The sequence below is a fragment of the Bifidobacterium subtile genome, assembly GCF_000741775.1.
In the GTDB taxonomy this organism is placed as follows: Bacteria; Actinomycetota; Actinomycetes; order Actinomycetales; family Bifidobacteriaceae; genus Bifidobacterium; species Bifidobacterium subtile.
On record NZ_JGZR01000016.1, the window covers coordinates 1 to 115,343 of the forward strand.

The 115,343-nt window shown below is 60.5% G+C and carries 97 protein-coding genes and 2 tRNA genes (1 of these 99 running past the window's edge); 35 read left to right on the plus strand and 64 right to left on the minus strand.

The genetic code is table 11. From position 1 onward, the window contains the following. The 11 genes from mobF to BISU_RS09835 form a co-directional block, all read right to left on the minus strand. Positions 1-4,280: MobF family relaxase (gene mobF, locus BISU_RS09790; RefSeq protein ID WP_034533089.1), on the minus strand; the 4,280-nt coding region annotated here is incomplete at its 3' end. After that, positions 4,277-4,765 carry a hypothetical protein gene (locus BISU_RS09795; protein WP_024463938.1) on the minus strand — a complete coding sequence of 163 codons (489 nt, stop codon included), beginning with the start codon at positions 4,763-4,765 and terminating at the stop codon, positions 4,277-4,279. The genes BISU_RS09795 and mobF, both read right to left, overlap by 4 nt. A 24-nt stretch (positions 4,766-4,789) precedes the next feature. Continuing rightward, complete coding sequence (locus BISU_RS09800) at positions 4,790-5,503, minus strand: eL24 family ribosomal protein (RefSeq protein WP_024463937.1); 714 nt, start codon at positions 5,501-5,503, stop codon at positions 4,790-4,792. Between the two features lie 171 nt (positions 5,504-5,674). Then, complete coding sequence (locus BISU_RS12640; protein ID WP_152580520.1) at positions 5,675-5,932, minus strand: hypothetical protein; 258 nt, start codon at positions 5,930-5,932, stop codon at positions 5,675-5,677. Between the two features lie 93 nt (positions 5,933-6,025). Further along, positions 6,026-6,295, minus strand: a complete 270-nt coding sequence (locus BISU_RS09805) for a hypothetical protein (RefSeq protein WP_024463936.1) — start codon at positions 6,293-6,295, stop codon at positions 6,026-6,028. Beyond that, positions 6,292-7,170: a hypothetical protein gene (locus BISU_RS09810; RefSeq protein WP_024463935.1), complete on the minus strand. Its 879-nt coding sequence runs from the start codon at positions 7,168-7,170 to the stop codon at positions 6,292-6,294. Before BISU_RS09810 ends, BISU_RS09805 begins: the two co-directional genes overlap by 4 nt. A 403-nt stretch (positions 7,171-7,573) precedes the next feature. Next, a complete protein-coding gene (locus BISU_RS09815) occupies positions 7,574-8,185 on the minus strand; it encodes a hypothetical protein (RefSeq protein ID WP_024463934.1) in 612 nt (203 codons plus the stop codon). 30 nt (positions 8,186-8,215) lie between these two features. Next, complete coding sequence (locus BISU_RS09820; protein WP_024463933.1) at positions 8,216-8,524, minus strand: hypothetical protein; 309 nt, start codon at positions 8,522-8,524, stop codon at positions 8,216-8,218. A 404-nt stretch (positions 8,525-8,928) separates the two neighbouring features. Continuing rightward, positions 8,929-10,488: a ParB/RepB/Spo0J family partition protein gene (locus BISU_RS09825; RefSeq protein WP_024463932.1), complete on the minus strand. Its 1,560-nt coding sequence runs from the start codon at positions 10,486-10,488 to the stop codon at positions 8,929-8,931. Between the two features lie 20 nt (positions 10,489-10,508). Continuing rightward, positions 10,509-11,126 (minus strand): hypothetical protein, encoded by a 618-nt coding sequence (locus BISU_RS12825; protein WP_161787762.1) that lies wholly within the window; start codon positions 11,124-11,126, stop codon positions 10,509-10,511. Positions 11,127-11,614: 488 nt separating this feature from the next. After that, entirely contained in the window at positions 11,615-11,833 is a 219-nt protein-coding gene (locus BISU_RS09835; RefSeq protein ID WP_033503544.1) for a glutaredoxin domain-containing protein, read from the minus strand. 446 nt (positions 11,834-12,279) lie between these two features. Here BISU_RS09835 and BISU_RS09840 point away from each other — a divergent pair, with 446 nt between their 5' ends. Both BISU_RS09840 and BISU_RS09845 read left to right on the plus strand, forming a co-directional pair. Continuing rightward, entirely contained in the window at positions 12,280-12,459 is a 180-nt protein-coding gene (locus tag BISU_RS09840) for a hypothetical protein (RefSeq protein WP_024463930.1), read from the plus strand. A 123-nt stretch (positions 12,460-12,582) separates the two neighbouring features. Continuing rightward, a complete protein-coding gene (locus BISU_RS09845) occupies positions 12,583-13,119 on the plus strand; it encodes a hypothetical protein (protein ID WP_024463929.1) in 537 nt (178 codons plus the stop codon). A 153-nt stretch (positions 13,120-13,272) separates the two neighbouring features. On the opposite strand, the gene BISU_RS12645 is transcribed toward BISU_RS09845, so the two are convergent. Together BISU_RS12645 and BISU_RS09850 are read right to left on the minus strand one after the other, a co-directional pair. Further along, positions 13,273-13,446 carry a hypothetical protein gene (locus BISU_RS12645; protein ID WP_154677507.1) on the minus strand — a complete coding sequence of 58 codons (174 nt, stop codon included), beginning with the start codon at positions 13,444-13,446 and terminating at the stop codon, positions 13,273-13,275. A gap of 41 nt (positions 13,447-13,487) precedes the next feature. After that, a complete protein-coding gene (locus BISU_RS09850) occupies positions 13,488-13,754 on the minus strand; it encodes a hypothetical protein (RefSeq protein WP_024463928.1) in 267 nt (88 codons plus the stop codon). 423 nt (positions 13,755-14,177) lie between these two features. Here BISU_RS09850 and BISU_RS09855 point away from each other — a divergent pair, with 423 nt between their 5' ends. Together BISU_RS09855 and BISU_RS09860 are read left to right on the plus strand one after the other, a co-directional pair. After that, a complete protein-coding gene (locus BISU_RS09855) occupies positions 14,178-14,480 on the plus strand; it encodes a hypothetical protein (RefSeq protein ID WP_024463927.1) in 303 nt (100 codons plus the stop codon). Further along, a complete protein-coding gene (locus tag BISU_RS09860; RefSeq protein WP_226839122.1) occupies positions 14,477-14,848 on the plus strand; it encodes a toxin-antitoxin system protein in 372 nt (123 codons plus the stop codon). Before BISU_RS09855 ends, BISU_RS09860 begins: the two co-directional genes overlap by 4 nt. Before the next feature lie 36 nt (positions 14,849-14,884). Here the strand turns inward: BISU_RS09860 and BISU_RS09865 are convergent, their stop codons facing one another. The 7 genes from BISU_RS09865 to BISU_RS09895 form a co-directional block, all read right to left on the minus strand. Next, entirely contained in the window at positions 14,885-15,073 is a 189-nt protein-coding gene (locus BISU_RS09865; RefSeq protein ID WP_024463925.1) for a hypothetical protein, read from the minus strand. Between the two features lie 13 nt (positions 15,074-15,086). Continuing rightward, complete coding sequence (locus tag BISU_RS09870; RefSeq protein WP_024463924.1) at positions 15,087-15,314, minus strand: hypothetical protein; 228 nt, start codon at positions 15,312-15,314, stop codon at positions 15,087-15,089. 100 nt (positions 15,315-15,414) lie between these two features. Beyond that, on the minus strand, positions 15,415-16,401 hold the full coding sequence (locus BISU_RS09875; RefSeq protein ID WP_024463923.1) for a zeta toxin family protein: 987 nt from the start codon (positions 16,399-16,401) through the stop codon (positions 15,415-15,417). A gap of 2 nt (positions 16,402-16,403) precedes the next feature. Then, entirely contained in the window at positions 16,404-16,685 is a 282-nt protein-coding gene (locus BISU_RS09880; protein WP_024463922.1) for a hypothetical protein, read from the minus strand. Between the two features lie 64 nt (positions 16,686-16,749). Beyond that, positions 16,750-17,142 (minus strand): hypothetical protein, encoded by a 393-nt coding sequence (locus BISU_RS09885; protein ID WP_152580517.1) that lies wholly within the window; start codon positions 17,140-17,142, stop codon positions 16,750-16,752. A gap of 170 nt (positions 17,143-17,312) precedes the next feature. Then, entirely contained in the window at positions 17,313-17,549 is a 237-nt protein-coding gene (locus tag BISU_RS09890; RefSeq protein ID WP_024463920.1) for a hypothetical protein, read from the minus strand. Beyond that, positions 17,546-18,142 (minus strand): ParA family protein, encoded by a 597-nt coding sequence (locus tag BISU_RS09895; RefSeq protein ID WP_024463919.1) that lies wholly within the window; start codon positions 18,140-18,142, stop codon positions 17,546-17,548. The genes BISU_RS09890 and BISU_RS09895 overlap by 4 nt, the downstream gene beginning before the upstream one ends. A gap of 298 nt (positions 18,143-18,440) precedes the next feature. On the opposite strand from BISU_RS09895, the gene BISU_RS09900 reads away from it, so the two are divergent. Together BISU_RS09900 and BISU_RS12650 are read left to right on the plus strand one after the other, a co-directional pair. Next, complete coding sequence (locus tag BISU_RS09900) at positions 18,441-19,361, plus strand: hypothetical protein (protein ID WP_024463918.1); 921 nt, start codon at positions 18,441-18,443, stop codon at positions 19,359-19,361. Positions 19,362-19,678: 317 nt separating this feature from the next. Beyond that, positions 19,679-19,837 carry a hypothetical protein gene (locus BISU_RS12650; protein WP_154677506.1) on the plus strand — a complete coding sequence of 53 codons (159 nt, stop codon included), beginning with the start codon at positions 19,679-19,681 and terminating at the stop codon, positions 19,835-19,837. A gap of 65 nt (positions 19,838-19,902) precedes the next feature. On the opposite strand, the gene BISU_RS09905 is transcribed toward BISU_RS12650, so the two are convergent. After that, positions 19,903-20,766, minus strand: coding sequence for a tyrosine-type recombinase/integrase (locus BISU_RS09905; protein WP_024463917.1), 864 nt, complete (start codon positions 20,764-20,766; stop codon positions 19,903-19,905). A gap of 104 nt (positions 20,767-20,870) precedes the next feature. Next, complete coding sequence (locus BISU_RS12655; protein WP_156100206.1) at positions 20,871-21,041, minus strand: hypothetical protein; 171 nt, start codon at positions 21,039-21,041, stop codon at positions 20,871-20,873. A 139-nt stretch (positions 21,042-21,180) separates the two neighbouring features. On the opposite strand from BISU_RS12655, the gene BISU_RS09910 reads away from it, so the two are divergent. The 3 genes from BISU_RS09910 (at position 21,181) to BISU_RS09920 (ending at position 24,357) form a co-directional block, all read left to right on the plus strand. Then, positions 21,181-21,408, plus strand: coding sequence for a FeoA family protein (locus tag BISU_RS09910; protein ID WP_081672748.1), 228 nt, complete (start codon positions 21,181-21,183; stop codon positions 21,406-21,408). Positions 21,409-21,793: 385 nt separating this feature from the next. Then, positions 21,794-23,935 (plus strand): ferrous iron transport protein B, encoded by a 2,142-nt coding sequence (gene feoB, locus BISU_RS09915; protein WP_033503174.1) that lies wholly within the window; start codon positions 21,794-21,796, stop codon positions 23,933-23,935. After that, positions 23,932-24,357, plus strand: coding sequence for a hypothetical protein (locus BISU_RS09920; RefSeq protein ID WP_051246169.1), 426 nt, complete (start codon positions 23,932-23,934; stop codon positions 24,355-24,357). The genes feoB and BISU_RS09920 overlap by 4 nt, the downstream gene beginning before the upstream one ends. Positions 24,358-24,980: 623 nt before the next feature. On the opposite strand, the gene BISU_RS09925 is transcribed toward BISU_RS09920, so the two are convergent. The 7 genes from BISU_RS09925 to BISU_RS09955 all read right to left on the minus strand — a co-directional run bounded on the left by BISU_RS09925 (position 24,981) and on the right by BISU_RS09955 (position 33,529). Continuing rightward, positions 24,981-26,462: a chlorohydrolase family protein gene (locus BISU_RS09925; protein ID WP_024463912.1), complete on the minus strand. Its 1,482-nt coding sequence runs from the start codon at positions 26,460-26,462 to the stop codon at positions 24,981-24,983. A gap of 169 nt (positions 26,463-26,631) precedes the next feature. After that, the gene (locus tag BISU_RS09930) at positions 26,632-28,251 is read right to left on the minus strand and encodes an ABC transporter substrate-binding protein (RefSeq protein WP_024463911.1); all 1,620 of its coding nucleotides are present in this window, start codon (positions 28,249-28,251) and stop codon (positions 26,632-26,634) included. 56 nt (positions 28,252-28,307) lie between these two features. Continuing rightward, positions 28,308-29,240, minus strand: a complete 933-nt coding sequence (locus tag BISU_RS09935) for an ABC transporter permease (protein ID WP_024463910.1) — start codon at positions 29,238-29,240, stop codon at positions 28,308-28,310. Between the two features lies 1 nt (position 29,241). Then, positions 29,242-30,174, minus strand: a complete 933-nt coding sequence (nikB, locus tag BISU_RS09940; protein ID WP_024463909.1) for a nickel ABC transporter permease — start codon at positions 30,172-30,174, stop codon at positions 29,242-29,244. Beyond that, positions 30,168-31,241: an ABC transporter ATP-binding protein gene (locus tag BISU_RS09945; protein ID WP_024463908.1), complete on the minus strand. Its 1,074-nt coding sequence runs from the start codon at positions 31,239-31,241 to the stop codon at positions 30,168-30,170. The genes nikB and BISU_RS09945 overlap by 7 nt, the downstream gene beginning before the upstream one ends. Next, complete coding sequence (locus BISU_RS09950) at positions 31,238-32,251, minus strand: ABC transporter ATP-binding protein (RefSeq protein ID WP_034533106.1); 1,014 nt, start codon at positions 32,249-32,251, stop codon at positions 31,238-31,240. Before BISU_RS09950 ends, BISU_RS09945 begins: the two co-directional genes overlap by 4 nt. A 63-nt stretch (positions 32,252-32,314) precedes the next feature. Beyond that, positions 32,315-33,529, minus strand: a complete 1,215-nt coding sequence (locus BISU_RS09955) for an amidohydrolase family protein (RefSeq protein ID WP_051246165.1) — start codon at positions 33,527-33,529, stop codon at positions 32,315-32,317. Between the two features lie 251 nt (positions 33,530-33,780). On the opposite strand from BISU_RS09955, the gene BISU_RS09960 reads away from it, so the two are divergent. Further along, positions 33,781-34,824 carry an ornithine cyclodeaminase family protein gene (locus tag BISU_RS09960; RefSeq protein ID WP_162142800.1) on the plus strand — a complete coding sequence of 348 codons (1,044 nt, stop codon included), beginning with the start codon at positions 33,781-33,783 and terminating at the stop codon, positions 34,822-34,824. 428 nt (positions 34,825-35,252) lie between these two features. Here the strand turns inward: BISU_RS09960 and BISU_RS09965 are convergent, their stop codons facing one another. The 6 genes from BISU_RS09965 to BISU_RS09990 all read right to left on the minus strand — a co-directional run bounded on the left by BISU_RS09965 (position 35,253) and on the right by BISU_RS09990 (position 45,778). After that, positions 35,253-36,761, minus strand: coding sequence for an ATP-binding protein (locus BISU_RS09965; protein WP_024463905.1), 1,509 nt, complete (start codon positions 36,759-36,761; stop codon positions 35,253-35,255). Between the two features lie 273 nt (positions 36,762-37,034). Continuing rightward, positions 37,035-38,510 (minus strand): lytic transglycosylase domain-containing protein, encoded by a 1,476-nt coding sequence (locus tag BISU_RS13375; RefSeq protein WP_024463904.1) that lies wholly within the window; start codon positions 38,508-38,510, stop codon positions 37,035-37,037. Then, a complete protein-coding gene (locus BISU_RS12235; RefSeq protein ID WP_024463903.1) occupies positions 38,507-40,159 on the minus strand; it encodes an anchored repeat-type ABC transporter permease subunit in 1,653 nt (550 codons plus the stop codon). Before BISU_RS12235 ends, BISU_RS13375 begins: the two co-directional genes overlap by 4 nt. After that, positions 40,156-41,757: an anchored repeat ABC transporter, substrate-binding protein gene (locus BISU_RS09980; RefSeq protein ID WP_024463902.1), complete on the minus strand. Its 1,602-nt coding sequence runs from the start codon at positions 41,755-41,757 to the stop codon at positions 40,156-40,158. The genes BISU_RS12235 and BISU_RS09980 overlap by 4 nt, the downstream gene beginning before the upstream one ends. Beyond that, complete coding sequence (locus tag BISU_RS09985) at positions 41,757-44,486, minus strand: choice-of-anchor M domain-containing protein (RefSeq protein WP_024463901.1); 2,730 nt, start codon at positions 44,484-44,486, stop codon at positions 41,757-41,759. The genes BISU_RS09980 and BISU_RS09985 overlap by 1 nt, the downstream gene beginning before the upstream one ends. A gap of 221 nt (positions 44,487-44,707) precedes the next feature. After that, positions 44,708-45,778: a TIGR03773 family transporter-associated surface protein gene (locus tag BISU_RS09990; RefSeq protein ID WP_024463900.1), complete on the minus strand. Its 1,071-nt coding sequence runs from the start codon at positions 45,776-45,778 to the stop codon at positions 44,708-44,710. A gap of 809 nt (positions 45,779-46,587) precedes the next feature. On the opposite strand from BISU_RS09990, the gene BISU_RS09995 reads away from it, so the two are divergent. Then, positions 46,588-46,672 (plus strand) — tRNA-Ser (locus BISU_RS09995). 506 nt (positions 46,673-47,178) lie between these two features. Here the strand turns inward: BISU_RS09995 and BISU_RS10000 are convergent. Beyond that, complete coding sequence (locus tag BISU_RS10000) at positions 47,179-48,153, minus strand: ArgP/LysG family DNA-binding transcriptional regulator (protein WP_051246163.1); 975 nt, start codon at positions 48,151-48,153, stop codon at positions 47,179-47,181. A 317-nt stretch (positions 48,154-48,470) separates the two neighbouring features. On the opposite strand from BISU_RS10000, the gene BISU_RS11750 reads away from it, so the two are divergent. Then, positions 48,471-49,397, plus strand: coding sequence for a LysE/ArgO family amino acid transporter (locus tag BISU_RS11750; RefSeq protein WP_051246161.1), 927 nt, complete (start codon positions 48,471-48,473; stop codon positions 49,395-49,397). Between the two features lie 266 nt (positions 49,398-49,663). Here BISU_RS11750 and BISU_RS10015 read toward each other — a convergent pair whose 3' ends face one another. Then, the gene (locus BISU_RS10015) at positions 49,664-51,103 is read right to left on the minus strand and encodes an ATP-binding protein (protein ID WP_024463898.1); all 1,440 of its coding nucleotides are present in this window, start codon (positions 51,101-51,103) and stop codon (positions 49,664-49,666) included. A gap of 138 nt (positions 51,104-51,241) precedes the next feature. On the opposite strand from BISU_RS10015, the gene BISU_RS10020 reads away from it, so the two are divergent. Both BISU_RS10020 and BISU_RS10025 read left to right on the plus strand, forming a co-directional pair. Then, positions 51,242-52,690, plus strand: coding sequence for an AlbA family DNA-binding domain-containing protein (locus BISU_RS10020; RefSeq protein ID WP_024463897.1), 1,449 nt, complete (start codon positions 51,242-51,244; stop codon positions 52,688-52,690). A 951-nt stretch (positions 52,691-53,641) separates the two neighbouring features. Continuing rightward, entirely contained in the window at positions 53,642-54,571 is a 930-nt protein-coding gene (locus BISU_RS10025) for a DUF1684 domain-containing protein (RefSeq protein WP_024463896.1), read from the plus strand. 185 nt (positions 54,572-54,756) lie between these two features. On the opposite strand, the gene BISU_RS10030 is transcribed toward BISU_RS10025, so the two are convergent. The 6 genes from BISU_RS10030 to BISU_RS10055 all read right to left on the minus strand — a co-directional run bounded on the left by BISU_RS10030 (position 54,757) and on the right by BISU_RS10055 (position 61,021). Next, the gene (locus BISU_RS10030) at positions 54,757-55,809 is read right to left on the minus strand and encodes an aminotransferase class I/II-fold pyridoxal phosphate-dependent enzyme (protein ID WP_024463895.1); all 1,053 of its coding nucleotides are present in this window, start codon (positions 55,807-55,809) and stop codon (positions 54,757-54,759) included. A 2-nt stretch (positions 55,810-55,811) separates the two neighbouring features. After that, entirely contained in the window at positions 55,812-57,233 is a 1,422-nt protein-coding gene (locus BISU_RS10035; RefSeq protein ID WP_024463894.1) for an FAD-binding oxidoreductase, read from the minus strand. A gap of 85 nt (positions 57,234-57,318) precedes the next feature. Next, entirely contained in the window at positions 57,319-58,260 is a 942-nt protein-coding gene (locus BISU_RS10040) for a MetQ/NlpA family ABC transporter substrate-binding protein (RefSeq protein WP_081672743.1), read from the minus strand. Between the two features lie 31 nt (positions 58,261-58,291). Further along, positions 58,292-58,978 (minus strand): methionine ABC transporter permease, encoded by a 687-nt coding sequence (locus BISU_RS10045; RefSeq protein ID WP_024463892.1) that lies wholly within the window; start codon positions 58,976-58,978, stop codon positions 58,292-58,294. After that, a complete protein-coding gene (locus BISU_RS10050; RefSeq protein WP_033503106.1) occupies positions 58,975-60,036 on the minus strand; it encodes a methionine ABC transporter ATP-binding protein in 1,062 nt (353 codons plus the stop codon). The genes BISU_RS10045 and BISU_RS10050 overlap by 4 nt, the downstream gene beginning before the upstream one ends. Positions 60,037-60,067: 31 nt before the next feature. Then, positions 60,068-61,021, minus strand: a complete 954-nt coding sequence (locus BISU_RS10055) for a DUF1684 domain-containing protein (RefSeq protein ID WP_024463890.1) — start codon at positions 61,019-61,021, stop codon at positions 60,068-60,070. Between the two features lie 406 nt (positions 61,022-61,427). Between BISU_RS10055 and BISU_RS10060 the strand changes: the two genes are divergently transcribed. The 5 genes from BISU_RS10060 (at position 61,428) to BISU_RS10080 (ending at position 66,191) form a co-directional block, all read left to right on the plus strand. Next, the gene (locus BISU_RS10060) at positions 61,428-62,345 is read left to right on the plus strand and encodes a transporter substrate-binding domain-containing protein (RefSeq protein ID WP_024463889.1); all 918 of its coding nucleotides are present in this window, start codon (positions 61,428-61,430) and stop codon (positions 62,343-62,345) included. 113 nt (positions 62,346-62,458) lie between these two features. Further along, positions 62,459-63,439 carry an amino acid ABC transporter permease gene (locus BISU_RS10065; RefSeq protein ID WP_024463888.1) on the plus strand — a complete coding sequence of 327 codons (981 nt, stop codon included), beginning with the start codon at positions 62,459-62,461 and terminating at the stop codon, positions 63,437-63,439. Between the two features lie 102 nt (positions 63,440-63,541). Continuing rightward, a complete protein-coding gene (locus BISU_RS10070) occupies positions 63,542-64,291 on the plus strand; it encodes an amino acid ABC transporter ATP-binding protein (RefSeq protein ID WP_024463887.1) in 750 nt (249 codons plus the stop codon). Between the two features lie 3 nt (positions 64,292-64,294). Continuing rightward, positions 64,295-65,164, plus strand: a complete 870-nt coding sequence (locus BISU_RS10075) for a GNAT family N-acetyltransferase (protein ID WP_024463886.1) — start codon at positions 64,295-64,297, stop codon at positions 65,162-65,164. A gap of 100 nt (positions 65,165-65,264) precedes the next feature. Further along, the gene (locus BISU_RS10080; protein ID WP_024463885.1) at positions 65,265-66,191 is read left to right on the plus strand and encodes a DUF1684 domain-containing protein; all 927 of its coding nucleotides are present in this window, start codon (positions 65,265-65,267) and stop codon (positions 66,189-66,191) included. 109 nt (positions 66,192-66,300) lie between these two features. On the opposite strand, the gene BISU_RS13380 is transcribed toward BISU_RS10080, so the two are convergent. Continuing rightward, positions 66,301-66,423 (minus strand): hypothetical protein, encoded by a 123-nt coding sequence (locus BISU_RS13380; protein WP_264298192.1) that lies wholly within the window; start codon positions 66,421-66,423, stop codon positions 66,301-66,303. Between the two features lie 16 nt (positions 66,424-66,439). Beyond that, on the minus strand, positions 66,440-66,838 hold the full coding sequence (locus BISU_RS10085; RefSeq protein WP_024463884.1) for a helix-turn-helix domain-containing protein: 399 nt from the start codon (positions 66,836-66,838) through the stop codon (positions 66,440-66,442). Between the two features lie 305 nt (positions 66,839-67,143). On the opposite strand from BISU_RS10085, the gene BISU_RS10090 reads away from it, so the two are divergent. The 4 genes from BISU_RS10090 (at position 67,144) to BISU_RS10105 (ending at position 71,840) form a co-directional block, all read left to right on the plus strand. Continuing rightward, on the plus strand, positions 67,144-68,676 hold the full coding sequence (locus BISU_RS10090) for an ATP-binding protein (protein WP_024463883.1): 1,533 nt from the start codon (positions 67,144-67,146) through the stop codon (positions 68,674-68,676). A 739-nt stretch (positions 68,677-69,415) separates the two neighbouring features. Then, the gene (locus tag BISU_RS10095) at positions 69,416-69,973 is read left to right on the plus strand and encodes a DUF1697 domain-containing protein (RefSeq protein ID WP_211222956.1); all 558 of its coding nucleotides are present in this window, start codon (positions 69,416-69,418) and stop codon (positions 69,971-69,973) included. A gap of 267 nt (positions 69,974-70,240) precedes the next feature. Then, positions 70,241-71,104 carry a MerR family transcriptional regulator gene (locus BISU_RS10100; protein WP_081672741.1) on the plus strand — a complete coding sequence of 288 codons (864 nt, stop codon included), beginning with the start codon at positions 70,241-70,243 and terminating at the stop codon, positions 71,102-71,104. A 103-nt stretch (positions 71,105-71,207) separates the two neighbouring features. Next, positions 71,208-71,840: a DJ-1/PfpI family protein gene (locus BISU_RS10105; protein ID WP_051246157.1), complete on the plus strand. Its 633-nt coding sequence runs from the start codon at positions 71,208-71,210 to the stop codon at positions 71,838-71,840. A gap of 12 nt (positions 71,841-71,852) precedes the next feature. Here the strand turns inward: BISU_RS10105 and BISU_RS10110 are convergent, their stop codons facing one another. Together BISU_RS10110 and BISU_RS10115 are read right to left on the minus strand one after the other, a co-directional pair. Beyond that, entirely contained in the window at positions 71,853-72,302 is a 450-nt protein-coding gene (locus BISU_RS10110) for a helix-turn-helix domain-containing protein (RefSeq protein WP_024463879.1), read from the minus strand. A gap of 124 nt (positions 72,303-72,426) precedes the next feature. Continuing rightward, positions 72,427-73,833 (minus strand): Nramp family divalent metal transporter, encoded by a 1,407-nt coding sequence (locus tag BISU_RS10115; RefSeq protein ID WP_226839113.1) that lies wholly within the window; start codon positions 73,831-73,833, stop codon positions 72,427-72,429. Between the two features lie 378 nt (positions 73,834-74,211). On the opposite strand from BISU_RS10115, the gene BISU_RS10120 reads away from it, so the two are divergent. Together BISU_RS10120 and BISU_RS10125 are read left to right on the plus strand one after the other, a co-directional pair. Further along, positions 74,212-75,549, plus strand: a complete 1,338-nt coding sequence (locus BISU_RS10120) for an FtsX-like permease family protein (RefSeq protein ID WP_024463877.1) — start codon at positions 74,212-74,214, stop codon at positions 75,547-75,549. Continuing rightward, positions 75,546-77,156, plus strand: a complete 1,611-nt coding sequence (locus tag BISU_RS10125; RefSeq protein WP_024463876.1) for an ATP-binding cassette domain-containing protein — start codon at positions 75,546-75,548, stop codon at positions 77,154-77,156. The genes BISU_RS10120 and BISU_RS10125 overlap by 4 nt, the downstream gene beginning before the upstream one ends. A gap of 179 nt (positions 77,157-77,335) precedes the next feature. Here the strand turns inward: BISU_RS10125 and BISU_RS10130 are convergent, their stop codons facing one another. The 6 genes from BISU_RS10130 to metG all read right to left on the minus strand — a co-directional run bounded on the left by BISU_RS10130 (position 77,336) and on the right by metG (position 89,825). Continuing rightward, complete coding sequence (locus BISU_RS10130) at positions 77,336-78,262, minus strand: HD domain-containing protein (protein ID WP_024463875.1); 927 nt, start codon at positions 78,260-78,262, stop codon at positions 77,336-77,338. A gap of 362 nt (positions 78,263-78,624) precedes the next feature. After that, positions 78,625-79,494, minus strand: coding sequence for a class II glutamine amidotransferase (locus BISU_RS10135; protein ID WP_024463874.1), 870 nt, complete (start codon positions 79,492-79,494; stop codon positions 78,625-78,627). 71 nt (positions 79,495-79,565) lie between these two features. Next, entirely contained in the window at positions 79,566-82,244 is a 2,679-nt protein-coding gene (locus BISU_RS10140) for a KUP/HAK/KT family potassium transporter (protein ID WP_081672739.1), read from the minus strand. 458 nt (positions 82,245-82,702) lie between these two features. Further along, positions 82,703-83,659: a TatD family hydrolase gene (locus BISU_RS10145; protein ID WP_024463872.1), complete on the minus strand. Its 957-nt coding sequence runs from the start codon at positions 83,657-83,659 to the stop codon at positions 82,703-82,705. A 252-nt stretch (positions 83,660-83,911) separates the two neighbouring features. Beyond that, complete coding sequence (locus BISU_RS10150; RefSeq protein WP_226839112.1) at positions 83,912-86,803, minus strand: cation-translocating P-type ATPase; 2,892 nt, start codon at positions 86,801-86,803, stop codon at positions 83,912-83,914. Between the two features lie 1,093 nt (positions 86,804-87,896). Continuing rightward, complete coding sequence (gene metG / locus BISU_RS10155) at positions 87,897-89,825, minus strand: methionine--tRNA ligase (protein WP_024463870.1); 1,929 nt, start codon at positions 89,823-89,825, stop codon at positions 87,897-87,899. Between the two features lie 170 nt (positions 89,826-89,995). On the opposite strand from metG, the gene BISU_RS10160 reads away from it, so the two are divergent. From BISU_RS10160 to BISU_RS10165, 3 genes are all read left to right on the plus strand, one after another. After that, complete coding sequence (locus BISU_RS10160; RefSeq protein ID WP_024463869.1) at positions 89,996-90,673, plus strand: hypothetical protein; 678 nt, start codon at positions 89,996-89,998, stop codon at positions 90,671-90,673. Between the two features lie 404 nt (positions 90,674-91,077). After that, positions 91,078-91,326: a variant leucine-rich repeat-containing protein gene (locus tag BISU_RS13265; protein ID WP_226839111.1), complete on the plus strand. Its 249-nt coding sequence runs from the start codon at positions 91,078-91,080 to the stop codon at positions 91,324-91,326. Positions 91,327-91,766: 440 nt separating this feature from the next. Further along, on the plus strand, positions 91,767-93,539 hold the full coding sequence (locus tag BISU_RS10165; protein WP_202805590.1) for an MFS transporter: 1,773 nt from the start codon (positions 91,767-91,769) through the stop codon (positions 93,537-93,539). Positions 93,540-93,698: 159 nt separating this feature from the next. Here the strand turns inward: BISU_RS10165 and rsmI are convergent, their stop codons facing one another. After that, positions 93,699-94,763, minus strand: a complete 1,065-nt coding sequence (rsmI, locus tag BISU_RS10170; protein ID WP_024463867.1) for a 16S rRNA (cytidine(1402)-2'-O)-methyltransferase — start codon at positions 94,761-94,763, stop codon at positions 93,699-93,701. Between the two features lie 333 nt (positions 94,764-95,096). Here rsmI and BISU_RS10175 point away from each other — a divergent pair, with 333 nt between their 5' ends. Next, entirely contained in the window at positions 95,097-96,854 is a 1,758-nt protein-coding gene (locus tag BISU_RS10175) for a dolichyl-phosphate-mannose--protein mannosyltransferase (protein WP_024463866.1), read from the plus strand. 479 nt (positions 96,855-97,333) lie between these two features. Continuing rightward, positions 97,334-98,020, plus strand: coding sequence for a DedA family protein (locus BISU_RS10180; protein ID WP_024463865.1), 687 nt, complete (start codon positions 97,334-97,336; stop codon positions 98,018-98,020). Between the two features lie 468 nt (positions 98,021-98,488). Here BISU_RS10180 and BISU_RS10185 read toward each other — a convergent pair whose 3' ends face one another. After that, positions 98,489-99,385 (minus strand): type IV toxin-antitoxin system AbiEi family antitoxin domain-containing protein, encoded by an 897-nt coding sequence (locus BISU_RS10185; RefSeq protein ID WP_152599221.1) that lies wholly within the window; start codon positions 99,383-99,385, stop codon positions 98,489-98,491. Positions 99,386-99,986: 601 nt separating this feature from the next. On the opposite strand from BISU_RS10185, the gene BISU_RS10190 reads away from it, so the two are divergent. Continuing rightward, positions 99,987-100,062, plus strand: a tRNA-Ala gene (locus BISU_RS10190). Between the two features lie 76 nt (positions 100,063-100,138). Here BISU_RS10190 and BISU_RS10195 read toward each other — a convergent pair. Both BISU_RS10195 and BISU_RS12665 read right to left on the minus strand, forming a co-directional pair. Beyond that, complete coding sequence (locus BISU_RS10195) at positions 100,139-101,320, minus strand: IS1249 family transposase (protein ID WP_152599219.1); 1,182 nt, start codon at positions 101,318-101,320, stop codon at positions 100,139-100,141. 181 nt (positions 101,321-101,501) lie between these two features. After that, positions 101,502-101,696: a hypothetical protein gene (locus tag BISU_RS12665; protein WP_152599217.1), complete on the minus strand. Its 195-nt coding sequence runs from the start codon at positions 101,694-101,696 to the stop codon at positions 101,502-101,504. A 191-nt stretch (positions 101,697-101,887) separates the two neighbouring features. On the opposite strand from BISU_RS12665, the gene BISU_RS11755 reads away from it, so the two are divergent. From BISU_RS11755 to BISU_RS12670, 4 genes are all read left to right on the plus strand, one after another. Continuing rightward, positions 101,888-102,133 (plus strand): hypothetical protein, encoded by a 246-nt coding sequence (locus BISU_RS11755; RefSeq protein WP_024463862.1) that lies wholly within the window; start codon positions 101,888-101,890, stop codon positions 102,131-102,133. Positions 102,134-102,316: 183 nt separating this feature from the next. Next, a complete protein-coding gene (locus tag BISU_RS10205; protein ID WP_024463861.1) occupies positions 102,317-102,928 on the plus strand; it encodes a hypothetical protein in 612 nt (203 codons plus the stop codon). Positions 102,929-102,930: 2 nt separating this feature from the next. Next, a complete protein-coding gene (locus BISU_RS11760; RefSeq protein ID WP_051246148.1) occupies positions 102,931-106,548 on the plus strand; it encodes a carboxypeptidase regulatory-like domain-containing protein in 3,618 nt (1,205 codons plus the stop codon). Positions 106,549-107,467: 919 nt separating this feature from the next. Beyond that, on the plus strand, positions 107,468-107,818 hold the full coding sequence (locus tag BISU_RS12670) for a hypothetical protein (protein WP_152599215.1): 351 nt from the start codon (positions 107,468-107,470) through the stop codon (positions 107,816-107,818). Positions 107,819-107,913: 95 nt separating this feature from the next. Here BISU_RS12670 and BISU_RS10220 read toward each other — a convergent pair whose 3' ends face one another. The 7 genes from BISU_RS10220 to BISU_RS10250 all read right to left on the minus strand — a co-directional run. Further along, a complete protein-coding gene (locus BISU_RS10220; protein ID WP_033503100.1) occupies positions 107,914-108,219 on the minus strand; it encodes a hypothetical protein in 306 nt (101 codons plus the stop codon). A gap of 309 nt (positions 108,220-108,528) precedes the next feature. Next, the gene (locus BISU_RS10225) at positions 108,529-110,064 is read right to left on the minus strand and encodes a bifunctional phosphopantothenoylcysteine decarboxylase/phosphopantothenate synthase (RefSeq protein ID WP_024463857.1); all 1,536 of its coding nucleotides are present in this window, start codon (positions 110,062-110,064) and stop codon (positions 108,529-108,531) included. A gap of 375 nt (positions 110,065-110,439) precedes the next feature. Continuing rightward, the gene (locus BISU_RS10230) at positions 110,440-111,654 is read right to left on the minus strand and encodes a MalY/PatB family protein (protein WP_024463856.1); all 1,215 of its coding nucleotides are present in this window, start codon (positions 111,652-111,654) and stop codon (positions 110,440-110,442) included. Positions 111,655-112,080: 426 nt separating this feature from the next. Continuing rightward, on the minus strand, positions 112,081-112,422 hold the full coding sequence (locus BISU_RS12250) for an ABC transporter permease (protein WP_226839198.1): 342 nt from the start codon (positions 112,420-112,422) through the stop codon (positions 112,081-112,083). Next, positions 112,394-113,488, minus strand: a complete 1,095-nt coding sequence (locus tag BISU_RS10240; RefSeq protein ID WP_024463854.1) for an alpha/beta fold hydrolase — start codon at positions 113,486-113,488, stop codon at positions 112,394-112,396. Before BISU_RS10240 ends, BISU_RS12250 begins: the two co-directional genes overlap by 29 nt. Positions 113,489-113,607: 119 nt before the next feature. After that, a complete protein-coding gene (locus BISU_RS10245) occupies positions 113,608-114,666 on the minus strand; it encodes a siderophore-interacting protein (protein WP_081672737.1) in 1,059 nt (352 codons plus the stop codon). Beyond that, positions 114,663-115,343 carry the 3' portion of an ABC transporter ATP-binding protein gene (locus BISU_RS10250; protein WP_024463852.1) on the minus strand. Its footprint extends 327 nt past the window's final position, so only the last 681 of its 1,008 coding nucleotides appear in the window; its start codon lies beyond the right edge, outside the window; the stop codon is at positions 114,663-114,665. Before BISU_RS10250 ends, BISU_RS10245 begins: the two co-directional genes overlap by 4 nt.

The following is a 115,343-nucleotide window of genomic DNA, read 5'->3' on the forward strand; positions in this document are numbered from 1 at the left end:
TAATCAGGCCGCGTTGAGCGCAAAGCGCAAGCAGTCGCCGCAACGAGGGAAATAGCCATACAACGGGCCGGAGGCAGGTCCGGCGTCCGGCCGGGATGCGGCGGCGGATCGCGACCCGTCTCGGGGGCCATGTAGCCGCCATCAGCTCCGGGGCCCGCCGCCGCAGCGCGCGCTCCGCGCTCCTGGCGTGCSGCCGCGTCCATCGCCCCGAGCGTCCGCTCGGCGCCGACCCGCCGCGCCACCGACTCGTACAGGGGACGGGGCCCGCCGGGAGCGTCCACGCGCACGGCCGCGTACCGCTGCGAGCGGCTGAGCGCGTCCCACGCGCGCAGCAACGCGTGCTCGTCCGCCCCGTCGGCGCGTATGGCGATCCTCTCCACGGCGGCGGGGCTGATGGCGCGGGCGCGTTCGATCGCTCCGGCCGGGTTCGCGCTGCGCACCGTCGCGTACTCCCTGTCCCGCCCGATCTGGTCATGGGGCTGGCCTGCGGTCATGTCGATGAGCAGGGGCCGGCCGGACAGGAGCCTTCTGACGGTGCCGCCGTCGAAGCCGCGCGCGTCCTGGGCGGCGAGCCCGGGCAGCGCATCCGGGTCGGGCGGCGTCGCCCGGTAGACTTCTATTCTTTGCTCCAGGCGTTCGCGCCACGCGTGGTCTCGCCATGCGTCCTGCGCTCCGGCTCCGGGCTTTCCCAATGGGTGCTCGAGGTCGTCGACGTCATTCTCGGCGCGGTACGCCTCGATCTGTTCGATGAGCCGCTCCCACTGCCGCCGGCCCGAGCCTCCGGACTCGGGGGCGGGTCCGATGGCCTTGGTCCATGCGGGCGCGAGCCCCTTCTCGCCGTCGCGCGCCGTGCGTTCGGCCAGGCCGGGGGCGAGCATCGCCAGGCTCTGGTTGGCCATGCTGGCCGCGTCTTTGACCCTCTGGCTCTCGTCCGGTCCGGCCTGAGCGTGCGCGTAGCGGCCCGCGACCCATGTGTTGCGCCCCGCGTCCCGGTCGTTGATCTGCTCGTTCAATGCGCGGCGCACGCTGTTCGCCCCGCCCTGGATGCTGGTCCTGACGATGCGGTCGGCCTGCCGGCGGTCGATGAGCGAGGCCTCACTGTAAGCGGCGACCATGCCTGTGAGGGACTGCGGGTCGCCGGCGAGCTGGCGCATGCGCTCGGGTCCGATGACCTGCTCTTCGAGCCGGCGTTCGGCCAGGAGCCTCGTGTAGTAGTCCCATTCGACGGCCAGCCGTTTGGGCTGGCGCATCGACTTCTCGTAGCGCTGCCGCCATGAGGTGGCGAGCTCGGAGCCGCCGCCCACGTCCATGACCTGGCCCAGTCGCAGCCTGGCCTGCTCGATGTCCTCGGGCAGCAGGTCGCCGGCCGTGTACCAGCGCTCCTTGTCGGGGGCGGGGCCCTGGCCCTTCCATTCCCTGCGCCCGTCCTGTTCGAGTCCGGGGCGCTTGCGCTGCTGCCAGAACGCTATCTCGTAGGAGTCCATGCCCTCGGTCCTCATGTCTTCGGGGTCTTTGACCGCGACGTAGCATTCGTTGCTCTGGCGTCCTCTGGTCATGCCCACGTAGAGCATGGAGCGGCTGAACGAGTCGGCCTCCGCGCTCAGGTACGTGTATGAGCGCTCCACGGTCCTGCCCTGTGAGCGCTGCGCGGTCATCGCGTACCCGCCCTCCGTGCTGGACTGCACGTAGGCTGCCGGCAGCGTCAGCGTGGCGGAGCGGTCGCCTCGCCGGTGCACGTCCAGGGAGCCGTCGTCGTTGACTCGTTCGACGGTCCAGATGTCGCTGTTGCGCACGATGGTCCCGTCCGGCGTGCGCAGGCCGCGGTTGTTGGTTCGCGTGCACACCGCGTCGCCGCGCCCGGCGCTGCTCTTGTCGGACAGCGTGACGCGACGCTTCGAATCGACCAGCCCGAGATCCTGCAGCCTGCCGCTGATCGCGTCGTTGAGGTCTGCCATGTCCTGGTTGGTGGCGGTGACGAGGATCGAGTCGACGCCGCGGCTCAGGTCCGCGACCATGCGCTCCACGACGGCGCGCTCGGCGTCGGCCTCGCGCACGGCGTGGATGGCTCCGGCCTGCTCGTACTCGTCCAGGGCGGTGTACGTCTCCTTCTTCTTGTCCTTGATTCCTCGGCGCAGGTGCTCGGCGCGCACGGCCTCCCCGGGGTCGCGGAAGCGGAACACGGTGGTGAGCTCCTGGGCTCTGCCGTGGTCGACGAGCCAGCTGAACGCGCCGCTGCCCTCGCCGGGCGAGGACAATTGCATGCTGTCGCCCACCATGATGATCTTCGCGCCGTTCTCGGCGCACAGGCGGGACAGGAGCTCGACGCTCATGGTGTCGGCCATGCCGGCCTCGTCCACGATCACGATCCCGTTCCGGGGTATGCGCAGCGCGGCCGACTGGGCGCTGAGAGCGGCGACCTGCTCGCGGGCGGCGCGCCGGGCGGCGGGGGTCCGCGCTGCGCCCAGCCGCTCGTTCGCCCGGGCCAGGCGCGTCTGCAGGCTGCCGGTGCGCGCCTCGTAGAGGATCTTGGCGACGGTCTCGGTCTGGATGCCCAGGCTCTTCTTCAGTTCGCCCGCGCCGGCGGCGGTGGGGGCCAGGCCGAGCACGAGGCCTTCGCCCTGCAGCCGGCCGGCGCTGCGCACGACGGCGCGCAGGGTGGTGGTTTTGCCGGTTCCCGCCGCCCCGTTGAGCGCCACGATCATGCGCCCGTCGAGCAGCAGCCTCGTCGCGGCGGCGCTCTGGTCCTTGGCCAGCGGGTGCGCGGCTGCTGCCGATGCGGCCTCGACCGCGTCGGCGACCGCCTGCCGGTCGAGCTGGCGGGCGGGCTCGTACGTGGCGTCGGCGCGCTGGATGAACGCCTGCTCGGCGTCCAGCAGCTCGCGCGTGGCGAACACGAATCCCTCCTGGTCGTCGGTGACCGCGCGCCCGTTCCATCCGGTGATCCGCTCGTCCGCCTTCATGGATTCGCTGATCTCGTAGCGCTGCGCGGTCAGGGGCACCAGGCGCGCGGTCTCGACGCTGCACAGCGCGTCGATGAGCTCGTCCGCCTGCCCGTCGATGACGCGCACGCCGCGCACGAGGCGGGCCGCTTCGGCGCGCACGTTGTCCAGGGTGATGCGCGTGCGGTTCGCCTTCACGTTCTCGTGCAGCGCGCCGGTCACGCTCCTCTGGAGCTGTCCGCCCTGCTCTCGAATGCTCTGGTCCAGGAGCGCGGAGAGCTGGCGCATCGCGTCCCTGTCGCGCAGCGCGGCGCGCACGTCGATCGCGCTGAAGCTCGCGCCGACGCATGAGCCGGCGAGCTGCGCGGGGTCGATGCCGTGCTCGCGCATGGCGCTCTGCCAGGAGTCCATGAGCTGGCTCAGGCTCAGCGGCTGCTTCGGCTTGGCCTTCCTCGTCTCGCGCCATGCCTGCCGGTCGAGCGCTTCGAGCCGCGCCTTCTCCACGGTGTCGCCCTTGCTCCTCGCGAGCTCGATGAGCTGCTTCTTCTTGTCGGCGATGCCGTTGTGCCGGCTGGAGAACGCCTCGATGAGCTCGTCGCTGACACCGTCGATCTCGTACACGCTGGCCTTGCTGTCGAGGCTTTCGCGCCGGTGCCATTGCACGCCCAGGCTCTGGGTGAGCTTGTCCATGAGCAGGTTCGTGTGCCGTTCGCTGATCGCGACGGCGGCGCGGAACGCGCTGCCGCCGTCCAGGGCGCCGGCCTTGCCGTCGGCGCGCTCCACGAGGTTGGAGATGAGGACGTGGTCGTGCAGGTGGGGGTCGTGGTCGCGCGAGTCCCAGTGCGTGTAGGCGACGGCCACGACGCCCTTGGCGCGCTGCCGGACGACGCTCCCTCTGCCGGAGCGGGAGCTGGCGACGTGGGTCTCGAACCATGCGACGGATTCGCCCATGGCCTCCTTGTGGGCCTTCGTGATGGCGGCGCGCACGTCCTTGTCGCCGCTGGCCCACAGGATGTTGACGCTTTTGGGCATGTGGAAGGTCAGGTCGTAGCCGCCCACGACCTTGCCCGCCTTGATGCTCTCGTCGTTCATGCGCACGAGCTTCTTGCCGGTGTTGGGCTGGCGCAGCCCGTCGTAGAGGCGGTGCACCTGCTTGTTCGACGCCTGCGTTCCGGCCTTGAGGCCGTAGCGTCTCAGCCCGCTGCCGAGCCACACGCCGGGCGGGGTTCCCGGCGCGTTGTAGTAGTTGGCCATGCCGCCGCCGTGGTCCGAGAGCACGCTGTCGACCGTGTTCTCGTAGTACTTGGAGGCGGTGCCGGCCATCAGCTTGGTGATGCTCATTGCCACGAGGGCGCGTCCTCCCGTGGTCCGTCGCTGGTATCGGCGGGCTGCGCCTGAACTGCGTCGAGCGCAGCGTGATCCTGCTGGCTGATGCCGTTCCCGTCGCCGCCTTCCTGCGCCGGCGCGCCCTGCTCCTCGGCGTTCGGGACGCTTCCGGATTCGCCCGGCGCTGGCTCGCCCGGCGCTGAGTCCTCCTTCTTCCCGCTCTTGGCAGCTGGCCCCATCACCTCATCTCTGGCGCTGGCGATGGCCTGCGCGGTGGTGGCCAGGCCGTTGTCGCGGGCGTGCGAATCCGTCCACGAAAGCTCGTCGATGCCTGCGCGCCGCACGTCGTCATAGGCCTTGATGGCTCTGGCGATGCCCGCCCGCCTGTGCTCCAATGTGCTGGCGAGCGTCCTGGCTATGCGTTGCATCCTCTTCGCCTCGGCGAGCTTGTTTTGGAGCTTTTCGATCTCGGCTTCCATGGATTCGTTGTTCTGTTTCATTGTGGTTCCTTTCTATTGAAACGCTTATTGGAAGGCCGGCCGGCCGTCTCTGAGGATGTCGAGATAGGGTCTGATCATGGGGTCGTCGTCGCCCAGCTCGACGCCGTACTGCTCCCGCTCGTACAGCTGCGCGTCCTCGAGGCCCCGCCATGCCTTCCAGTGCCGGCAGCGTTTGAGCATTGTGCTGCGCTCCTTGAGCTGCCGGTGTCTCATGGCTGTCTGCTCGTCGTGAGCGATGCCCCGCAGCTGCGCCTGGCGCCATTCGCGGCGCTGCTTCTGGTCCTGTTCGTCCAGGGCCTTCTCCTCTGCGATGACCTGCGCGGGCCGGTGGTCCTCGTACTCGTCGATGAGCTTGAGGAAGCCGCTGTGCCCGGCGAGCATCGGGTAGTTCGGGCTTCTGGTGTTCACGCCGAGCACGCCCCGGTCGAACATGAGGCGCATGTCCTCGCACGCTTTGGCGACGTCGAGCTGGAGGATGCGCAGCTGCCGGTACTGCTCGTCGTACTGCTCGCGCCATGACCCGTTCGCCGCCTCGCTGGCTTCGAGCCGGCGCTCCATCTCCTCGATCCGCGCCCGCGCCTCCTTCATCTCCTGTCGCGCGGCGCTGCCCTCGTGCTCGTAGTAGTACTTCTTCTGGCACGCCTCGGAGTCGAAGCGTTTGAGCTCCCCGTTCCGGTTGAACTCGACGGGGAACTCCTTCCCGCACACGGGGCATACGCTCATTGCCTGCCCGCCCATGTTCACACTTCCTTCACATTCGTTTTCCTCTTTCGAGGCTGTTCCCATTCAACCTAAATCGCCTTCCGCGGATCCGCGGAGCGCATGCGTCACTGTTTCCCGACTGCGACGGCTGGAGCCTTCCGCCGTTTCGCACTGCGTCGTTTTCGGCCTTAAGCCGTTTAAGATGGCTTATTTCGGCTTTATTCCGCCGTTTCCGGCCGTTTTTGCTCCTTGGGAGCAAGAAGTGCATTGATCGATTTTCATGGTTTTCGATGAAAGCTCTGCTAGATCATCTGAAAAATCTGATTTCGTTTCTGCTTGCTTCTCGTATAATTCTGCTCTGACTGTGCTCATGATTGTGTTCTCGTTCTCACTTGATTCCTGTGGTGATGGTTCGTCTGCTGCTGTGATTGTTTGCTTGTGGCGTTGTGCTGTGGTGACCGTCATGCTCGTGCTGCAAGAGCGGTGGCGCGGAAAAAAATTCGGGCCGTCTGCGTGTGCAAACGGCCCGTGTCGGGGTGGCGTTGGTTTTTCTATATGCTACTGGCTGTCTTGCTGGTCGAGGTGGTCGCACAGCGCGTCCAGATCCTCGAACCCGTATTTGCGCGCGATGGCATCGGCCTCGCGGCGCAGCCGGTCGGCTTCGCTGTGGAAGCCGCCGTCTCCGAGGTCGGCGTCCTCGGCGGCTTCCGCCGCATAGTTGTCGGCCCAGTCCGCCCGGCTGATCAGTTCTTCGACGCGTGCGCTGTCCTCCTTCGTGATGGTGGCCGGCCGCCCGACGCTCCCGCTGCTTGCCTGTCCTTCGTTCATGATTGCTCCTTCGGTGTCTCTGGCTGGTTTTGGTTTGTCGTCTGCTGGCATTGGGCGAGGATGGCGCGGATGGCGCAGGCGCTGCCGCCAGTCGTCTTGCGCTGCCAGCGGGTCAGTCGGGGCGAGTAGTGGAAGCCGTGGCGCTTCAGCGTGCCGCGCGTTGCTTCGCCGGGCTTGGCGTCGAACTGGAAGTACGTGTATCCTTCCTCGCCGTCCTGCACGAGCGTGAAGGGTTCGCCCGCCGGCATGGTGCCGGCCTGCTCCTCGCGTCCGGCGGCCTTGTGGCGTCGGATACTTTCGATGCGCTGGCGTATGCGGCGCATGTTCGCGTTGTTGTTGCTCAGCGTGAAGGACTCGTAGGGCGCTGGCTCGTTGCTGGCGCGGGCTTTCTTGTTGGCCTGCTTCATTTCCGTCTGCCTGGCCTCGAGCCGGGCGAGCTTTTCTGCGAGCAGCTGCTCGGCGTTGTCCTGCGTGCTGCTGATGCTGCTGCCGCACGCGAGGATCGCGGCGCGCGTCCTCTCGAGCTGTTCGTCCTGCTGCGCATAGCGGCGCATCATGCTGTCGGTTCGCCTGGCCATTTTCTCGGCCGGGTAGTTCGCGGATCCGGTGAGCATCACGCTGGGGATTCGCGCGCTGCGCTCGTTAAACTCGTTGGTCTGCGTGGCGAGGATCGCGGCGTACCGGTCGGCCAGCCGGTCGATTCGCTCGTGGTAGCTCTCGTCCACTTCCTGCTTGCGCTGCTCGGCGAGCTGGCGTATCTCCTGCACGGCCTGCTCGTGTTCGCTGGTGGCGCTGCCTTCCCGGTAGCCTGCGAGGCTGCGTGCCTGCTTCGCCTGTCGGGCCGCGCTCTCGCTGATTGCCTGTGCTGTGTTCATGTCGTGTGCTCCTTGTGCTCCCTGTTTTTTCTTTTTGGCCGGTTGGTCAAGCGAAGCGTTATCGAACAAAGCGGGTTCCGTCAAGCAACGCTCGCGGTGTTGTTCCGGCGCGTGTTGCTTGACGGGTTCCGCGACTTCGATATGATCCAAGGCGAAGCCGACCGGCCAAAAAGAAAATCCGGGACGGCGGGCGAAGCCCGCTCCTCTCGACGGCGGCCGCGGCCGCTGTCGGCTCCGGCCCTATTCGGCCGGGGCGCGCGCCAGGATGGCGCTCCGCCTTCGCCTGCCGTCCGGCGAAGTGCCGGCTTCGAGTCCCGCCCGTTTCCCGGGCGGGCGAGAAACGGCATCGGCGCGGCCGGGCGGAGTCCGGCTGGCGGGGCCGGATGCCGCTGGCGGGGGCTGGCTAGTCGAGGGCTCTTTCGAGGCTCGCGCATATGATGCCGTCGCGCGTGCTGTAGTCGCGTGCGGGCGCGAGTTCGTAGGCTATGTACTGCTCGCCCACCTGCTTGCACAGTTCGAGCGCTCGGCGTGCGGCCGGGGCCAGCACGAGCATGTCCATGTCGTCGTCGTCGAGCTCGTCGAACCCCTTGGCGTCCAGCTTGCTCTGCGCGGCGTCGAGGTCGGCTTGAAGCTGCTGGTCGCTGGCTTGGCCGCCGTGGCGCGCGCAGAGCTTGGAGAACACGCGGGCGGCTTCGCGTTCGGCCGGGGTGGTGGCGATGTGCGTGAGCTGGCCGAGGCTCGGCACGGCGTACAGCCTGGACGTGGGTATGGCGATGGTGATGTCGGCGCTCCACGCGCTGCCGCCGGTTCCGTAGTCGCGGGTGCGGCAGCTGATGGCGTAGTCCTTGGGGATGCTCCCGTTTCTTTGCAGCGTCTTGATGTCCTTGCGCATGGCGGCGACACGCTGCTTGGCCGTCTTGCTCGGGTCGTACTTGCCGCCGGTGTATCGTATGCCGTCCTTGTGGCTGTTGGTTACGGTCGGCTGCGCGATGTCAGGCGAGGTGGGTGCGTTCATGTCGTGTGCTCCTTCGGTTTGCGAGTGGGGTTACTTGCTGTGCTTGCTGGTCGCGATGCTGAGCAGCGCTGCGGCGACGGCGGATGCCGTGGCGATGCCGGCGATGAGCGTGGGCCAGCCGCCGAGCGCGGCGTTTGCCTTCGCGATGAAGAGGTGCAGCGTCAGATAGCGCATACGCAGTTCATGCCAGCGCCGGCAGCGTGCATAATGACGCGACTTCTTCGCCCAGTAGCGCTCTTGTTGCTCCAGTTGGCTGTCCGTCAGCTTGGGCGGCACGGCCGGCCAAAGGTATGCGTTGTTTGCGGTTCCCATGCAATTTGGCGAGGTGGCTGCGTTCATGATGTGCGCTCCTTGTGCTCCCTGTTTTTTCTTTTTGGCCGGTTGGTCAAGCGAAGCGTTACCGGCCAAAGCGGGTTCCGTCATAAGAACACGCGCGGCGTTGTTCCGGCGCGTGGGCGTTGACGGGTTCCGCGACGCCGGTATGATCCAAGGCGAAGCCGACCGGCCAAAAAGAAAATCCGGGACGGCGGGCGAAGCCCGCTCCTCTCGACGGCGGCCGCGGCCGCCGTCGGCACCGGCCCTATTCGGCCGGGGCGCGCGCCGCAAGGCGCTCCGCCTTCGCCCGTCGTCCGGCGAAGTGCCGGCGCGGAGATCCGTCCCCTCGCGGGATGGTCGACGGGTCGGCCTGGGCGCGAGGGCAGGCCGGGGGTCCCGCTGCGGACTCCCGGCCCTTGGACTTGCTCTTATTGCTCGCTGGCCTCGCTCTCCTCCGGCTCCTTCCCGGTCTCCGTCTCGTCTTCCTCGTTCTCCTCTTGCGTTGCCGTCTCTGTCTCTTCTTCGTCCGGCTGTTCTTCCTCGTCCTCTTCGTCGGGTTCGGGTGTGGGGAGGTATGCGCCGTCGAGTCCGTCTTGCTCGGGCTGGCTGATCTGGTAGCCGAGTGTTTCGAGCGCGGCGTACAGGGGCGTGATGGATTGTGTGAGGCCGTCGTCTTGCAGCCAGTCGAGCCAGCTGATGCTGGTCTCGATGCTGGCGTAGGCGAGGGCCAGCGTTTGGCGTTGCGGGTCGAGGCGGGCTATGGTGCGGGCGATGATTGCGCCGGTGCCCTCGTACTCCTCCTCGTCTGTGTTGTTTTCGTCGTCGTTGCGCGGGTCTTGGAGTCCGATGTCTTCGAGGGTCTGGAGGATTTCGCCCGAGTCGCGGCCCCACGCGTCGATGCGGCCGGTGATGAGTCCTTGGATGGCCGTGGCTGCGAGCAGGGCGATTCCTTTGCTCGTGTTGCGCGGCAGGTTTTTGAGTTCGAGCAGGTGCGCGATGTGTGCGCGGCGCAGGGCGAGGCTGGTGACGGCGTGCGCTTTGGCTGGGGCCTGCTCGGCCTCGGCCTGTTCGCGCTGGCGCTGCCGTGCGGCTTCGCGCTCGGCCCGCTCCTGCTTGACTTGCGTGATGTCGTATTGCGCGTACAGGGCGATGCCTTCGCTCCATGTGGGGCGCTTGCCGTCCCACGCGCGCATCCCGATTCGCGTGACGGGCGGCGCGTCCTCGTCTCTCGTTTCGAGCCATTCGGCCTCCTGCTGCTCGAAGGGCTTGCCGGGGGCGAGCAGCGCGAGCTGCGTGCAGCCTTCGGGCGTCTGGTAGTAGCCGCCGCTTGGCTCTTCGAACGTGTATTCGCGCGACTGCTGGTCGAGCAGCGTCTTGGCTGCCGCGTACCAGCGGCGGCGGGCCGCGTGCTCCGTGGCGGTGCTCAGCGTGTAGTCCCAGTCCCGGGTTCCGGCTGTCGCTGCCAATGCCTCCTGCAGGTCGCTCTGGTCGGCGAGTTCCGCGATGGCCTGCCATTGCTCGATGGTGGGCTGGGCCGTGGTCTTGTCTCGCGTGGCTTGGGGTATGGCCGCGATGCTCAGGCGGCGGCGCACGGTCTTCTCGCTGCGCCCGGTGCGCTGGGCGGCCTGCTCGACGCTCACGCCGAGGTCGAGCAGTCCTTGGTACCCGTCGCCTTCCTCAAGAAGGGTCAGGTCGCTTCGCTGGGTGTTCTCCACGAGCATGATTTCGCGCTGCGTGGTCTCGTCCCATTCGCGTATCGCGCAGGGCACGCTGGCTAGTCCGGCTTGTCTGGCGGCGGCGAGCCGCCGGTGGCCGATGACCACGGTGTAGCGGCCGTCGCCGCCCGGCACGACGACGAGGTTCTGCTGGACTCCCTGCTCGGCTATGCTGGCGGCGAGTTCGCTCACGTCGCCTATGTCCTGCCTCGGGTTGGCGGGGTTCGGGTCGATGCTCTCGATATCGATGTCCTGTAGCGTCTGGGTGTTCATGATGATTCCTTTCCTGTGGTTTATTGGTTGTTGCGGTTGGCGAGGTAGGCGGGTTTGATGTCGTGGCTGAGCGCGGTGAGCACGATGGCGGCCAGCGTGGTGTCCGGCTGGACGGCGAGGGCGCGCATCGCCTTCTCCAAGGCGCCGGGCTTCTCGGTCCACCACCGTAGATAGGCGCTCACGGCCAAGGGCTGCGCGGCGTACTCGTTCTCCTCGCTGGCGAGGTCGCGGCGCATGGCGTCGAGGATGTCCAGCGCGGTGTCCACGCGCCGTTGGTCGGGCGCCCACAGGGGGTCGTCGAACGCGGTGCGCAGCGTGCGGTACATGCGTCGCGCCGTGCTGGGCGCGTGCCCGTCGGCGGCTGATGCGAGCATCGCGCCGAAGTGGCATCCGGCGTCCACGGTGCTGAGGATGAGCGCGTCGCGGATGGCAAGGCTTATGCTCATGCCCGCGGTGAGCCGCTGCCGGGTTTCAAGGCTGGTCTGGTCGCGTCCCTCGTTCAGGCTGTCGAGCCATTGGGCGCATGGGGTCGCGCAGTAGGCGCGGTCGGCCTTCTTGACTCCCTGTTCGCGGCGCATGCTGGTGAGCTGGCGTGCGGCTGCTTGGATGGTGGTGGTTGCGGTTGTTGGCTGTGTCATGATGGGGCCTTCCTGCTCGTCTGTGTTGCTGACGGCTCGCATGGCGGCACGGCCGGAAAGCGGAGCGTCAAGTCGAGTGCGGGCGCGCGACACGGGGAGCGAAGGCGCGGGGATTATGCTTTTTTGCAATCCCCGGGCCGGGAGCGAGGCGTGGCGCGCGAACGCTCCGACTTGACGCGCAGCGGGCCGTGCCAGAATGGGAGACGGCAGCAACACCCCACTGGCAGACTCCCGATCCGGCGGCTTTGCCGGCGGGCGGCCTGAGGCCGGCCCGCTGCGACGAAGGAGCGGCGGCCCATATCCCCGCAGACCGGGAGACGAACGAGGCCAGCCTCATCGCCTGCCTGGCTCGTTCTTTTCGCTGGGTCGAACCGTGCCGGTTCGGGCGCGCCGATCCCGCCGGCATCGCCGGGGGGCGCGAGGCGCGCCACTGCGCCACCGCAAGGGAAATGGGGAGGGGCCGCCTGTCGGGGGCGGCCCCGGGCCGGTCATATCCGGTCGATGAGGGTAGGACGGTATCCCGCCCACGCGCCATGAGGCGTGTCGACCACCGGCGCCGACTGGTATCCCAGCTGCCTGACCTGGATCCTGGCCCACGGATCAGTGTCCAGGTCGATCTCCTGGTAGGCGATGCCCCGCCTGTCCAGCCGCCTCTTGGTGGCCTTGCACTGCTGGCATCCGTTCTTGGTGTAGATGGTGACGTCCATGGCTCTTCCTTCCGTTTTGCTTTTTTGAACAAGCGCAACGCATCGAAGCGGAGCGTCCGGTCCAGACCGCGCGCGGCGGAGCGCAGTTTCTCCGACGAGCGGGCCTGGACCGGACGCGGAACGGAGATATAGTGCAGCGGCTCAAAAAAAAACAAAACGGAAGGAAAAGCCACGTGCCCACTCGACCCGCAGACAGCATCCCGGCACGGCCCACGCCAGGACGAGAGCCGCCGGACTTCAAGCCGCCGCGCGGATAGGGAACCCCACGAGAGGCGAACGCCCGACGCTCCTGGAATCTGTGAGAGCGCACAGGAACGGCTGCTACGCTTGCCATAGCATCGAAAGCCGGCCAACTAGAGATCGGCCGTGGCACGACTGGCGGGGGCTGATGGCGAGGATGCTGCGGCATGGCGGCCCGCGCGCCGACGGGGACAAGGGGGAAATGATTGGACGAATCCATCGGGCAGGCGCGCGAATCGGCGCGCGGCTACCGGTTCGTGGCGTCCCTGAACGGCGCCGCGGCCCTGGCCGGCCGCTGCCTGCGCCACGCCAGAAACATCGCGATAGTCACGCGGCTCGATGGGGGCGTGTGGCCGTTTGACTTTAAAATGGAATTGTCCGCATAAGCAGCGGATGGCTAGGGAACCAACTCAATACTCAATTGAAGATCTCTCTCAGAGCTGTGGATTTCTTCGATTCCAATTACTAAGACATTACGTATACAGTACTTAACATAAGGAACCATAGTTATGCGTAAAAACAGGATTCTAGGCGTTTTCGCCTTAATGGCGGCAGCACTGCTCATTATGCTGGGGGTGGCATCGCCGGCGTCGGCGCTGCCTGTCAATTCATCGTACAAATATATCGGAACGGCCAAAGTCCAGAGTCAGCTTGGTATCAACAATCAGAGGGATTTGGATAATTTCCTTTTGTCCGACACTCCAAAGGAAATTCTCATCGACACTGATACCGGCAACGTCTTGTCCGTAGAGAAGACAGCGCCCGACGTCCAATCTTTTGCTCTGACTCAGAATAACTTCTGCAATGCTCTCATGGTCCGCCTCATCGGATCGAATAAAGTGGAAACCGGATTCTCTGGGAACGGAGTCAAAATAGGCCAGTGGCACAATCAAATCAGATTTGAGACATATGCGATCGATAAGGCCTATGCAGGGTGGACCACTGGTGATGGAGTGATGCGTACGACCCCTACGCTAGGTCCTTGGTCCGTTGCCGTTTTCAACAAGCCTGCGCTGGTGTATACCGTGTCTGCGCAAAGGTACTGATATGATTCTGCCCGACAATGGCGGTGGTTTCACGTGCTCTCCTCTTATGATCTTCTCAATGGACGCTAAACATTAAATACAATATGTCTTGCAATACTACTGAGGGGGTTTCCTGCCCATGTGGGCAGGAAACCCCCTCAGTTTTTGTAAGGTCTAATCGTCTCCGTGCATCAATACCTGCAGCCGTGCAAGCTGCTCGTCGTCTAGTGCGCCCCGCATCCACAGATCGAGAGCGAACCGCTCCAGCCCCCAATTCGAGTCCGATCTGCCGCCTGTAGCGTCGAAGGCGTCGCGCAGCAGCTTGTGGATATCGTCATCGCCAGGCATGAGTCGATCATAGCAATGTGCGCGCAAGCCCTTTAGCCGTCTTACTGCCATTTGCTGTCGAGCTCGCGCAGGCGCTCATCGCGCCACTGGTAGCGGATCGAATCGATGTCGGCCTTGACCTCCCGATAGCGGCGCTCCGCCATCCGGCGCTCATGCGGGCTCAGGGCCGGGTCATCCTTCGCGTCCAAGGCCGCGTCCTTGACCTTCTCGAGCTTGACGCGCACACGGGTCACCAGCTCGTCAGCGTCGTACTTCTCGGTCTGCATGCTGAGCCTGAGCCGGACGTCATCGGGATCGAAACCATACATGCCTCCAGAATAGGCGCAGCCTCTTCGTTGTCCCGCTTCCTGAGCTATGGGCATCAGGCTTGCACCGTTGCATTCGAGGCAAGCGCATCGAGGCGCTGTCCCTCGATGCGCGCGGCAGCGCCGGAGGCATATGGTCGAGCTGATCCAGCTCGGCGGGGCGTGGGGCGGCAGCCCCGCATAGAGCTGATGATTTAAAGAAAAGTCCCGTATAAAACTATTTCAGAGAAGGCAGGGGCTGCCGGCGCGTCTCCGTGCCGGCAGCCCCTGGGAATCAGCATTTTATTCGTTGTGAGATTACGGGAGCTGCAAATCCTGCTGTCCTAGGAATCTGAAACCGCCTTATACATGGCGTGTCAATAGCATGTGAAACACGTAAGGAAATTGGGATTTGACCGTATGACATTAGTGGTTTACAATAATGGTATGAGCATTCGATTCGAGGATTCGTCCAGACGGCACTTCGCGGAGGACCGTCTGGACGAAGCCATGGTGCGGGCCGCGATGGCCAGGCCGGTGTGGGCTGCGCTTCTGGACACGTCCGATCCGGGCACTCCTGAGGTGCGCCGTCGGCCGCCAGTCGTGCTGCTAGTGTGCCGACGGCATTCCGGGGCGCTGGATGATGATCTCATCGAGGTGCTGGTGCACAAGGTCGGACCCGACATGGTCGTGTTCCACGTGATGCATTTGAGCGATTTGTGGCGGGGCTACTGGATGGCCCGCCGTTGACCGGAACTATGGGAAAGGACGATGAAATGGGCGACATTGATTACGAGGAACTAATGGCGCGGGCGGAGCGCGGCGCGGCCAGACCGCCGCTGGCCTCTTTCTCGGGCGACGACGCGGCGCGCGTGGTCGAGCTCATGGACGGCGACGCGGACACCTTCTACCGGACGGTGCTCGGCCGCCCCACGCTGGGCGAACAGCGCAGAGGGCGGGAGAGGAGCGTGCAGCGTGCGCTGCGCATGCCCGAATCCCTGGACGACTATGCCTCCAAGGCAGCCAAGCGCGATGGGCTGGACAACTTCAGCGAGTACGTCCGACGCTTGATCGAGCGCGACGCCGTGGCGCACCGCCACGACCTCGCGGCCGCATAAGCAGCGGCCGCCAGACAGCGGACTCCATGGTGCCGCTCACCTCTGGGATTCCTCGCGCTGCTCCGTCATGCCCGGGCGGCCCAGCAGCATGGCGGCCGCCTCCTCGGGGCTGGCGGCGCCGGTCCACGCCATCAGATTCCTGTCGGCGTGCTCCTGCGCGTCCGCTCCCGTGTACTCCACCGCCTGGGAGTCGTCCCAGCGCCACACCTCGTCGTTGCCTGCCATCGTTCCGCTCCTTTCAGCCCTTGTCCCAGAAGTTGCTCTGCTCCGCGTTGACGTGGAACGCGGTCACGAACCCGCCCGGCGCGCTTCCTCCGCGCTTTCCGTTATCGCTCCCGTAGCAGTCCGATCGGCCTTGAGGCAAGCGTATCGAGGCGCTGTCCCTCGATGCGCGCGGCAGCGCCGGAGGCATATGGTCGAGCTGATTCAGCTCGGCGGGGCGTGGGGCGGCAGCCCCGCGTTCCACAGCGAGACAGATAGGGGCTAGTGCCTTGTCCCGGCTTGTTTTCTTTACTTGCCGCGTTCGCGCAAGACCCTCGCTCAGGCCGTCTGCAGGGCTCCGCGCTTCAGCGTCCGCCGAAGTCGATGTCGTGCTCCGGCGGGTGGCTGGGGCGCTCGTCACGCCGGACTCGTCTCTGGGCGTTGTATTCGCGGATGTCTTCGAGCATGGGCGGCTGCAGTCCGCCGCGCGGCTCCTGGGGTCTTCCCGGGTCGCGGGCCTGGGCCGATGCGGTGATGCGGGCGGCGAGCCGAGCGACCTGCGCGTCCTCCGGGTGCGCGCCGACGAATGCTCTGACGTGCCTGACGTCATGATCCCATTGGGCGCGCTGGCTGGGCGGGATCCTATCGAAGCGCTGCCCCTCCCGGATCGCGCTCAGAACGCCGGCGCTGGCATTTCCGCGGTTTTCCAGGGTTACGTCAGCGGCGTAGAGGATATCCCCTGCGTGGTTCGTGATGGTCACATGGTCGATGCCGCCCTTGGCGATCTGCTCCGTGAGGGTCTTCGGCATCTGGCGCACGGCCTCGTCGTGCACGCTGGAGTCGACCCAGCGGCCCCGGCCGTTTCGTTCGGTCTGTTCGATGTAGCGGATCATGGTGCCCATGAGGCTCTGCTCCGGCGGCGTGGCCACGATGACCGCTTCGGCGCGGTAGCCTGCCGTTTTGAATCTGGCGAGGGTGCGCTGCACGGCGTCGGGGTGGCGCATCGTGGTCTCGAGAACGAGGCTATTGCGCCGTTCCTGCAGGGAGTCCATGCCCATCTCGACCCAGCGGCTTGAGGCCTGGGCCGTCACTGCCGGCATGCGCAGCGGGTCTGCGCGCATGACCTGCTTGTAGGCGGGATGGAAGTGTCTGAACTCGTCGCCCTGCAAGGCGTATGCGCCTGCGTGCGCGTCGCTCGCGTCGCTGACCGCGCGCGTCTTCCCTGCGCCTGGCTGCGCGGCCACCAGGACGATGCAGGGTTCCCGTTCCGGTTCATGCAGGGGCATGACCTGGCTTATCTGGCTGTCGTATATCCTCCTGAGCGTCGCGTCGTCGAGGTCGAACGGGCCCATGCTCAGGCCGCCTTCCGCTCGTCCTGCTTCTCGGCGTCCTCGATCATCCTGAGGCGTTCGCCGAACTCGTCGGTCATGGCCTTCACGGCCTCGACGTCGTGCGCGTCGACCTGGCGGGCCTCGTTCATCAGCCCGCGGTCGGCGACGATGAACGCCTCGCGCTCCGCCTCGGTGCCAGCGTGGTTAGCGAGGTCGATGAACTCGCCCCCCAGCCTGGTCGCGCTTTCGCGCATGACGTCGTAGATCATCGGATCGTAGTCGAATCTTCTATCGTTCTGGGCCATGGGTCCTTCCTTCCTGTTGCCACTCATCCTATCCGCAGCCCTCCGTGTCCGGCGTCCGGCTGCGTCACTGCTTGAGGTAGTCCCAGTCGAGCACGTCGTAGTCGAGGCTGGTCCGGTCGGCGAGGACGGAGACGCGCAGCTTGCGCCTGCCGTTCTTCGTCTTCCCGGGGGTGCCGCCGGCCATGACGAAGCTGCCCTTGGCCAGCGGCCTGGAGTCGGAGCGGGCCATGTTCTTGACGTATTCCTTGGTCTTGCCGCGCGCCTCGAGCTCGACGTACTCGGTCGTCCCGTCGCCGTGGTTGACCGCCAGTGTCATCCACACCACCTCGCTGTAGGTGCCGTCCCCGGCTGGGAACCTGCCCAGGCGGGGCGCCGCCGCAAGGTTGCCGGCCACGTATTCGAAGTCTCCGGATTTGAATGCCATGCCCCGCCCCATTCCGATTGGAAAATCAATCAACTGCGTTCTTGCTTACATACTTTATTATATACGCATTTTATTGTTTTCTCAACTTCTTGTGTAATTGTTTTCTTGTTTTCTGGCTCGAATTTATGTCACATCCTCGTCTCCGGAAGCCGGCCGGGCGGGAGTTCTATTGACGCCGCCCTTCCCGTCCGTCGCCGCCGCTGCTACTGGTGGTTCTCCATGTATTCAAGGAGCGCATCCTCGGCGATGTCCTTCATCTTCGTGTCGTGGTCGAGGGCGTACTGCTTGAGCTTCTTCCTGGTGCTCAGCGTGACGCCGAAGCCGACGGTAACGCGCTTCTCCTCTTCCTTTTTCTCCTTGCTGTCGTCTCGGAATATTTCGTTGACGCTGGATGGCTTGCGGCTGGGGGGCTGCATCATGCTGCTCGTCTTTCCTTTCATCGGGCGGTCTCCTTCCGCAGCTCAGCATATGCCTCGGCGTACTCGTAGAGCTTCCTGGGGTTGTGGCCGTTGGTCTTGACGATGTCGGCGCGCTTGCGGATCACGGTCTCGAAGCGGCGGGCCTGCTGCGAGTCGAGGGCGTCGAGCGTGTCCCGGTGCATGGTGGTGTTGGTCTCGGCCCGGGTGACGAGCACGGCGGCGGGCTTCTGGTCGCTGGCCGCGTAGTAGGTCTGCCAGGTCTGGCGCATGTCGAGCGGGGATTCGCTGGTGGGGATGATGACGTAGCCGGCGGCCTCGATGGCCTTGTCGAGCATGATCCCGTTGGGCGGGCAGTCGATGAACCGCCACGTGTCCGGGTCCTCGCGGTCCTGCTTCACGGCCTTGGCGAGGGTGGACAGCTTCGCGGCCACGACCTCGAAGGGCAGCGGGTCGCCCTCCTCCTCGGCCGAGTCGGCCCACACGCTGGCGCTGTCCTGCACATCGGCGTCGAGCACCAGCGCCCGGTCGCCCCGCGTGACCGCGGCCTTGGCGAGATAGATGGCGGTGGTCGTCTTCGTGACCCCGCCCTTCGAGTTGGCTATCGCTACGAGCATCGTCGCCTTCCTTTCGATTGTCTTTGCGATTTCATGTTTAATTATATAGTTAGGAAATTATTTTCACAAGTACTTGCGTAGGTAATTAATCATTTTCTTGTCTGCCTGTGCAAGGGCGGCATGCCCTTCGTCTGCTCCGCCGCGGCCGATCGTTCCTCCCGCTTCAACACGGAAGCCCCGGACAGAGGTAAGATAGCCCCGCAAGGAGACTCTGTACCCCGTTTTTGAACTTGGACGGATGCGAGGGGAGCCAGATGCCTGTGAGGGCTTCCGGCACTATGCGACTAGGAGGTAAGAGATGACCAGCATGGCAGTAAAGATCCGGCGCCGGGAGCATCGCCGTCAGAAGCGGGTCGAGCGCGTGCAGGCCAAGCGATACCGCGAGGAAAGGGAGCGAAGGGAAAGGGCCCAGCTTGAGAGGGCCAACAGACACATAAGCCTTCTGTCGCCCAAAGTTGTCGGATGCCCGGTGATGCGCAGGGTCAAAAGCATCAAGCAGCCATACGGCGGGTATATCCCTTCTCGCACACTCGCTGCGACCGTGCTGGGCGACGGGGATGAAACGCTGAGCCCCGATGGGGACGTATCGGCGATCTTGATTGGCATCGCCGTGGACTACCTGACACGGCTCCTCTCCGGTTCCAGCGCCGAGGAGTCCTTCGACATATCTCTGCGTGGCGCATGGATAGTAGGCGAAGCAGGCTATGCGTCTTCGCTTCTGTCCGAAGTGAGGGGCCTTGATGACGTCTCGGTGAGGAACGCAATCAGGCTGGCAGGCTATGACGTGTGCTTCAGGGCAGGCCCCAGAGGCTATAAGCCTGTCGAGGATATCTGGCCGGATGACGCGACAATCGGCAATGTCCGGACGATGGTGGGCCGCGCTCTCGCCTTCCTGGAGCAGTACGGCCCGAAGACAGTGGACGGATTCACCTTCGAAGGCGGCTACACGGATGTGATAGTGGCTGGCGACGGTGATTTTCTCACCGAGGACACGCTTTGGGATTTCAAGGTGTCGAAGCGCAGGCCGACGAGCCAGCATACGCTGCAATTGCTGGTGTATTGGCGAATGGGCTTGCATTCCGTGCATCCTGAGTTTCAGCCGATCAAGTATCTTGGCATTTTTAACCCGAGGCTGAATACGGCGTATCGGATTCCCGTGGCTGATATTCCGCAGGCTGTGATCGATGAGGTTGAGCAGCAGGTTATCGGATACTGGTAGGCCTTGCGCCCCTCTCATTGCCGAGACCTACAACTCGGACATGGGAAGACCTCCGAACCGTTGGGCTCGGAGGTCTCGCGCACTTCAATGGGGATGGAGTTGGAGCCACCCCGCCGGAATCAGGCCCGATCCCAAAAGTCTTAGCTCGCCGCCTCGATACGGGGTCGGTCGCGGTGCCTTTCATCCAGCGACTTCCACTATAGCCGCTAGTGTGGCACATGTCGAGAACTCCTTTCGCGAGGAGCGATCGGCCGTCCGGCATCAGCCGGGCGACGCGGCCGCGCTTCGCGGCGCGGCCTTCAGGGAAAGGCGCAGTCATGCGCAAGTTGGATGAGGGGCCGCGCAGCGGCCCGACGCTATGGATACTGGCGGCGCTTGCCGTCGTCGTCGCGGCCAAGGCTGACACAGTCACGGCCAACGCCGTCACGCTGGCGATAGCCGGCTGGGCGATGACCTATATCGGAGGCCGCAGCTAGCGGCGCTCTCAGCCGCCCCGGCCGCAAGGCCGGGGCGGTCACCCCCCATTTATGATGCCTCTGCCTCAGACGGGCCGCCTGTCCTTGACCTTGAGCGCTATCGTCCCGAGGCTGGACTGCGGGACGAAGATGTAGCTCTGCGTGGTCGCGGGGCTCTCGTGGCCGAGTAGCTCCTGCACGGCGCGCAGGTCGTAGCCGGACGCCTCGTAGGCGATCCTGCCGTAGCGCCGGCGCAGCGAGTGGGTGGGGTATCCGGTGGCGCGCCTGACGACGCGGTACACGTGGTCGACGCAGCAGTGGCCCGAGTATCGGCCGGGGAACAGCCAGCCGTCGCCCGCCGCGTCGCGTATGTCGTCGGCCAGCTGCGCGCAGATCGGCACGAGCCGCGTCTTGCCGCCCTTGCCGTGTACGACCAGGCCGCTGATCTCCTCGTCCCCGGACTGCGGGTACGCGACGATGTCGGATCCCTTGACCCGGCATATCTCCTCGCGGCGCAGCCCGGCCTCGGCGTCGAGCTGGACCATGAGCCGGGCGTCGGCGTCGTCCGATTCCAGGCCCTTGGCCACGGCCTGCTCGGGCGCGGGCTGGCGGGCCGGCTTGCGGGGCCGCTTGACCGGGGGCAGCGCGTCGACCGGATTCGCTTTCAGTCGTTTCATCCGCAGGCCCCATTTGTAGAACTCGTTGACCGAGGCGCGCCGCCCGGCCTTGGTGCTCGCCTCGATCCGCTCCCCGGTCAGCCAGGCCTGCACGTCGGACGGCTCGACCTCGTCCGGGCCGCGGGTCTGCGTCCTGGCGAAGCAGGTGAGCCGGTACCAGTTGGCCTCGATGGTGTGCTCGGACAGCCCCCGGGCCTGCATGTCCATGACCCATCCGTCCACGTATCCGGCCCACGACTGCGGCGGCTGACGATGACGAGCGTAGAACGTCATGATTCCCTTCTTTCATTATGAAAAATGCCGGCCACAGCCATATGCCGGCATGAAACAACCATAAGAAGGAAACGGGGACAGCGTTCTTCGGGAGGCCACCGCCGTCAGCCGCCCAGACCATGCCTCGAACGCACATGCACTACAATCGAGAACAGGCCGAGCGACACCGCGCGATATCCCAATCCCGAACCCTTAATCAGCGTGTCCGGGGTTCGAATCCCCGCGGGGGCACAGCATATGGCTGAAGATGTTGAAATTTCAACGTTTTCAGCCATTTTTGTTATGCTATCCAGATTCACTGGATTCCGGATTCGGACCTTCACATCTTCTTGTCGTGAATTTGCAAATTGTAGTGGTTAAAAACAAGGGGAAAAACCTTTACAGACAGGGGCTGGCTGGTTTATTCTCGCTCGTATGACGGATTCGTTGCGCACATGCCCTTTGGGGGTCGAGATCGAGATATGCAAGGTCGATCTGACGCTGCGCAACCGCTTCCGTCTCAACGAACTTGGCTTCCGCGAGCATGAACGCATGCGCGTCATTCAGAAGGCCGGCTTCGGCGGGCGGGTCGTCGCGCACGGCTCGGAACGCATCGCGCTGGACGGCGCTACTGCCAAGCGGATTCTGGTAGAGGTGCGCTGAGCCGTTTTGGAATGCGCATTGGCACTGCATATGCATACGCACAATATGCGAAATACGCGAACAGTTGTGCACAAGTCGACAATGGCACTAGCACATAGGCATCGCGTCCGTCACGTAGAATGGGAATAGTCGCATGATTCGTGAACCGCTGGAAACCCTTGAGTCCGGGGATTCTTCGATGCTATCGCCACAGTCTGATTTAGCCGGTGCCAACGATACAAATGATGCTTCCGAAGTTTCCGTCGATACGATACATAACGACGACAAGGCCGCTCGCGGCGATGACGATGACGGCTGCGCGTGCTGCGCGAAACCTGACTCGCACGCTGATTGCGACGACCATGCGGCTCACGCTGACTACGCCGACCACATGGGCCACATGGGCATGGAACACACCGAACATGCAGAGCACTCCGAACACTCCGGCGGCCACCATCATCGCCGCGGGCTGGCCGTGCTGCTGCCCTCGCAGCATCACCATATGGGCCACGAGGAACCGAGCGGCAACCCGCGCATCGTGTTCATGGGCAATCCGAATGTGGGCAAATCCACGCTGTTCAACGCCGTGCTGAGCGCAAACGCCACGGTGATGAACGCCCCCGGCACAACGGTGCTCGTGGAATCCGGCGCGCTCAGGCATGGCGGGGCGACCTGGGACTTCATCGACACCCCGGGCACGGCTTCGCTCGACGCGATCAGCCCGGACGAGCAGGTGTCCTCCGAGGCCGCGATGGCGCGGAACGACTACCCGCAGCCCGATGTCATCGTCGCCGTGATGGACGCCACCTCGCCCTCGAAATCGCTGTATCTGCTCAGTCAGCTCATCGACCTCAGATATCCGTTAGTGGTCGCGGTGAGCATGCTCGATCTGGCGAAACGTCAAGGTTCGACGCTGGAAATCGGCGATTTCGCCGCGCTCGTCCCCGGCGTCCCATTCATCCAGGTCGATGGCCGAACCGGCAAAGGCAAGACGGAATTGCTGGATGCCATTGATCGGCAGCTTGGTGCGGCGCAGGCGACGCACGACACGGCACAGGCGGCGCGAACGTCGGCACAGCCCATCCCACCTCAACCCGCGCAATTCCAACCCATACCACCCGTCACCACCGCCGCAATCCCCGGCCGCGAAGCGACCCAAGACGAGGTCTCGGCGTGGGCGCAGCAGACCTCCGATGAGCGCTTCGCCTGGATCGCAGGCAAGGTCACGGAGCTGAACCGCAAGCAGCCTGCGGTCGACAAGCCGACCTTCTCCGACAAGCTTGACCGGCTCCTGCTCCACCCCGTGGCCGGCATCGCGATCTTCCTCGCGGCGATGTACGCGGTGTTCGAGGCGACCACGACGCTTGCCGGGCCGCTCATCGACTGGTTCGACGTGACCTTCCGGCAATGGCTGACCGATGGCATCGACTGGGCGTTCACGCTGGTCGCCGGCAAAGAAGCACTTGCGGGCTGGTTCCACGGGCTGATAGTCGACGGGCTGCTCGATGGCTTCGTCACTGTGCTGACCTTCATCCCGCCGATGGGCATCATGTTCATCATCCTCTCGCTGCTCGAAGACTCCGGCTACCTTGCGCGCGCCGCCTTCGTGATGGACAAGGCCATGCGCGCCATCGGCCTCGACGGCCGCGCCTTCCTGCCGCTCGTGGTCGGCTTCGGCTGCAACCTGCCCGCGCTGGCCTCGACCCGCACGCTGCCCGACTCGCGCCAGCGGCTGCTCACCGGCCTGCTCATCCCGTTCACGTCATGCTCGGCGCGCCTGAGCGTCTATATCGTGCTAGCTTACGCATTCTTCGGCCGCTACGCCGGACTCGCGATATTCCTCATGTACGTCGCATCCATTGTGATTATTCTCGCGGTCGGCCTCGCGCTGCGCAAAACGCAGTTCCGCGACCTGCACACCCAGCCCTTCGCGATGGGCCTGCCGCCCTACCAGATGCCCAAAGTGCTGCAGCTCGGCAAGTCGGTCGCGCTGCGGCTGTGGGCTTTCATCACCGGCGCCAGCTCGATTATCATCACGATGATCGTCATCGTCTGGCTGCTCTCCGCCATGCCCATCAGCGCGGGAGCCGCCGGCAACAACACTTTCGGCCATGTCGATGAGGTCGAGAATTCGCTCTACGGCGCGGTGGCCTCGGGCGTCGCGCCGGTGTTCGAGCCCGCCGGATTCAACGACTGGCATGCTTCGGCGGCGCTTATCACCGGATTCGTGGCCAAAGAGGTCGTGGTCGGGTCGATGGCGCAAAGCTACGCGATCCACGATTCGGGCAACGAATCCGAGCAGCAGCAAGGCACTGGCACCTTGGGCCAGGCGGTGCGCGCCAGCTTCGAGCGTTCCAGCGGCGGGCATGCCTCAGCGGCCGCCGCCGCGTTCATGATCTTCGTGCTCGCCTACACGCCGTGCCTGGCGACCATCGCGGAAATACGGCGGCAGTACAGCGGCAAAATCGCCCTGCAATCCGTGGGCATGGGCCTCGTCGTGGCCTATATTCTGGCGATTGTGGTCTTCCAGATCGGGCGGCTGCTATGAATACTGCGAATGAGTTCAGGCATACCGAAACCACGAAAACAGAACTCACCAAAACAGAGAGAACCCCTGTAAACCGCAAAGACGCCCCGACAATACCGGAAATACCGATAACCGCGCAAGTCGTGCAAGCCCTGGTCTCCGGCAAGACGCCCCGTATCGCGGCCCAGGATCTGGGGCTGCCGCTGGACTTTGTGAATCTCGTCATCGAGCAGGCCCGCATCAGCGGCGACATCGATTTCTTCGAGCTGCGCACGGAGAACTGCACGGCTGGCGGCGCATGCCAGCCCGACCCCGAGTCGATGGTATGCGCCAGCTGCCCGATTCTGCCGCCCAGCATTCGCAAGCAGCAGTCGCCGCTGGGCAAGCTGCGGCGAGTCATTTCATCGCACCGGCTCCGCAAGAGTCAACCGGCCCAAGTATAAGGTCAGGTCATCGCGCAGCGCTTGGCATGACGGCAGCGACGGCAACAGTGCAGCGCGCAGTGCAACAATGATCAGGCCTGCCACATGAATGCACCGACAACAATTCAGCGTCGGTCAACGGCAAATTCGGCCGGACAACCGCTGTATTCCTCGAGCAACCACTGTGTATGCGTTATGTGAGGCGTTAACAAAGTGCTGCGGAGGTCTATCTGCGTTGTGTGAGGCGCTATTTTTCGGAGAGCCGAGTATCGCTGGCCCAGAACCGCCGTTTCCAGCCAGCGATACTCGGGATACCAAGGAATTAACGCCTCACATAACGCAGATAGACCTCCGCAAGCATCCAATAACGCCTCACATAAGCGAGATACACGTCGCAACGGGGAAAACCACACACAGCAAAACCCGAAAAGCCGCATTATTCAGTTTTGCATATATCGCTGCGCTGGGCGCACTAACTGGTGCCAAGGAAGATAAGGCCACGTGCTCTACCTGTCACTCGCTCCGCATCACTGATATACAGTGATGAAGAGCGTACGCGCATCAGGAAGCGCACAGACGCTCTGAGCCGCTACCAAACCCACAGACTCCCCCGCAATTACAACAATGCACCCCACACAGTGCAGTCACCCGACAATGTCGTATGGCGTTTGGAAGAAGTGATCAGCGTCGAGTGATCCATCCCCACTCATGGCGCCAAAGGAACTGCGCTCAATCGCCGAGGCACGGAATTTATCGTAATAACGCTGGGCTTTATGGCGCAACGCGTCGTAGTCAAGACCGGGTATCACACCGTCACTCATCGCTGTGCGGCCATTGATGACGGAATGGAACACATTGCTGCCGCAAGCCATCATGCAGATGGTCGTCAGCGGGTCACCTGTCGTACCGACCCCGAAATCAGCAAGGCTGACCGCAATGAAATCGGCTTTGCAGCCAGGAGCCAGCCGGCCGAGATCCGGCCTTCCCAGCGCATCTGCGCCGCCGATGGTCGCTGCCTCGAAGAATGCGCGGTAGCCGCTGTCGGGTGAGGGACCGTCTACGCTTTGCGACATCGCACTGCCGGCACGAATGTTGCGTAGCATGTCAGGTGGGAAGGTGTCACTGCCCATACATAATCTAATGCCATGGCGGCGGAAGCGCGCGAAGGATTCCAACCGTTTTCCGCCGCGCGCGTACACCAGCGGGCAGTGGATAACAATACTGCCCCGGTCGCGCAACACGTCGAGGTCATCGTCAGACTGGTCCTCGATATCGTGGTATCCAGAAGTGTAGAGCGCGTGGGGTATCAGTGTGCGGCTGTCGAGGAAGCCGATGGAATCCAAGTACTGCACGGTGGGCATATGATGATGCTCCATAATATAGCGATACTCGAAAGCGCCCTGAGCCGCGTGCAAGCGCACGGGCAAATCATGCTCCCGAGCAAAACGCTTAGTCTCAACCAACGTACCCTGGCTTTGCAGCTCCACACGCTCAGGCACCATGACCGGATGCACGATGTCATCGGTGTCACGCTCATGCTCGAGTGCAAACGCCTTCGCACGCTCAAGCCCCTCGCCGTCTTCACCCACAATCGGCTGAACGCTAAGCTGCCTAGTCTGCGGATCATACACATGCTGGGCGCTCAGATACGACGGCCCGAGATACACGCGCAACCCCAGCCGCCGGGCATACTGCGCGGCCGCCTCGATCTCCTCCAAAGTCTCGCCGGCGCGCTTGTGGTACACGCTTGTAATAGGCATGGCGGTGGTGACCCCATGCGAAATCAGCTGCGCGTAAGCATACAGCGACTTGAACGCCTCTTCCTCGGGCGTCATCGCCTCATGCGGGCCGTTCGCCAGATAGCGAGGCGACCAGTAGAACTTCTCGCTATCGCTCTGCCCAGCATAGAACAACTCATGATCGATATCGCCAAGCGCGTTCATATCAATGAATCCCGGGCATATCACTGCCTCGCCCAAGTCAAGCTGTACGTCCCACGGGCCTTTGACCTGCACGCCCACCTCAAGGATGCGATCGCCCTCATAAATCAGCGAGCCATTGCGGTAGATGACATTGTGGCCGTTGCGATAACCGATGATGGCTGACGCCGTGACTTTGGTTTTCATAATCCCCCATTCCCTTATTGTTATGGTTATGCAGTTATGGTTATGCACATATGCAGGCGATTGACAAGCCGGCGGACCGGGTCGATCTGACCCCGGCCCGCCGGCGCATACGGGCAGTTCACCCGCCCGCGGGAATGCTTCAATCAGCAATGCCCGCTATTCGTGTGCATCAGCTGGTTTTCAGCGAGACATTGTTATAGTACTGGTCGATTGCGGCCTGAGCGCTGAAGCCCTTGACATAGGTCTGATAGCCAATAATGTTCACCGTATTCTCCAGTGTGGTATACGGCGTGTCCTCGCGGATCTTCTGCTGGATGTCGACGATTAGCTTTTCACGCTCGGGGCCGTTGGGCAGCGCACGCTCCTTCTGCAGCATCTCGTCCATCTTGGGATCATTGTAGAACGTAGTGTTATTGTCGGGAATGCCTCCGGAGTACAAGGGACCATACACATTGTTGTCAGGGTCTGGGAAACCAACGGCACCCCATCCGCTGAAGAACATATCCTTGTCCTTGCCGGTCATGTAATCGTTATAGGCCGCCGATTCCATCTTGCGTATGGTCGTTTTGACACCAATGTTCGCAAGCTGCTGCTGGATGATCGTCGCCTCGTCGATGCGCGTCTGGCTGTTGCTGGTGGCAATCTCATAGGTTTTGCCCAGATCAACGCCTGATTCCTTGACGAGCTGCTTGGCCTTGGCAACATCATACTTGGGTTTGGCGCTCTTATCGAAATACTGCTGCTGAGGAGTCACCGGTCCGGGAGTGTACTGCGCGGAACCGCGGAACACCGACTTGACGATTCCCGGCTCGTCGATCGCATAATCGATGGCCTGTCGGAATTTGACATTGTCGAACGGTGCTTTCGTCGTATTGAAGTTCAAGGTAGTGAACACCGTTGTGGGATGCGAGGAGAGGTTGAGTTTGTTGTTGCCCTGAATCTGGCCAACCTCGTTCACCGTCACCGGCGCGATATCCACTTCACCCGTCTCCAAAGCCGTATACCGCGAGGTCACGTCCGGAATCGGCTTGATGGTCAGCGTGTCAGCACCAGGCTTACCGCCCCAATAATCCTTGAACGCCTTGTACTTGGTGTACTGACCCTTCTTGTATTCGACGAACTCATACGGCCCAGTGCCCACCGGATGAGTCGACGCATCGGGAGACTGGTAGGCCTTTTCCGACACGATCGAAGCACCGATATAAGGCATATACCCGATGAAGGAGCCGAAGGGAATCTTGGTGCGCACGATGACGGTGTAATCGTCCGGCGCCTCGAAGCCGTTGGGATCGATCAAAGACATAATGTATGCCACATTGGCAGCAGCAGGCGTTGTGGCGCGTTTCATGCTGAAGATCACGTCAGAGGCCTTCATCTCCTCGCCGTTCTGGAACTTCACACCTTTGCGCAGCTTGAATTCCCACGAACGATCATCGAGCCGCTTGTAGGATGACGCAAGCCACGGGACGAGCTTGCCCTGCTCGTTATAGCGCACCAACGTCTCCATGACCGGACGAAGCACTTCAACGGCAGCGCTGTTGCCCGCCTCGATATAGTCCAGCGTGGTGGTGTCGCCGGAGCTCGCCACAACGAGATCGCGGTTGCTCTTGCCCTTGACCTGCGCCATATCGATGTTCTTGGGCTTGAGCGAAACCGTTGATGTAGTACTCGAAGCGCTGCTGGACGGCGCTGCGGTGTTGGCTTCCTTCTTGCCGCAAGCGGCAGCGGAGAAGACCATGGCACAGGCCAAAGCCAATGCCGAGACCCTAGTGACTAGTTTTCTTCTCATGGCAGTTCCTTTCTATGGTGTTCTGCACAAATTTTCAAATATGTCGCACTCGTTCGTCAGCGCATTTTCGGGTCAAGCGCGTCGCGCAAGCCGTCGCCAAGGAAGTTGAGTGCAAGAATCGTGAGCATGATCGCAGCGCCCGGGAAAATCGTCATATACGGATAATCGCGGACGTAATTCTTGGCCGTGGAGATCATGCCTCCCCATTCCGGCGTCGGCGGCTGTATGCCTAAGCCGAGGAAACTCAAGCCAGCGCACGAAAGAATCGCGAAGCCGACAGACAAGGTGATGTTGACGATGATGGGAGACAGGCAGTTGGGAAGCACATCCTGCATAATGATCGAACGGTTCGGGATGCCGAGCACCCGCGCCGCAATGATGTATTCCATCGATCGGACTTTGAGTACGGCTGCCCGCATAATCCTAGCGAAACCTGGGATTTGCGCTATCGCTATAGCCATCAGCAGATTACGCATGCTACTGCCCAGCGAACCGACGATTGCAATGGCCAGGAGCGTGGACGGTATCGACATGAAGGTGTCGCTCACCCGCATAACGACATTGTCAATCAGCCCCCCGTAGAACCCGCCTATCAGGCCAAGCAGACTTCCTATCACACAAGATATCGCCACCGATGCCAATCCTACGAATAGGGATTGGCGAGATCCGTATACCACGCGCGTAAAGATGTCACGCCCGAATTCGTCGGTGCCAAACCAGTGATCGGATGATGGCCATTGGAAGGCACCCTGCAGATTCTGGTCGTTCGGATAATACGGGGTGATGAAGTCCGCGGTCAGCGCGCACAACACCAGCGCGACCATGATGACCAGGCCGACTACGGCAAGCTTGTTTCTGCGGAACATCAGCCAGAAAACAGCGAACTGGCCTTTGGATTTCGCTGTATGAACCTTTGCGGCACCCTTGGCCTTGGGCTTTTTACCTGGTGCCGTGCCGAACGTCGTAGTCACAGTTGCACTCGTTTTCATCTCACTTTCCTCCTTTCGCACGCAATTTCGGGTCCAAAACCATGTAGATCACATCCACCAACAGATTGACGAAGCAGACCATGAGCGCGATAAACAGCACGCCTCCCTGGACCACTGGGTAGTCGCGCATGGTAATCGAATCGACTATCAGCCGTCCCACCCCTTGGATGGAAAAGATGACTTCTGTGAGCACCGCGCCTCCCAGTAGCGAGCCGAAGTCCATGCCGATCACGGTTATGACAGGTATCAGAGCGTTCTTGAGCTCATGTCCAATCACGATCGCCGTATTGCTCAATCCCTTCGCCTTAGCGGTGCGCACGTAATCCTGACGGATCACGTCAAGCATGCTCGAACGGGTCATGCGGGTGAGCGAGGCCACGCTGCCGATGGACAGCACGCCGCAGGGAAGGACCATAGCACGCCAGGAATCGAATCCGGAAGCGGGGAACCAGCCAAGCTTGACTGCGAAGAAGATGATCAGCAGCAGCGCCAGCCAGAACGAAGGGAAGGAGATGCCGATGAGCGCCACGAGACTGATAGTGGAATCGACCCACGTGTTCTGTCGCAGAGCGGAGATCACACCGAATACGACACCGCCGATGACGGCCACGAACATCGAGATCATGGTGAGCTTGAGCGTATTGGGGAAGCTCGCCATGATCTGCTGCGTGACGGGCTGCTTGGTCGCGTATGACGTACCGAAATCGAAGTGGAAGATGATGCCTCCCACATAGGAGAGATAGCGCTGCCAGTAAGGTTTGTTCAATCCCATAGACTCTCGTGTGGCCTCGAGAATCTTGGGATCAACCGATTCACCCATCATAATCTTCGCAGGATCGCCGGGTGAGAAGTACAGCAGCGTGAACACGATGAGTGAGACGCCGAACAGCACTGGAATCAGCTGCAGCAGTCGATTGCCAACATATTTCAGCATGAGAGTGCCTCCTTTCTGGCGGCTTCGTTGATGCGGTCGAGGAAATGACAGGCCACCTGATGCTCGGGACTGATCTGCTCAAGCGCAGGCCGGTTGTTTTTACACAGCTCCTGAGCGAAGGGGCAGCGACTGTAGAAGGGACACCCTGGTGCTGGATTGACCGGCGTAGGAATATCGCCTTTGAGAATGATGCGCCTGCGTGTGCGTTCTTCCTTGGGATCCGCTTGCGGAATGGCTGAAAGCAATGCGCGGGTGTAAAAATGCTGGGGGTTGGCGTATAGCTCCTCACTGTCGGCCATCTCCACCACCACACCGAGGTACATCACGGCAACGCGGTCGCACAGGTATTTGACGATGCTCAAATCGTGGGAGATGAACAGCATCGTGAGGCCGAACTGCTGCTTGAGTGAGACTAGGAGATTGATGATCTGCGCCTGAACCGACACGTCCAGCGCTGAGACCGGCTCGTCACAAATCAGGAACTGCGGCTCCACTGCCAAGGCGCGCGCAATGCAGACGCGTTGGCGTTGGCCGCCCGAGAACTCGTGCGGGAAACGGTCCTTGCTGTCTTGCGGCAGACCCACCATGTCAAGCAATTGCGATATTCGCTCATTCTCGCGTCCTTTGTACAGGCCATGCGTCGTCAATGCGCGGCGCAAGGTTTTGCCGACTGTACGGCGCGGATTGAGCGAGGAATATGGATCCTGGAATATCACCTGCACATTTTTGCTCAGCGCCTTACGCTCTGTAACACTCAACTTCTGCGAGATATCGTTCCCCGCGAAATACACGGCTCCAGAAGTTTTCGGTTCGATACGCGCCAGAACTTCGCCGAGTGTGGATTTCCCGCATCCCGATTCGCCTACGACGCCAAGCACCTCGCCTTTTCGGATGCTCAGAGAGATGCCATCGACGGCCTTGAGCGTCTTGCCTTTGCCGAGCACGTAATGCTTCCGCACCGTATCGACTCCGACCAGCTCGCCCTCGGGACGTGCTATGGGTTGATCATTCGCCGCTTGCTCGATTGTCGCTTTATCGCCCGCTGTTTGCTCATTCGTCGCGCTCATTGCTCGTCCTCCGCTTCATCGCTCAGTAGGAAGCATCGCGCCGAATGCCCGCCTTCCGATACGGTGGTCGCCGGTCGTTCGTGCCGGCACCGTTCCATCGCCCACGGACAACGCGGAGCGAAAGGGCAGCCAGGAATGTCATCGCGCAAATCGGGTGGAGCGCCGTCGATTGCGGTGAGCTGTTGCGCACGACTCTGATTCAGCTTGGGCTTAGCAGCCAGCAATTGCTTCGTGTACGGATGCTGAGGATTGGCAAATAGGTCGTCGCACGATGCCTTCTCCACAATCTCGCCCGCATACATCACCGCCACGCGGTCCGCCATTTGCGCCACGACGCCCAGATCGTGGGTGATCAGGATGATGGCGTTGCCGCGCTGACGCTGGATGCTTTTCATCAGCTCCAGCACCTGTGCCTGAATCGTGACGTCCAACGCGGTGGTCGGCTCGTCGGCGATCAGCAGATCAGGCTCGCAGGCCAAAGCCATCGCGATCATCACTCGCTGGCACATGCCGCCTGAGAGTTCATACGGGTATTGGTTGATGCGCTCCTCGGGGCTGGGAACGCCCACGAGTTTGAGGAGTTCCACAGTTTTCTCGCGTATTTGCGAGCGCTCGATCTTGTTGTGGATGCGTAAGGATTCGGCGAGCTGTTTGCCGATCTTCTTGGTAGGGTTGAGACTCGTCATCGAGTCTTGGAAGATCATGCTGATGTATCGACCGCGGATGCCGCGCATATCCCGTTCCGAGGCGGGGACAAGGTCCTGGCCGCGAAATATGATGCGCCCGCTGTCGATATTCACAGGCGGTGATGGGTTGAGCTTCATCAGCGCCTGGGCGACGGTGCTTTTACCGCACCCGGATTCGCCTACGATGCAGAATATTTCACCTGCATTGACGCTGAATGATACCCCCCCCCCGCGCACCGCTTTGACGTCACCACGGTACGTGTGAATGGTGACCTTCAAATCGCTCACGTCGATCAACGGCTCTTGACCCAATTCTTGATTCATAGTGGCTGTCTCCATATCGGCACCTTCCTTCCCGTGTACATACACCATTGCGAATCGTCCATGTCAGACGATAGGTCGAGGTACGAAATCGACGAGTTGGCCAGCTCGAAGCAAAGTTCGGGGCACGGTAGGCCAGTCCATCACTGCCTCGGAGAGATAGTTGGCGTCCAGCATCAGAAAATCGCCAGGGTCTCCCGGAGCGAATCCGGGCGTTTCATCGTCCCATATGGGTCGTGCGGACGGGTTCACAATGCCGTAGCCTCCCCACGTGGCGATTTTGAGCGCCAATGTGATATCTTCCTCAAAGTCCCAGCCATGCGTGAAGGATAGCTGCCATGTGCGCTGCAGCATGTCGCCATTGCCATAAGCGTGCCAGTAGTCGCGCTGGCCATCCATGCCAAGCCCGACGCGCACGCCGTGCTCCAGCAGCTGCTTGATGGGCAGAACGCCGTGGCTAGGAGCCACATTGGTCACCGTGACGCGGTTTGTGCCCATTCGCTCGATGGTCTTGTCTTTTCCCGCAACTTCGGATTCCAACGCCATGGCGTGCGAGATGTTGACCTTGCCTTGCATGCCGAATTCCTCAACGCGGTCCAGAACCCGGTTGATATCGTAAATTCCCAGCGCTCCCGGCTCATGGATATGAATGTCAATCCCGGTCGAGTGCTTGCGAGCAAGGGCGAATACTGCATCAAGATGGCCTTTGGAGTCCCCATCCATCGTTGAGGGGTCGATGCCGCCGACCAGATCGATGCCTCTGTTCAGCGCCTCGTCAAGCAGATCGACATTGCCTGGTTCGCGCAGCAGACCCGCCTGAGGGAACGCGACCAGCTGCACGTCGGCATACTTGCCGAGTTGCGCTTTAGCAGCCAGCACACCTTCCAATCGCTCGAACTTGCAGTCGGCATCGATTTGCACATGAGAACGCACATGGGTCACACCATTAGCGATCATCAAGGATAGCGCGTACGTCGAGCGGTCCGATATCGAGGCCTCGGCACCGCGCCAGTTATTTCGATCGTTCATGACCCGACCCATCAGTGAGGTCTGCCCACTCTGAGGCCGGTAAGGAAGCCCCAGACGTGTGGAATCAAGGTGCGTGTGAACATCGGCAAATGAGGGGATGATGAGGCGGCCGTGTCCGTCGATGATTTCGGTGTCGGCCTCGACCCCTGCTTTGGCGCTGGTCTTACCTGTGGCGACCGTGCCATCTACGATCGTCACATCGGTCTCGCCTCCGGCCCAAGGCCGGACGTGCGTCAATACCAGCGTACTCACAGCAGTCTCCTCTTTCTTGTCATCTGGCTATGTGCCAACGAACACGAAATTCGTCACATCACCGTCTTATGTCCGAATGCATCACGGCTGAATTACCGAGCAATTCGGCTGCATCCGCGTTCGTCGATGCGGACTATATAGTTGGCAATAAATATTTCAGAATGAAATATAGATTGTTACGATCGTGTGTACCGAGTCTTTAAAAGACTGCAATTACAATGGTTTATGCATGAAAACAAAATTTCATGCATGTGGGAAACAGTAGAAACTGTCATTGCAAACTATTTTCACGTCTGCACGGAAGGCACTCCATGACTACCAGACTTCTTACATCATCCGATTGCTGGTCACTGTTCAGCACCGATGAATTCACTCACGAACTGGAAATGACCTTAGTCCAATATGCAAATGGCGGCATTATGGAGGCGCCGCCACAACGGGTCATGCTGGATTCAGCCCCTCAAGGAGCCGCGATTGTTCCTATGACGGCAACCGATATCACCAAAGGACTGTTTTGCACGAAAGTGCTCGTTGACCATCCGCAAAACCGCGCAAAAGGCCTGCCCGCGCAACGATCCACCATCGCCCTATTCTCCTCGCAGACAGGAGAATGCCTAGGCCTTATTGACGGCTATGCACTCACTCAGCTACGCACTGCATCAATGACGCTGCTGGCCACGCGCACGCTTGCCAACCGTGGCGCACAGACGCTGGGCATCATCGGCGCAGGTGCGCTGGCACACAGACACGCAATTATGCTGTGCAAAGCGTTGGAACTGAGCCAATTGCTCATCTGGAGCAGAAATCCCGAACACGCCACCGCATCCGCACGTAATATAGCCGAGGCACTGCCCGGCACAGCCGTGCGCGCCACCGATTCGATACACGAGGTTTGCGCGCACAGTGATATAGTCTGCACCCTTACGCCAAGTGAAACTCCGCTGATTGATGCTTCCATGCTGCACCCCGGTTTGCACATCAACGCCGCAGGCTCTCCTCCACGGCCCCAATTCAGGGAAATCGACGAAGACGCAATGGAGGCATGCCACCTTTTTGCAGATGACGCTCGCATTGCACTACGCGAATCAGGGAACCTTGCTCATATGAGCAACCCGCCGCATATTACCGAGCTGGCCGAGGTAGTATCCGGCGCAAAGCCAGGTAGGCACACTGCCCATGACATCACGCTGTACAATTCGATCGGCGTCGCCTACGAAGATCTCGCATGCGCCGACTATCTACTGCGCAAAGCGGCTGCACAGCACGTCGGAGCACGCGTGGCTTTGCGTCCCTGAACTCGGGTTCGGCATTTTGCATGCATTAGTTCGTCACTCAACGTCAGTGTACGTCAGTAGACGTCACTCTGCATTACACCACTGTATCTGCGTCGTGTGAGGCGTTAACCGAGTGCTGCAGAGGTCTATCTGCGTTGTGTGAGGCGCTATTTCGCGGAGCGTCGAGTATCGGACGGCCCAGAACCGCGGTTTTCGGCCAGCGATACTCGGGGCGCCAAGGAATTAACGCCTCACACAACGCAGATAGACCTCTACCAGCATCCAATAACGCCTCACATAAGCGAGATACACGTCGCGACGGGGGAAAACTACATACAGCGAAACCCGAAAAGCCACATTATGCTGCTTTGCACGGGTATCTCCATTGAGTTCGCGAGGCGCACCAGCTGGTTCCGCGCAGATTCTTGGAACAAGAAGCTGCGCGCCCCCTACCCACGCCGTAGATATTTGCGATACCTGCTGGCGGCCGGAGCAGTGGCTACTGCCAAGTCTGCATCAATCAAACTGCGCAATGCCTTGCGCACCGCGCTGAGCGATTTCTGGGTCATGGCACTAATCTCATGTACGTTGCGCGGCTGCGTCAGCGACAACGCCTGCAAAATAGTTGTTTCCGTTGCATTCAGCACTTCACTCGACTGACCGCTACCCTTGATGCCATATGCGGAATCCGCATACTGCGCCCTGTACCGATCGAGTATCACAGTAAAATAATCCGGCCGAGCCACGAAACGTGGGGCGGGCAACGCGCGGGATTCCATTTCCCGCACCACCAGCGGTATTCCAGAACCTTGCCCCTCTACTGTAACCGCGCCTTCACCGTCATACGGCACCTGGTGGAGCAACTGGATAAGCGTGGCGTTGCGGCACCGCGATTCGCCATTGCCGATGGTATCGGGCGTGACGCCGCCCCACAGTCCGCCCGGGCTGGATACTTCTACTCGATCGGGATAGATATCGACGCTTACGGATTCACCTAAGAAAAAGTCGCCGTATTCGCGGTGGATCACTGCATTGGCAATGACTTCGCGCAACACTTCGCGCGGAATCTCGGTATCGGTTTTTGCTCCTGCACCCGATACCAGCGTGGGCGTACGCAGATTCTTGGCCGTCGCCTCCACAGCCTGTTCAATCGCCTCCGGCATATTGCCGTCGCACAAAACGCGGTCAAGAAAGCGCACCATGCCGGCACCGGATTTCACCACATCAGGATGAGCCGTCACGTCGATGAGCAATTTCGGGTAGTACTGCTGCGGATACTGACCGGCTGCGAGCAGACCCGCCAGCCGGATGCCGCCTTCCTTATCGGTGATGTTGAGTCTCGCCAGCTGCGCCTTGCGGCCCCTCGCGCCCCGCAAAGCCTTGGAATCCTTGAAGGTATCAATAAGTCGGTCCAAGGCAGTCTCGTTGAGATCGGTCAGATCCGCCTCCGCCACTATTGCCCGGTCTGCAGAACTGGGCACCAGAGCGTTGACGAATTCAAAGATCTCTGTTGGCGAGAGATGGATATCCTTGTCATCCATGCGCCGGTAGCCGCCGGACTGCGGGCCTTTGGCAGTGATGAAGCAGGGTTTGGCACCGATTGCATTCTCTTGAATGTCTATCGCCAGAAACGGTTTGCCTGCGCTCTCACACCGCGTCACCTCATAGCGCGGAGGATTCGTGAGTTTGATGCCTTGCGGATTACCGTCGCCTATGCCGTCTGCAAACTGGCTGAGAATCTTATTGGCATCAAAACCGTCCACCGGTTTGAATTTCTCAGATTCGCTGATGCCGAGCAGCAACGTGCCACCCTGCGTGTTCGCAAACGCGCTGACGCTCTCCCATACGCTGCTGCCGATATCGTGGGCGCACGATTTCGCCTCATAACGCCCGTCATCACTGCCCTGGCGACGCAGCCGTTCAAGGACTGCAGCTATCTCATTATTCGTCCATGTCATGAGATTCCTTTCCGCAGGCGTTACCAACGAGTTATCGGGACCAGTTTCCGTATCAGTGGATATTATCACTGTACATCACTGTACATCACTGTACGTCACTGTACAATTATTATCGCACTGCTGGGATTCACGGCATAGTAGCAAACGTTGCAATTATGCGATATTTCTGAGATTTCGGCATTCTGTATACGGTAATTTATCACTAGATATCACTCTCCGTCACTGTACATCAGTGTCATACAGTGACGCAGAGCGACGGAGAACATGTGCGCATCATAGCGCGCCGAGCCGGTTGGCGGCGTCAGCTACGGCGGCATTGTATTGGCTGCCGCGATTGTAGGCTTCGACGGCGGTGATCCAGCCTTGGGATGTGGTCAGGTCGCCGCCGGCGGTGCATAGGTAGCCCGCCGCAGTAAGCGCCGCATCGTTGATGTCGTTAGGATCGGCACGCGCATCGCCGTCGCCGTCTCGCCCGTAGCGGGCCCAAGTCGAGGGCAGGAACTGCATAGGTCCGACGGCCCTATCCCAAATCGGGTCGCCATCGAGCTTGCCGCCATCCGTATCGGGCACGGCTCCAGTGCCATCGGAGCCGTCGAGCACTGGGCCGCGGATGAGCTTGCCGGGGTCGTGCTTGGTGCCGTGATCGCTTTCAACCTCGCCGATGCCGCCCAGCATGTTCCAGCCGATACCGCAATGAGGACGCTCGCGCTGCGCCAGAATCGAAGCGCCCGCATAGGCTTTGACGTAATCGACCGGCACGCCGGAGCGCTGCGCGATGTCCTGCGCCCAGGCATCATCGACCAAGTCGGCGATGACGATGCCCCGCGGCACGCTTCGCCCTTGGGTACCAAGCTGGGAAGTGGTCGATTGGGATGTAGGGCTGGAAGCCGACGCCGCGCCGGAATCGCTCGCGGCAGCGCTTTGGCTCGGCGCATTCCTGTTGCTTGGCGCGGCGACCATGTTGTCGTTGCGCGGCGATGCTGCGCCGAAATTCGGCAGCGACAAGCCGCTAACATCGCCGCGCAGTCCGCTGGCAATCATCAGACCGGCATACACCAGCACGGCCAGTACTGCGAGCACGCAGCATACGCCCAGCAGGCGCTTCCATGATCGACCAAGAAACGCCACGCAGGAGCGCAGCGCACGGCGCGGCGGGCAGCGGCCGGCCATACGCTTGCGCAGCCGGTGCCACGGGCCTTCATCAGTGCCGAGCAAATCGACGCCCAGCGTCTGGCTGACCGGATCGCCCAGCTGCCAGAAGGAATCAGGATGCACCGCGTTGGATTGGGCGGTGACTCCAGTCTCAGGCCCGGCATCGCGGCCAAGGCCCGGCCCGATATCAGCGTTCGCGACAGGTGCGTGGATTGCGTGGTTGGAAACATCACCGCAATTCGTAGATTGCGTACTGGAGCGGCCGGCTTGGGCGGGTTGCGATGCTGCGGGATTGCCGAGTGGCACCCCGGAATAGTGCACGAATGTTGGCCTGCTGCGGAGCAAAGTTGCGACTGGAGAGCTTCGCGTTGCCGATCGCATGACTTCGCTGGTGTCCCTGTCTCCAACCACATCAACGCCCGCACCCGCAGCAGCGCTACTCGTGCCGGAGAGCGCCGCGAGCCACAGTCCGGAGGCCGCGTCAACACCCGTGCCCGCAGCCACGCCAGCGACGCCCGCACCCGCGCCTGCAGCCGCGTCATCACTCACGCCTGCACCCATGCCCGCGACGCCGCGCACCTCGCGCCTGTGCTTCATGCCTGTTCGACCGCAGCCTGACGAGAGTTCTTCGAGGTCAGCCGCGCGATGGCCTTGCCGACAAGCCCCTGCTTGGGAGAGAACAGCCAGACGACCAGGAATATCGCGGTCACCACCAGCACGATCGTGCCGCCGGTGGGGCTGTCGAAGCTCCACGAGAAGTACATGCCGATCACGGCCGACAGCGCGCCGATAGTCGGCGAAAGCACCATCATAACGCCTAACCGGTCGGTGAGCAGCCGCGTGGTGGCAGCGGGGGCGACGAGCAGCGCGAGCACGAGAATATTGCCGATGGTCTGGATGGAGATCACGACGGCCAGCGACACCATGACGTACAGCACCAGATCCAGCGCGAAGACGGGAAGCCCTGAGGCTTTGGCCATATCGCGGTCGAGCGAGATGCTCACCAGCTCCTTGTTGAGCAGGAACATGACGAGCAGAATCACGAATCCGGTGATGCCGACCACGGCGATATCGGAGTTCGGGATGCCGGTGATGGAGCCGAACAGGAACGACTGCAGCGAGCCAGCGTAGCCGGGCGCGAGCGAGATGACCACGATGCCCAGCGCGAAGGCGGCGACGAAGATGACGCCGATGATGGAGTCCTCCTTGATGCGCCGGTTCTGGCTGAACACCGCAACCAGAATCGCCGTGGTGACGCCGGCGATGGCCCCGCCGACCACCAGATTGCCCGAAACCACGAAGGCGACGGCGAGTCCGGGAAAGACGGCGTGCGAAACGGCGTCGCCGATGAAAGCCATGCCGCGCAGCACGATGCGCGAGCAGGCCGAAACCGCGCCCGCGATGTCATGCGTGCTCATGATCAGCGTCTCGCCTTCGCTAGCCAACGTTGCGAACAGCTCGGAAAGCAGCTTCTGCGTAGGCATGTCGAGGCCGGTGAACGGCTCGTCAAGCAGCAGCACCGTGGGCTGCAGCGCCAAGGCCCGGGCGACGAGCACGCGCTGGCGCTGGCCGCCGGAAAGATCGCCCACCGGTCGGTCGCGGAACTTGGTCATGCCGGTGCGGTCGAGCGCTTCGATGGCCGCGAGATAATCCCGCTCCCCCGGCCTGCGGAACCAGCCGATCGTCTTGACCCGCCCGAGCACCACCGTGTCGAGCACGCTGATGGGGAAATCCCAGGCGAACTGCTGGCGTTGCGGCACGTAGCCGATATGCTTGCGCGCGTTCTTCGACGTGTCGCCGCCGATGGCGATCGAGCCGGAAACGGTGGGAATGAGGTGCAGAATCGAACGCAGCAGCGTGGTCTTGCCCGCGCCGTTCGGCCCGAGCAAGCCTACCAGTTCGCCGACCGCAGCGCTCATCGTCACGTCGTTCAGCACACGCCGCCCGGCCAGATCGACGTTGAGCTTGCTGACGGCGATAACCGGTGCCGCATCCACTGCCGACCCAGCGGCCGCGTGCGAAGCAGCCGAAGCAGCCGAAGGGTCAGCACCCGCAGCCACGCCCGAAATGGGGCTATTGCTCCGAACCAAGTCCACTGCCGAGTCCACGCCCGAAACGGGGCCGGCACCCGCAGTCGACTGCGCAGCCACGCCCGATCCAGCGCCCGCATGCCTGCCGACGCCCGAACCGACGCCCGCGCTCACCCCGGCGGCCGCGTGCTTACTCGCGTTTGTACTCTTGCTCATGAAAGGCACTCCTTGAGGATGTTCGCGTTGTAACGCATCATGTCGATATAGGTGTTGACTTTGCCGTCGAAGGTGTCGCCGTAGATCGGGCACACTCTGATGTGGTTCTCGTCGGCCACCTGCTGCAGCACGGAGGAGCGCGAGCGCAGGTTGGGTTCGAGGAAGACGGCGGGGACTTTGAGGTTCCGTATGGTCTGGGTGAGCTTCTTGCGGTCGGCGAGGCTGGGTTCGGTGGCTGGGTTGGGCGTCACGAACCCGGCGATTTTCACGCCGTAGGCCTGCCCGAGGTAGGCGAAGGCGTCGTGCGTGGTGACCAGCAGCCGTCGCGATGGCGGTATCTGGTTGATGGTCTTGCGCACGTAGTCGTCGACTCCAGCCAGCTTGTCGGTGTACGCCGTGGCGCGCTGATGGTAGTACGCGGCGTTCTTGGGGTCGACCTGCGCGAGCTTGTCGGCGATGGTCTGCACGTAGGCGATGCCGTTGCGCACGTTCTGCCACAGGTGCGGGTCGATGTCGCCGTGCACATGCGAGCCGAGCACGGCTTGCGGGAGCAGGTATATCTGATCGCGCGGATTGCCCAGAAAGCGGTATTCGCCGCCCGCCGGAATCTCGTGCAGGGCCTTGTTGGGCACTTCCACCACGACGTCCTTGGGCGCGTAGTAGTCGCGCTGCAGATGCGTGGCGGAGGATTTCTGCTCGTTGTCGGCGCGGTAGATGAAGCCGCCTTTGTCCATGTCCACAGCCAGATCGGCATGTCCTTCGTCCAGCACCTTGGTCGCGCCGAGCTTTTTTGCGACGGTCTGCGAGTTGACGCCGACGGCGAAGACCATGGTGGTCGAGCCGAGCGTGATGGGCGGGGCGTCGTCGCTGACTTTGAGCCGGGCTTTGAGGCCGAGCTTGTAGACGCCCGGCTTGCTGAAGCCCCAGCTCAGATGCGTGTGCGCCTCGGTGGGCAGGCTGACTTTGTCTTTGCCGTCGAAGCCGTCCGCCGAGTTGAAGTAGACGCTGACGTCGCCGAAGCTGCCGGTCTGGTAGGCAGTGAGCTGGCCCGGGCCTTGCATGCCGGTGGCGGTGAGCTCGACTTCGGAGCTGCGCTTGGCGCCGTACTGCTCGCCGGCGCCCTGCACAGCGAGGCCGAGCCAGACGGTGTCGAGCGAGACGTCTTCGACGAGCGGGATCACTTCGGCCGCGTGCTTGACGCTGCTTTCGGCCAGCCCCACATCGGGCACGCCGGGGCGCAGGTTGGCGTCGAGCGCCTTGATGATGCTGTGCTCCTCAAGCAGCATGTAGTTGCTGAAGGCCACATCCGCGTAGACGATGTCGCGTATCTTGCGCAGCGAGGGCTCGTAGCTGTGCGGGTCGGCGTTGTCGGGCACGATGGCGCTGACGTTCGCCTTGTCGCCGGCGACGTTGGAGACCAGGTCCTTCAGTATGCCGGTGGTGGTGACCACGTTGAGCTTGCCGTTGTGCGGATTGCTCGAATCGAAGTCGGAGCACGCCGCCAGCGGCAGCAGCACGGCAGCGCTCACCAGTGCCGCGAGGCACCGGCGAAGCCGGGAGCGCAGGCCGTGCGCGTTGCCGGAATTCCCGAATATCATCACGGCGTCACCACGCGGCGTCGCAGGATGAAGGGCGCGGCCGTGGCCACTGCGGCCAGCGAGCCGCCCGCCACGGTGAACGCGGCGGCGGAGAGCACCGGATGCCGGGCGAACATGCTGGACATCTTGCCGGCGATGGAGCCCGGGTCAATGCCCAATGCATCGTCCAGCGCCTTGGCGGCCGCCTCTTCCTTGGCCTTGGCTTTGGCGGCCGCAGCGGCGGCCTCCTTGGCGTTCTTCTGCTCCGCGGCCTTTTCGGCGGCCGTCTTGGCGGCTTCATCCGCCGCAGCCTTGTCGTCGCCGGCCGCGTTCTGGGCCGGGGGCGCGGTCACCACGCCGCCCGCCGCGCTTTTGACGGCGTCGCAGGAGATCGGCATGGCCTTGGGGTCTTTATTGCCCACGGTCATGTAGATCGTCTCGGTATCCGAGCCAAGCGACGTGGCGTAGGTCATGGTGATCTTGTAGTAGCCTTCAGCGCTGAAATCCCAGTTGGCGTGGGTGTGGGTGTGGGTGTTCTTCGGCATCTGGAAGATGTGGGTGCCGTTGCTGTCGAGCACGGTTTTGCTCGGCGCACCCAGGTTGCCGTCTAGCCAGATGCGCATCGAGCCGGGTCCTTCGAGCTTGTCGAGCGTCCAGGTGACTGGAATCTCGCGGCTGGAGAGGAACTGGTTGTTCCACCCAAGCCAGATGAGATTCTGTATCTGCGTCTGCGGCACGCTCCACCCGCGCGAGGTCTTGGCGCCCGGCTTGAGCCAGAGCATCACGCTGGACGGCGTGCGGCGCACGTGGCTTCCGGTCACATCCTCCTGGATGACCATCTGCATGCTGTTGGCGCTGGGCGAGTAGGCTGCGATGTCGATATGGCCGTGATCGAGCACGAACATGTTGGCCGAAGTGCACGAGGCCTGGCCGCCGCCGTTGCCCTTCGCCCCCGCGCCTTGCTTGCCGCCGCCAGAGTTGGCGTTATTGCCGTTCCCGTTGCCGCCCGCATTCCCGTTGCCGCCGATGACGCCGCCGCCATTGCCGTTGCCGCCTGAACCGCCGCCATTGCCATTGACGTTGCCGTTGGGCACCGATGGCACGTACGGCGCGGCACCGGTTGTCGTCGGCACGTTGAGATCTGCAGAACCGACCTGCGTGCCGTCCGCATTGCGCACCAGCAGCTGGTAGTCGCCGGGGTAGGCCGGCAGCGGCACGGTGATCGCGGCGGAATCATCCGCGCGGACCCAGCGGCCGGTGATGGCCCGCTGATACATGGGAATATCGCTGTCATGGCTTTTGTCGATCTTGCGCAGCACATCGACGAACACCGGCTGCCCGGCGAGTCTGCCGTCGGCCAGTTTGATCGGCGCCGTGGCCTGATCGGAGGCGATCGCGCCCACCGAGGCGACTCCGGCCGTCGTATCTTCGAGCGTGTTCACCGCACGCAGCGCCCTTGGCAGCGCATCGCCGGTGACATTGACCTGCAGCTCGCCGGAAGCCTGATCGGCATCCTCGGCGTAGCGCGGCACGAAGGTCGCCCGAATCGGCACATTGCCGGGCGCTGCGAACGAATGCACGGTCAGCGAAGCCTGGCCTTGCACGACCTTCGTGTAGCCCAGCAGCGCACCGGAATCCTCGCGCTCGAACTGCACCCAGCCTTGCGGGTATTCGAATCCGTCCGAGCTTACGGCGGCCTTCAGCTCGACCGGGGAGCCGGTGACCGCCGAAGCGTTCTCGGCGGCCACCGCGACCGGCGCCTTGTCGGGCGTGCCGTTGCCGACGTAGAAGACGTACTCCTGCGTGTCGGTCTGCGGCTTGCCGTCCACGTCGACCGTCGCCGACATCGTGTAGGCGTAGCGTCCCGGCTTGGTGAAGGCCCAGTTCATATGCTCGTGCTGCGGTATCGAGAGCACGTGCGTGTCGGGGAAGCCGAAGTCCTTTTGCGCGTCGGGCGAGCCGAGCTGCTTCACGATGCCGCCGAAGGAGTCATTCGACCACATGAACAGCTCGCCGGGGCCGTGGAAGTGCTCCATCTTCATCGTGACCTTGGAGGAGCCGTTGATATGCGGATTGCCTTCAAGCGCCTCAGTGCTGAATCCGGCCCAGAGCACGCTCAGATCCTGCGTCTGGGGTATGTACCAGAAGTCGCCGTTGTTCGTGGCCTTGTTCAGGAAGCTCAGGGAGCCGCCCATTTTGGCCGAAGACTTTTTCGCATTGTCCGGCAGCACGAAGGCCGACGCGCTGCTGTCGTAGCGCACGCCGTTGTCGGCGCCATCGTAGACGTTGTCGGCCTTGGTTTTGAGCACGAGCCTAGGGCTGTCGCCATCGGTGAGATACACCGACATCGCATCGGTGTGCACGCCTTGGATGGCGCAACGGGTGTCAGAGGCCGGCGAGGTCGTTTCGGTGCCGCTTTGCGGGTTCTGGTCGGTATCCTGTGCGCCGTTGGCCTGCCCCTTGCACAGGGTGGCATTGGAGTTGGGGTTGGCCGGGGCGCCGTCGGTGGCCGAAGCCTTGTTCGACATGCCGCTCAGGCCGCCGAATACCAGCCCTACGGCCAGCATGCCTACGGCGGCCAGCTGCACCGGTTTGGCGATGACGCGCAAGGCCGTGGCCCGCAGGCCGTGCAGGTCATGCGGGCCTGGTTTTGCATGCAAGCCGGGTTTCGCGATGTTTCCTAACTGATCGGCATTGTCTAATCGTTCAATCCATTCGGGTTGATCGGGCGAAGACGAGTTGGTGCTCATGAGTTCCCTCTGTCTCTGTTTCTTATTCTCTGTTGCTGTCGTTGCATGTGCTGCATATGAACTGATGTGCCGTGTCGGCTCGTTGTCAGGAATCGCTCGGCTTCGGGCCAGCGGAACCGCCGCCTGAGGCGGAGGCTCTGCCCGACGCAGCACCCGGCCCACCTGCCGGAGCGCTGCCGTCAGCCGGCTTCGCGTCGGTTTTCGCAGCCGCGCCCGCTTCCTCATCGGCCTTCGAATCCCCATCCGCCTTTGCCCATGGCGGCGCGTTTGCTACGTCGGCCCTGAATCCAGACCAGCAGCACGATGATCAGTATGGCCAGCGCGAGGCAGGCGACGATCACGCCGACCAGCAGCGTGGTCTGCGCCTTGTCCTGCTTGGCGAGCGCGGCGGCCCGCTCGGCCTCCTTCTTGGCGGCGAGCGCCTTGCGCTGCTGGGCCTCCTGCGCGGCTTTCTGAGCATCCGCATTGGCCGCTGCGTCGTCCTGCCCGGCGCCCGAGTCGGCCGCGTCGAAGGCGGTCTGCGGGTCGGTGGCGTCGCCGACCGCGAATCGCAGCGTGTCGGTGTCGCTCACGTGCTGGCCGTTCTTCAGGTCGCCGGATGCGGCAATCTTGACCTTGTACACGCCCTGCTTGTGGAATATCCAGTTGACGTGGGTGTGGGCGTTGACTTCGATCCACGAATCCTGCGGGTAGGGCTTCTTGTTGCTCCACACGAGCTGCGGTGCGCCCATGTTGCCGTTTTCGAGGTATACGTCGAGGTCGCCCGGCCCTTCGACGCCTTCGAGCGAAAGCGTCATGCCGCGCTGCAGCTGGTCCATGACGCGCGGCTCCTGGGTGTTCCAGCCGACCCAAACCACGTCGGGGTTCTGCGTCTGCGGTATGACCCACAGGGGCGTGCCCGGCTGCTCGCCGATGAACGAGTAAGTGTCGCCGGAGGGCATGGGCATGATGGCCTTGTCGTTCACGTGCATGACCACGTCGCTGGGCATGCGCCAGTAGGAGACGTCGCCAGTGTCGTCGTGGATCTGGATCTTCCATTTGCCCGTGGCCAGCGTCGGGCCGAAGTCGATGTGGCCTTGTTCGAGCACCACGTGGCCGACGCCCTGCTGCTGGTCCGGGTCGATGGTCTGCTGCAGGTTGTCGTCGACGGCGAGCGCCGTGCCGGGCAGAGCCACGCTTATGAGCAGCATGGCGAACGCCATAAGGCTGCCGAATACGGCGGCGAACCGGCGGGAGAGATTGGGGTTATTGTCCGCAACTGTGCGGAGGAATGGTGCGGTTGCTTGGTTCATCGCTTCTTCTGGGCTTTCGCGTACGGTCATCGTTCTGCATGGGGGGGGGCGGCGGCTGCGGCGTGCGTATCGGTCGCATGCCGGTCGCGCTCGGCCCGGCTCATGGCAGGTGCTGCCGCCAGGTTTGCTCCAAGCGGCTGGTGTTTGTTTATGTGGAATTTCGTGGTTGCGTGGATTATTCGGCGCTGGAGGCTGTCGACGCTGTACGTATCGGCGCTACCCGTGTCGGCGCTACGTGCGCAGCCGATACCGCGAGCGGGAATGTCAGCAGCGGTCAACGCCGCATGTCGCCTGCCCGAGAGAGCGATGCCTGCGAAGAGGCGCGGTGCCGAAGCACTGTGCTCGCAAACATACCGCTCCCTTGGGCAGGCGACATCTGACGCATGGGCCGCAGGGCCTCAGTCGTTGCCTATGGCGCGGTCATGTTCCTGCACTACGAGCGCGGCTTCACCATCCACTTCGAAGGCCCCGGCTCGAACAACTACTGATCGAATGGTCGGGCGCTCGGCTGGACGTTCGGCTAGGCATCAGAGGTTCGGTTGATCAGTCTTGGGTTCCGGCTGCCCGACTAGGCGATGGGCGCAAATTCGGCATAATGCCCCTTTTGTGCCAGTTAACCCATACAGGAGGCACAAAAGGGGCATGGCTCAAGGGCTTATGCCCTTTTTGTGCCTCCTGTCGCGATTCTGCGTCGCAAAAGGGGCATAGTCCCAAAGCCACCTACGCCACGCTGGGTTGTTGCACAGCCGCAATCTGTGGTATCCTCTTCAAGTTGTGTGCCGACATCTGCATGTTGTCAGCGTACAGTTGGAGGATTCGCCTAGTGGTCTATGGCGCACGCTTGGAAAGCGTGTTGGTGTAACAGCCTCACGAGTTCGAATCTCGTATCCTCCGCCCATAATCCCGCATCCCTTTGTTTCCAAGGGCTGCGGGATTTCATTTTCTCGGATAGACCGGAAAATACCCACGCAGACATACTGGCACTAAAGAGCCCTTGAGTTGCGGTCAGTGGCGTATTCCTACCAGTTACACGGACTACTGGCAGAAAATGGCCGCACCCCCGTGCGCCAGCGGCCCTTTTCCGCCAGTAGCGAGTAGCTGGATGCCCACAATCGCCTTGCTCCGAGTGTGCCTGCCTTATTGGGGGCACCATCATAGTCTTGCCCAAGTCTATCTGCTTTATTTGTAGCACCGGTTCCTTGCTACTTCGGGCGTTGCCGCCGATACATGGCCGTTTTGGCTGCTACGTACCCAAGTTTGCATTGAACCGGTGCCACCAATAAGGCAGATAGACCTCTGCGACACCTGAATAGTGCCGCATAAGGCCGATAGCGCATATTCGGCGTGCGGCTACGAGATTCCGCTGCCCCTGCCCCACCCAACCATGCGGGAAGAAACTACTAACTTTGTGCCACCAGCGCTTCGCGACTCGCTGCGATAATCGCCTGAGCCACGGCGTCAAGCGAGGGCGACGACAGCCGCCATTGCTGCCAGAACAGCGGTCGCAGCAACGGCTTGTCAGAGAGCAGGACCAGCGTGCCGGCGGGAAGCGAGTCCAGGCTTGCGGCGGGAATCATGCCCCACCCGAAACCGAGCGCGATCGCGTTCATGAATCCGGTGGGCGTCGGCACGTAATGCGTGGTCGGATGCACCGTGGCCGCCGTGATGCTGCGTATGAACGTATTCTGCAGGCTGTCGTCCTTGTCGTATTGCATCAGCGGAGCCTGTTCAAGACTCGGCCCGTTCATGCCATCGGGGAACCACTGCCGGGCGAACTGCGGAGCGCAGGCGGCATAATAGGCCATAGCGCCGAGACTCGTGCTGGAACATCCCTGCACCGGCTTCTCGTCAGCGGTGATGGCGGCCATCACCTCGCCGGAACGCAGCAGTCGGGACGACAGCTGCTCGTCCTGCCGCCTGATATCCACGGCGATGGACTGGCGCGCAATGGGCGCGAGCGCCGGCAGCACCCAGCTTTCCAGGCAGTCGGCATTCACCACGATGCGAATATTCACTTCGTTGCCGCGCTGCTCGTCCGCAATCTGCCGCATCGCTTCCTCCTGAGCGAGGGCGATCTGGCGGGCAAGGCGCAGCAGCAGCTGACCCGTGCGCGTAGGCTGCGCCGGCTTGGTGCGCTGCACCACAATCTGCCCGAGCTGCGATTCCAGCGTTTTCACCCGCTGGCTGATGGCCGATTGCGAGATGCGCAGCTCGTCCGCAGCCGCCTCGAAGCTGCCCGTTTCCACAATCTGCTGCAGGGCGGTGAGCTGTTCTATGGGAATGGAGCGGATCGCCGCCGACAATGCGGGCGCAGCATCCGAACCGCCTGCCTGGGGGCTATCGAGGAGCCTCTTGTCGACCTGCCGTGCGTTCATAGTCGCATCCTTTCCGTTGATCTGGTGCTCTTTTGCGAGACGCCCTTGGTTCTTCCTAGGTTCTTCCCAATCGGGCAGCCGCAAACGATTGGGGCACAGGCCCCGATGCGTGAACGAGGCCCAGCGGGCGGCAATATGCTATGCGTCGATTCGCGACAAGCAAACCGAATTCATTGCACTGCTCGCGTCCGTCTGCACCCGTCTGCACCCGTCTGCACCCGTCTGCGCGGGATGTGACAGAGTATCATAAGCACTTCTTATATATTAGCAATATAATTAGTTGGACTTGTAGAAAAGCAAACCGTACTGTCGTGGGTATGACTATCGCAGCACTCCCCATCCTGCTCACAGGATTCACCAGCCAGGCGAGCCTGATTGTGGCCGTCGGCGCGCAGAACGCCTTCGTCATTCGCCAAGGCATCGCGCGGTCCCACGTCCCCGCCATCGTCGGCATATGCATCGCGGCGGACGCCATCCTCATCACGCTCGGGACCCGGGGCATGGGTGCCGTGGTGGAGCGCCATCCCTCGGCGATGTCGGCTTTGACGTGGATTGGCGCTGCGGTTTTGATGCTTTATGCAGTGCTGGCGTTCAAACGGGTATTCGCTCGCGTGCGTGCGCTGCGCAGATATCGCGCCGATATCGCGGAACACATGCCCGGCGGCGCTGACATTTCTGTGACTGACGCTGCGGTGGCTGACACTGCGGTGCCTGGCGCTGCGGTGGCTGACGCCATCGTAACCGATACCGCTACAGTCGCCAGCACTGAAGATTGCAGCGGCCACAACACCGGAAACAGCAGCGTTGCAGGCGACGGCAGAGCAGCGAGCAGCGGCGCGGGCGCCAACAAGGCGATTGGCAGGGCGGCCAGCAACCAGCCGACCCGCAACCAGCCGACCCGCAACGAAGTCTCTCACCGCCCACAAGCATCGGACACGCGGCGCACGGAGCAATCCCCGCTGCGTGCGGACGTCATGGCCTGCCTGGGATTCACCTTCCTCAACCCCAATGTTTACTTGGACACCATCGTGCTCATGGGCGGGCTCGCAGCCACCTATGGCACAACGCTGAAATGGTCATTCGCCGCAGGCGCGATCCTCTGCAGCGTCCTGTGGTTCACCCTGCTGGGAGCGCTGTCCGTAACGATGTCGCGCCTATTCCACAGCACTCAGGCCTGGATTGCGCTCGACTCCGTCATCGGCGTCGCTATGGTGCTCATCTCCCTGCACCTCGCCCTTGGCTAGGAGCCGCAGCCCCGCGCACTACGCTGGCCCGGCTTTGCGTAGTGCGCACAAAACGCACATTTCATGTTATATCCTCACGGAAGCCAATCGGCGGGATTCCAACGTTCCCATGCCAAAAAGTTACCATGCCCAGTGTGCGCTTTGCGCGCACTACGCCAACGCGGATTGCAGTAGTGCGAGCCGCACCCAGCACCACCCACAATCACACCAACAATCACAGTCCCTTCCAGACGGCGCCCTCCCGACGCCAGCCGGTCGCACCGATCTTAGCCGTGGAGGGCCTCGCGAAACATATCATTAGCCGATTTGACCATGAGGTTCTGCTCGTTGCGTTGACGTGCCGCGTCTGCGAGCTCGTCGGTTTTGACGAACAGAGCAAAATGCCGATTCGCGTGCTGGTCACTGTAATCGGACATGAGGCCGGCCCGCGAGCGCAGGGTCTGGATGGTTTCCGTAACATCGAGCTGCGAGCGCCATTTGCACTCGCCCAGGAGGATTGAGCTGCTGGTCGGGTCCGCCGCGATGACATCGATATCGGCTTCCTGCCGGGCGTGCGGGTCGCTGCCCCACCATTTGCCGAATGCGGAAGCAAGGAACGGCAGGCTCCCTTCGCGGTTGGCACGGATGAGCCATTGCCGGCACACTGTCTCGAACTGCTGTCCGACGTACGTGTCGAGCGCCGGGCCGAAGACGCGGGTTTGCGCGACGATATCGCCGTTGCCGTTTTCAATGCCTCCTATATGAGGGCTTACGAAGCGGTACCAGAACGCGAAGAACGGGTCGCGAATCGCCCACAGGCCCTTTCGCGAGCGCGAAGGGTCCTCGCCAAACGGCACCGTGCGCTCGATGAGGCCCAGCTCTTTGAGCACAGTCAGGTATTTGCTCGCGCTGGTGGCCGACGCGATGCCAGCGCGGTCGGCTATCTTGCTCGGCTTGGTCGCTCCTGAGCCGATGGCGTCCATGACCGAGTTGTATCTCGCCGGGTCACGCAGCTCCTCGCGCAGCGGCATCAGCGGCTCTTCGTAGAGCAGCCCGCTGGTGTCGAAAAACAGCTTCGTGACGTTCTGCTTGTAGGTGAGGCCAGACTGTATCTGCTTGAGATAGTAGGGCGTGCCGCCGAACGTGGCATAATACCGGACGGCGTCCTGCGCGTCGAGCGAGGGCAGCATGCGGCTGGCATCGAATGCGTCGAAGGGCATGAGCCGCATCTGCGCGGTTCGCCTGCCATAGAGCGGGCTTTTGTACCCCAGCACTTCGCTTTCCATGAATCCCTCGTTGCTTCCGCACAGCACCATGAGCATGTTGGATTTCTGGAAACTATGATCGATCGCGATCTGCAGGGTCGAGGGCAGCGAACGCTCGCTCATCGCGGCGTACGGGAATTCGTCGAATATGAACAGCATTCGGCCGCTCGATTGCCGGGACTGCTCGGCGATGAAATCAAACGCGTCCTGCCACAGCGCGAATGCCGGCAACGACGTGGGCACGGAGAAGAACGTGTATATCGCACGCGAGAAATCCCGCAAGTTAGCCGCCGAGGTCTGCTGGCGAGCCGTGAAATACAGGGTGCGTTTGCCGCTCGCGAACTCGTCAAGCAGCGCCGTCTTGCCCACGCGACGCCTGCCATAGAGCACCAGCATCTGGAAATCATTGCGTTCCCACATACCGTCCAGCACCTTCATCTCACGCTCGCGACCAATAAACATAGCGCTCCTTCAGTAATATACTTATGAGTATAATACTTACGAGTATAATATAAGAGCAGTAGGAGAACATTCCCTCACCGAAGTTCGCGGGAGTTCAGGATTAGACTATTCGATATAGGCAAACGCGAGGGAGACACTATGGACGCCGCAGAGTTGTCCCGCGTGCTTGAGCGCGGGGAGAACATTTCGATCGAGTTCAAGCGATGTGGCGTTCAGCCGGAGACAGACACGTTTGAGACGATATGCTCGTTCAACAACCGTTTTGGCGGTTCGATTTTTCTAGGCGTTCTCGACGATGGCACAGTCGAAGGCATTGACCGCAAGCAGGCCATAGCCGTCGAGCGCAATCTAGTCAATGTAATCGGCAACCCCAAGCTGTTCAATGTCGCGCCTGTGATCGAAACCGAGCGCATCGAATACGATGGCAAGCTGGTGATTCGCGTATGGGTTCCGGCTGGTCCGGCAGTCGTCAGCTTCAAACATGTGATTTATGATCGAGTGGCGGATGTGGATCGCCGCATCACGAGCGAAATGCAAATCGCGCAGATGCATATCCGCAAGCAAAACCATTTCAGCGAGCAGCGCGTGTACCGGTATCTCGAGCTCTCGGACTTCCGCCTCGATCTGCTTCCGCGCATCCGCAGGATGGCCGCGGTGAAAACGCCGGAGCATCCTTGGCTTGAGATGGACGACATGGAGCTGATGCGCAGCGCCGATTTGTATGGCATGAACTATGACACCGGGGAGAAGGGATTCAACCTCGCCGCCGTGATGCTGCTGGGCAACGATGAAATCATCTCGCGAATCGCTCCCGCGTATCGGACCGACGCCATCGTGCGCCGTGAGGATCTGGACCGATACGATGACCGGCTGATCGTATCCACGAACCTGGTCGAATCACATGCGCTGGTCTCCGATTTCGCGAAAAGGCATCTTCCCGACAGGTTTCTCCTAGAAGGAAGCCAAGCCGTAAGCCCCAGAGACATCATCATCCGCGAGCTGGTCTCGAACCTGATGATTCACCGAGAGTTCGTCAGTCCGTATCCGGCCAAGCTCCTGATCGGCAACGACGGGATCCACACGGAGAACGCATCCAGGGCAATTTTCCAAGGCCAGATCGCCTTGACAAGCTTCAAGCCGGTTTCCAAGAATCCGTTCATCGCGAAGTTCTTCCGCAACATCGGCCTCGCCGACGAGCTCGGAAGCGGCATGCGCAACCTGTACAAGTACTCGAAGCCCTACTCCGGTATGGATCCCGTCTTGGACGACGGCGATGTGTTCGAGGCATTCGTGCCCGTGCGCTGGGCGGAAGGCAGCGTGGAAGGCGTTTTACCTGCTCACGGTGAGCAGGTAAATGAGCAGGTAAATGAGCAGGTAAATGAGCAGGTAAATTCAACCGCACGAGAGCAGCTGCTGCTCGATCTCATCGTCAAGGAGCCGTCAGTCACATACAGAAGAGCTGCCCAGGCGCTGGGCGTGTCATATTCCACAGCACGCCGCCTGTTCTTCTCGATGAAAGAGATGGGACTGCTCGAACGCAAAGGGTCGGACAAGAAAGGCGCATGGCAAATCCGCAAACCGCTCTGAGCTAGAAGAGGCGCTCACGCCCTATGGCAACTGCAATCGAATCATGCCCTCCGCAAGGACATCAGAATTCATGATTTCCTGAAATATGGCATTGCCTATCGCAGGAATAGCACACCCCCACATTCACCGTCATCAACTCCACCTATTTCAGCGGAACCCAACGAATCAGCGGGGGTACTACCGACCTCGGGCCTAAACCACACGTAAGCTCTAAGTCCATCGACTAATTGAGTGAGGAATAACCCAAGTAGCAAACACAGTGTGAGCGGAAAGAAAGACGACGGCGATGCGTCCGCACCCATGTGACGGGCAACAGGCAGCACGAGAACCGTGTTTACATGTTTATTTACTTGTCCATTTACCTGCTCACTGTGAACAAGTAAATGAAACTTCGGCACGAAAGCAACCGCACTCCGCCGACCACGTCTTCCGCCGTTCATTTCGAGTCAAGTTTACATTCAACGCAATACACGCAACCAGAAAAGTACTTTTGCCTGCGCTCAAAGTAAGGCAAATTCATCACCAATAAGCGGCAATTAGCAATATGGAGATTGTGGCTGGATAGCTCACCTCACTATGTCATACCACGCTCTGATAAGCAGCCATACATTATTGCGATATCGCAGTAGCGTATCTGTGCTCACTTCTCAACTAGGGTATTTCATATGCAACAAAGTCAGCAAACGGCCACTACACATGTGGTGGGCAACAAGCAGCAGCCTGGCGTGAGGGATTATTATGGCGATTAGTTTTGCGTGCCGGGCTTCAGACACTAACCGTGGTAATGGCGCCGCGAATTGTCGTCAAGGAAATGCTGCCCGTCCCAATTGGGGCACCATTGTTCTTCGACGCAGCTTACCACGCACGAATAGCGTCCATTCTTTCCAACGTAATAACTAATTTCCAAATCGCCAACAATCATCACCAATATCAGAAAGGAAACTTAATATTATGTGGAATGTAGAACGCATCACCACTTATCAGCAAATCACCGCGCAATCAGCTAAAGCATTCGCCGTTGACTGGGAGGAATGGCACAGCGGCCGCAAAGAACGACTTATCGCCCCACATGGTTGGCTATCGTTACGAAGCATAGACTGGCTCCAAGAAGGGGTTGACAAAAGTATCGAAGGCTTCCCCGGCACCTTCCGCCAAGAGGGCAACAATGTCATATACACGCCTGAGCCAGGTAAGAATGTCGTCAACAAGGGCAAGGTCATCACTGAATCTAAGACCATCAGCGTCCCCCAAGTCGCCGACTTCAATGTCGAGGACTTCGATTTCGGTGAGATTCGCGCCCAATTAATAAAACGCATCAGCGACACCCGTGCATTTGCTGTCCGAATTCGCGACCCGCACTCAGCAGCGATTGAAAATTTCGCCGGGATACCCCATTATGACCCCGATCAAAAATGGGTATTCCCGGCTAGGTATGTCCCTAGAGCCACTTGGGAATCCAGTGTCGTCGACGCAGTTGTAGGCGACCTCTCCCACGATGAAACCACCATCGGCACGCTGTACGTCACCATCGCAGGCCTCGAATTCCCTCTGACCGTATTTCAAGGCCATAACGATCATTCGGGACTGATGACGACGGACGATTCGGGAAACGAAATATACCTCGATAATCGGACGGATACAGAGGATATCGCCTTTGTGCTCTTCAAAGATAAAACATCCGGCAAGGAGACTTATGGAGGAGCCCGAGCGCTCACCTTCAATATCCATGAACCCGCTCAAGTATCCTACGTCGACTTCAACCGAGCGTGGAATCTTCCTTGCGCTTTCACCGCCTATTGCACCTGCCCGTTCTCACCACAAGAGAACACGTTGCCGATTCCGATTCTTGCCGGCGAAAAAACGCCTGAGCATCAGTACTAATCCGTGACGTAATTTGCCGCTGCACATTAGGAAATGCCGCCCACGCTTGGACAGAACGCGCCACCAGTCCTCTTGCTATGAGAAGACGACACGAATGGCCTTCAACCGATCATACCCTAGCTGCAAATTGAAAGTAAGCCAAAAGTACACTGCTTTACTAGCTATAGGAAAATGTTAATGTACGCTCAAACCAACCGATCAGCATCATGATTCAAACGTTCTACAGCGTCCGCCACTTGCGCGTCACTTGCAGTGATTGATATGCGCACGTAGGTATGCGTTTCGTCGCCATATGCAGCGCCGGTGCGGGTCAGTATGCCAAGATCGGCCAATCTTTGCACCACACTTTCGGCGTTTTCCCCAGGAGCATGGCCCCAGAGGAAGAACCCGCCGACATTGTCCTCAGAAAAAACCATGCCCCACCGTTTAAAGGCTTCTTGCAGGGCCAACCGTCTCCGAGCGTGAATCCGTCGCTGTTCGCTGACGGCTTCCGTGTTCGCCAATGCATCAATCATGGCATACTGCACCGGCTGCGAGAGCACGAGTCCATATGTGCCCCACCGGGTGCCGAGCTGCTCAATGATGCTCGGATCCCCCGCTACGAAACCTGCGCGGTATCCGGCCATATTGGATTGTTTGCTCATCGAGTACAGAGCGAGAACGCGGCCACCAGGCCGTGTGGCGCCCGGTATTGAAAGAATGCTGGCAGTGGGGCCGTCGTTTTCGCAGGCCCAGTCGAAGGCGGAATAGCATTCATCCTGTACGATAATCGCGTTCAATTGGCGAGCGCGCTCTATGGCACGCTGCAAGTAATCACGCCCATTGATTGCGCCGTCAGGGTTTCGTGGCGAATTCAGCCAAATCAACGAAGCATTTTCGGGCCATCGCTCGACGTCGTCCTCGGCGATCACTTGCGCGCCCACCAGCGCGGCACCCGCCTCATAGGTCGGGTAGTGCAGCCGCGGGATGACGATGACGCTGGAAGAATCAAGGCCAAGCCACAGCGGCAGCAGGCCGATGAGCATCTTTGTTCCGGCGACTGGAAGCACGGATGCATCATCGATATCCTCCACGCCTCGTGTCGTTCTATACCAATTCGCACAAGCCGCTCGGCATTCCGGCAGACCTCGTGCCGATATATATCGATGCGCGTTATATCCTCGTTCCAGCGCAGCTTTCACACTGGAAGGCACAGGATCCACCGGGGAGCCGATTCGCAAATCGATGTCATCACGCATGGTCAGCCTTTCTTTCCGTCGTCCGCATCAAGCCATTTCCCCGGATTGAGGATATTGTTCGGGTCGAAAACCCGTTTGATGCCACGCTGCAATTTCATATTGGCCTCGCCAAGCTGCCGAGGCAGACGAGCGGCGAGTTCAATCCCGACGCCATGCTCACCGGTCAGCGTCCCGCCGACGGCGAGCGCCGCCTCGAACAGCTTGCTCTGCGCCCGTTTCACTCGTTCTGCTATATCGCTGGATTCTGCTTCGCTGGCGGGAATCTGGAAGAATCGAGTGTGGATATTCCCATCCCCAGCATGTGCGATCGCCGTGTACGAAAGCCCTTCCTGACGAGCGATGGCGATCACGTTGCCGAACATGGTCGATTCCGCAGATCTCGGCACTGCCACATCGCCATGGGTGCGAATCGCCTCTCGCGGGAGCCGCGGTCGTGATTTCCTCAGATTCAGCAGGTCAACATTGTCGCCTTGTGCATCACGCGCGTCAATAATGATCCCCTGACTGTCACGCAACAGCGACGTCATGCGCTCGATTTCGCCGCCGATGTCCGATCCGTCAATCTGCACAAGAACCATGGCCCCTTCAGCGGCAAAACGCGCATACCTCGGTTGGGCGGCCAGCAGTTGCGGCACCTCCATGAGTTCAAGGACGGCGGGCGCAACATTATGCTCGAAAAGACCGTTGATTGCAGAACATGCTGCTGATATGCCAGAGAAAATAGCGCCCACGGTTTTGATTTCCGCTGGAATCGACCGCAATCGCACGGTCGCCTCGGTCACCACTCCAAGCAAGCCCTCCGAACCCACGAATAATCCGGTAAGGTCAAGCCCTGCAACGTTTTTGATAACGTTTCTGCCGGTCTCGATAGTGCTGCCATCGGCCAGAACCACTTGCAGCGACAGCACATTGCCCCTTGTTACGCCATACTTGACGCAATGAAGACCGCCAGCATTCGTGGCGATGTTCCCGCCAATGCTCGAAACAGCGGAACTCGCAGGATCCGGAGCATAAAACAAACCATACTGGGATGCTGCATCGGAGATTGCATCGGTGATCACACCAGCCTGCACCCGTGCCGTCATATCGATAGGGTCAATCTTGCGGATGGCGTTCAGTCTCTCCGTGCTGAGCACGAATCCTTGCCTGACCGGTATTGCGCCGCCAACGAGGCCGGTGCCGGAGCCCCGTGTCGTCACAGGGATTCCATAGGCATTGCAGATGCGAAGGATGCTCTGCACTTCGGCGGTCGTCTCGGGCAGCAATACGGCCGCAATAAGGCGAGCGTCACCGCTGAATGCGGATTTGTCTTCAGCATACGGTGCCGTCGCTGACGGATCCGTCTCGATATCCTCACCCTGCAAGGCGTTCCGAATTTCGAGAAGCGCCTTGTCCATTATCGTTTCAGTGACTGCAGCAGCCATGCACATGCCTTCTGACTATTGACTGGAATCGTCAAGAAGGCACGGGTCCGGGCCCCGTGCCTTCCCAGCTCCAGCGCAAATGAACTCACTCATATTTCTTCAGGTCGATGGAATTGCCCTGATTATCGACAGGAACGAGCGCGGTGCCATATTCCTTGAGATATGCCTTGTACACTCTCGTCGAATGATAGGCGTCAACAACTTTTTTATATGTAGGATTGTTGACGTTCTCTTTGAGCACGGTAAACATGTTTGCATACTGCCTTTGCCCAGGGTTCTTCTTGAAGTCGGTGGATTCGCTCCACAATGGAGTCAGCTTCGTGTCGAGCTTCGCATCATAAGCCTGAGTGGTGTACACAAAGCCCGCATCCACATCATCAAGCGTTCTCACCTGCAATTGCGTGGAAATTTCCTTGAACTGCAATTTTTTCGGATTGCTCGTTATATTTTTGGGGGTGGCAAATGGAACTGACGTATCGACCTTTATCAATCCCGCCGTTTGCAGGTCATGCAGCGCGCGCGATTGGTTAGTCGTATCGTTAAGAATCGCGATAGTGGCACCATCGGGAATCGCATCAAGGGATTTGTATTTATGAGAGTACAGAGCCAAGCCCTGTACATGGATATAGCCGAGCCTGACAACATCGTTGAATTCAGGATTCTTTTTCTGTGCTGCCTTCAAAGCGGTGGAATGGATGGTAGCCGCGATATCGACATCGTGGTCGACCAACAGCTGGCTCGTGTCAGTAGACGTGTCGTATGTGCTGGTTACGACTTTGATCTTATCTCCGCGAGCTGCGAGTTCCTGATTCAGTGCATCATAGATAATCTTATAGGGTGCCCTTAACGCCACTTTGACGGTGGTTTCTCCCCCTGAGCTCCCACTTGCACTGCCGCAACCTGCCAGAGACAGTGAGATTAGAACCAGCACGGCAATGGCTGCGAAGACCTTTTGAAAAAGCACTGATCCCAGCCTAAAACTGCGAGCGCGAATGCTGCTATTACTATTGAAAATGTTGCTGTTCATTGTTGTTACTCCATTTCATGGTGATATGTATTTATTGGTGATGAGTCGATAGTTTGAGGGTCAGATTTCCAAGCAGCTGCAAGAAGTACACGATGGCGACGAGGAGGAGCAGGGTGACCAGTGCGATGTCAAACATGTACTGGGAGAAACCATACTGAATGGCCATCTGGCCGAGGCCTCCGCCGCCTACCGCACCGGCCATCGCAGAGAGATTGACCTGGGAGATAGCCATCAGCGTCGTAATCCGTATCAAGCTGAATCGTGATTCGCGCAGCAGCACGGATGATACGATCGCCGGGCGCGTCAGACCAATGGATTGCGCCATTTCGATCTTCCCCGGATCGACCTCCAGCAGTGCCTGCTCGACTTGGCGTGCGAAAAAGGGAATATGCCCGATCACCATCGGCACGATGGCACCTCGCACTCCTATGCCCGTCCCCACGATTATGCGCGTGACCGGAAGCAGCATGGTGATGAGCACGATGAATGGGATCGATCTCATGAAGTTGACGATTTTGGGTATGATCGCATTCAGCGCGCTGTTTTCGTAAATATGCCCCGGCGAGATCACTACGAGCAGGATGCCAAGCAACGTGCCCAGCACCACCACGAAGGCGAAGGAGATCGCAACCATAACGACGGTCTGCCAAAAACTGGTGACAATATCATCGCCATACATGATGACGTTGGGGAAGTAATGTTCGAAGAAAGCGCTCATAGCTCTTCTCCCGCCTGGTTGATGCGTATGCAGGACACCTGCGATTGCCTGGCGAATTGGAACAACGAAGCCAGCTGATCCGCGTTTCCCCTGACAAGCACATACAGATTGCCGAGCGGGGCGCTTCCTATCATCCTGACACTGCCATAGATGATGCTGATCTGAATGCCGAATTTCTGCGAAGCTTCGGAAATGAACGCCTGGTACGCTTCGTCTCCATAGAACAGAAAGCGCACAATCCATGCGCCCTCGCTCACGAGATTCGTCACATACGGGCTGCGCAGGCTCTCGGCAGCCTCTTTGGTCTGGAAGAAGCTGTCTACGAAACCGCGCGTCACCGCATGCTTAGGCTGCTTGAAGATATCAACCGTGGCGCCACGTTCCACAAGCGTACCTTCGTTGATAACCGCCACATTGCTGCATATTCGCGTCACTACGCTCATCTCATGAGTGATGAGCATGATCGTTATGCCGTGCGTTTCATTGAGCTGGCGAAGCAGCTCGAGAATCGAGTCAGTCGTTTCCGGATCCAAAGCCGATGTCGGCTCATCGCACAGCAGGATGTCGGGTTCATTGGCCATGGCTCTAGCTATAGCGACCCTTTGCCGCTGCCCGCCGGAAAGCTGGGAAGGGTAGCTGTCGCTCCTGTGGGCGAGCCCGACCTCCTCCAAAAGGAGACTCACTCGTTCAGACGTCTTTGCACGCCCCAGCTTTCTTGCCGGAAGCGCAAGCTCGATATTCTTCTGCACGGTCGCGTTGTCGAGCAGATTGAAATTCTGGAAAATCATGCCGATTTTCTTGCGCCTCAGTCGCAGCTCTTCTCTGGAGAGCGCAGAGATATCTTCGCCCTGCACCCTGACCACGCCTTGCGTCGGGCGCTCCAAACCGTTGACGCAGCGTACCAGCGTGCTTTTACCTCCGCCACTGTGCCCGATTACTCCGTAGATCGTGCCTCGTTCGATACTCAAGGAGACATCATGAAGCGCAGTGACGGTTCCGCCGCGCGTCGCAAACGTTTTGGTCACATCCTGTATCTCTATGGCGGGTTCATTCGTCATGGGCACAACCTTTCGCGTTACCAGCAGCCGCTCACTCCAACGAGCCGAAGACGGCGGGCTTCTTTTCACCGGCCTCGATCGCGAATGGCAGCGTGTTCTGCAAGGGCGCGAAGGGGCAGGTGCAGAACACGGTGAACGCGCAGGGAAGGTTCATCGAACGGTTGAAATCGACGTAGCTGACCGAAGCAGGGTCGCTGTTGTCGAAGCCGATGACCCGTGCGCCGCCGTAGCTTTCGTGACCCGATGTCTTGTCGCGGAACAGGACGTGGCCTTCGTTGGTGATGTTCGCGCGGTTATTGAGGTAGACGTACTCGCCCGTCGCCTCATCGATACGGCGTGCGCCGGAATCGTCGTTGTGCACCTCGAAGACAATCAGATCGCGCTTTTCACCATCGAAATCGACGTGCAGGATTCCGATGGATGTCTCATCATGCGACAATTCGCCGGCGACTGCGCCAACGGTCACATCCTCATGCTGCTCGGCCGGCTCAAACTTCGCCGGGAACACCCACCGCTGATCCGGTTCGAAAGAGGGAATGCTCTGCAATTGCCCGATGCCGGCGGAGTGCGGGTCGCGTATACGGATGGCGAATTGATGCTGCACGCCGATTCGTTTGATGAGCTGCGCGCGGACGTCGCCGTTGTAGAAATCCTCTAGGTTGAAATCGCCCTTTTCGGGTACGTTGATTCGCACCGGCTCGCTCACAGGCGCATCGTGATTCGTGATGACAATGCCACCATCCTCCGGAGGCGTATAGATTACCGCGTCGCCCTGCTGCAACCACGTCCCCGGGAAGCCGTCAAGTGTTTTCGGCTCCCCGTTTTCCAGCCAGTCGATGCTGGTGAGCGAAAGCCAGCCATACGGCTCCTTCATATAGTCCTCGCGCAGGCGCCGCCACTCCTCCCACTCCTTGCGGAATTCCTCGGGACTCTGACGTTTGATGTCGTCATAGCTGACGGAAGCGGGGCGTGAAAACAATTCCATGGAAAATCCTTTGTGTACAGACCAATTGCTGTAGGTCAATGTTGGTTCAACGACGCAGGACAGCCGAACAGTCCAAATAATCGGCCAGCCACAGCTATGCATCCTTAAATTTCTGCCGAAGATATCTCATATCATCACGGGAATTGCGTAGAACGGTATACATATTCCTTATACAAGGCTCTTCGTGCGTTCTGGCACATGCCTTTTAGCGCCAATAGCAATAGCCGCATTAGCGATCGCCAAGATAACCGCCTATAGATAACGGCTATAGGCACGCCGATTTGCGCAATGCAGAGCACTTCTATAGTGAACGCAACGCACATGGCACTAGCATGCGCTCCGTCAACGCGGTTCAGTCAATCTGGTGCTATGCGACAACGTGCGGCACAAGAAGAAGGAGAAAGCCATGTTTTCGCGCAAATTCGGAACGAAACAACGAGGGAGGGCGGCGGCGGCCGTCGTGCTCGCGGCCTTCATGGTCATGACCTCGGCATGCGGTCAGCGCGGCGACGCAAGCGGCGAGGCGCAGTCCGGCGCCACGGCGCAGACCATAACGGTAGCGTCTTCCGGCACGCCGGCGCCTATGACGTACGCCGATAAGAACGGGAATCTGACCGGTTATGAGATCGAGCTGCTCAAGGAAGTCGACAAGCTCACGCCGCAATACAAATTCAACTATGAAAAGGTTGATTTTCAGGGCATCACCGCAGGAATCGACAGCGGCAAATACCAGATAGGCGCAAATTTCTTCAATTACACTCCTGAACGCGCACAGAAGTTCATCTTCTCGAAGTACCCTCATTACCGCGACAGCGCGGCCGTCTTGGCGAAACCCGGATTCGCGGAAACCCACAAATTCACGAAGCTTTCCGACCTCGGCGGGTACACCGTCCCGTCCGATCAGCAAGGCGCAGCATGGCAGGTCTTCGTAGAGGACTTCAACAAGATGTTCCCCAACAAGCCGCTGAAAATCGTATACACAGGAGTTGATCACGCCACGCGCCTGCGCGAAATCAGCCAGGGGCAGTTCGACTTCGGTTATGGCGGCAGATTCCACCAGAAGGTATATGCCACGGATCTCGGCGTCAAGGTCGAGTACATCCCCATTCCCGACAGCGCGGCGCAAAACGACGAGCAGAAGAAGCTGCTCAAATCGCTGCGGCAAGAGACCTACTTCCTGTTCCCGAAAACCGCCGATGGGCAGAAGATCTCGGGCGCAGTCGATAAGGCCCTCGTCACGCTCCATCAGAACGGCACGATGCAGAAGCTTTCCAAGCACTACTTGGGCTATGACATGACTGGCACGAAGGCCGACTGGGCATAACCGTATGCGTTATACGCATACACATACGCTTGCGTGACGCGCAATTCCAACAGTTTCAATAGTTCCAACGGCTCTTACAGCTCTGATGATTGAGAGCGGAAAAGGATATGCCGATGCCCGATATTTTCGACGCTTCGTACATCTGGTCCGACATTCCGGCAATTTTGTCCGGATTGCCCGTGACGATGGAAATCGTCATCGTTTCGACCATTTTCGGCTGGATCTTCGGCCTGGCGCTCGCCTTGGTCAAGATGTACAGGCCGCCGGTGCTATACCAGCTCTGCGGGATATTCGTGTCCTTCACTCGCGGAACCCCGGAGCTGGTGCAGCTGTTCCTAGCCTTCTACGGGATTCCGGTCATCTTGCAGTACACAAATTACTACTGGGGCACCGGCGTCAGCATCAACGGCATCCCCAAGATGCTGTTCGTCCTCGTCGCCTTCACGAATATCACCGCGGCATATTCCGCCGAATCATTCAGGGCGACGCTGCAGGGCGTGGACAAGGGCCAGATGGAGGCAGCGCTGTCCACAGGGCTGTCGAAATTCACCGCCTATCGCAAAATCGTCATCCCGCAGGCACTCGTCGTCGCCATACCTTCCTTGGGATCCCAATTCGTGAGCATGCTCAAAGGCACGTCGCTGGCATTCGTCGTCTCCGTGGTCGATATGACCTCGGCCGGCCAGCTCGCCGCCTCGCGCACCTACCGATTCCTGGAAATGTACATCGCCCTCGCGCTGTGCTACTGGATCCTCTCGGGCGCTTTCTCCTCGCTCTTCCGTTGGATAGAGCAGCGGCTCAAGCGCAACGAGCGGGCGATAACCGACAACGATGCGCCGGAATGGGAGCCGGTACAAGCATCCGTGGCGAACGCTGCGGGAGAATCGCCGATTGCATCTGCTGGCGTTGCGCCAACTGCTGCAACGCCGAAGGTTGCTGCGCCGTCGTTCGCTGCGCCTGTCACCGCGCCGACAGTTTTCCTATCATCAGCAGCGGCACCATCGCTAGCCGCTAGGTCGTCGGCAATAGCCGCGTCGGCATTCGCTGCGTCGGCTATTACCACATTGGCATTCTCCACCTCGATGCTCGGGTAGAAAAACCGTGGCCTATGGCCGACGGGAGCTGCCGCCTCTCTCGCCGGTCATAGCAGTTCATAACGGTTTCATCAATGTCATCAGATTGTAAGGAACAGCACTATGGTTGTCAGAATTTCCAATTTGCGCAAACGCTTCGACAAGAACGAAGTGCTGCGCGGGGTGAGCATCGAGGTGCCGGACGGCAAGGTAATCGGCCTTATCGGCTCCTCCGGCGCGGGAAAATCCACGCTGCTGCGATGCACGAATTTCCTTGAGCCACCCGATTCCGGAACGCTCGAATTCGATGGCAATGTCGTGGATACCACGCATGCCAGCAAGCAGCAGGTTCAGGAGCTGCGCAGGCAGACCGCTATGGTGTTCCAGAACTTCAACCTCTACAAGCTCAACACCGCGACGGAGAACATCGAGCTCGCGCTCACTCACGCCAAACATTACGCTCCCAAAAAGGCGCATGAGACGTCACTCGAATTCCTGAACAAGGTCGGGCTGCATGCCAAGCGAAACAGTTTCCCCGATCAGCTTTCCGGCGGGCAGCAGCAGCGCGTCGCCTTGGCGCGAGCCGCCGTGCTACGACCTAAGCTCATGCTGCTGGACGAGCCGACCTCCGCCTTGGACCCCGAGAACATTGGCGAAGTGCTCAAGGTCATCAAGAACTTGGCCGATGAAGGGCAATCCATGCTAATCGCATCGCATGAGATGAACTTCCTGCGCCGCATCTGCGATCACGTCGTCTTCATGGACCAAGGCGTCGTGAAAGAGGAAGGCTCAGCCGACCAGATATTCAACCATCCCAAGGAAGACCGCACCCGGCAATTCCTGTCCGGAGTCACACCCCAAGAGGAGGCATAACGCATGTCGTTTGCAAGCATCGCAGCAGTAGCTGCGAAGGGAACCGTGGACGGAACTGGCGCTGCGAAAAGTCCTGAAGCAGGAGGTTCGCAGCCCGAGCAAACCGAACAATCCGAACAGGAGCGCCCGAACTCAATCACGTTGCGCCTGGCACGGGTGAAGGACGCCCACGATATCGCGCGATTCTATGCCCACTACGTCACCGAAACGGCTATCAACTTCGAGTACGACATACCTCCGGAAGAGGAGTTCGCCAAGCGCATCGAACTCGTTTCGACACGCTACCCCTTCATCGTCGCCGACCTCAACGGGTCGCAAGTCGTGGGATATGCCTTCGCCCATCCTATGGGAGAGCGGCCGGCCTACGGCTGGTCCGCCGACACCTCCATTTACCTTGACGCTGATTTCCGCGGACATCGCATAGGGTCAGCCCTTTACCAAGCGCTGGAAACCCTGCTGAAGGCACAGCACGTCGTCAGGCTGTTCTCCTGCATCACCGTTCGCGGCGACGATTCGCTGGCCGACATCGGCGGATTGCCGCCGCAGCTTGACGATGTGATTGGTAACGACGAAGACAATGGCACTGCGGGCGCTGATAACAGCATTGACGCCACTGTGCGAACCGAGACTCACGACCCACATCTGCCGGATACCAGCCCTAGATTCCATGCGGCGCTGGGCTACAAGCCCGTCGGGCGCAACTATGCAGCCGGCTACAAATTGGGTACTTGGTACGACAAGCTCTGGATGGAAAAACCCTTGCGACTGTTAGAGTCCAAACCCGAGCCGATCGTTCCTATTACCGAGCTCTCCAAGGAGCTGATTGTCAAAGCGCTGGAAGAAGGCACACGGCTCATCCGGCAACGCGACTAGCCGCGCAATCCATCACAACCACATAGGGCATCGCTATACCGTAGCAACATCACTAACAAACAACACACAATTTGAAGGAACACACCACAAAGGGGTCATTATGACTACATATCAGGATATCCAAAACCTCAGCGTCGACGAATACACCGCGTTGTGGAACAAGCTGCGCGAGGCGCGAGAAGCCCAGCTCAACTCTGAATACGGCTGGCTTTCGCTGCGCAGCATCGACTGGCTGAGCGATAACGCCACCATCACCATCGATGGCTTCCCCGGGCAGTGGACCCAGCAGGGCAACACCGTGATCTACACGCCCGAGCCGGGCAAAGACGTGGTGAACCACGGCGAGGTGCTGACCGCGCCCAAGGAGATCATCGTCGATATCACCGCTGACGTGAATGTGGAGGACTTCGACTACGAAGGAGTCCGCGCCCAGCTGATCAAGCGCATCGGTTCGAGCAGAACCTTCGCGGTGCGCCAGCGCGACCCAAACTCGATTACTCGCCAGCGATTCGCAGGAATCCCGCATTTCAAGCCCGACAAGCGCTGGGTCGTTCCCGCGCGCTACGTGCCGCTGCCGCAATGGGAGAACGTCGAAACCTCCGCCGTGCTGGGCGATCTGTCCCACAACGAAACCGCCATCGGCGATCTGTACGTCGAAGTCGACGGCAAGGAGCACCGCATCGTCGTTCTGCAAGGGCATAACGACGATTCAGCCTGGATCAAGGTCGACGAGAAAACCGGCAAGAAAGTCTATCTGGACAATCGCCAGAATACGAAGGACTACGGCTTCATCCTCCTGCGCGACGCCACCTCCGGCAAGGAGACGTACGGCGGCGGGCGAGCGCTTCACCTTGATTTCACCGACCCCGACGGCATCACCTACCTCGACTTCAACCAGACGGGGAATCTGCCCTGCGCATTCACCTACTTCTGCACCTGCCCCTTCGCGCCCGAAGAGAACAACTTCGACTTCGCCATCACCGCCGGCGAAAAGACCCCAACCATCATCGACACACCCGCTGAATAGCTGAGCAGAGCAGGCGTTAGCTCACTGGGAGAACCTTTCAAACCCTTTGGGCTAGGACTAACTATCAATTGAACGGATTCGGACATTCTCGGAGAGTGTCCGAATCCGTTCAAACCTGCATAATCTTGGATGACCAGACCGGATTGAAGAAGGCCTCATCGGCAAGGCAGAGCATCGGGTCAAGCAACCACGTCCGCACAAAAATGTTTGCATCGATGACGACTCTTCTCACGATTCCAGTTCCTTGCCTACCGAGTTTTCAATGGCAACGAGGCTGGATCAATATCATACAGACCCAGATTATCGGCCAAATCGCGAGCCGCCTGCAAGTGAGCCTTTCGATGCATCTGCGCATCTCGGTAAGCAAGCACGTCCTCGCAAGCTACCATGCGCCGACCTGACTGTCCATTGCGGAAGAACGGTAGACGTCCGGCGTCGAGAATACGTGCGACCGTACGCGCTGACATCTGCAGGATTTCAGCCGCCTCGCCGGTCGTAATCAACGACTGATTGTCCGAAGCCGCTTCGGCTGCCCGCAGAGCAGCTTCGAAAGCCGAGCGATCCAGACGGTAGGTCTTGCCGTCGCCCTGCAGAACATAGGGCGCATCCGGCCGCACCACCGCAGTACCAATCGTCACTATGCTCATGATGACCTCCTTGAGACGTATTCGAAACGCAATACGGTCATTATATCAAAAAACGGCAAAACTGACAATACGGACAAAACTGATATATTCAAATTTCTGCAATTGGCGACACACTACGAATTACAAAGACACCACATCCCAAATCTCCTTGCATCAGCCGAAAACCATCTTCAAACCTAGGAAGTTACTTAGGAAGCAACCTTGGAACCTAGGAAAAATACTTAGGAACCTAGGAAGTTTTGATATACTAGCTTCCTAGGTAATGCAGAATATACTGTGACGGCGAAATACATAAGGCAGGGGCTATGTTCTCAAGAATCTCCACCGACGCGGAGTTGGCAGCAGCTATTGCCGTCATGAAAGAAGCCGGAACAGATCTAGCGGATTATGAAATCAAAGATGCCAAAGGCGGATTCCCCTCCTCCATTGTGGAATCAATGGTGGCTTTCGCCAACACTACAGGCGGCGTCGTCATTCTGGGCATTTCCGAAAAGACATTCCATGCGGTGGATGTCGATGTCAGGAAACTGCAAAGTCAGCTGGCCCAGGCGGCGCGGGATCTGATCAGCCCAGCCATATTCGCCGATATTCAAGTGCTGGACTATGAGCGCAAACCTATCGTGGTGGCAAACATCCCAGAATTGGATGCGCGGCAGAAGCCCTGCTACATCAAGCGATATGGAAGACCAGAGGGTTCATATTTGCGAACCGGCGACGGCGATTACAAACTGACGATGTACGAAATTGACCGTTTCATGGAAAATCAGTATCGCACGGCGCGCAATGACATTGCGACCGTCGACGACGCAACCATCGAGGATTTCGACAGAAAATTGCTGTCTGGCTGGTTGGACATTCAGCGAAGCGGATCTTTCGGCGGCACCGCCTCAATGACGGACGAGCAGCTGATGACGAATCGGCGCGTCGTGGCCTATGATGCACAAGGCGTTGCACGGCCTACGATTGCCGGGCTGTTTGCGCTCGGCACGTTCCCTCAGAAATTCTTCCCTCGCTTGAACATCGTGTTTTCGGCCTTCCCCACTGCAATCAAAGGGGACGCTTCCACTGGGGGGCATCGGTTTGTAGATTCAGAAAACATCGACGGCCCTATCCCGGTCATGCTCGTAGCGGCGCTGCGTGCCGTCTCGCGCAATATTCGTCATGGGGCGCTTATCAAAGGTGCCCTGCGCGAGGACGTGCCCGAGTACCCGCTTGATGCAATCAGGGAAGCAGTTGCGAACGCCTTGATGCACCGCGATTATTCGCTCGACGCCCAAGGTGCGCCCGTCCGGGTAGAACTGTACCCAGACCGCTTGGAAATCATCAATCCCGGTGGTCTGTTCGGGCCTCTTACCGTTGATGAACTCGGGAAGAAAGGCAGTACGCAATCCAGGAACCAGTTCCTTTCCAGGATTCTGGAAGACACCCCTTACACGGACATCGATGGGCAGACGGGGCATGTGGTTGAGAATCGCGGCACCGGGTATGCGATCATCAAAGGCTCTCTGGCCGATGCACTGATGCCGCCGCCAATCCCGGTCAGTTCGTTAAGTGAATTCCGTATCATCTTTGGACATCGCAAGATGACTGAGCAGGAAGGCGCTTCTTACTCGCACGACAATATGAGATCGGCCATACTGGCATATCTCGCGGAACGGCAAAACGCCAGCACCTCTGAACTGGCGAATGCCGCCGGCGTCTCCACCAAAACCATTCGTGATTATATTTCCCGACTGATGGAGGAAGGACTCGCGGAAGGCATCGGATCCAAATACAGCCCGAAACGCCGCTATCGACTTATCGCATCGCACGGAGAGACGAGCAGCGTCGCCGATTAACAGACTAAGTGACCATGTGCAAATGTGAACCTAGGAAGTTACTTAGGAAGCGAACCCGGAACCTAGGAAGTTGGTAGGGTTTAGCTTCCTAGGTACTTCCTAGGTTCCACGGTGGATGGCCTGGGCAACAGCCGGTAGCCGCTGAATGAGCATAAGGCAGACAGCGCGAGTTCGGGCTTTTATCATTTCGGCATGCTAGTTCACTGTTTTCAGTGTATCTACGTTATGTGAGGCGTTAATTCGCCCTTGCGGAGGTCTATCTGCGTTGTGTGAGGCGTTAATACCTTGGCACCCCGAGTATCGCTGGCCAAAAACTGCGGTTCTGGGCCGTCCGATACTCGACACTCCGCGAAATAGCGCCTCACACAACGCAGATAGACCTCCGCGGCACCCCAATAACACCTCACATAAGCGAGATAGCCGAATTTCAGGCAAAATGAGGAGCCGAGCGCGGCCGGGACCATGTGTGAACATGACCCCGCCATGCATTCCAAACATGAAAAGGCTGATCCGATGGGTCATGCCGAGCGATAGCGGCAACCGCCAAACATTGAATCATTACGTTATTGAGCCATTGCATTATTGAGCCATTGAGCCATCGCATTGCCAGCAGTACCAGCAGTGCCCCGCTTCATTGCAATCGCGTCCACATGTCGCGGATATCGGTCAGACTCGTGTCATTCACGCCGACAGTCATCCATACCGACGAGAACCGGCGAAACCAAAAAAGGAGCCACACATGGACATGAAGCGATATGCGGCGCTCCTTCGGGGCATCAATGTGGCAGGGCATAGGCGCGTGGCCATGACTGAGCTGCGAGCGCTGCTGGAACGTCTCGGATATCAGCGCGTCGTCACGTACTTGCAAAGCGGTCAGGTCGCTTTTGACGCCGAAGACTGCCCCGATGATGTGCTTGCGGCACGAATCAGCCAGGCTCTAGCTGACGAATATGATTCCATTGTCGATGTGATTGTGAGGGACCATGATTACTTTGACGCAGTCGTATCACACTGTCCGTTTCCCGCAGGCGAGTACGCGCCCAGGCAGCTCCATGTCATCTACTGTTCGGCCCAGCCCGACCCGGCGCGGCTTGATCAGATCGACGCTGCCGCGTTGTTGCCCGAACGATTCGCCGTGGGCGACCATGCCATCTATTGCCTGCTGCCGGGCGGCATCGGCCGCTCCAAGCTCGCCGCGCAACTCGTGCAGCCGCGAGTCCTCGGAGCTAACACCGTCGCCACGGTTCGCAATTGGAACACAGTCACGAAGCTCGCCGCAATGACCGATGAGGAGTAAACGCGCCTCTGCCATTGCGTGAGAAAGAGCAGACGCATCTTACAAGCGGGATATCCGGCAACTCACAGCCGTCGGCCGTGCCCCAATTACATATAACCTACCGGCCCGAATAAGGTAGCGTGAGACGAAACAGTTATGGAACGACTTTGAAACGAATAGCCCGATACGACCTCATGCAATTGTGAAGATTTGCGAGGCGACGCCGCGTAAGGTGTTGCTCGTGACGCTGCGTCATACGCCATGGTGGATCACGAAAGGAGGTTGACTATGTCGAAGAATTCAACGGCTGACACGCGCCAAGTCTCTCGCGACCTACGTGATGCGACGGGGCAGCAGCAGTCAGCGCCCAATCCGCAATTCACTGCGCAGACCCCGGATACGAAATCAGAACTGACCCGGTATACGACCGGCGACATCGCCAGGATGTGCTCGGTGAGCGTTAGGACCGTGCAGTATTACGACCAGCGCGGCATCCTGCGCCCGGCTGAAGTCAGCGACGGCGGGCGACGGATTTATTGTGCGAACGATGTGAATCAGCTACGCGTCATCTGCTTCCTGCGTGGCATCGGGCTGAAGCTTGATCAGATCAAGTCCGTACTTGCCGACGAGCACCCCGAGCAGGTCATATCCGATCTGCTCGAACAGCAGCAGACGCTACTGCAACGCGAGGTCAGCGAGCGCAGCAAGCAGTTGCGCGAAATCGCGCTGCTGCAACGCACATTGAACGGTTCGGAACGACTTTCGCTGAATTCACTGCCCGACATGGCCACCGTTATGAACACCACAACTAATCGACGCACCACTCTTATCATCATGCTCGTCAGCGGCATCGCGCTCGATGCGATTGAAATCGGCACGCTGATTTTCGCCATCCGCACGGGCCTCTGGTGGCCATTCGCTATCGGAATGCTTGTCGTCATCGGTTTCGCCGCATGGCTTACGAAGTTCTATCACGACCGTGTACGCTATCTCTGCCCAGCCTGCCACACCGTATTCCAGCCAAGCATGCGCGAATTCATATTCGCCGCGCACACGCCCCGCACCAGAAAACTGCGCTGCCCGACATGCGGACGCTGCGGTCATTGCATGGAAGTCGGTACAGCAACAAACGCAGCCACGATACAGAGATAGCCAAATTCGCCGTTCTGTAACGCATCCGCAGCCCTCGATGCCTTTCTGTCCTCGCGTATGCCATAATGAGCCTCAACACAAAGGCACGGAAAGGATGCATCACATGGAATGCTTGGATATCGCGGTATTGCTGTTCGGGGGGTTCGAGCCGCTGGATGCGTTCGGGCCGGTGGAAATGCTGGGGTATCTTGGCAAGATCGACGGGTCGCCGGTCGAAACCCGGCTGCGCTTCGTGTCGCAGCAAGGCGGGTTGGTGCGTGGCAGCTACGGCGTACCCGTGCAAACGCTGCCGGTTTCGGGCGACGACAAACCTGACGTGCTGCTAGTTCCCGGCGGAGGCGGCACGCGCCCCTTGAGCAAGGATGCCAGCTTCATCGCCATGCTCGACTCCCTGGCATCGCGCAGCGAGCATTGTCTGACGGTCTGCACCGGTTCGGCATTGCTCGCGGCAACTGGTCAGCTTGACGGACGGCGCGCAACCTCGAACAAGCGCGCCCTGAACTGGGTGAAATCCGTGCGGACGCAGGTCAACTGGCAGAATCAGGCCCGATGGGAAAGCGATGGAAAATACGTCACTTCCTCGGGTGTGAGCGCCGGCATCGATATGGCACTAGGCTGGATTGCCGGGCAATATGGCATCGAACTCGCGCGACGCATCGCCGAGCATACCGAGTACCGCTGGGCCGAAGACTCGCATGACGACCCCTTCGCGGTTGATTCGCAACAGCGTCAGTAAGGCACGTTGGCATCAAGTAGCGCGACTGGCTTGACCATGCGAGTCCCCCGAGTTTTCGAGACCGGCGACGTATGCCGCATCGTCTTCGTCGTATAGGCCTATTTCCACGGCCGCACGGCGCATCGACGCCAAGGATTGCTCCATCCGCGCACGTTCCTGCTTCTGGTAGGCCATCACATCGGCCACATCCACCATGCGGCGGCCTGCCGCACCATTGCGGGTGAACGGAAGGCGTCCTGAATCAAGGATACGCGCAACAGTGCGTGACGAGCAATTCAGCAGCTTCGCCGCTTCGCCGGTCGTAACCATGCGATGTCTGCCCATCACACCCATAGCGGCATTCAGCGCCGCCTCGTAGGCTTCGGCATTCAGCGCCGTCACATCGCCGTCTGAATCAACGAGCGCACGATTCCCGCGCGGAACCGTGATGCCTTTCGCCTGAGGCATCTCCAACACAGTCATGGCTCCTCCTCACATAATGCATACGATTGCTTTTTGTGAGTGACAGTCTATCAGTTTCTGACAATACTGACAATAGTCGAAAACTGTCAATATGCTGGAAATATGCGCAGGCAGCGCCGCACCATCACAACGCTGTGAACAGGGCACCCACGGTCTGCACGATGAGCTGGATGTTCAGCGCGGTGAGCACCACCACGACTATCCAAGCGACAATGACCAGCCAGAGCGGGTTGGCGTGCTTGCCCATGACTTTTTTGGACGAGGTGAGCCACACGAGCGGCACCATCGAGATCGGCAGGGCCACGCACAGGAACACCTGCGAGTAGACGAGCAGGCTATCGAGGGCGGACTCCTTGCCACCGAAGACGATGGCGCAGATGAGCACGGGAATAATCGAGATGACGCGCGTGACCAGCCGGCGCAGCCACAGCGGGATGTGCATGCGGATGAAGCCCTCCATCACGATCTGCCCGGTCAGCGTGCCAGTGATCGTGGAGTTCTGGCTGGATGCCAGCAGCGCCACAGCAAACAACGTGCTGAGCGCAGCGCTGGCGACAGGGCCGGCCAAGGACGAGTCGCCGAGCGCATTGTACAGGGAGGTGAAGGTATCAAGCCCATCGCCGTGGCCGAAGAACATAGCCGCGCCGAGCACGAGCAGCAGGCAGTTGACCACGAAGGCCACGCTGAGCTGAATGTTGGAATCCCATGCGGCGAAACGCACGGCGTGATCGACCTGCGCTTCGTCATCGCGATCCACGTCGCGCGTCTGCACGATCGAGGAGTGCAGGTACAGATTGTGCGGCATCACGGTTGCGCCGACGATGCCCAGGGCCATGGTGAGCTGCGAAGGCTTGAGGATATCGGGGCTGGGCAGGAACCCGGCGAACATGGCGCCCATATCCGGCTTGGCGATCGCCACCTCATAGACGAATACGACCACGATGATGCCGATCAGCGAGGCGACGATGGCCTCGATCTTGCGGAACCCGATCTTCGTGAGCAGCAGCAACAGCAGCACGTCGAGCACGGTGAGCGTCACGCCCATGGTCAGCGGGATGCCGAACAGCAGGTTGAGCGCGATCGCGCCGCCGATCACTTCGGCGACGTCGGTGGCCATCACGGCCAGCTCGGTGCATATCCACAGCGCGAATCCCAGCTTGCGACCGACATGCATGCGCGTGGCTTGCGCGAGATCAAGCCCGGTGACGATGCCGAGCTTGGCGCACATATATTGCAGCATCATCGCGATGACGCTGGAAATCAGGATCACCGACATGAGCAGGTAGCCGAACTGGGCGCCGCCGCCGATCGAAGTGATCCAGTTGCCCGGGTCCATATATCCCACGGCGACAAGCGCACCGGGGCCGGAGAAAGTCGCGAGGCTTTTCCAGAACCCTACGGAACGCGAAGGGACGCGTATCGTCGAGTTGATCTCCTCGAGCGAGCGCCCGTTCGCGGTCGTTACCAAAGGTCGCCTGCGCGGCGTGCTGGCCATTGTGGCCCCGTCGATTTTGCCCATTTCATTTGTCATCGTCATTACCTTTGCCTCCGTATCGCCATCAGTATATTCGAGGGGTCGAACTTTTATGTAACGACTATAAAACGGCCTGGAAAACCACGAGGCACGATCTCCGAAGACTCGAATTCCGCCACGCCGAACCCGCCACGAACCCGGTGCTGCATATAGCTACGAGGCTTCCATCTCTCGGTTCTCTTTCGGTTCGCTCGCAGCAGGCAACCAGCTTTGCGCAAGACAACATACACTTGGCGTGCCCATAGTTAGGTGCGTACGAGATCCGAGTACGAGACGCGCCCAAGCCTTCGGGGCATGCGTCGACTACGCTGTAACCGAACGCTGTAACGCGGCTCGAAGGTCCTGCCGCAGGCCGCAAGAGAAGTGGAGAGCCGCATGTTCGTTCTCAAGAACGCATGGTCCGCATTAACGCATCACCTATGGCGAACGTTGTCCATCGTCATCGTCGCGGCGCTGATTGCATCCGCCAGCCTGTTCGGGCTTGCGGTCCGGCAGGCGAACACCGCCGCGCACGGCACTGCATACGCTTCGCAGCAGGTTTCGGCAGTCATCAGACCAAGCGCGGCCACGATGGCCAAACGCAACGGCGCCGACCCGGCCTGGACCAAGAACTACCTGTCGTGGAACGACTACACCACCTATGCCACGGCCGCGCAGACGGCGCAGCTGCAATTCACCTACTCGTTCACCGAATCGCTGCCCGTGCGCCAGAGCGCGTCATTCACTGCAATTCCCGGTTCCGCCAAGCCGGACCCGAAGGCCACCGGCGGCGAGCTCACGCTGCGCAGCTTCTACACGAAGGATGCCGCCGCAGCCAACGATCTGGGCACTTACAAGATCGTCGCGGGCAAGCAGCTCGACTACGCCGGGCAGGACAAGACCGGCGTGCTGGTCTCGCAGCAGGTCGCCGCGCGCAACAAGCTGAAGGTGGGCAGCGAGCTCAAGGTCGGCGATCCTTCGGACGCTGCGAAATCCTACGCCTTCAAGGTCCGCGGCATCTATTCATACACCGGCAACGCTCCCAAAGGCTACGGATCGGACGCGAAGCTTGCGAAGGACAATCGCGAGAACGTGCTCTACAGCAGCTACTACGCCTTCGGCGCCAACGGATTCGAGTCATCCACAGCCAAGAACTGGTCCGTGCCCGACCTCAACATCATGTTCCAAGTGAGCGGGGTTTCGGACTACAACAAGTTCGTCAAGATTGTCAAGGCGGCGAAGCTGCCGTCCACGCATACGGTTTCCTCGCCGTCGCTCGAGGCATACAACAGAAAAATCGCCCCGCTCGGCAGCCTGAACACGAAGACAGACCTGCTGCTGTACATCGCATGGATTGCGGGGGCGGTGCTGCTGCTCGCGCTTGTGGGGTTGGCGATGCGCAAGCGGCGAGATGAGATCTCGACCGCGCTGATCGTGGGCGTGACGAAACCGCGCATCGGCTGGCAGCTCATGCTGGAGGCGCTGCTGCCCACACTGCTCGGACTCGCCATCGGCATGCTCGCCGGCGGCTTCGGCACCAAGCCGCTTGGCACCGCGCTGCTGAAGGGGTCGGACTTAGGCGCCGGCACGATCAATCTGAATGCCGGAATCATCTGGAAGGTTCTTGGCTTGGGGCTGTGCGCATGCCTTGCGCTGGGCATCATCGCCTCGCTGCGGGCGCTGCTGCTGCGCACCGGAAACCTGTTCGAAGCACGCAAGGAGGCAACGCGATGAGCGAGGGACGAAACGGCGAAGACCAGAACAATGACGACGATCAGGCTGTGACTGCGGCATCGGTATCCAACGAGGCAGCCGCACCGGGTACTGATGAGCGCGAGCATCCGGCAGCTATGAACGACAGCACCGAAAGGGATACGGACATGAGCGAGGACAGCGAGGCACGCGACCGGTCCGATACCACAGACAGTGAAGACGAAGACGCCGCCGAAGAAAACCGGACCGTGCAGTTCAGCGTCGTATTCGATGATGACGAGGATGGGGACTTCGCGATTATCTCCGGCGACGGCACACTGACCGACGACGATTCTGCGCTTTCGCCAGAAGATCAGGATGCCGTTGATGCGGATTCTGTTGGTGCGAATACCGTTGACGAAGACGTGCGGAGCGAAGGCAACGGTGCGGAAGCCGGGTCTGCGGTCGACGCCAATGCCAGCTTCGAAGCCGGACCCGAATCTGATAGCGTCGCTGACGCCGACACCGGTGCTGAATTCTCCGGCAATGCTGACGCCGAATCCGTTTCCGCACAGGCCGGGCACGGTGCCGCTGAAACCGGCCAGTTCTCCTACGATGTCGAATCGTCCGATGCACGAGGCACCAATGTGCAGAATTCAGCCGAGCAGAACGCCACGAACGCCGACCATCATTCTTCGGATGCGGCCGCCGGGCAGCTCGAATCGAGCGGTTCGTATGCAACGAACGCACCAGAGGCATCCAGCACAGCCGCTGCGGACTACGAGGAATCCGAAAACGCCGCAAGCGATATCGATATCGCCGCGCGGAATGCCGAACGCGTCGAGGCCACGCTCGGGCTCGCCCAATCGCAGGCCACAATCTTCCCGACAGGCACGTCAACGCGGGATGCCGGCGCCGATTCCACGGAGCGCATCGCCTCCCGGCTCGATAGGGAAATCATCTCCAGGCGCGATGACACTATGCTGCTCAAGACCTACCCGAACTTCGCGCTGGACCACCTTACCGTGACCAACCGCAAGACGGGGCGCAGCGTGCTCGATGACGTGGATATGGCGTTCCATGCCGGCCGGCTGTACGCCATTTTCGTCGATGACGAGGAACAGCGCACGACGCTTATGGCAGTCATGGGCGGTTTCATTCGGGCCGACAGCGGGCAGGTGCTGCTCAAAAGCGCGAACATCAACGAACTGGAGATCGGCGAAATTCGCGGTCATCGCATAGGCATGGTGCCGCAGCGCTTCGCGTTGCGCGAGGATCTCGATGCCGTGGCGAATCTGGTGTATGCGATGGATGCTTCCGGACGCACGTTCTTGAAGCCCAAGCCGGTGGTCGCGCGCGACCTGCTCAGTCAGGTCGGGTGCGAAGACATCCATGCCGGCGTCCCGGTGCGCGAGCTGCCCGAAGTGGACCGGCGGCGGATGGCTATCGCCCGGGCGATCAGCTGCGAGGCCTCGGTCATCATCATCGACGCGCCCACTGCCGGGCTGGACGATGCACAGACGCAGGAGATACTGTCCCTGCTGACCGCAATCTCGCGTAGCCGCAACACGCGACGCAGCGTCATCATGCTCACCTCGTCCGATGCCGATTGCGAGGCGGCCGACGCCGTATACGACGTGGATGAGTGATTGTTGGCTCGCACTACTGTGAGGACGCTTGGCGTAGTGCGAGCCAAATGAACATAGACCATGTTATGTTTCATCGACAGGAATGGCGAATTTTCAACGTTTGCCGCGAGTAAAAACCGAACACACATTGTTCGATGAGTTCGCACTATTGGTATTCGGATTCGAATAGTGCGAGCCTGCTACTGCACGAGTCGCATTCCGAACCGCTTCGCCAGCGCGGGGATGTCAGGCGTGCCGTATTTGGCCACGAGCTCGAGCCACTGGCGCTTGTTCGCTTCGCCGTAGCGGCCTGCCTTCGCGGCGTAGGCCTCGGCAGTGAGGAACTTCGGCGGAATCGACTTGCTGTGGTACTTGTCCGCCACCATGACGACTTCCTGTTCGAGGGTCATCGGCACGTAGTCCCCATCCGGCAGCGGCAGGTGCTGCGCCTTGACCTGCGCGCTGGTCAGCCCTACCCCGGTATGGTTCCGAGCGAATTGCGCCACCGACTCGTCCACGCCCTGCTCAAGCAGATACTCATAGCCCAGCAGCCCGTGCAGGATGTAGCGCGGCCCGTCGAAACTCAGCGCTCCCCCATCAGAACCGTCGTCCTTAAGGACCTTATAGGTGCCGATGTCGTGCAGCATGGCCCCGAGGACCGCGAGCCTCTCATCCAGCAAGTACGGCGGCACCGTCCCGCCGCTCACCCCGTCGGTCGGCAGGACAGCGGGCACAGCGACGCCGTTGTCATCCGCAGCATCGCGGTCCGCCGACTGCGTCGACTGTGATGCCGGCCCAGTCGGCTGCGTCTGCTGAGCCGAATGCTCTGACCCCGTTAATTGCATCGACTGCGCTGATTGCAATGACTGAGCTGTCTGCTCCAGCACCGTTGCAGACCCAGACATCGGTGCCGCTGATGATGCCGGTTGCCTCCCACCCAACTCTGCAGCGTCTGCGGGCAGCGTGCAACGGCGCACGAACAGCGCGTTCTGCCGATGCACGAGCTGGCGGGTAATGGTCGCGATGATGACGCAATGCGTATGGATGAGGTCGTAAGCCTCCTGCGAGGGCGCAATCGCCCGATGCAGCTCGTCGGCCTGCGCAAGCGTGGGTATGATTCCAGTCATACGACCATTGTAGATATGTTGCGAGGTATGGAATTCCTCGCGCACAATCTCATCATGACGCACCCTTTCGTGCGCCGCATAAGCCGTCGTGCGGCGTATTCCTTCGTCATGTGATCCATGAGTCGTCGTGTGCGGTTTTTCAAAACCGAAAATGGCGAGACTCTGCGGTTTTACAGTTTTCGAACTGACAGCACAAAGCACCGTCCTTCGCGTTCCTTAGGCCGCTCACCTCGCCTACGGATTGACGGTGCCGGTGGGCACCGCCCTTCGCGCCCTTAGCGGGCGCTCACCTCGCCTACGGAAAGCCCACAGGGCTTTCCGCTTAACGGCTCAGCTGGGCTTTCCGCTTCACGGCTCGGCCATCAGATGGAGCGCAGACGGAAGCGGCCGGTGCGATTCGAGGCGATGAGCATCTCATTGTTCTTCAGCGCGGTCCAGCCCTCGTCCTCGTCCTGCCTGAACCCGGAACTAGCCGCTACGACGCCTGCCGGCTCGCCATTCTCATCATGCAATGCACGATAGCGCACCGTGCGGTAATCGTAGACCTTGCCGCCACGGCCGTAGCGGTTGTATATTTCGACGACGCGCGATGCGGTCTCCTCGTGCCCGGCTGCGCACAGCACGATCAGCTGGTCCTGGCTCTGCAGCATGCAGTTGTAGCTCGACTTCGGGTAGCGCTGGCGCAGCTCGCGCACCGCTTGGGCCACGGCCTCGTCCAACGCGAATCCGAAGCCGATGTATTCCAGAATCACTGCGAAGAACATGGCCGAATCGCTGCGTCCGCCCGTCGAGAGAAAGATTTTATCGTCAACCGGGTAGTCATGGCTGGCGATGATATTACGGCCCTGCTCGTCCGATATGTCGCCGTTGTGGATGAAGCTCAGTCCGTTGGCGAAGAAGGGCTGCTGGTTCTCAAGAATCAGCGGCAGGTTCGAGCTGGCCAGCCGCAAGTGCCACAAGGCTCCACGCGCCGGCTCCTCGGCAAGTTCGCCGAACACCGGGTCGAATTCGGCAGCGACGGTGGAGCGGTAGAGCCTCGTCCCGGTTTCCGGGCTGGGGGCGCCGCCATCGGGCAGATCGGCTGGCTCCACCGGATTGGACAGCAGCGAAGCGCCCCAGCCGTCGTTGTGGATTTCGCTCAAGCCCCGATAATCGGCCACTGCCTGCGCTCCTAGGATGGCGTGCAGGCTCAAGTCGAAGCCCGCGGTCGCGTATCCCAGTAATCTGCACATAATTGACCACTGTAATGCATGTTTGCCGCCCTGCCCTCGGCGAAGTCATAAGCGATTTCTATAACGGGCGTTCAGTCCGCGTCGCCAGCCTCGTTCTCGCGCGTCTTCGGGACGGCGGAAGCAGGTTTTTCGGCGGATTGTTCGACAGCTGTTTCACCAGTTTTCTCAGCAGATTGAGCAGGCTTTTCGGCGAGTCTGTCCGCATCGCCGGAACCATCCGTCTTGCCTGCGCCGGAAGCGGCGGCGTTCTCAGCCGGCTTTTCAACGGCAGGATTTTCAGCGATAGATTTTTCAGCGGCAAGCCTGGCAAGACTGGCGGAGACACCGGAAGCGGCGGTCGAGTCAGCGATCTTGATCTCGATTTTGCCGCTTTTGCCGCCAGTGCCGGCCGCAGCTCCAGCACCAGCACTCGGCCCCGAAGCGCGGTGAGCGTCAGTCGCTTTCACCGTCTCGCGGCGCAGACGCGGCGGCCGGCGCGTGGTGACGAACAGCGGCTGGACTTCGATCTGCGGGTTGTAGGGCGCCAGGCCGAACCACTTGATCGGCGAGCCGACCAAGTGGCGGATCGCATACTTCATGCGCAGCGACAGCGCCTCGCGCGTCGAGATATTCGATTCAGGCATCAGCGCCTTGTGCACCAGCACATAGCGAATCGTGCCGATATCCGGGTCGGCGTCGATCTTGGGGTACGCCGACTTCTGCTGCGGCAGCTCGCCAGTGCGCGAAAGATCGTGCATCACCTGATGAATGTAGGCCGGAATCGACTGGGAGACCTTGAATCCGATGCGGATGCGCACACGATATATATAGTTCGTCCCGAAATTCTCCACCGAATACTCGCGGGTGAACGGCTGGTCAGTAGTGTCCACCGAAATGGCCCACCAGGCGCGGGCGCGCTTGGGATGGTCGGCAAAAATGGAGAAGAAGATGTCGGTGTCCAGCCGCTTCATTTCGGTATCCGACGTCAGATACACGATGTTGTCGGAATAATACGGGATGCGGAAGTCGCCGTGCAGCTTGTCGAGCGCGGGCAGGAAGTCGGTGGGCCGCATGTGGCGGCGCTGCAAGCGCTCGATTTTGGTGCCGTCATTCCACGTGACCATGATGAGCAGAATCAGCATGGTGAGCAGCATCGTGAACCAGCCGCCGTGCAAAAACTTTGCAGCCGATGAAACGAAAAACATCGTCTCGACGGCAATGAACAACACGCAGAATGCGATGGAGAATAGGTGATGGTGGTGATGATGCAAATAAACCGATAGCAAAATCGTGGAATTGATCATCGTAACGGTAAGCGCCAAACCGTATGCGGCAGAGATGTGTTCGGAATCACGGAACAGCATGAGCACGCTGAGAACAGCCACGCATAATACTGTATTGACGACAGGAATGTAGAGCTGGCCGCGCGTACGTGATGGGTAGCGCACCTGCAGATGCGGCATCCAATTGATGCCCGTGGCCTCGGAAACTATGGTGAACGCGCCGGAGATCAAAGCCTGCGAGGCGATGATGCCGGCAGCGACGGAGAGCGTCACCGCGACATAGCGCACATCAGGATTGAGCATATCGAAGAAGGGGTTAAGCCCCTCGACATTGGCGTAGGCTGCATTGTGCTGGTTGCGCAGCATCCATGCGCCTTGGCCGAAGTAATTCAGCACCAGCGCGACCTTGATGAATGGCCAGGTGAAGTAGATGTTGCCGCGTCCGACGTGGCCCATATCGGAATACAGCGCCTCGGCACCGGTGGTCGAGAGGAACACCGTGCCCATAAGCGCGATGCCGGCCAGGTTGTGCGAACTGAAGAGGAATCTGACGCCATAGACCGGGTTCAGGGCTGCAAATACGCTCCAGTCGTTGCTCAGACTCACCATGCCGACGATGGCGAGGAAGGTGAACCAAGTGAGCATGACGACGCCGAAGATCTTGCCGATGCTTTCGGTGCCGCGCGATTGCACGGCGAAAAGCGCGACGATGATCACCGCTGTTATGGTCAGCGCCAGATTCGGATTCATGCTGAACACCGGCGCAAACGCCGGAATCGTCTTCAGGCCTTCGACTGCCGACGAGATCGAGACCGCCGGGGTGAGCACCGAATCTGCGAGGAAGGCCGCGCCGCCGAGCATGGCCGGAATCGTAAGCCACGCACCGTATTTGCGAATCAGCGAGTACAGCGCGAAGATGCCGCCCTCGCCATTGTTGTCAACGCGCAAGGCGATGAGCACATATTTGACCGTGGTAATCAGCGTGATCGACCAGAACACCAGCGACAGCATGCCGAGCACCGCACTGCGGTCGACATTGCCCAGCCCGCCCTGACCGGAGATAAAGGTCTGCGCGGTGTACAGGGGCGAGGTGCCGATGTCGCCATAGACCACGCCGAGCGCAATGATGGACATGCCAAGGGAGACCTTGTCGGGGCTGTGCTGCACCTTGATCCACCAGCGAGCCAGCGGGCCCTTGTCGGCCATAAGCGCGAGCCGCTGCTCCTCCTGGCGCTGGGTCTGCTCCTGCTTGGCGATCTCCTCGCGCTCCTCTTTGGTGAGCGTGCGGCGCGAGACCTTCGGCGCATTCGTGAAGGTGTCGGCTTTCAGCAGGGTGCTATCCGCCTGGGGAGGCGCGGGTTTTCTGCCGATTCTGCCAGTCGGTTTGCGCTGCTCCTGCGGCTCCTGATGCCCCTGCTTAGCCTGTTTATGGCGTTGGTCGTTGCTCTGCGACCGCTCCGACGCCCTGTTCCGACGCGACTGCACCATGATGCATCCTCCATTGCGCAGACCTCTGCGTTGTGTTCACTGGCCTGCAACCGCTGACGAACACTGTGGTATGAGTGTGTTGTGGTTGTGCTGTAACTGTGTTATGTAACTGTTATGTCACTGTGTGCTGTACTTATGTTATGTGGCATTTTTCAAGCCAAGCCGCCAGTCTATACTGCCTATCGACAGATGCCAACTTCTCTTCACAAGTGGGCGGCCATGCAGCGGTTAATGCGATCAGCTGCACGTGATGCCTATTGCGTGGCAGCGCACGCGGTATCGTACGTTTTCCTTATTGCTCGCGCAGTTCGTATTGGAAAACGTACGCTTATCCGCACTCAGTGTACGTTTTCCAATACGAACTGCGTGACCGTGTAGTACAACGTACGCTGCCGAGCTGCATATTGCATGGGAACCCCCGCTCCGCACAAGGATCCTGCGCCGAGTTCCCCGCCCGGTCACACTCCGTACACGGCGTGCGTGGTGCGCCGCGTGGCCTGGGCGACCTCGGCGAGCGTCATGCCGGTGGCTTCGGCGAGCGCGGCAAGCGTGTAGGGGATCATGTAGGGCGCGTTGGTGCGGCCGCGGTAGGGCATGGGGCTCAGGTACGGCGCGTCGGTTTCGACCATGATGTGCTCCGGTCCGACGATGCGGGCGGATTGGCGAATGCCGTCATTGCCCTTGTAGCTGACCGTGCCCGAGAAGCTCAAGTACCAGCCGCGTTCCTTGGCGACCTGCGCCATTTCGGCGTCGCCCGAGTAGCTGTGAAACACCGTGCGCTCGGGGCTGCCGTCGGCCAGCAGCGTTTCGACGACTTCCCTGTGCGAGTCGCGGTCATGGATCTGCATGGGGAGATTCAGCTCTTTCGCCAGCGCGATATGCGCACGGAAGGCCTCGCGCTGCAGCTCCTTCGCCCCCTGCCCGGTACGGAACAGGTCCATGCCGGTTTCGCCGATGGCGACGACCTGGCCCGGGTAGGCTTTGGCGAGCCGCGCGACCTCGGCGAGCGCGTCCTCGAAGCTCGTGTCGTGATACGGCTTATACGTGACCGGCAGACCATCCGGCCCCGGCACTCCGCGGTGGCCGTGCAGCACCGCCTCGTTCGGGTGAATCGCAAGCGCCGCGTGCACGGTGGCCGGGTGGTCCAGCGCCATCTGCACGGCCGTCATGAGATTCGGCAGCTCGCAACCGACATCGATGATGCCTTCCACGCCTACCGCGTTGGCTTGGCTCAGCAGCTCGTCGACGCCGTACACCGGTACTTCCGGCTGGCCTTTTTCCTCGGCCTGCCGCTGCATCTCGCGGGCGAAGGGCACGACCGAGGCCACATGCGTGTGGTCGTCAATGACATGCGCGCCTTCGGGAAGCGGTTCGGGGACCGGCGCCCAGCTGCGTTTGCGATGATGATGGCTCATGCGACCTAGTGTATGCGCACCGGGTGCTTGCGTAAGGTCGACGTGCCCCATCTGGCAACCTGCGACCGGCACCTGCGACCGTCAGCGGATCGGAAGATGCTGGGGTCCTGGACGGATTGCCGCGTTTGCCACCGTAAAAACGCGGCAATCCGTCCAGGACCGGCGGTCGACGCGCAGTCGCACGGACGAAGCAGCCGAGAGCACGTCCCCACGGCAGCCGAACGCGCTGCATGAGCCCCAGCCCAGACCTCATCAGGAGTTGTTCAGCAGGCGCAGCACGCCTCGGCGGGCCTTGTGGCCGGCGGCTCGCAACCCGCTTCGTGCGCCGGTGTAGCCGAACTTGGCCATCAGCGCGCGAATCAGCTTGTCTCCTTCGCTGAAGACGAGCACGCTCAGCGCCAGCGCCCAGCAGATGAGCCATTCCATCGCCGAAAGCGGGCCGACGCCCAGAACCGCAGCCGCAGCCGGGATGTACATGACGGTCGCGTGCACGACCAGCGCCAGAACGGCCGCGACCAGCAGGAAGGGATTGCGCAGCGGGTTGAGCCGGAAGATCGAGATGTTCTCCGAACGCGCCGACATCGACATGAAGAAATTGAACAGCACCAATAAGGTCAGCGTCATCGTCCGGGCGGTCGTCTCTTCGTAGCCGCCGTCGAGCATCACGCGGAACATGACGAGAATGCAGATGGCCATCCACAGGCCGCACACGGCGGTTCTGGCCCACATGGCCATCGAGAGCAGCCCTTCGCTCGCCTTGCGCGGCGGCCGGGAAAGCTCGTCGCCCTGGCCGGGCTCGAAGGCAAGCGCGATATCCTGCACGCCGTTGGTGACGAAATTGATCCAGAGCATCTGCAGCGGCGTGAAAAGCAGCGGCATTTCGGCGATCACGTTGATGCCGACCGCGATCATGGCCGCCACCGCAGTGGAGAGCAGGAAGAAGGCCGATCCGCGAATGGCCTTGAAGGTGACGCGCCCTTCGCGCACCGCTTGCGTGATGGTGACGAAATTGTCGTCGGTGAGCACCACGTCACTGGCCTCGCGGGCCACGTCGGTCCCCGATTCCCCCATCGCGATGCCCACGGAAGCGGCCTTGAGCGCCGGGGCGTCGTTGACGCCGTCACCGGTCACCGCGACGGTGTGGCCTTCGTCTTGCAAGGCCTCCACGATGCGCAGCTTGTCCTGCGGGGACACTCTGGCCGCGATGGAAGTCTCCTTGAGACGGGCTTTGAGCACCTCATCGCTCATTTCGAGCATTTCGCCGCCGGTTATGGCGTTGTCGGTGTGGCGCAGCCCCAGCCGCTCCCCGATCGCCTGCGCGGTCAGCGGGTGATCGCCGGTGATCATCTTGACTTCGATGCCGGCCTGCGCGCATTGCGCAATCGCCTCGCGCACGCCTTCGCGCGGCGGATCGAGCATGCCCTCAAGCCCTAGGAAGATCATCGATTCCGGCTCGCGGTAATCCTGCGGGCGGGCATCCGGCCCGAGTTCTCGCATGGCTACGCCGATGACGCGCAGGCCTTTGCCGCCCATGGCTTCGTAGACCTCGTCGATGCGGGTGAGATCGATCGGCTCGGTAGCCGTGCTGCCGTCGCCGGCTTCGCCCGTCCCATCACCTTCAACGGCCATCGCCGCGCACATGGCGGCGACGGTATCGGGCGCGCCTTTGACATACTGCGTGTAGCTGCCATCATCGTTGCGTCGTATGGTCATCGAGTAGCGCAACTCCGGCTCGTACGGGGTCTCGAATGCAATCGACAGGTCGCGGTCGGCTTGCGAAACGGCGCCCATGTCGTCGGCCGCGCGGGCCATCGCCACGTCCACCGCGTCGCCGCCATAACGCACTTCGCCCGACGCTTCGACGTGCCGATGCGCCTCATTGGTCAGTGCGCCGGCACGCAGCAACCGCGCCACGCCGTCTTTCCATGGCTGTGACTCGATATCCTCCTGCGATCGGCATTCGTGCGGCTGCGCACCCCCGATCGAGCATGTTTCTACCGTCATGCGGTTCTGCGTGAGCGTGCCGGTCTTGTCGGATCCGATAACCGTGGCCGATCCCAGCGTTTCCACCGCAGGCAGCGTGCGCACGATCGCGTTGCGCCTGGCCATGCGCGAAACCGCCAGCGACATCGCCACGGTCAGCACGATCGGCAGCGCCTCGGGCATGGCTGCGACGGCCAGCGCGACCGAGGAGAGGAAGGCGTCGGTGGGGTTACCGTTGATGATCGTGCCGCCGATGAAAACGAACAGCGCCACGATGATGACCGCAATCGCAATGCCGCGCTCCGTGCGGCTCATGATCTGCTCCAACGGGGTCGAGGCGTGCGTGCCGATGACCAGATCGTTGATTTCGCCCAGCTCGGTGTTCGATCCGGTGCCGACGACGACGCCGCGGCCACGCCCGCCGGTCACCATCGTGCCGGAGAACGCAATCGATTTGCGATCGCCCAACGGGGCATCCCGATCGCTCGCCTTGGTGTTCTTGCTGGCGTCCTCGCTTTCGCCGGTGAGCATCGACTCGTCGATGCGCAGATTGTTGGCCTCGATCAGACGCAGATCAGCGGGAACCCGGTCGCCGCTTTCCAGCAGCACCACATCGCCCGGCACGATCGAGGGCGTCGACAGCGAAGTCACGCGCCCGTCGCGCACCACCCGGCTCGTCGGCGTCGACAGGGACGCCAATGCCCGCACGGCCTGATTCGCCTTGATCTCCTGATAGAAGCCGATGATGGCGTTAAGCAGCAGCACCACGAAAATCGCGATGGCATCCACATGATGGTCCAAGGCCATCGTGACGATGCCGCAGACGATAAGCACCGCGATCAGCGGGCTTTTGAACTGCAGCAGGAACACTTTCCACTTCGGGGTCGGCACGGCGGCTTCCAGCGCATTCTCGCCGAAGATGCCGAGCCTGCGCTTGGATTCCTCATTGCTCAGGCCGTTCGCCGTGGCGTGCAGGGCTTCCAGCGTCGCCTCGGGACTGAGGCTATGCCAGGCCTCTTCGGAAACCATCTCGTTCGTCATCGCGGCATCGTTCGCAGATGCATCATTCGCCGCATCAATGCTTACCGCGGTGCTATCTGATGCAGCGTCATCCGTCGCGGGATTATTCGTAAGGGTATTCGTCGTAGTAGTGTTCTTCACCGGTTCCTCTTTTGTCGCTGCACTTGTCATAGTCGCGCACGGCCTTTCATCGATCGTCATGGTCGGTTTCGGTCAGCAATCGCAGCGCATATGCCATATAATGCGCAAGTCCCCTCAGCAACACGTCCAGGATCAGCCGCAATCTCCACTACGAACGTAACAAACGCATGTAACGTCGCTCCTCTCTCGGTGAACATGCGGCGAACATACAGGTTGCGTCGCCGACGGCAGCCGGGAGCGCTCTCGCGAAGGATGCTGAACATATCGTTGCATCTGGGCGCCGCAAACGCACGGATCCTTCCAGCGGCGGACGCAGCCGGCATGGCAGGAGAGATTTGCCCGCCGTTGGGCAATGTCATTGGGGCCAGTGTCATTGGCAAAGAGAAACCCGGCGAGGGGAAGATCGCCGGGTTCAGAGAAGAGAGAAGAAGGGTTCAATTATGGGGTTTGTTCGGAACCTCACCGGCGACCATCCCGCCGACAAATCTTATATAACCCGCCATTTCTTAGAGGAACGATGGGTGAGTCTCAAAAAAACCTGTGAAACGTGTAACGAACATGTGACATGCGGGGATTCACCACGCGCTCGGCCCAGATGCCCGCATATTGCCCATATACGCTTCGCCGCCCTGCGTCTCCGCGACCGTTCTTCATCGGCGGCTCTCACCAGCGCGGCCAGCCGCGGCCCGAAACGGCCAACAGCGCACGGTAATGCCCCTTTCGTGACGCAAACCCACCCTGTAGCGTCACGAAAGGGGCATGACGCAGGGTTTGCTGCCCCTTTTGTGACGCTGAACCGCGGAAACCGTCACGAAAGGGGCGGTGCTCGGGCAGGACGGGCACCAACAGCGGTCGCTGCGTCTCATTTACGACAATTAGCTCCGGTTAGAGTCATAAACGAGACAGAGTCCCGCGGCAGCGACTATCAAGATCAGGACAAAGGCCCAGCTCTCAACAAGCAGCCGCATACGCCTCTGCCCCATCCGTCACGAAAGGGGCATGACGCAGGGTATATTGCCCCTTTCGTGACTGCTGGCTCAGCTCAGCGTCACGAAAGGGGCAGAGCGCCACATGGCGCGAACCACAACTGCCCTTATTTGCCTGCAACACCCGCGCTGCCGGCGCCATCCGCGTCCACGCCGGCGCCAGCACTCGAACCGCCATCCTCAAGCCTGGCCTTGGCGGCCTCGAAACGGGCCTTCTTGGCGGCCTCGCGCTCGGCCAGCTCGGCGTCGAAGCGGGCAAGCTCCTCGTCGACGGCCTCCTTGGGAATCTTGGCGAAGATGGGGACCGGCTTGGGCACCGGCGTGCCCGCCACCAGCGGCTCGCTGACCCACGGGTGCACGGTTTCGCCCATCACGTAGTCTCCGGTGATAATCGGGTAGTTGAAGCCGGGCTTGTCGAGATCCTCGACATCCTCGATGCGCGGCAGCGGCGAGAACGTGCCCTCGCCGCCCAGCGCCTCCCAGACCTTCTGCGCGGAATGCGGCAGGAAGGGTGCGAGCAGATGGTTCGCGTCGGACACGGCCTGCGCGGCCACATGCAGCACGGTCGCCAAGCGCTTCTCGTCGTTCTTGATCTTCCACGGCTCGGTGGATGAGATGTATTTGTTGGTGTCGCCGACCACGCGCATCGCCTCGGACAGCGCGTTCTTCTGGCGATGGCGCTCAATCATGCCGCCGACGATGTCGAAGGCGTCTGCCGTCTCCTGCAGGAGCGCCCGATCCTCCTCGGTCATCGAATCCTCGTCGAGCTCGGGTATCGCGCCGAAGTTCTTGTTGATGAGATTGGCGACGCGGTTGACCAGATTGCCCCAGCTTGCGGCCAGCTCCTCGTTGTTGTGGCGGACGAATTCGGACCAGGTGAAGTCGGAGTCGGAGCTTTCCGGGCCGGCCACCGAAATGTAGTAGCGCACGGCGTCCACCGGATAGCGGGCGAGGATGTCCTTGACGTAGATCACGATGCCGCGCGAGGAGCTGAACTTCTTGCCCTCCATCGTCATGAACTCGGAGGCTACGACTTGCTCGGGCAGATTGAGCGGGCCGAGTTCGCCGACCTCGCCGTCCTTCGAGCCCTGCCCGTTGTAGGCGAGCATCTCGGAGGGCCAGATCTGCGAATGGAAGGTGATGTTGTCCTTGCCCATAAAGTAGTAGGCCGGCGTCGAGGAATCGTTCCACCAGGCGCGCCAGGCCTGCGGGTCGCCCTGCCGCCGCGCCCATTCGATGGAGGCCGACAGGTAGCCGATCACCGCGTCGAACCAGACGTAGAGCTTCTTGTTCGGGTTGTCGATCCAGCCCTCGACCGGAATGGGGATGCCCCAGTCGATGTCGCGCGTGATGGCGCGGGGACGCACCTCCTTGAACAGGCCGAGCGAGAAGTTGATGACGTTCGTGCGCCAGCCTTCGCGCGTCTTGAGCCATGCGAGATTCGCCTCGGCGAGCGCCGGCAGGTCGAGGAAGAAGTGCTCGGTCTCCTCGAAGCGCGGCGTTTCGCCGTTGATCTTCGAAACCGGGTCAATCAGCTCGTCGGGGTCGAGCTCGTTGCCGCAATTGTCGCACTGGTCGCCGCGCGCGCCATCCGCGCCGCAGATCGGGCAAGTGCCTTCGATATAGCGGTCGGGCAGCGTGCGGCCGGTCGACGGAGAGATCGCGACCTTCTGCGTGCCCTTGTAGATGTAGCCGTTGCTCAGGCACTGCTTGAACATCTCCTGCACGACGCGCTCGTGGTTGCCGGTCGTGGTGCGGGTGAACAAGTCGTAGCTCAGGCCCAGATCGCACAGATCCTTGGCGATGACGCGGTTGTAGCGGTCGGCGAGCTGCTGCGCGCTCACGCCCTCGTTCTCGGCCTCGACCAGAATCGGGGTGCCGTGCTCGTCGGTGCCCGACACCATCAGCACGTCGTTGCCCTTCATGCGCTCGTAGCGCGCGTAGACGTCCGAAGGTACGCCGAAGCCGGCGACGTGGCCGATGTGACGGGGGCCATTGGCGTACGGCCAAGCGACATTCACCATAATATGAGTCATAATCCACGATTATCTGGCCCAGCGGGGACAGCCGCGCCTTTCCACCCGCTTGCCCAAGCTTATGCACAAATTTATGCACATCGAAAGGGTGTCATCGGGAAGTTATCCACATATCCACATTATTGCGACTTGGATGCATGGGCCGCACGCGGTGCTGTTACCGTCGCCTCATGATATACGCAACGATTTCATCTCCGCAGGCAGCGCGCACAGCACTGCCCTCCTCCACCCTGCCAACGGCGGCGGCATCCGCGTCGCGCACGCCGTTCCGTGCGCCGCTGAACATGCCTTCTCATATGCCGCCCGCGGTCTTGAAGGCCCGGGACCTCCCCGGCCCGATGATCCTGCATCGCCTCGCATTCGTCGGGGCCGTGCGCAAGCTCGACAATGCCAGCGCCTATCTGACCGAAGACGCCAACACGCTCTATGGGCGCGGTGCCATCGTCCGTTCGGTCGCGCCTTATGGCACAATCTGCTGCGCCGTGACCGCGGCCTGGGTGTGGCTGGGCGGCGAATTCCCCAAAACCATCGACATCGTCTCGACATCGCATTTTCGCACGCTGACGTACGGCCGCAAGATCCGCGTGTTCAACCGCAATGCGCCGGCAGAGCATCTCACTTCGATCGGTGACCTGCGCATCACCACGCCGCAGCGCACCGCATGCGATATCGCGCTGCTCAGCGAAGAGGAGGCGGGAGACATCTACGCCAACGAGATGGTCTGCGCGCTTATGGAGACTTACGGATTCCGTCCCACGGATTGCCTGGACATTCTGGCGGCCAACCGCTTCTGGCAGAACTCGCCCCGCGCGAAGCAGTTCTTCCGCATCATCGAGCATTGCTTCTGAAGGCGGTTCCTCAGCCCGTCAATCCCTCACTCTTAATCCCTTTAATCCCTTTAATCCCGTGCAGTTCCACCACTCGCACCAACCTAGGAGGTACGATGCCCGCAATGATGCCATTGGCAGCGTCAAGAACCACGAGGCCTGCGCACGCAGAAAACCGAACGCGCCGACGGCTGAAGTCGCTTCGGGGAAGCCCCGACGCCGCAGCGCTCGCCCCTCGGCCCGGGAATCCCGGCCATCTCAGCCGGATTGGCGCTGGAACCGGCACAGACACAGATGCTGGCACACATACAGCTGCGACGCGTAATGCCGCAAATGGAGACGCAGCCCGTGCAGCCGGCGCAGCCCGCACAATCCGCACCGCACGCCGCCTTGAGCCGCCGCGTCCGCCGCTCGCCCTGACGCCATTGCTGGCATGCGAGACGGCAGACGAGGATATCCTATGGCATATCGCACACGAAGCGCCCGAGCTGCGCCGCTGGCTCGTAGCCAATCCCCACGCCGATGCGCTGCTGCTCGAATACGTGGCGCAAGCCAGCGGACCGGGAGTGAATGAGGCTTTCCACGTGTTCTTCGCGTCGATGGACGAATCAGTCGACGGGCCAGCAGACAGACCAACAGACAGACCAACAGACGGACCAACAGAATCAGCATGATATGGCAGCGCGCAAATGACGCGCAACGGCGAAACGACGGGATGGCACTGACGGAACGACACCACATAAAGCACTGAAACAACACGGAAATGCCTGAGGAGCACCACGGCGCAGACGCCCGTCTGCAGCGATGCCAGCCGACTGCGCCTCATGCGTCCATGGCAGCCCTGGTGCTAGACTCGTTCACCAAACCTTGAGCCGGCCATCGGAATTTCCCCGGCCTTAAGAATGACGGAGGTGGCGCAAAGGCCACCCGGGCACCGTCCTTGCCGGTCCCATGTACGACGCATGGGCCGTTGGAATTACTAGTCGTTCGTGCCGTGGCAGAGGGTCTGCACACGGGTTGTGGAGGAAGGCCATCCACGTGCGCGATGCCGTTTCCGTCCCGAGTTCATTACAGGAACCCGCAAAGGTCATACCGTAACAGAACGGAGGTTGTGATGACACCATCGCAGAACCAGAATCACCAATCGGCGCATCCCGCATATCAGCGCTCAAAATCGAGTCGCACGCGAGTCAGGAGCGCATCAAAGACGCCGCGCATGCGCCGGATCCACTTGCGCCGGCACCGGCTGAGAACCAGCGATGTCACGGTCGTGGAGCGCAGCACGCTGCAACAGGCGATCGGCGGAACCGTAGTCGGCAATTTCATGGAATGGTACGATTTCGGCGTCTACGGCTACTTGGCCGTGACGATGACCAGCGTGTTCACGAAAGGACTGCCGCAGAATCTGGGGCTGCTGGTGATGCTGCTGGGATTCGCCGTCAGCTTCCTGGTGCGGCCCGTGGGCGGCGTAGTCCTCGGGCCGCTCGGCGACCGGATCGGCCGGCAGAAGGTGCTGTTCTTCACGATGGGGCTCATGGCGGTTTCCACCGCGCTGATCGGCGTGCTGCCGACGGCCGCGCAGATCGGCGCATGGTCGGTGGCGCCGCTCTATGCGCTCAAAATGCTGCAGGGCTTCTCGACCGGCGGCGAATACGCCGGCGCGACCACCTACATCTCCGAGTTCTCGCCTGATAAGAAGCGCGGCTACTACAGCGCCTGGCTCGACATGGGCTCGTATCTCGGCTCGGCGTTCGGCGCGGCGACCGTCGCCGTCGTCACGATGATCGCCACGAATATCGCCGGCCCGAACGCCATGGTCGATTGGGGTTGGCGCGTGCCGTATCTGCTGACGATCCCGCTGGGATTCGCCGCCATCATGCTGCGTACTCGGATTCCGGAAACCCCGCAGTTCGCCGATCATATGAAGCGTCAGGCCGAGGAGTCGGCCGTCATGGGCCAAACCGCTCAAGACATTGCGCAAGCGACCCAGTCGCAGGCACACGATCCTGAACACCCTGCCGAGGCATTCCAGCCGACCGAGCCAAAGCCCGTCGAACTCCAACCTCTTGCGGCACACGATACCCCCGGCACGCTGCGCTACGTCATCCACCATCATTGGCGCGAACTGCTGACCAGCGTCGCGATCGTGGCCGCCACGAATACGGCCGGGTATGTGCTCACGAGCTATATGCCGACCTATCTCGAAGAGGAAGTCGGCACCTCCACCACGATGGCCGCAGCCGCAACCGTCCCCGTGCTCATCATCATGTCGCTCAGCCTGCCGCTGATCGGGCGTCTTTCCGACCGTATCGGCCGCAAACCGGTCTACGCCGTGGCCATCATCTCGACCCTTGTGTTGATGATGCCCGCTTTTCGGCTGCTGCACACCGGCGATTTCTGGGCCATCCAGCTCGCGCTCGCGCTCATCGCCATACCGGTGGCCTTCTACGCCGGCGTCTCGGCCAGCACCTTGCCCGCCTTGTTCCCCACCGATTCGCGTTTCGGCGGCATGGGGCTTTCGTATAATTTAGCGGTGTCCGTGTTCGGCGGCACCACGCCGCTCGTGTCCCAAGCGCTGATCCAGCTCACCGGCAATCACTATATGCCGGGCATCTACATCATGGTCTTTGGCTTCTTCAGCGCCATCGCCGTGATCGTGATGAAGGAATCCTCGAAATCCCCACTGCCTGGTTCGCTGCCGAGCGTCGGCACCAAGGCCGAGGCCGTGCAGCTCGTGCGCACGCAGGACGAGAACCCGCTGATCGATACCACGAGCATGCCGATGCCCTTGGTCACCGTGGAAATCCCCGCCGGTCAGAACATGCCGCAGCAGCCCGAAGCCATCAGACCGGTGACGGGCGCGGTTTCAGATTCGCGTCAGGCATAGCAGATGCCTGCATCTGGCGGAATGCGCTGCTCAATGAAGCGGCAGCGATCCCGCTGGCCATGCTGCCACACTGTCCTACTGGCCTACTGGCCATAGTCAGGTCAGAGAATGCGGGCCAAGGGAGCATAACGCAAATGCCCGAGTAACTCACGGCACCCCTCACTCGCCGTCCCGCAGCGCCAGCACGGCCGCGTAGACCTCTTTGCGGCTTGCCAGCGAGCCGTCCGGCAGCGGATGCTCGACGACCAGCTTGGCGATGGCATCCTTGACGCGAATGCCTTGGGCTTTCGAGCGTTCGGCGGCCAGCGCCGCCAAGGCATCGATGCTGAGCACGTCGGGAGATTCCTGCGCGGCCGTCTCATCGTCTGCTCCGCCGATGACGAGTACGATTTCGCCGCGCGGCGGATTGTCGACGACGCTTTGACGAATCTCGTTGATGCCGCCACGGCGAATTTCCTCGTAGTCCTTGGTCAGCTCGCGGCACAGCGCCATCGGCCGGTCCGGGCCGAACGCGGCCAGCAGATCGTCCATCGTTTCGGCGATGCGATGCAAGGTTTCGTAGCACACGATGGTGCGCCGCTCGGCACGCAGCATACGTAGCCGCTGCATGCGTTCGGCGTGCTTGCGCGGCACGAAACCCTCGTAGCAGAAGCGGTCCGTGGGCAGGCCGGACAAGGCGAGCGCATCGAGCACCGCGCTCGGGCCGGGCGCGCAGGTCACCGGAATGCCGCGCTCGATGGCGCGACGGACGATGGCTAGCCCCGGGTCGTTGATGGTCGGCATGCCCGCATCGGACACCACCAGCACGCTGGCGCCTTCGGCCACCTGATCGAGCAGCCCGTCCGCCTTGTTGCGCTCGTTGTGGTCGTGATAGGAGATGACCTGGCCACCCACATGCACGCCTAGGCGGTTGGCCAGATCGTACAGCCGCCTCGTGTCCTCCGCCGCGACGATGTCGGCGCGTTCCAGCAGCGCGACCAGCCGCGCGGAGGCGTCGGCCGTGTTGCCGATCGGCGTCGCAGCAAGGATGACAGTGCCGGAGGGAATCGGCACGGCCTTTTCTGGGCGCTGCTCGACCTGCGACGGCGACGGCGACGGCGGCTGTGCGTGCGTCGATGCTGTGCCTTTTTGCGTCAAGGGCGGTTCCGATGCCGACTCCACGACCGGCGCTGAACCCGCCGCCGGTGCTGCCGCCTGCGCGGATTGCGTATCTTCCGTTTCCATGATTTCCAGTATCGCGCGATGTGTCCACAACGGGTATTCGCCACTCGGGTCTGCACTATGCTCCCACCACTAAGCTCCCACCGCAATGCATCCGCAGGGTCACATGGCACAGGGTTACATAGCGCAGGGTTTCGGCGGCAAGGCTGGCGGCCGGCGCCCCGCGCTTCCTCTGCCGCGACTCTGCGCACCGAGGCATGTCCCGCCTGCTCGTCCCAAACCAGTCCGCGCCGCCCAAGACAAACAACGCCATGTGCAATCGTCGCCTATGCGACGTGCCGCAACCGGGATAATGTGGTACCAGAACAAGTCGAGACGCGTCGAGGAAGGGGACCCATGCCGTCATTCATGCATGCCACAGACACCAGTGGCAACACATCGCTATCCGCCAACCCGCATGCACGGTATCGGCGGGCTGCCGTGGCGCATTCGGATCGGGACTCATTGCGCTCCTACGCTTATGCCGATTCCTCACACTTCAAGACTTCATCCGGCAACGGGCCGTATGCGCAATCGTCTGCGCCCAACCGACCCATCACATGGCTGCTCACGCTGCTCGTCGCGGCGTTCGGCGGGCTGCTGCGATTCCTGCGGCTTGGCAACCCGCGCGAGATTGTGTTCGACGAGACCTACTACGTCAAGGACGCATGGACGATGCTGCTGACCGGCGAGCCGCGCGACTGGCCGAAAACCACGCTCATAGACGGGGTCAGGCAGCCTATCGATGCGGCATTCGCCGCCGGACACGTGGGCGGCTGGCTTGATACAGCCGAATATGTCGTCCATCCACCGGTGGGTAAATGGCTTATCGCCGCAGGTCTCAAGCTCTTCGGCGGGGCAGCGAACCCCTTCGCTTGGCGCGTCGGCGTCGCCGTGGCAGGCACCGTGGCGATTGTGCTGATGATTCGCGTGGCATTACGGCTGTTCCGCAACGTGCCGATCGCCTTGATCGCCGGCCTGCTGATGTCGCTCGACGGGGTCGGCATCGTCATGAGCCGCACCGGGCTGCTCGACAACTTCATCATGGTTTTTGCGCTCGGGGCCTTCAGCCTGCTGCTCATACACCGCGACTGGGCGCGAGCGCGGCTGCATGAGCAATACGCGCGCGACTCACGATCGCATTCCGCCACATGGATTCCCAGCACATCGCGGCATGGCAAATCCTTTATGCTCAATGCCCGCGGGCCGTTCATCGCGCTGTCATGGTGGCGGGTGGGCGCCGCGACGCTGCTCGGTCTGGCAACCGGCGTGAAATGGTCCGGCATATACCTGTTCGCCGCATTTGCCGTGATCAGCGTGACCTGGGACGCATGGGAGCGCCATCAGACCGGCTACCGCGGATGGCTGGGCACCGGGCTGGTCAAGGATGCTCTGCCGAGCGTCGCGTATATGGTGCCGCTCTGGGCGGGGACGTATTTGGCCGGATGGCTCGGCTGGTTCATGCACCGCGATTCGTACATGCGCGACTGGGCCGCCGCCAATCCCAGCGAAGACATCGGCTGGCTGCCCGAAACGCTGCGGTCCTTCGTGCAATATCATGTGCAGATGTGGCAGTTCCACACCACTTTGGATACGCCGCATGCATATAAGGCCAATCCACTCACCTGGCCGCTGCAAATCCGCCCCACGAGTTTCTATTGGACCAAACTGCACGGCCACCCTGGCCTATGCTCGCTGTCGCCGGACTCGCAGTGCGTGTCAGCCGTAACCTCCCTAGGCAATCCGCTGATTTGGTGGCTCGGGTCGTTCTGCGTGATCGTCGGCATCGTCGTTGCCGTGAAGCGGCGTGGCGACTGGAAGATATGGGCCGTTCTCGCTGGATTCATCGGCGGCTGGCTGCCTTGGGCGCAGTACCTGCATCGCACCACCTTCACCTTCTATTCGATCGTCATCCTGCCTTGGATCGTGCTCGCGATCTGCTATGCGGCTGACTGGTATCGACGAAGCGTCTCGACTCGTGCCTGGCGGATCACCATCGGGGTTGTTTTGGGGCTGATCGCGCTGGTGACGCTGTTCTTCTACCCGATTTGGACCGCGATGCCCGTGCCGTACGAGTTCTGGCTGAGTCATATGTGGTTCAGATCGTGGATCTAGCTGCGCTACACTCAGCCTTCGCGACCTTAGCGGTCGCTCACCTCACCTATGCGAAGTCCACAGGGCTTCGCATTACGGCTCAGCTTATGTGACTGGTTGCAGAATTAAATCTACCTGTCAGGCAGTCTGAGATGGGGTTTTGCTGCCTCATAAAATGGACTCGCATCGCAATGGCCATCAATGCTGGGCGATATCAACGGTCACGTCGTTGGGGCTTACTTGCAAGGCACAAAACCCCAGTTTCTCCGCTTGTATCAATTTTGCACGTCATTGCCCAATCACTGCATGCTGTGGAGTGGCATGATCCTTACCGCACATGCCTAGCGATGCGCATCGGTAATGAGGAGCGTTTGGTTGCTGCGGCACTTGCGGCTTATTGTAAGCGCTGCCCGATTCGTCGTTGCTGCCGTCACCGCAAGGCCGTGGTGGGTCGTGGTGTAAGGTGGACACGCATTGAGACCGCGTACGACAGGATTTTCATGGGCTTCGTTCATTTCCTCATCGAACTGCTGAAAGATCCGCGCACCATCATCGCGCAATGGATCGCCATGGGTGTGGCGCCGACGCTGGGCTTCATCTTCCTCATCGTGTTCATCGAAACCGGCGTGGTCTTCTTCCCATTCCTGCCGGGCGACTCGCTGCTGTTCGCCGCCGGGTTCTTCGCGGCACCCGACGCGGCCACCGGCAAGCCCGGCGCGCTGCCGATCATGGCGCTGCTGCCGGTCGTATGGGTCGCGCCGATCATCGGCGACCAGTGCAACTACTTCATTGGCCGCTTCTTCGGTAGGCGCATCATCGCATCAGGCAAAGTCAAGGCGATGACGCCTGAACGGCTGGCCAAAACCGAATCCATGATCGAAAAATGGGGTCCGCTTGCGGTCTTCATCGGCCGCTTTTTCCCGTTCATCAGAACGTTCATGCCCTTTATCTCCGGCATCTCCGGCATGCGCTGGGCGCGGTTCACGCCGTTTTCGATGCTTGGCGGACTCACCTGGTCCACCCTGTTCACCCTGCTCGGCTACTTCTTCGGCGGCATCAAAATCGTGCAGGACAACTTCGAACTGGTCATCGTCGCCATCCTGCTCATCTCCATCCTCCCCACCGTCATCGGCCTGCTCAAAGCCAAGTTCGGCAGGAAACCGCAGCCGGCGCGGCATGGTAAATAATGGTAAATAGCCGACTCGGCCAATAGCGGGGCAACGTGGCCCGCACATCAGGCACGGCCAACGCCCTGCAATTCACGGCAGACACCGTCTGACGTCCGCAGCTGACAACTCTCCGCATCTCTGCCCTCCCGCATCTGCGCGCCTTTGCTCCGCCGTCACCGCGCCTCGCTCACATCCTCCTCAACGTTTCCATCCGTTTTGTGGCGCTAATTCGAGGCTGACGCTACAATCCGGACGATAAGCAGACGTTAGCGGCAGTTTTGTAGCGCTAACTCGGGGCTGACGCTACAATCCGGACGATAACGAAGCCTCTGAGACCGTTTTGTAGCGTCAGGGCATCGTTAGCGCTACAAAACGGTCTCTACAATGAATCCGCTCTGAAACGACGCTGCCTTAGCCGACCCCGACCCAACCCAACCCAACCCAACCCAACCCAAAATAGTCCAAACCCGCACACGCGCAACGACCCTACCGACTGGCAAATGGACGCGGGACGCCTGCGAGTTCTAGCTTGCGAATCAGCACGGCTTTATCCATCAGTTCGGAATAATTGACGCGCACAATGGTCGTCACACCGACACGTCGCAACGCGTTCTCTCTATTGCGCTCTTCGAACACAATGCGCTCGGTGCTGCGGCGGCCAGTCATCTGCAGATCCGTGTATTTCGCGGAGCCGTCAAACTCAAGGACGATAACGCGTCCGTCAAAAAGTCGCCATAGAAAATCGACACGATAGCGCACGCGCGCATCATTCGGTTCGATGAATTCTTCCTGCAATATCGGAAGCGCGAATCCCGCATCAATAATGATGGCCCGGCACAATGACTCGCCGCCGTTCTCGCTCAACGGATTGGCGTAGCGCAGTAGGCGTTCCACCGAGTCGAGATTTACGCGCAAACCGTGGCACGCCACACGCACTTCATCGCGAGAAACCATCTTGGAACGCAGAGCGGAGTCAAAGATCGGCAGCCCTCTTTCGAACGGATAGCGCGCGCAATCAACGAGCGTTCTCGCCGGACTCGTAATGCGAACCCCATCGCACCGCCAGATCGCTGCATTATGCACGCTCAGTCGACGCAGTTTGTCATGCCCATGCACTCGCACGGACCCGTTCGTCGCGATATGAACGCAACCGTCGGCGTGCAATCCCCACGAATGCTCGAATCGCAAAACGGTGGCCGCGCTCAACTCAGCGAATACCCATTGCGGATGCATCATCGCCAGCGCCTTGATCAGATGACGCGACTGCTCAGGCGGATTGAGCGCATGCCAATATTCGGACCGCGCGTACACACCCGGATACGGACTTATCAACTCGCCCGAGTCCCTCCGCCTGCGCAACGCCCTGTTTTGCGCCTCGCCCAAGCCATAGCAGCACCGCCCTTCCGACTCGGACCGTGCCACAAGCGCGATGACACCTTTGTGATTCCTCATGACTTTCATATTCAAGACTTTCACGCTATGGGACACGCGCACTGCCACACAAGCTGAACAGGGTCCTGTGGTCGAAGGCTTGATGGTTCGGCGTGTCGCGTTGCGAGACAAGGGTTTGCTGCCGGCGCATACTATATGACCACGCTGAGAATCTGCCTGAGCGACGAACCTGAGGGCCGAGGTCTGGGGGTTGAAGCCTGCGGGTTGGGTGCTGCGTTCGAAGCCTGCGGGTTTGGCGTTGGAACCGCAGCGCCCCCTCACCGTACGTTTCCCGTCACCTTCCCCAGTCCCGTATCGGAAAACGTACACTGAGTCGGAGTTATCGTACGTTTTCCAATACGAATCTGCTGAACGTGCTAGAAAACGTACGCTGACACACAAAAGCAGGCCGCGAACACGCCGTTACCGGTTTCGCTGGTCCGAGTTACGCCAATGCGCAATGCCGGCACAGGACTGCGCAACATTATGACACCATGAATTGCGCTTGGGCAGAGGTTGTACTACAGTATCGAGAGTTGCCCGCGAGGGCAATGGGGCTGTAGCTCAGTTGGTAGAGCGCTTCGTTCGCATCGAAGAGGTCGAGGTTTCGATTACCTTCAGCTCCACCATAACGGAAACGACCATCCTGCAAAAGGTGGTCGTTTCCCGGATTAAGTTAAAAAACGTGGGTCTATTGCGGGCGTGTCATGTGTGTCCTGCCCAGCCTTTTCTGATGCCGAACCCGCTTTCGTAGGCGTTGATGCCGGGTGCCGGCAGTTGGACGGCGGTTTCGGTTCCCGGGGTCGGTTCTGTGTCGTGGCGTTCCGGTGGCGTTGTCCTGCTCCATGCCTCCGGCATGACGAACGATTCGGGGTCGGGGTGGCTGGCGAGCATGATGATCGCCCATTCACAGGCCCGTCTCATATGGGATTCGGATAGACCGCGATGGTGTTGCATGACGCGTTTGACGACGGCGTTGATGCCGCCCTCCAGCTGGTTCGTGGTGCTGGGGATTGGCCCGGCCGCGACGAGGCCGGGTTCCAGGAACGTGAAGAGCGTGCGGTCGCGTTGCAGACGGATGAACCGGTAGTAGGCGCGGCGCACCCGCTCGTGCGTCCACCACCACTTCCTTCCCCTGGCGTGGAGGGGATCGTCCTTGGCGTGGGTTCGTTCCTTGATGAACGCGCCGTGCTCGTCGTGCCACCGGTTCAGCCCGACCAGCCAGGCGGCCGCCTGGCTGCCGTCACGGATTTTGGTGAGGCGCCTGGCGAGTTTCAGCAATTCGCGTCCGGCCCCGCTCCTGGGCTTGTTGGTCAGATCCGTCCTGGTGCTCCTGAGCACGTGCACCAGGCAGCGTTGGATCCGTGCCCGTTTCCAGCGTTCCCGCGCGACCGCGAGACATCCTGCGCCACCGTCGCTGACCAGCACTCCGGGCTCTCGTATCCTCATGAACAGCCGCCGGTAGGCGGCCTTGCTCTCCCTTTCGCACCACTGCCAGGCGATGGGCCGGCCGTCCTCGCCCGAGGCGATCAGCAGGCACCAGCCATACGGCAGATACGTGCCGTCGACCTCGACGTAGCGATGAACGGGCCCGCCCTTCGCGATGCGCGGACTCACGTTCCAGCACCACGCGATCCTCGAGGCGAACGTCTGCCTGACCACACCAAGCCGGGCGGCGGCCTCGCTCAACGACTCCTTGCCCGTGACCCATGCCAGGAACGCGCGAAACTCCGCCATGCGCTTGAGATCGGCACGTTGCGTGGTCGAACTCAGCGAGCAGGCATCGCACCTCCAGCGCTGGGCGCCCGCATTCGTGAACCCCTTCTTGCGCATCGCCATCCCGCAGATCGGGCATCTCCTGGCCTTGGCCGACTTCCGTTTGCTCATGGAACAAGCAAAACCAAAAAGTCAAGCACCCTCCCGCATTAACCCGCCAACCGTTAATCACACCCCGGCACGCAAGCCAGCACAACACCCCACACGGAATTTAAGACCCACGTTTTTTAACTTAAGCCCGTTTTGCCGTAAGCTTCAGACGGTACTTTGACGGGTTAAGGGGACTGTTTCGTTAAGTGTGTAATTGCTGGTTTTGTTGTTGTGTTTTCGAGCCATCGATCGGCGAAGGTGATGGTGAGCGTGTTGAGTGCTGGTTTCCATCTGGTGGTCCATCGTACCTGACCTCACGCACCAACCCGACCGCCGCCTCCACCTGCGCGACACGCTGCCCGAATTCCTTCTTCTTCTCGTTCCTGTTCGCTGCCATGGCAGCCATTGTCTCAGTCTGCATACTCACCGGCCCCTCCCCGCCAATCAAACAGATCAGCGATCAAAGCTAATCACACACTTACCGAGACAGTCCCAGAGATCAGTGCGTTCACTCCGATACTGGCATTCAACAACCGAATCGAATCATTCAACGCGAGACTGCGTGAACTGCTCCACCACCATCGCGGCATGAGCCGGACCCACCAGATCAAACTCATCTACTGGTACTGCTACCAACACGGCATCAACCAGACACCGCTGGAAAACCTGCCCACGGACAACGACACCGACAGACTGCGCGCACAAGGACTCATCAACGAACACCAGCGGCAGGCAGCCGACCCCTACGGAACAGGACTCGTCTGGAATGAATTCCACACCAACACCCCACACCCCTACAACACCAACACCTCACACCCCTACAACACCAACTAAAACCCCACACTTTCCTGCCTATACCCCCCCCTCAGCCAGCACAACAAGAAATCCAGCCCCTATCGTCCCAAGATGCAGCTAAATTGAATTCATGTCTATATTGGTTAATTATTAATTTACTATCTGCGCGATTGCCGTATAATTTTTGTGCTCATAGGGTGATGGATGAGAAGGGGAAGCATTATGCAACTTGGTCTGAAACGGACGATATTCGGGGTTGCCTGTATCATTGCAGCCTGCACGATCCTGCTGGGATATGCGGTTTTCCCGGCTCATGCAGACGATTATACTGACCAACTTGTGGCACCTGCTCAAACGGCACGGGTTTGGGTGGATGTGGAATCCTCTGATTCGGTGTCGGATGGTGTTGATGGCACGCTTGGTTCAACGAACCTTGACTTCAAAGATTCGCCGGTGGGAGTGACTGCTGTGGTCAGTTCGGACCCAGGTAGCAAAGACTTGGCGTTGAAAGCCAAGAAAGATGTTGACGTGCTTGTTGCGGTTACCTTCGTGGACAAGAACGATGTGGTGCTCGCGCAGACTTCTGGGAAGGCTCATCTGACGAAATCCGCTCAGAATGTCACGGTTCCTCCTGTGAAGAAGAATGACAACGAGAAGAATGACAACGCTTCAGACAATAACAGTGGTGCAAGCACTAACGCAGTGTTGGGGCTCACTGGTGTGAACATCGCGGCAATAGCTGGCCTACTGGTCGTTGCCGCCATTTGTGGCACCGGCATCGTCGTTTTGCGTAGTCGACATGCTACGCATGCCATTCCCAGGCAGGGGGAGTGAGTATGTTCGCTTCATTATCTAAAGGTGCGCAACGCCTCCCTTGGTTCAAGAAAACTGCCGCCATCATAGTGACTTCTGCGTTGGCCGCTGCCGCAGGCATCACAGCAGTTCCCCTCAACGCCTACGCGGCCGATGTGTCGTCTGTAGGTAAGAGCGTCTCGTATGCTGTTGCCAAGCGAGTACCGGCCGTGGAATCTCAGATCGGCGTTCGTGCTGTACCTGTGGATGCGAAGGGTGTGGTCGCACTCCCTGGTACCGATGGATACGATTCGGCCTTGTTACGTATCAGCGCATTTGCACCAAAAAAAGACATCGTGTTCAACGTTGCTGGCTCTGCGGCATTAGCTGTGCCGTCGGGCCGCGATGCGTCTGCAACGGTACTTGCGCCGATTTCTGGCGGCAAGGCCGAGATCTCGGCATCCGCTGCCGTGAACGCACGAGTGGAAGTACTTGCCACATTCAAGAATGATTCCAAGACTCCGGGCGCAACCAACGTGGTTTCAAAACCCGTTTCGCGTGGGACTACGCGGCTGGGGGCCAAGCAGTCAGTTGGTGTCACGGGTCTTGGTGGTGTTCCCACCATTGATGTGAGAGCTGCCTATGTGACCGCGGATATCAATCTTTCGAAGAGTGGTACTGTCACTGTGGCTGATCAGCAGCTGCAACTGCCACAAGGGCACACCACGGTATCCACGATTGTGGTGCCTGACGCCGAAGAAGGAGATGTCCAGCTACAGTCGTCTGCCGAGGGGACCGTAGCATTTACAGTGCGCGGCTGGGTGAGCGGTTCTGCTGTGAACACGGACCATGCGAATGTCACAGGCAGCTATGTGCCCGTCAACGACGTTGACTGGTCGCACGGCAGTGCCAAGGCGGACAAGGATGGATCGGTTGCCGTTCCAGGGTCGTCTGATCGTGCGCTCTCCATCGCACTCGTGAGTGCAACCAAAAGTGACAGCAGTGCCGGTACTTCTAGGACTTTCCTCGACGTCGGCGAAGACATAGCAGGCAGGTCACAGGGTATTCTTGTCGATAGAAAGCTCGGCGCAGCCCCACAGCTTGAAGTCGTCGAATCTTCTGCTTCGCAAGCGGCTGTCAGTGTGCGAGGCGATCCGGTCGATACCGAAGTGCTTACTCTGGGTGACATTCTTGGTCAGCCGGGTAACAAGGGATCCGTGAAGCTCGCTATTACTTCGCCGCAGGATGGGTCTTCCATTGAAATTGCACAGACCGGTGGAATAACGCTGAAGGGAACAGTTTCCTCCCAGTCTTCTATCGACAGGGTTGAAGTCTATGGTAATTCCACGAAAATCGGCACTGCCGATGTGAGCTATACATCCAACGGTCCTGCGTGGTCGATTCCGGTCGCTTCGCCGCAAAGCCAGAATGTTACCTACAAGGCCGTTGCCATTGCACGTGACGGCGCACAGACTGACGCGACGATTAACACTCAGGTGACACTTCCTGACGCCGACGATACTGTTATTAATCCCGATGCTGTGGTCGTCGACCCGAACTCGCCCGACAACCCCGTGCTCGGGGTGAGTGATAACAGTGTGACCTTTGCCAATCAGCCCAGCTTCGACCTCAACAAGGTCATCGTGGCTGGAGTCGGGGATAAGGCGCCGGAAGGTTTCCTCCGCAGGGTTGTGGCAATTGACCACACCGATGCCGGATGGGTAGTGACTACCAAGCCGGCTACATTGACCGAAGTGTTTACCCAGGCCAATATCGACCATACACAGGCCGCTTTGAATAATGACACTACGCTAGTCAACAATGAGAATACGGATCCCGATGTGGTCGTCGAAGACGGCGATCAGCAGCCAGCGTCGATCGTTCCCGTCGACCAGCTTGATCTGTCTGATCCGGTTGATTCTTCGACTCCCAATCCCCAGCCACAGGCACGTTCTGGTCTGAAAGCGCAGTCACAGGATGCTTCGAGTAGCGAAGGCGAAGGACCTGAAGTTGGAGTGAAGAGCTCGTTCAAGGTTACCCTACCCGGAGAGGATGCTCCACACTCAGGTGATCAGGATGCTGATAAAGCAACGGACTTTTCGAAGAAAAGTGACGGGGATAAAGAGGCCAAGGACAAGGCCAAACTTACGGGTGGCTTGGCAATAAGTGTTGAGAACTCGTTAACTCTTGGTATCCGTTTCAAGCTCAAGGTAGACGTCACATGGAACTGGTTCGTACCTTCCGCCACACTCAAAGAGTTTCGTTCGACCATATACGGTAAAGTGAAGGAATCGGCTTCTATCTCGGTATTCGGCAAGGTTGAAAAGACCTTTGTCAAAAAGGATTTCGTATCGCTTCATACTCCTGCGATAACGTTTAGTATTGGGCCGATCCCGATCGTCATCAAGACTGACGAGTCGCTCAGTTTTGCTTTAAAGGGAAGTGGCGAACTCTCCTTGGAAGATTCCTATGAATACAAGAAATCATTCGAGAAGGGCGTGGAATTCTTTAACGGTTCATGGCAGGCGGTGGATGAGAATCATGATTCTGGAAAGAAAAGCGACCCATGTGTGCCAGATGGCTACGATGAGAAACTCTCCGGAAAATTAACTGCTGAAGCGGGTATCACCGCGGACGTAAAATCCCTTCTCTACGATGTGGTTGGTCCACAGGTGGAAGCTGGAGCCAAGGTTGTGGCGACACTAGAGGTTTCCACAGGGGCTCAAGACAACTACAACGTGAAGTTTGACCTTGACGGAGTGGGAACTGTGGCCGCTAAAATCGCAGTAACGGTACCGGTCATCGATATGACTATAGAGGATTGGACGCTAGATGAGGTATCCGTTACGAAGCACCTTCTCCGACTTTCCCGATCGTCTGATCGCACTTGCCCCGCAAACAGTGGCATCGGTGGAGGTACCGGTGGAGGTACCGGCGGCGGTTCCTCTGGCAGTATATATCAACTCACCGGTTCACTTAGTGATGCTTCAACAGGTGATCCTCTTACCGATGCAGACATTACTGTAACTGGTGACGATGGTATAGGGAACACTGCTCCGGTAGATGATTCCGGAAACTTCACCATCGAACTGCCACAAGGCCAGTATGACGTGAGGGTCACGAAGGCTGGTTATGTGGATTGGACCAAGCAGGTGGATCTCACCAAAGATCAGCACATCACTATTTCGCTAACTAAGCCAACTGCGTCGACCACCGAATACCGTGCAGTGTTGACGTGGGGCGAGTATCCACGTGACGAGGATTCTCATTTGATTGGTACCGACGGCAGTGAATCGCCATATCACGTCTACTACCAGGATAAGGAAGCCTACGATTCGCAGGGCAATCTCATCGCCTGGCTGGATGTGGACGACACCACCAGCTACGGGCCGGAGACGCTCACCTTCGATGTAGCTTCGAGCGGTACCTATAGCTATTACGTGCATAACTATTCCGGGGAAGCTCCACTGAACACATCCGGGGCGGAGGTACGCCTGTACCGAGGAGATAAGCTGGTGAAGACATACGGTATTCCTGCTGATTGGTCCGATCAGAATATCTGGCGCGTGTTCTCCATCGTCAACGGGCAAGTGGCTGACTATGTCAATCAGGATGTGGCATCTTCAAATCTGCGCAGTGCTCCATTGACACAGCAGAAGTAACGGGACAACACCCTACAAATAACTATGGGAGTATGGGGTGGGCATCGTTGTAAGACTGTTGTCCACCCCCTCTGCGTTTTTATGGCGCTTGTGGAAATTGTGCCGCGAACAGGCGTCTTAGAAAACTGCGAGGAAACTGAGGGGGAGTAGATTGAAGGGGTGCTGATGATAATCGCAGATTGTTGTGAATAAGGTGGATCGGGTCTCAAAGAGCTCAACGAACTAATTGAGTTGCACAATGCTGACAAGATCGTCACCTTGGGGATGCACCAACTCAATCGGGTCTACGATCATCTCCAGGAAGAGCAGGGGAACCTGACCCGAGTCGCTCAGAACCTGAACACGAAACGGGATCCGTTGACAAGCATGGCCAAACTGGACAGTGAAACTTTCGACTTTCAGCAATGCGATGATCTCGACGTCGAGGCAACGTTGAGATTCGTACCGGAGAGTGGGTGCCCGTCAGTCTGTCACTACACGAAGTTGGAGTGTTCTCCCAGCTGCAGCAGAGGCATATTGCACCATGACTACGTTGAATGAACGACTCCACTACGAGTAGCTCCGGCGACCATCGAGATCAGTACTGCATACGAACTCACATTCACAGACGATGAAAACGCGACCGATGATTCCTGGATCTTGGAAGCGAAATCCTTCAACACTGACGCGGCAAGTCTGCGTCTCGGACTCACAGTTGGTGATGACGATGTTAGCGCCAGCGAATTTGATGACGACGTCGATCCAGCAATGCTGGCTTCGTTCGGGGCATCAACCTCCGACCTGTTCACCACTTTGGCCGCACTAGCCCAGTGGGATTCCTTTGACGAGGATCGGACAGCCGCACTTACCTCAAGAATCCGGGTCCAAGACAATCTCGCGCGTAAAACCCGGAGACCAAACTCGACTGGGCGTACCAAAGGTGACGACAGAGATCGACCTTGTCTGTGGACGCAACGGGGATCCGAACATCTGGCTGATCGAAGCGAAGGACCCGGTATCGGTCTATGGCTTTGCAGAGACAGCACGAGAGTTGCGGACGTTCTACAGCGACTCTAAGACCAAAGGTCCAATCAAACCTTGCTACGCAACTCAGCTGTCGCGCCCGTACAAGGTACTCACCGAAACACAATTTCTCGCCACACTCGGTGATACTTATAAAAAACCACCACTGGCACCGGCGAGCCTACGCGGAATTATTAAAAGGTCAGATCAGCAACGGCTTGCAAACCTCCTTAATTATCGTGTGCAAGAGTGTTCTCCCAAAAGATGAAACCCACTTAGCGTCACAACTCCTGAGACCTAGTGTGCATGTCTAGAAGTCAACGAGAAGACCATCTCTAGTGGTTTTTTCCTATCGTGTGGTCGTTACCGTTTCGGTTGGCGTCCGGGCGGTCTGAGCACAGAGCCGCAGCCGACAATGCCTGCGCGCGCTCCCTCATAGCTGATCCCGAGACGATCCGCGACGGCTCGGATGCCCAGGCCCTGCGTGTAAAGCCGGGCTGCTTCCTTGCGCACCTGCTCGGGCAGACCGTAGCGCCTCGTGGGCACCTCGGCCCGGCCCAGTATCTCGGTGACCCTGACCCGGTGGATGCCATAGCGCGCGGCGATGTCCTTGACCGCGTCACCTCTCTCATAGTCGGCGACCACTTCAGCTCGATTCGGGAAGCTCAAACGGGTTTGAGACTGAGACGAATTTTCGGCCACCGGACCACGAACATCCGCCCGGACAGTCGGCCGGCGATGAGCGGCGAGTGGCCTGTTCCCGCGCAAAGTCCGGGAAATCAAGGCGACCAGAGCCTTGGAGTGGTTTGAGAAGCTCCTACGGAGGACCACGGACAAGGTTTCCGGGGTCTCCCGGGAGCCCTTTTTTGGACGTTTACGGTTGGTTTTTTACGTTTTCGGGAGAGTTATAGCCCAAACGTGTTGGTATAACCTAGGTTTCGGGACCGATGAAATCGTATGATTGTTTCAGTCCGCAGCTCACACCGTTGCCCGCTGCCGAATGCCCGCCAGGCGCCGGAGAATCTCCACTGCCAGCTGCGTTTTCGGCATTTGCTGCAGACGCTCGGTATGCACCTGCTGATTCAGCACACCGTTGTCGTCGGCGCCATCATCATCAGCTCCGCCATTATTCTCACCACCGCTGCTACCCTTACCGTTGCCTGCCGGAGTCAGAATCGTGACGACATTGGTATCGGTCGCGAAACCTGCTCCGGGTTCGCGCAGATCATTCGCAACCAGCATGTCGCAGCGCTTTGCGAGCAGCTTCTTGGCCGCATTATGAATCAGATCCTCGGTCTCCATCGCGAAGCCGCACAACGCCTGCGAGCCGTCAGTGCGCTGATGCGCACCCAGCCACACGAGAATGTCCGGATTGGACACGAGCCGCACTGTCAGATCGGCGCGACCCTGCTTCTTGATTTTCTCGGCATCCGCATGCTCGGGCTGGAAATCGCCGACCGCAGCAGCCATGACTGCGATATCCGCCGACGCGAAACGCCGCTGCACAGCCTCGAACATATCCTCGGCGCTGAGCACCTGGACCACATTCACGCCCGTCGGCTCGGGCAGTGCAACTGGCCCGGATACCAGCGTGACCGCTGCCCCCAATGCCTTGGCGGCCTGAGCGAGCGCATACCCCATTTTGCCGGTCGAATGGTTGGTGATGTAGCGCACCGGGTCGAGCGGCTCCTGCGTCGGACCGGCGGTGATCAGCGCGTTCAGGCCAGCAAGCGGCTGCTGGTCATTGCCACTGCCCCTGCCGTTGCCGTCAGTAGTCGCCTCGCCCACGGTATCGTCAGCATTTGTCTTGCTCACGATGCCCGTTACCTGCTCATCCCTGCCGAATTCGGGTGCGCAGGCACGCGATGATGTCTGCCCGCACTCACCCGCCGTCTCATAGCCCGACGGTGTCTGCGCCGACGCCCTCATCGGCACCGGCAATGCCGCCTGCAGCATATCGACAATCGCGCGTTTGATGGTCGCGACATTGGCGAGCCGCCCCTTGCCGACGTCCTGGCACGCCAGGATTCCCGTCTCCGGCTCCACCAACCGATACCCGAACTGCCGGCAGACGGCGAGGTTGCGCTGCGTTGCCGGGTTCTCGTACATGTGCACATTCATCGCGGGGCACACCAGCTTCGGACAGGTGGCGGCAAGCATCGTCGTGCTCAGATAATCGTCGGCCAAGCCTGCGGCCAGTTTGGCGATGATGTTCGCCGTTGCCGGCGCGATGACCGCGATATCAGCCCATTTGGCATCTTCGATATGACTGACGCCCACGCCAAGATCATGATTGCCGGTGCCGTCGCCATCCATCGAGAGCGCGTATTCGGTTTCAGGGAACATATCGGTCCGCGTCACGCTATGGGTCAGCGCGTCGAATGTCGCCGTGCCGACGAACTGCCGCGCCGCATCGGTCATGATGACGCGAACCCGGCAACCGGTTTTAGTCAGGTCGGAGGCGATCTGGCACGCCTTGAACGCCGCGATCGACCCCGTGACGCCGAGCAGCACATGCGGCGCACGATGCCGGAGCGATTGATACGCGGCAACAATCGCACTGGCGCAGAACCAGCAGAGTCGTCAGAACCCTCAGAACCATCCATATCGGCAAGCATACTCACACGCTCTCCCGCGGATTACGCTCGGTTCTCAGCGAAACAAGGGGGCGCGTGACTGCTGGGCTCAGGAGCGAGCACGCTGCGAGCCAAACGTGCAGCAGCCTACGTTTGCCGTCGGCAATGCATCTGCAACGCGGCAGTGCCGACATCACAACATTCGCACAAACTTCATCACCATGCGGGGGTTGTGACGCGCCTCCGACTCAGCAACAGCAGCCGCCCAGTACAACTTCCGCCCGGCGCAGATACTGTTCAGCACAACCTTCATTCATGCGTTGAAAACGTAGCGACTCAGCCGCGACATGGCCTCTTTCACCAGGCTCAATGGCAGCGCGAGGTTCACTCGCAGCGCGCAGGGAGCGTGGAACTGGCGGCCGTCCTGCACAGCCACGCCGACATCCCATGCTCGGTGAAGAAGGCCGTCCAAATCCATGCCATGTTCGGCGCACCACTTGGTGCAACCCAGCAGCAGCATGTATGTGCCTTCGGGCTTGAACACATCGACCCCGGCGAAATGCTCGGCGATGTAGTCGCAGGCGTAATCCACATTGTCCGCCAGCACTGCGCGCAGCTCGTCAAGCCATGCGTGGCCCTCGGACGAATACGCGCCGACCAACGCATGCATCGAGAGCACATTCATCTCGTTATAGTGCGACTTCGCGCCCTTCGACACCACGCGGTCGCGCAGCGCCGGATTATAGATAATATGGTAGCTGCCGACGAGTCCGGCCAGATTGAAGGTCTTGCTTGGCGCGTAGAAGGCCGCCGTCCGGTTTCGCGCATCCTCGTTCACCGATTGAGTTGGGATATGCTTGTGGTCGCCCAAGGTCAGATCGGACCAGATTTCGTCGGAGATCACCACGCAATCGTTGGCCCGGTACACCTCCATCGCCCGCTCGATCTCCCAACGCTCCCAGACGCGACCACACGGGTTGTGCGGGCTGCAGAACACCGCCACATGGATATGATTTTCCTTGAGCCTGCGATCCATGTCCTCGAAGTCCATGCGCCACACGCCCTGCTCATCCCGGACCAGCGGGCTGTGCACGATGCGGTAGCCATTCGATTCGATGCTGCCGGTGAAGCCGACGTAGGTCGGGCTGTGCAGGAGCACCGCGTCGCCGGGCGCGGCGAAGGAGGTCAGCGTGGAAATCACGCCGCCGAGCACGCCGTTCTCGTAGCCGATGGCCTCGCTGGTGAGCCCTTCAACGCCGTTGCGGGTGCGCTGCCAGTCGATGATCGCATTGAAATACTCATCGGTAGGCTCGAAATAGCCGAAGGCCGGGTGCTGCGCCCGCGTGATGATCGCGTCCGTAATCGTGGGGACCGTAGCGAAATTCATATCCGCCACCCACATGGGAATCGCATCGAAACCGTCCTGCGGCGCGTCAGGCGCGATGCCCCAATGCGCCCCGCCCAAGCCATCCACCGCGAGCGCATCCTTGCCGTGACGATCGATGATCGAAGTGAAATCGTATGTCATGCCTGTTTTCCAGTCCTTACTCTTATTGGCTTCTGCCTTACGGCTATTGCGCCGTTTCCCGCCTGCGTCCCTGCCCTCGTACCGCTGCCGCTCTCTTCGCGCCGCGCGCTGCTGCCAGCATCCGCTGTCATCGTCTGCCTGCGAATCACGCCACCCACTGTACTGGGGACAGGAACCAAAGTCGCCTGCGGGCACTGCGGCCTTGCGGTCGAACATAGTGGAGATTATACGAGGTACGTTACGCAGTTGATTCATCGCCAGTGTCGCCATCATCATCACCGTCGCCGCGCACAATCCGGGAGTTCCGCGCAGACGACTCCGCGCTCGAAGCCTGCACGGGCCAGCTCAGCCAGCTCAGCCACCGTGACGCGGCGCCCTCTATCGCGACCCAGCACAACCCAGCGTGCCAGGTCGTCAGCCTCTTATTTATTTCACGCCATCAGAGCGATGCCGGGTCCAGAAGACGACGCGCGACTGAGCAAACGCGATAAGCCCGGTCAGAATGAGGCCCATCACGGCGAGCACGATGATGACCGCGTAGGATCCGGCGATGTTGAACTGGTAATTGTAGAGCAGGATGCGAGCGCCAAGGCCGGTTTTGGCTCCGATGAACTCGCCGACGATTGCGCCGACAAGCGCGAGCAGCATGTCTGTTTTGAGTCCGGAGAATATATATGGCAGCGCGTTAGGCACTTTGACGCGGCGGAAGACCTGCCATCGGCCGCCACACCGCAGATCGCTAGGGCCGTTCCGCCGTATCCACCGCACCGAGATCGGCAAATGCCAAACCGTCTGCCGAGTCGTCGAGGAAGTCGAACAGCGTATCGAGATACGGAGCAAGCACCCGATTGGGCATGGTGAAAATGCTGTGCACCGAGTCGTCGAAACGCACTAGGCGCAGGTCGCCTCCCGCATCCGCGACCTGCCTGGCGAAACGGTTCTCCGCCTCGTTGAGCACCCAGATGTCCTTGCCGGCCTGGCAGAGCAGCGTCGGGGTTTCGAGCCGCTCGCACGACGAGGGCTTAAGCGCCTCGCGCGAGAGCTTCACCGCCTCGCGCACCCACCCGTATGTGGGCGAATAGGTGTAGTAATGCTTGTCGGCGAGGCGCTGGTCGTAGCACCACCGCATCCGTGCCTCGCTGGCGTCTTCCTCGCCTTGCATATTGAATTCCACGGGGAAGCTGCCATGCCCGAGTGCCACATGCTTCCCTAGCCCTACGCCGCATGCCACTGCCATCAGCGGACCAGTCAGCCACATAGCCATGCCCGTCTGCGGAGCGAGCATCGGGCTGGAAAGCACCGCCTTGTCGAACAGCGACGGATGGCGCTCCATCGCGATGGCCCCGATGCCACCTCCCATGGAATGGGAGAACAGGCCAAGCGGGCGATCGCCGGCGTATTCCCTGCCCACAGTTTGCGTGAACTGCGCCAGATCGGCGGCATAACGACGATAATCATCGATCCACACCAGCGCGGGATCGTTGATGTCACGCGGCGAGTAACCATGCCCGCGATGCTCGAGCACGCACACCGAGTAGCCCTGACACAGGAAATACCAGATCATTTCGCTGTATCGCGTGGCGAATTCCGTGAAACCGTGCGAGACGACCACAGTGCCACGCAGCCGCGCCACGACGCCGTCGATGTTCAGCGCGGCGAATTTCGTCGCATCGTAGCACCGGTAATGCAGCTTGCCCGGCGAAGGCGCCGGCTGGAGGTCAGCGGCTTCGGCCGGCTCCATCCAGCCCTCGTCGCAGCATCGGGCCAGCGCGGGCAACACTGTGTCCCGCATCTCGCCCGCATAGTTCGTTTCATCGATCAGCGGCATCTGCATGCCTTCATCCTAATCGCCAAGGTGCGCAAAAGCCGTTGCATCGACGCGCGGTACACGCCTTCGCATGGCCGACTTGAGCATGCATGTCTCCGGTCGTTGCGGGCCGGCGAAGGACGATATCACAATTCCGAGCGCCCTTGGCGCCAATAGCCCATGAAGGCGACCTGCCGGCGATCGATATGATGCTCGCGCACCAGCAGCCGACGGATATCTCGTACGCCGGCCGCCTCGCCGGCCACCCAAGCGTAGAAGCCGGTCATGCCCGACGGCTCAGGAACCTCCCATAACAGCTCCCGATCGATATCGACTTTTGGCAAAAGCTCATTTTCAGCAGAATCGTCACCGCCGGCGGATCCATCCGTCAACCGCTCATGCGGCATGCCGGTCTTGCCCTCATCGACCGCCGCTATGGCATTGGCCACGCTATCATTGGCCGCCCCGCCGTCGCCCGCCTGATCCAAACGCTCGGCGATGTCCCGGACACGTTGCAGCAACGCCGCTGCGCGAACCCCGCCGTCCCTTGCCAGCCAGTCGACGTGCACGCCGGGGATGTCCGGCAGGTCAAGAGCGTCAGCGGCTTCGGGCACTTCGATGACGACGTCGGCGACGCCATGCCAATGATCGCGTTGCAGCGATTCCAGGATTGCTCCCACCGCCGGCACCGCAGTCTCATCGGCCGCCAGCAGCAACCGCGTGGCTTGGCCGGGGTGAAAATCGATGCCGATCGCCGAATCCGCCGACCGTGCGTTCGGGCCGACGATTCCTGCTTCGTCTCCCGGTTTCGCACGCGCCGCGAATGCGCCAGCCGGGCCGGCTCCTTCATGGATCACGAAATCGACGACGACCTCACCACGTTCTGGTTGCGCCTTGCGAATCGTATACGTCCGAATCGTGTATTGACGCCCGGCCGGCAATGCCCGCCACTGCTCGTACCATGCGCCGCGGCTGATGGAATCGCGCTCGAAGAGCAGCGGATCGGGCCAAGTGCCATCAGGCAGCGGCAGCAGCAGTTTGATGCGCTGGTCGTAGCCGTCAGTACCGAAGCCGGCCAGATCATCGCCTGCGAAGGTGATGCGCATGAAATGCGGGGAGAGCCGCTGCACGCGCGAGACGTGAACCAGATAGGGGCGGAACGCAGGTTCGTCAACCGTCGCGCCAGCATTGGCATCCATTGTCATTGTTCCCGTCCTTCGATTTGCGATAGCTGTGATTGCGCCGGATACGTGCGCGAAGCAGCAATATCTGCTGCAGCACTCTCTGTCGCCACGCCAACGCCTGCCACGCCAACGCCGGCCACGCCATTGCCCAGCTGGCAACGCCGGCGCTCGCGCAGGCTGTGGCTGGAATCGGGCGACATGAATGGGGCTCCCGTCGCCGGGTCGATGCTCACGTCGGCATCCACGGCGAAGACGTCGCGGACCAACGTGCGCGTGATGACCTCCTGCGGCGTGCCGAATGCGGCTTTGCGGCCGTCCTTCATGGCCAGAATCCAGTCCGCATAGCGCGCCGCCATATTCAGGTCATGCAGCACCATGACAACGGTGACGCCCTCCTGCTGATTGAGATCGCCAAGCAGATCAAGGACTTCGAGCTGGTAGGCGACATCCAGATACGTGGTCGGCTCGTCCAGCAGCAGGATGTCGGTTTCCTGAGCCAGCGTCAGGGCGATCCACGCGCGTTGGCGCTGGCCTCCCGAGAGCTCGTCGATGGCCCGATCGGCTTTGCTGGCCAACCCGGTCACGGCGAGCGCGTGGGCCATCGCCCGCTCGTCCTCATGGGTCCAGCCTGCGGCAAGGCCGTGGTAGGGGTAGCGTCCCCGGGCGATCAGGTCGGCGACGGTGATGCCCTCGGGAGC

Excerpts from the sequence above, each read along its gene's own strand:
- BISU_RS09795 (WP_024463938.1), bottom strand. The coding sequence starts at position 4,765 with ATGAAACAGAACAACGAATCCATGGAAGCCGAGATCGAAAAGCTCCAA.
- BISU_RS09800 (WP_024463937.1), bottom strand. The coding sequence starts at position 5,503 with ATGGGCGGGCAGGCAATGAGCGTATGCCCCGTGTGCGGGAAGGAGTTC.
- BISU_RS12640 (WP_152580520.1), bottom strand. The coding sequence starts at position 5,932 with ATGACGGTCACCACAGCACAACGCCACAAGCAAACAATCACAGCAGCA.
- BISU_RS09805 (WP_024463936.1), bottom strand. The coding sequence starts at position 6,295 with ATGAACGAAGGACAGGCAAGCAGCGGGAGCGTCGGGCGGCCGGCCACC.
- BISU_RS09810 (WP_024463935.1), bottom strand. The coding sequence starts at position 7,170 with ATGAACACAGCACAGGCAATCAGCGAGAGCGCGGCCCGACAGGCGAAG.
- BISU_RS09815 (WP_024463934.1), bottom strand. The coding sequence starts at position 8,185 with ATGAACGCACCCACCTCGCCTGACATCGCGCAGCCGACCGTAACCAAC.
- BISU_RS09820 (WP_024463933.1), bottom strand. The coding sequence starts at position 8,524 with ATGAACGCAGCCACCTCGCCAAATTGCATGGGAACCGCAAACAACGCA.
- BISU_RS09825 (WP_024463932.1), bottom strand. The coding sequence starts at position 10,488 with ATGAACACCCAGACGCTACAGGACATCGATATCGAGAGCATCGACCCG.
- BISU_RS12825 (WP_161787762.1), bottom strand. The coding sequence starts at position 11,126 with ATGACACAGCCAACAACCGCAACCACCACCATCCAAGCAGCCGCACGC.
- BISU_RS09835 (WP_033503544.1), bottom strand. The coding sequence starts at position 11,833 with ATGGACGTCACCATCTACACCAAGAACGGATGCCAGCAGTGCAAGGCC.
- BISU_RS09845 (WP_024463929.1), top strand. The coding sequence starts at position 12,583 with ATGCGTAAAAACAGGATTCTAGGCGTTTTCGCCTTAATGGCGGCAGCA.
- BISU_RS12645 (WP_154677507.1), bottom strand. The coding sequence starts at position 13,446 with ATGCCTGGCGATGACGATATCCACAAGCTGCTGCGCGACGCCTTCGAC.
- BISU_RS09850 (WP_024463928.1), bottom strand. The coding sequence starts at position 13,754 with ATGTATGGTTTCGATCCCGATGACGTCCGGCTCAGGCTCAGCATGCAG.
- BISU_RS09855 (WP_024463927.1), top strand. The coding sequence starts at position 14,178 with ATGAGCATTCGATTCGAGGATTCGTCCAGACGGCACTTCGCGGAGGAC.
- BISU_RS09865 (WP_024463925.1), bottom strand. The coding sequence starts at position 15,073 with ATGGCAGGCAACGACGAGGTGTGGCGCTGGGACGACTCCCAGGCGGTG.
- BISU_RS09875 (WP_024463923.1), bottom strand. The coding sequence starts at position 16,401 with ATGGGCCCGTTCGACCTCGACGACGCGACGCTCAGGAGGATATACGAC.
- BISU_RS09880 (WP_024463922.1), bottom strand. The coding sequence starts at position 16,685 with ATGGCCCAGAACGATAGAAGATTCGACTACGATCCGATGATCTACGAC.
- BISU_RS09890 (WP_024463920.1), bottom strand. The coding sequence starts at position 17,549 with ATGAAAGGAAAGACGAGCAGCATGATGCAGCCCCCCAGCCGCAAGCCA.
- BISU_RS09895 (WP_024463919.1), bottom strand. The coding sequence starts at position 18,142 with ATGCTCGTAGCGATAGCCAACTCGAAGGGCGGGGTCACGAAGACGACC.
- BISU_RS09900 (WP_024463918.1), top strand. The coding sequence starts at position 18,441 with ATGACCAGCATGGCAGTAAAGATCCGGCGCCGGGAGCATCGCCGTCAG.
- BISU_RS12650 (WP_154677506.1), top strand. The coding sequence starts at position 19,679 with ATGCGCAAGTTGGATGAGGGGCCGCGCAGCGGCCCGACGCTATGGATA.
- BISU_RS09905 (WP_024463917.1), bottom strand. The coding sequence starts at position 20,766 with ATGACGTTCTACGCTCGTCATCGTCAGCCGCCGCAGTCGTGGGCCGGA.
- BISU_RS12655 (WP_156100206.1), bottom strand. The coding sequence starts at position 21,041 with ATGGCTGAAAACGTTGAAATTTCAACATCTTCAGCCATATGCTGTGCC.
- BISU_RS09910 (WP_081672748.1), top strand. The coding sequence starts at position 21,181 with ATGACGGATTCGTTGCGCACATGCCCTTTGGGGGTCGAGATCGAGATA.
- feoB (WP_033503174.1), top strand. The coding sequence starts at position 21,794 with ATGGAACACACCGAACATGCAGAGCACTCCGAACACTCCGGCGGCCAC.
- BISU_RS09920 (WP_051246169.1), top strand. The coding sequence starts at position 23,932 with ATGAATACTGCGAATGAGTTCAGGCATACCGAAACCACGAAAACAGAA.
- BISU_RS09925 (WP_024463912.1), bottom strand. The coding sequence starts at position 26,462 with ATGAAAACCAAAGTCACGGCGTCAGCCATCATCGGTTATCGCAACGGC.
- BISU_RS09930 (WP_024463911.1), bottom strand. The coding sequence starts at position 28,251 with ATGAGAAGAAAACTAGTCACTAGGGTCTCGGCATTGGCTTTGGCCTGT.
- BISU_RS09935 (WP_024463910.1), bottom strand. The coding sequence starts at position 29,240 with ATGAAAACGAGTGCAACTGTGACTACGACGTTCGGCACGGCACCAGGT.
- nikB (WP_024463909.1), bottom strand. The coding sequence starts at position 30,174 with ATGCTGAAATATGTTGGCAATCGACTGCTGCAGCTGATTCCAGTGCTG.
- BISU_RS09945 (WP_024463908.1), bottom strand. The coding sequence starts at position 31,241 with ATGAGCGCGACGAATGAGCAAACAGCGGGCGATAAAGCGACAATCGAG.
- BISU_RS09950 (WP_034533106.1), bottom strand. The coding sequence starts at position 32,251 with ATGAATCAAGAATTGGGTCAAGAGCCGTTGATCGACGTGAGCGATTTG.
- BISU_RS09965 (WP_024463905.1), bottom strand. The coding sequence starts at position 36,761 with ATGACATGGACGAATAATGAGATAGCTGCAGTCCTTGAACGGCTGCGT.
- BISU_RS13375 (WP_024463904.1), bottom strand. The coding sequence starts at position 38,510 with ATGAAGCACAGGCGCGAGGTGCGCGGCGTCGCGGGCATGGGTGCAGGC.
- BISU_RS12235 (WP_024463903.1), bottom strand. The coding sequence starts at position 40,159 with ATGAGCAAGAGTACAAACGCGAGTAAGCACGCGGCCGCCGGGGTGAGC.
- BISU_RS09980 (WP_024463902.1), bottom strand. The coding sequence starts at position 41,757 with ATGATATTCGGGAATTCCGGCAACGCGCACGGCCTGCGCTCCCGGCTT.
- BISU_RS09985 (WP_024463901.1), bottom strand. The coding sequence starts at position 44,486 with ATGAGCACCAACTCGTCTTCGCCCGATCAACCCGAATGGATTGAACGA.
- BISU_RS09990 (WP_024463900.1), bottom strand. The coding sequence starts at position 45,778 with ATGAACCAAGCAACCGCACCATTCCTCCGCACAGTTGCGGACAATAAC.
- BISU_RS10000 (WP_051246163.1), bottom strand. The coding sequence starts at position 48,153 with ATGAACGCACGGCAGGTCGACAAGAGGCTCCTCGATAGCCCCCAGGCA.
- BISU_RS11750 (WP_051246161.1), top strand. The coding sequence starts at position 48,471 with ATGACTATCGCAGCACTCCCCATCCTGCTCACAGGATTCACCAGCCAG.
- BISU_RS10015 (WP_024463898.1), bottom strand. The coding sequence starts at position 51,103 with ATGTTTATTGGTCGCGAGCGTGAGATGAAGGTGCTGGACGGTATGTGG.
- BISU_RS10020 (WP_024463897.1), top strand. The coding sequence starts at position 51,242 with ATGGACGCCGCAGAGTTGTCCCGCGTGCTTGAGCGCGGGGAGAACATT.
- BISU_RS10025 (WP_024463896.1), top strand. The coding sequence starts at position 53,642 with ATGTGGAATGTAGAACGCATCACCACTTATCAGCAAATCACCGCGCAA.
- BISU_RS10030 (WP_024463895.1), bottom strand. The coding sequence starts at position 55,809 with ATGCGTGATGACATCGATTTGCGAATCGGCTCCCCGGTGGATCCTGTG.
- BISU_RS10035 (WP_024463894.1), bottom strand. The coding sequence starts at position 57,233 with ATGGCTGCTGCAGTCACTGAAACGATAATGGACAAGGCGCTTCTCGAA.
- BISU_RS10040 (WP_081672743.1), bottom strand. The coding sequence starts at position 58,260 with ATGAACAGCAACATTTTCAATAGTAATAGCAGCATTCGCGCTCGCAGT.
- BISU_RS10045 (WP_024463892.1), bottom strand. The coding sequence starts at position 58,978 with ATGAGCGCTTTCTTCGAACATTACTTCCCCAACGTCATCATGTATGGC.
- BISU_RS10050 (WP_033503106.1), bottom strand. The coding sequence starts at position 60,036 with ATGACGAATGAACCCGCCATAGAGATACAGGATGTGACCAAAACGTTT.
- BISU_RS10055 (WP_024463890.1), bottom strand. The coding sequence starts at position 61,021 with ATGGAATTGTTTTCACGCCCCGCTTCCGTCAGCTATGACGACATCAAA.
- BISU_RS10060 (WP_024463889.1), top strand. The coding sequence starts at position 61,428 with ATGTTTTCGCGCAAATTCGGAACGAAACAACGAGGGAGGGCGGCGGCG.
- BISU_RS10065 (WP_024463888.1), top strand. The coding sequence starts at position 62,459 with ATGCCCGATATTTTCGACGCTTCGTACATCTGGTCCGACATTCCGGCA.
- BISU_RS10070 (WP_024463887.1), top strand. The coding sequence starts at position 63,542 with ATGGTTGTCAGAATTTCCAATTTGCGCAAACGCTTCGACAAGAACGAA.
- BISU_RS10075 (WP_024463886.1), top strand. The coding sequence starts at position 64,295 with ATGTCGTTTGCAAGCATCGCAGCAGTAGCTGCGAAGGGAACCGTGGAC.
- BISU_RS10080 (WP_024463885.1), top strand. The coding sequence starts at position 65,265 with ATGACTACATATCAGGATATCCAAAACCTCAGCGTCGACGAATACACC.
- BISU_RS10085 (WP_024463884.1), bottom strand. The coding sequence starts at position 66,838 with ATGAGCATAGTGACGATTGGTACTGCGGTGGTGCGGCCGGATGCGCCC.
- BISU_RS10090 (WP_024463883.1), top strand. The coding sequence starts at position 67,144 with ATGTTCTCAAGAATCTCCACCGACGCGGAGTTGGCAGCAGCTATTGCC.
- BISU_RS10095 (WP_211222956.1), top strand. The coding sequence starts at position 69,416 with ATGGACATGAAGCGATATGCGGCGCTCCTTCGGGGCATCAATGTGGCA.
- BISU_RS10100 (WP_081672741.1), top strand. The coding sequence starts at position 70,241 with ATGTCGAAGAATTCAACGGCTGACACGCGCCAAGTCTCTCGCGACCTA.
- BISU_RS10105 (WP_051246157.1), top strand. The coding sequence starts at position 71,208 with ATGGAATGCTTGGATATCGCGGTATTGCTGTTCGGGGGGTTCGAGCCG.
- BISU_RS10110 (WP_024463879.1), bottom strand. The coding sequence starts at position 72,302 with ATGACTGTGTTGGAGATGCCTCAGGCGAAAGGCATCACGGTTCCGCGC.
- BISU_RS10115 (WP_226839113.1), bottom strand. The coding sequence starts at position 73,833 with ATGACAAATGAAATGGGCAAAATCGACGGGGCCACAATGGCCAGCACG.
- BISU_RS10120 (WP_024463877.1), top strand. The coding sequence starts at position 74,212 with ATGTTCGTTCTCAAGAACGCATGGTCCGCATTAACGCATCACCTATGG.
- BISU_RS10125 (WP_024463876.1), top strand. The coding sequence starts at position 75,546 with ATGAGCGAGGGACGAAACGGCGAAGACCAGAACAATGACGACGATCAG.
- BISU_RS10130 (WP_024463875.1), bottom strand. The coding sequence starts at position 78,262 with ATGACTGGAATCATACCCACGCTTGCGCAGGCCGACGAGCTGCATCGG.
- BISU_RS10135 (WP_024463874.1), bottom strand. The coding sequence starts at position 79,494 with ATGTGCAGATTACTGGGATACGCGACCGCGGGCTTCGACTTGAGCCTG.
- BISU_RS10140 (WP_081672739.1), bottom strand. The coding sequence starts at position 82,244 with ATGGTGCAGTCGCGTCGGAACAGGGCGTCGGAGCGGTCGCAGAGCAAC.
- BISU_RS10145 (WP_024463872.1), bottom strand. The coding sequence starts at position 83,659 with ATGAGCCATCATCATCGCAAACGCAGCTGGGCGCCGGTCCCCGAACCG.
- metG (WP_024463870.1), bottom strand. The coding sequence starts at position 89,825 with ATGACTCATATTATGGTGAATGTCGCTTGGCCGTACGCCAATGGCCCC.
- BISU_RS10160 (WP_024463869.1), top strand. The coding sequence starts at position 89,996 with ATGATATACGCAACGATTTCATCTCCGCAGGCAGCGCGCACAGCACTG.
- BISU_RS10165 (WP_202805590.1), top strand. The coding sequence starts at position 91,767 with ATGACACCATCGCAGAACCAGAATCACCAATCGGCGCATCCCGCATAT.
- rsmI (WP_024463867.1), bottom strand. The coding sequence starts at position 94,763 with ATGGAAACGGAAGATACGCAATCCGCGCAGGCGGCAGCACCGGCGGCG.
- BISU_RS10175 (WP_024463866.1), top strand. The coding sequence starts at position 95,097 with ATGCCGTCATTCATGCATGCCACAGACACCAGTGGCAACACATCGCTA.
- BISU_RS10180 (WP_024463865.1), top strand. The coding sequence starts at position 97,334 with ATGGGCTTCGTTCATTTCCTCATCGAACTGCTGAAAGATCCGCGCACC.
- BISU_RS10195 (WP_152599219.1), bottom strand. The coding sequence starts at position 101,320 with ATGAGCAAACGGAAGTCGGCCAAGGCCAGGAGATGCCCGATCTGCGGG.
- BISU_RS12665 (WP_152599217.1), bottom strand. The coding sequence starts at position 101,696 with ATGGCAGCGAACAGGAACGAGAAGAAGAAGGAATTCGGGCAGCGTGTC.
- BISU_RS11755 (WP_024463862.1), top strand. The coding sequence starts at position 101,888 with ATGAGCCGGACCCACCAGATCAAACTCATCTACTGGTACTGCTACCAA.
- BISU_RS10205 (WP_024463861.1), top strand. The coding sequence starts at position 102,317 with ATGCAACTTGGTCTGAAACGGACGATATTCGGGGTTGCCTGTATCATT.
- BISU_RS11760 (WP_051246148.1), top strand. The coding sequence starts at position 102,931 with ATGTTCGCTTCATTATCTAAAGGTGCGCAACGCCTCCCTTGGTTCAAG.
- BISU_RS10230 (WP_024463856.1), bottom strand. The coding sequence starts at position 111,654 with ATGACATACGATTTCACTTCGATCATCGATCGTCACGGCAAGGATGCG.
- BISU_RS10240 (WP_024463854.1), bottom strand. The coding sequence starts at position 113,488 with ATGCAGATGCCGCTGATCGATGAAACGAACTATGCGGGCGAGATGCGG.
- BISU_RS10245 (WP_081672737.1), bottom strand. The coding sequence starts at position 114,666 with ATGACAATGGATGCCAATGCTGGCGCGACGGTTGACGAACCTGCGTTC.